The sequence below is a fragment of the Novosphingobium sp. FSW06-99 genome (assembly GCF_001519065.1).
Taxonomy (GTDB): Bacteria; Pseudomonadota; Alphaproteobacteria; order Sphingomonadales; family Sphingomonadaceae; genus Novosphingobium.
The window spans coordinates 258,087-373,429 of sequence record NZ_KQ954253.1 but is presented as its reverse complement, the minus strand read 5'-3'; the positions used below and the strand labels follow the sequence as shown (position 1 = coordinate 373,429).

98 protein-coding genes are annotated in these 115,343 nt (G+C 64.9%); 61 read left to right on the top strand and 37 right to left on the bottom strand.

Going from position 1 to position 115,343, the window contains the following annotated elements:
* Nucleotides 1-91 precede the first annotated feature (91 nt).
* Together AQZ49_RS06460 and AQZ49_RS06455 are read right to left on the bottom strand one after the other, a co-directional pair.
* On the bottom strand, nucleotides 92-643 hold the full coding sequence (locus tag AQZ49_RS06460; protein ID WP_067614093.1) for a cytochrome b: 552 nt from the start codon (nucleotides 641-643) through the stop codon (nucleotides 92-94).
* Complete coding sequence (locus AQZ49_RS06455) at nucleotides 640-1,719, bottom strand: catalase family peroxidase (protein WP_067614091.1); 1,080 nt, start codon at nucleotides 1,717-1,719, stop codon at nucleotides 640-642. Before AQZ49_RS06455 ends, AQZ49_RS06460 begins: the two co-directional genes overlap by 4 nt.
* Nucleotides 1,720-1,831: 112 nt before the next feature.
* On the opposite strand from AQZ49_RS06455, the gene AQZ49_RS06450 reads away from it, so the two are divergent.
* Together AQZ49_RS06450 and AQZ49_RS06445 are read left to right on the top strand one after the other, a co-directional pair.
* On the top strand, nucleotides 1,832-2,335 hold the full coding sequence (locus AQZ49_RS06450) for a sigma-70 family RNA polymerase sigma factor (protein WP_231738953.1): 504 nt from the start codon (nucleotides 1,832-1,834) through the stop codon (nucleotides 2,333-2,335).
* Nucleotides 2,332-3,114 carry an anti-sigma factor family protein gene (locus AQZ49_RS06445; protein WP_067614087.1) on the top strand — a complete coding sequence of 261 codons (783 nt, stop codon included), beginning with the start codon at nucleotides 2,332-2,334 and terminating at the stop codon, nucleotides 3,112-3,114. The genes AQZ49_RS06450 and AQZ49_RS06445 overlap by 4 nt, the downstream gene beginning before the upstream one ends.
* 91 nt (nucleotides 3,115-3,205) lie before the next feature.
* Here AQZ49_RS06445 and AQZ49_RS06440 read toward each other — a convergent pair whose 3' ends face one another.
* The 3 genes from AQZ49_RS06440 to AQZ49_RS06430 form a co-directional block, all read right to left on the bottom strand.
* On the bottom strand, nucleotides 3,206-4,378 hold the full coding sequence (locus AQZ49_RS06440; RefSeq protein WP_067614085.1) for a TDT family transporter: 1,173 nt from the start codon (nucleotides 4,376-4,378) through the stop codon (nucleotides 3,206-3,208).
* A gap of 117 nt (nucleotides 4,379-4,495) precedes the next feature.
* Nucleotides 4,496-4,705 carry a hypothetical protein gene (locus AQZ49_RS06435; RefSeq protein WP_067614083.1) on the bottom strand — a complete coding sequence of 70 codons (210 nt, stop codon included), beginning with the start codon at nucleotides 4,703-4,705 and terminating at the stop codon, nucleotides 4,496-4,498.
* Nucleotides 4,706-4,858: 153 nt separating this feature from the next.
* Nucleotides 4,859-5,965, bottom strand: a complete 1,107-nt coding sequence (locus AQZ49_RS06430) for a hypothetical protein (protein WP_067614081.1) — start codon at nucleotides 5,963-5,965, stop codon at nucleotides 4,859-4,861.
* 426 nt (nucleotides 5,966-6,391) lie between these two features.
* Here AQZ49_RS06430 and AQZ49_RS06425 point away from each other — a divergent pair, with 426 nt between their 5' ends.
* The 3 genes from AQZ49_RS06425 to AQZ49_RS06415 all read left to right on the top strand — a co-directional run bounded on the left by AQZ49_RS06425 (nucleotide 6,392) and on the right by AQZ49_RS06415 (nucleotide 9,800).
* Nucleotides 6,392-7,096, top strand: coding sequence for a CDP-alcohol phosphatidyltransferase family protein (locus AQZ49_RS06425; protein WP_156428167.1), 705 nt, complete (start codon nucleotides 6,392-6,394; stop codon nucleotides 7,094-7,096).
* 64 nt (nucleotides 7,097-7,160) lie between these two features.
* Nucleotides 7,161-8,459, top strand: coding sequence for a glycosyltransferase family 4 protein (locus AQZ49_RS06420; RefSeq protein WP_067614077.1), 1,299 nt, complete (start codon nucleotides 7,161-7,163; stop codon nucleotides 8,457-8,459).
* Between the two features lie 3 nt (nucleotides 8,460-8,462).
* Nucleotides 8,463-9,800, top strand: coding sequence for a glycosyltransferase (locus tag AQZ49_RS06415; protein WP_067614075.1), 1,338 nt, complete (start codon nucleotides 8,463-8,465; stop codon nucleotides 9,798-9,800).
* Nucleotides 9,801-9,809: 9 nt separating this feature from the next.
* Here the strand turns inward: AQZ49_RS06415 and AQZ49_RS06410 are convergent, their stop codons facing one another.
* Both AQZ49_RS06410 and AQZ49_RS06405 read right to left on the bottom strand, forming a co-directional pair.
* Nucleotides 9,810-10,472, bottom strand: a complete 663-nt coding sequence (locus tag AQZ49_RS06410) for an ABC transporter ATP-binding protein (RefSeq protein WP_067614072.1) — start codon at nucleotides 10,470-10,472, stop codon at nucleotides 9,810-9,812.
* A 317-nt stretch (nucleotides 10,473-10,789) separates the two neighbouring features.
* A complete protein-coding gene (locus tag AQZ49_RS06405) occupies nucleotides 10,790-11,926 on the bottom strand; it encodes a polysaccharide biosynthesis/export family protein (RefSeq protein ID WP_067614070.1) in 1,137 nt (378 codons plus the stop codon).
* Between the two features lie 226 nt (nucleotides 11,927-12,152).
* Here AQZ49_RS06405 and AQZ49_RS06400 point away from each other — a divergent pair, with 226 nt between their 5' ends.
* Together AQZ49_RS06400 and AQZ49_RS06395 are read left to right on the top strand one after the other, a co-directional pair.
* Nucleotides 12,153-13,157 (top strand): NADPH:quinone oxidoreductase family protein, encoded by a 1,005-nt coding sequence (locus tag AQZ49_RS06400; RefSeq protein ID WP_231738950.1) that lies wholly within the window; start codon nucleotides 12,153-12,155, stop codon nucleotides 13,155-13,157.
* 90 nt (nucleotides 13,158-13,247) lie between these two features.
* Nucleotides 13,248-14,174, top strand: a complete 927-nt coding sequence (locus tag AQZ49_RS06395; RefSeq protein WP_067614068.1) for an ion channel — start codon at nucleotides 13,248-13,250, stop codon at nucleotides 14,172-14,174.
* Between the two features lie 30 nt (nucleotides 14,175-14,204).
* Here AQZ49_RS06395 and AQZ49_RS06390 read toward each other — a convergent pair whose 3' ends face one another.
* Nucleotides 14,205-15,041, bottom strand: a complete 837-nt coding sequence (locus tag AQZ49_RS06390; RefSeq protein ID WP_067614066.1) for a tetratricopeptide repeat protein — start codon at nucleotides 15,039-15,041, stop codon at nucleotides 14,205-14,207.
* A gap of 249 nt (nucleotides 15,042-15,290) precedes the next feature.
* On the opposite strand from AQZ49_RS06390, the gene AQZ49_RS06385 reads away from it, so the two are divergent.
* Nucleotides 15,291-16,133 (top strand): DUF6454 family protein, encoded by an 843-nt coding sequence (locus tag AQZ49_RS06385; RefSeq protein ID WP_231738946.1) that lies wholly within the window; start codon nucleotides 15,291-15,293, stop codon nucleotides 16,131-16,133.
* Here AQZ49_RS06385 and AQZ49_RS06380 read toward each other — a convergent pair whose 3' ends face one another.
* The 4 genes from AQZ49_RS06380 to hpnI form a co-directional block, all read right to left on the bottom strand.
* Complete coding sequence (locus AQZ49_RS06380; RefSeq protein WP_231738942.1) at nucleotides 16,134-17,120, bottom strand: lysylphosphatidylglycerol synthase domain-containing protein; 987 nt, start codon at nucleotides 17,118-17,120, stop codon at nucleotides 16,134-16,136.
* Between the two features lie 248 nt (nucleotides 17,121-17,368).
* Nucleotides 17,369-18,199: a hopanoid biosynthesis-associated protein HpnK gene (gene hpnK / locus AQZ49_RS06375; protein WP_067614062.1), complete on the bottom strand. Its 831-nt coding sequence runs from the start codon at nucleotides 18,197-18,199 to the stop codon at nucleotides 17,369-17,371.
* Nucleotides 18,200-18,222: 23 nt separating this feature from the next.
* Complete coding sequence (hpnJ, locus tag AQZ49_RS06370; RefSeq protein WP_067614060.1) at nucleotides 18,223-19,668, bottom strand: hopanoid biosynthesis associated radical SAM protein HpnJ; 1,446 nt, start codon at nucleotides 19,666-19,668, stop codon at nucleotides 18,223-18,225.
* Nucleotides 19,665-20,831, bottom strand: a complete 1,167-nt coding sequence (gene hpnI / locus AQZ49_RS06365; protein ID WP_067614058.1) for a bacteriohopanetetrol glucosamine biosynthesis glycosyltransferase HpnI — start codon at nucleotides 20,829-20,831, stop codon at nucleotides 19,665-19,667. The genes hpnJ and hpnI overlap by 4 nt, the downstream gene beginning before the upstream one ends.
* An 84-nt stretch (nucleotides 20,832-20,915) precedes the next feature.
* On the opposite strand from hpnI, the gene hpnA reads away from it, so the two are divergent.
* Genes hpnA through AQZ49_RS06330 form a run of 7 tightly spaced genes read left to right on the top strand, consistent with a single transcriptional unit; the run spans nucleotide 20,916 to nucleotide 28,539 of the window.
* Nucleotides 20,916-21,911: a hopanoid-associated sugar epimerase gene (hpnA, locus tag AQZ49_RS06360; RefSeq protein ID WP_067614056.1), complete on the top strand. Its 996-nt coding sequence runs from the start codon at nucleotides 20,916-20,918 to the stop codon at nucleotides 21,909-21,911.
* Nucleotides 21,908-23,038, top strand: coding sequence for a glycosyltransferase (locus tag AQZ49_RS06355; protein ID WP_067614054.1), 1,131 nt, complete (start codon nucleotides 21,908-21,910; stop codon nucleotides 23,036-23,038). The genes hpnA and AQZ49_RS06355 overlap by 4 nt, the downstream gene beginning before the upstream one ends.
* A 14-nt stretch (nucleotides 23,039-23,052) precedes the next feature.
* Nucleotides 23,053-23,874, top strand: a complete 822-nt coding sequence (hpnC, locus tag AQZ49_RS06350) for a squalene synthase HpnC (protein WP_067614052.1) — start codon at nucleotides 23,053-23,055, stop codon at nucleotides 23,872-23,874.
* Nucleotides 23,871-24,692 (top strand): presqualene diphosphate synthase HpnD, encoded by an 822-nt coding sequence (hpnD, locus tag AQZ49_RS06345; RefSeq protein WP_067614304.1) that lies wholly within the window; start codon nucleotides 23,871-23,873, stop codon nucleotides 24,690-24,692. Before hpnC ends, hpnD begins: the two co-directional genes overlap by 4 nt.
* The gene (hpnE, locus tag AQZ49_RS06340; protein WP_369819087.1) at nucleotides 24,689-25,945 is read left to right on the top strand and encodes a hydroxysqualene dehydroxylase HpnE; all 1,257 of its coding nucleotides are present in this window, start codon (nucleotides 24,689-24,691) and stop codon (nucleotides 25,943-25,945) included. The genes hpnD and hpnE overlap by 4 nt, the downstream gene beginning before the upstream one ends.
* A 9-nt stretch (nucleotides 25,946-25,954) precedes the next feature.
* Nucleotides 25,955-27,889, top strand: coding sequence for a squalene--hopene cyclase (gene shc / locus AQZ49_RS06335; RefSeq protein ID WP_067614048.1), 1,935 nt, complete (start codon nucleotides 25,955-25,957; stop codon nucleotides 27,887-27,889).
* Nucleotides 27,886-28,539, top strand: coding sequence for a phosphorylase family protein (locus tag AQZ49_RS06330; protein ID WP_067614046.1), 654 nt, complete (start codon nucleotides 27,886-27,888; stop codon nucleotides 28,537-28,539). Before shc ends, AQZ49_RS06330 begins: the two co-directional genes overlap by 4 nt.
* Here AQZ49_RS06330 and hpnH read toward each other — a convergent pair.
* Both hpnH and ispH read right to left on the bottom strand, forming a co-directional pair.
* Nucleotides 28,459-29,604 carry an adenosyl-hopene transferase HpnH gene (gene hpnH / locus AQZ49_RS06325; protein WP_067614044.1) on the bottom strand — a complete coding sequence of 382 codons (1,146 nt, stop codon included), beginning with the start codon at nucleotides 29,602-29,604 and terminating at the stop codon, nucleotides 28,459-28,461. The two genes, AQZ49_RS06330 and hpnH, sit on opposite strands and share 81 nt — an antisense overlap.
* A 28-nt stretch (nucleotides 29,605-29,632) precedes the next feature.
* The gene (gene ispH / locus AQZ49_RS06320) at nucleotides 29,633-30,610 is read right to left on the bottom strand and encodes a 4-hydroxy-3-methylbut-2-enyl diphosphate reductase (protein WP_067614042.1); all 978 of its coding nucleotides are present in this window, start codon (nucleotides 30,608-30,610) and stop codon (nucleotides 29,633-29,635) included.
* Between the two features lie 176 nt (nucleotides 30,611-30,786).
* On the opposite strand from ispH, the gene AQZ49_RS06315 reads away from it, so the two are divergent.
* The 4 genes from AQZ49_RS06315 to AQZ49_RS06300 are packed head-to-tail and all read left to right on the top strand — an operon-like array spanning nucleotide 30,787 to nucleotide 35,403.
* Nucleotides 30,787-31,386, top strand: coding sequence for an ABC transporter substrate-binding protein (locus AQZ49_RS06315; protein ID WP_067614040.1), 600 nt, complete (start codon nucleotides 30,787-30,789; stop codon nucleotides 31,384-31,386).
* On the top strand, nucleotides 31,383-32,348 hold the full coding sequence (locus tag AQZ49_RS06310; RefSeq protein ID WP_067614038.1) for an MlaA family lipoprotein: 966 nt from the start codon (nucleotides 31,383-31,385) through the stop codon (nucleotides 32,346-32,348). The genes AQZ49_RS06315 and AQZ49_RS06310 overlap by 4 nt, the downstream gene beginning before the upstream one ends.
* Nucleotides 32,348-32,800 (top strand): DUF2141 domain-containing protein, encoded by a 453-nt coding sequence (locus tag AQZ49_RS06305; protein ID WP_082701588.1) that lies wholly within the window; start codon nucleotides 32,348-32,350, stop codon nucleotides 32,798-32,800. The genes AQZ49_RS06310 and AQZ49_RS06305 overlap by 1 nt, the downstream gene beginning before the upstream one ends.
* The gene (locus AQZ49_RS06300; protein WP_082701587.1) at nucleotides 32,797-35,403 is read left to right on the top strand and encodes an MMPL family transporter; all 2,607 of its coding nucleotides are present in this window, start codon (nucleotides 32,797-32,799) and stop codon (nucleotides 35,401-35,403) included. The genes AQZ49_RS06305 and AQZ49_RS06300 overlap by 4 nt, the downstream gene beginning before the upstream one ends.
* Here AQZ49_RS06300 and AQZ49_RS06295 read toward each other — a convergent pair whose 3' ends face one another.
* The 5 genes from AQZ49_RS06295 to AQZ49_RS06275 form a co-directional block, all read right to left on the bottom strand.
* The gene (locus AQZ49_RS06295; RefSeq protein ID WP_156428165.1) at nucleotides 35,404-35,691 is read right to left on the bottom strand and encodes a hypothetical protein; all 288 of its coding nucleotides are present in this window, start codon (nucleotides 35,689-35,691) and stop codon (nucleotides 35,404-35,406) included. It lies immediately after the preceding gene.
* Nucleotides 35,692-35,695: 4 nt separating this feature from the next.
* Nucleotides 35,696-36,019 carry a heavy metal-binding domain-containing protein gene (locus AQZ49_RS06290; RefSeq protein WP_067614036.1) on the bottom strand — a complete coding sequence of 108 codons (324 nt, stop codon included), beginning with the start codon at nucleotides 36,017-36,019 and terminating at the stop codon, nucleotides 35,696-35,698.
* Between the two features lie 55 nt (nucleotides 36,020-36,074).
* Nucleotides 36,075-37,067: an aldo/keto reductase gene (locus tag AQZ49_RS06285; RefSeq protein ID WP_067614034.1), complete on the bottom strand. Its 993-nt coding sequence runs from the start codon at nucleotides 37,065-37,067 to the stop codon at nucleotides 36,075-36,077.
* 98 nt (nucleotides 37,068-37,165) lie between these two features.
* Nucleotides 37,166-37,441 (bottom strand): HU family DNA-binding protein, encoded by a 276-nt coding sequence (locus AQZ49_RS06280; RefSeq protein WP_067614032.1) that lies wholly within the window; start codon nucleotides 37,439-37,441, stop codon nucleotides 37,166-37,168.
* A gap of 281 nt (nucleotides 37,442-37,722) precedes the next feature.
* Nucleotides 37,723-40,251, bottom strand: coding sequence for a TonB-dependent receptor plug domain-containing protein (locus AQZ49_RS06275; RefSeq protein ID WP_067614031.1), 2,529 nt, complete (start codon nucleotides 40,249-40,251; stop codon nucleotides 37,723-37,725).
* Between the two features lie 375 nt (nucleotides 40,252-40,626).
* On the opposite strand from AQZ49_RS06275, the gene AQZ49_RS06270 reads away from it, so the two are divergent.
* Genes AQZ49_RS06270 through AQZ49_RS06255 form a run of 4 tightly spaced genes read left to right on the top strand, consistent with a single transcriptional unit; the run spans nucleotide 40,627 to nucleotide 45,207 of the window.
* Nucleotides 40,627-40,917, top strand: a complete 291-nt coding sequence (locus AQZ49_RS06270) for a YtcA family lipoprotein (protein ID WP_197410947.1) — start codon at nucleotides 40,627-40,629, stop codon at nucleotides 40,915-40,917.
* A gap of 1 nt (nucleotide 40,918) precedes the next feature.
* The gene (gene mdtN / locus AQZ49_RS06265; RefSeq protein ID WP_067614029.1) at nucleotides 40,919-41,968 is read left to right on the top strand and encodes a multidrug transporter subunit MdtN; all 1,050 of its coding nucleotides are present in this window, start codon (nucleotides 40,919-40,921) and stop codon (nucleotides 41,966-41,968) included.
* Nucleotides 41,949-43,778, top strand: coding sequence for an FUSC family protein (locus AQZ49_RS06260; RefSeq protein WP_067614027.1), 1,830 nt, complete (start codon nucleotides 41,949-41,951; stop codon nucleotides 43,776-43,778). Before mdtN ends, AQZ49_RS06260 begins: the two co-directional genes overlap by 20 nt.
* Nucleotides 43,771-45,207 carry a TolC family protein gene (locus AQZ49_RS06255; RefSeq protein ID WP_197410946.1) on the top strand — a complete coding sequence of 479 codons (1,437 nt, stop codon included), beginning with the start codon at nucleotides 43,771-43,773 and terminating at the stop codon, nucleotides 45,205-45,207. Before AQZ49_RS06260 ends, AQZ49_RS06255 begins: the two co-directional genes overlap by 8 nt.
* Here the strand turns inward: AQZ49_RS06255 and AQZ49_RS06250 are convergent.
* Nucleotides 45,204-45,653 (bottom strand): hypothetical protein, encoded by a 450-nt coding sequence (locus AQZ49_RS06250; protein ID WP_156428164.1) that lies wholly within the window; start codon nucleotides 45,651-45,653, stop codon nucleotides 45,204-45,206. The two genes, AQZ49_RS06255 and AQZ49_RS06250, sit on opposite strands and share 4 nt — an antisense overlap.
* Before the next feature lie 159 nt (nucleotides 45,654-45,812).
* Between AQZ49_RS06250 and AQZ49_RS06245 the strand changes: the two genes are divergently transcribed.
* Nucleotides 45,813-46,355 carry an OmpA family protein gene (locus AQZ49_RS06245; protein WP_067614022.1) on the top strand — a complete coding sequence of 181 codons (543 nt, stop codon included), beginning with the start codon at nucleotides 45,813-45,815 and terminating at the stop codon, nucleotides 46,353-46,355.
* A gap of 11 nt (nucleotides 46,356-46,366) precedes the next feature.
* Here the strand turns inward: AQZ49_RS06245 and AQZ49_RS06240 are convergent, their stop codons facing one another.
* Nucleotides 46,367-47,296, bottom strand: a complete 930-nt coding sequence (locus tag AQZ49_RS06240; protein WP_067614020.1) for a LysR family transcriptional regulator — start codon at nucleotides 47,294-47,296, stop codon at nucleotides 46,367-46,369.
* Between the two features lie 170 nt (nucleotides 47,297-47,466).
* On the opposite strand from AQZ49_RS06240, the gene AQZ49_RS06235 reads away from it, so the two are divergent.
* Nucleotides 47,467-47,988: a hypothetical protein gene (locus AQZ49_RS06235; protein WP_231738932.1), complete on the top strand. Its 522-nt coding sequence runs from the start codon at nucleotides 47,467-47,469 to the stop codon at nucleotides 47,986-47,988.
* On the opposite strand, the gene AQZ49_RS06230 is transcribed toward AQZ49_RS06235, so the two are convergent.
* Genes AQZ49_RS06230 through AQZ49_RS06220 form a run of 3 tightly spaced genes read right to left on the bottom strand, consistent with a single transcriptional unit; the run spans nucleotide 47,970 to nucleotide 52,284 of the window.
* Nucleotides 47,970-50,261 carry a CHASE2 domain-containing protein gene (locus AQZ49_RS06230; RefSeq protein ID WP_067614016.1) on the bottom strand — a complete coding sequence of 764 codons (2,292 nt, stop codon included), beginning with the start codon at nucleotides 50,259-50,261 and terminating at the stop codon, nucleotides 47,970-47,972. The two genes, AQZ49_RS06235 and AQZ49_RS06230, sit on opposite strands and share 19 nt — an antisense overlap.
* Nucleotides 50,258-51,592 carry a FecR domain-containing protein gene (locus AQZ49_RS06225; RefSeq protein WP_067614014.1) on the bottom strand — a complete coding sequence of 445 codons (1,335 nt, stop codon included), beginning with the start codon at nucleotides 51,590-51,592 and terminating at the stop codon, nucleotides 50,258-50,260. The genes AQZ49_RS06230 and AQZ49_RS06225 overlap by 4 nt, the downstream gene beginning before the upstream one ends.
* Nucleotides 51,589-52,284, bottom strand: a complete 696-nt coding sequence (locus AQZ49_RS06220) for a response regulator transcription factor (protein WP_067614012.1) — start codon at nucleotides 52,282-52,284, stop codon at nucleotides 51,589-51,591. The genes AQZ49_RS06225 and AQZ49_RS06220 overlap by 4 nt, the downstream gene beginning before the upstream one ends.
* A 403-nt stretch (nucleotides 52,285-52,687) precedes the next feature.
* Here AQZ49_RS06220 and AQZ49_RS06215 point away from each other — a divergent pair, with 403 nt between their 5' ends.
* The 8 genes from AQZ49_RS06215 to AQZ49_RS06180 all read left to right on the top strand — a co-directional run bounded on the left by AQZ49_RS06215 (nucleotide 52,688) and on the right by AQZ49_RS06180 (nucleotide 74,848).
* On the top strand, nucleotides 52,688-52,876 hold the full coding sequence (locus tag AQZ49_RS06215) for a hypothetical protein (protein ID WP_067614010.1): 189 nt from the start codon (nucleotides 52,688-52,690) through the stop codon (nucleotides 52,874-52,876).
* A gap of 256 nt (nucleotides 52,877-53,132) precedes the next feature.
* Complete coding sequence (locus AQZ49_RS06210) at nucleotides 53,133-53,933, top strand: hypothetical protein (protein ID WP_067614008.1); 801 nt, start codon at nucleotides 53,133-53,135, stop codon at nucleotides 53,931-53,933.
* A 167-nt stretch (nucleotides 53,934-54,100) separates the two neighbouring features.
* A complete protein-coding gene (locus tag AQZ49_RS06205) occupies nucleotides 54,101-54,688 on the top strand; it encodes a response regulator (protein ID WP_082701582.1) in 588 nt (195 codons plus the stop codon).
* Between the two features lie 26 nt (nucleotides 54,689-54,714).
* On the top strand, nucleotides 54,715-56,496 hold the full coding sequence (locus AQZ49_RS06200; RefSeq protein ID WP_067614004.1) for an ATP-binding response regulator: 1,782 nt from the start codon (nucleotides 54,715-54,717) through the stop codon (nucleotides 56,494-56,496).
* A gap of 98 nt (nucleotides 56,497-56,594) precedes the next feature.
* Nucleotides 56,595-58,367 carry a ShlB/FhaC/HecB family hemolysin secretion/activation protein gene (locus AQZ49_RS06195; protein WP_197410945.1) on the top strand — a complete coding sequence of 591 codons (1,773 nt, stop codon included), beginning with the start codon at nucleotides 56,595-56,597 and terminating at the stop codon, nucleotides 58,365-58,367.
* A 9-nt stretch (nucleotides 58,368-58,376) separates the two neighbouring features.
* Nucleotides 58,377-71,348, top strand: coding sequence for a hemagglutinin repeat-containing protein (locus AQZ49_RS06190; RefSeq protein ID WP_067614000.1), 12,972 nt, complete (start codon nucleotides 58,377-58,379; stop codon nucleotides 71,346-71,348).
* A 262-nt stretch (nucleotides 71,349-71,610) separates the two neighbouring features.
* On the top strand, nucleotides 71,611-73,938 hold the full coding sequence (locus tag AQZ49_RS06185; protein WP_067613998.1) for a TonB-dependent receptor: 2,328 nt from the start codon (nucleotides 71,611-71,613) through the stop codon (nucleotides 73,936-73,938).
* 10 nt (nucleotides 73,939-73,948) lie between these two features.
* Entirely contained in the window at nucleotides 73,949-74,848 is a 900-nt protein-coding gene (locus AQZ49_RS06180) for an MBL fold metallo-hydrolase (protein ID WP_067613996.1), read from the top strand.
* Here the strand turns inward: AQZ49_RS06180 and AQZ49_RS06175 are convergent.
* Nucleotides 74,845-76,059 (bottom strand): CaiB/BaiF CoA transferase family protein, encoded by a 1,215-nt coding sequence (locus AQZ49_RS06175; protein WP_082701579.1) that lies wholly within the window; start codon nucleotides 76,057-76,059, stop codon nucleotides 74,845-74,847. The genes AQZ49_RS06180 and AQZ49_RS06175 overlap by 4 nt on opposite strands.
* Nucleotides 76,060-76,249: 190 nt before the next feature.
* Between AQZ49_RS06175 and AQZ49_RS06170 the strand changes: the two genes are divergently transcribed.
* The 5 genes from AQZ49_RS06170 (at nucleotide 76,250) to tauD (ending at nucleotide 82,807) form a co-directional block, all read left to right on the top strand.
* Nucleotides 76,250-77,428 carry an iron-containing alcohol dehydrogenase gene (locus AQZ49_RS06170; protein ID WP_197410944.1) on the top strand — a complete coding sequence of 393 codons (1,179 nt, stop codon included), beginning with the start codon at nucleotides 76,250-76,252 and terminating at the stop codon, nucleotides 77,426-77,428.
* Nucleotides 77,425-78,111: a TetR/AcrR family transcriptional regulator gene (locus tag AQZ49_RS06165; protein WP_067613992.1), complete on the top strand. Its 687-nt coding sequence runs from the start codon at nucleotides 77,425-77,427 to the stop codon at nucleotides 78,109-78,111. Before AQZ49_RS06170 ends, AQZ49_RS06165 begins: the two co-directional genes overlap by 4 nt.
* Before the next feature lie 58 nt (nucleotides 78,112-78,169).
* A complete protein-coding gene (locus AQZ49_RS06160) occupies nucleotides 78,170-79,804 on the top strand; it encodes an AMP-binding protein (RefSeq protein WP_197410943.1) in 1,635 nt (544 codons plus the stop codon).
* Between the two features lie 124 nt (nucleotides 79,805-79,928).
* The gene (locus AQZ49_RS06155) at nucleotides 79,929-81,878 is read left to right on the top strand and encodes a flavin-containing monooxygenase (RefSeq protein WP_082701577.1); all 1,950 of its coding nucleotides are present in this window, start codon (nucleotides 79,929-79,931) and stop codon (nucleotides 81,876-81,878) included.
* 110 nt (nucleotides 81,879-81,988) lie between these two features.
* Nucleotides 81,989-82,807 carry a taurine dioxygenase gene (tauD, locus tag AQZ49_RS06150; RefSeq protein WP_067613989.1) on the top strand — a complete coding sequence of 273 codons (819 nt, stop codon included), beginning with the start codon at nucleotides 81,989-81,991 and terminating at the stop codon, nucleotides 82,805-82,807.
* Between the two features lie 17 nt (nucleotides 82,808-82,824).
* Here the strand turns inward: tauD and AQZ49_RS21705 are convergent, their stop codons facing one another.
* Both AQZ49_RS21705 and AQZ49_RS06140 read right to left on the bottom strand, forming a co-directional pair.
* Entirely contained in the window at nucleotides 82,825-84,543 is a 1,719-nt protein-coding gene (locus AQZ49_RS21705) for a response regulator (RefSeq protein ID WP_082701575.1), read from the bottom strand.
* Between the two features lie 351 nt (nucleotides 84,544-84,894).
* Nucleotides 84,895-86,295, bottom strand: coding sequence for an aldehyde dehydrogenase (locus AQZ49_RS06140; protein ID WP_067613987.1), 1,401 nt, complete (start codon nucleotides 86,293-86,295; stop codon nucleotides 84,895-84,897).
* 227 nt (nucleotides 86,296-86,522) lie between these two features.
* Between AQZ49_RS06140 and AQZ49_RS06135 the strand changes: the two genes are divergently transcribed.
* Complete coding sequence (locus AQZ49_RS06135) at nucleotides 86,523-87,062, top strand: hypothetical protein (protein WP_067613985.1); 540 nt, start codon at nucleotides 86,523-86,525, stop codon at nucleotides 87,060-87,062.
* Nucleotides 87,063-87,075: 13 nt separating this feature from the next.
* On the opposite strand, the gene AQZ49_RS06130 is transcribed toward AQZ49_RS06135, so the two are convergent.
* A complete protein-coding gene (locus AQZ49_RS06130; RefSeq protein ID WP_067613983.1) occupies nucleotides 87,076-87,951 on the bottom strand; it encodes a LysR family transcriptional regulator in 876 nt (291 codons plus the stop codon).
* Nucleotides 87,952-88,058: 107 nt separating this feature from the next.
* Here AQZ49_RS06130 and AQZ49_RS06125 point away from each other — a divergent pair, with 107 nt between their 5' ends.
* From AQZ49_RS06125 to AQZ49_RS06115, 3 genes are all read left to right on the top strand, one after another.
* Nucleotides 88,059-89,255, top strand: a complete 1,197-nt coding sequence (locus tag AQZ49_RS06125; protein ID WP_231738929.1) for an aspartate aminotransferase family protein — start codon at nucleotides 88,059-88,061, stop codon at nucleotides 89,253-89,255.
* Nucleotides 89,256-89,267: 12 nt separating this feature from the next.
* Nucleotides 89,268-90,677: a succinylglutamate-semialdehyde dehydrogenase gene (astD, locus tag AQZ49_RS06120; protein ID WP_067613981.1), complete on the top strand. Its 1,410-nt coding sequence runs from the start codon at nucleotides 89,268-89,270 to the stop codon at nucleotides 90,675-90,677.
* Between the two features lie 283 nt (nucleotides 90,678-90,960).
* Nucleotides 90,961-92,736, top strand: coding sequence for a putative bifunctional diguanylate cyclase/phosphodiesterase (locus AQZ49_RS06115; protein WP_197410942.1), 1,776 nt, complete (start codon nucleotides 90,961-90,963; stop codon nucleotides 92,734-92,736).
* A 9-nt stretch (nucleotides 92,737-92,745) separates the two neighbouring features.
* Here AQZ49_RS06115 and AQZ49_RS06110 read toward each other — a convergent pair whose 3' ends face one another.
* Nucleotides 92,746-93,684, bottom strand: coding sequence for a GlxA family transcriptional regulator (locus AQZ49_RS06110; RefSeq protein WP_067613977.1), 939 nt, complete (start codon nucleotides 93,682-93,684; stop codon nucleotides 92,746-92,748).
* An 81-nt stretch (nucleotides 93,685-93,765) separates the two neighbouring features.
* Here AQZ49_RS06110 and AQZ49_RS06105 point away from each other — a divergent pair, with 81 nt between their 5' ends.
* From AQZ49_RS06105 to AQZ49_RS06095, 3 genes are all read left to right on the top strand, one after another.
* On the top strand, nucleotides 93,766-94,458 hold the full coding sequence (locus AQZ49_RS06105) for a DJ-1/PfpI family protein (RefSeq protein ID WP_067613975.1): 693 nt from the start codon (nucleotides 93,766-93,768) through the stop codon (nucleotides 94,456-94,458).
* 96 nt (nucleotides 94,459-94,554) lie between these two features.
* Entirely contained in the window at nucleotides 94,555-95,061 is a 507-nt protein-coding gene (locus AQZ49_RS06100; RefSeq protein WP_231738926.1) for a sigma-70 family RNA polymerase sigma factor, read from the top strand.
* A complete protein-coding gene (locus AQZ49_RS06095; protein WP_067613970.1) occupies nucleotides 95,058-95,699 on the top strand; it encodes a DUF1109 domain-containing protein in 642 nt (213 codons plus the stop codon). The genes AQZ49_RS06100 and AQZ49_RS06095 overlap by 4 nt, the downstream gene beginning before the upstream one ends.
* A gap of 148 nt (nucleotides 95,700-95,847) precedes the next feature.
* Here AQZ49_RS06095 and AQZ49_RS06090 read toward each other — a convergent pair whose 3' ends face one another.
* From AQZ49_RS06090 to AQZ49_RS06080, 3 genes are all read right to left on the bottom strand, one after another.
* Complete coding sequence (locus AQZ49_RS06090) at nucleotides 95,848-96,597, bottom strand: HvfC/BufC N-terminal domain-containing protein (RefSeq protein WP_067613968.1); 750 nt, start codon at nucleotides 96,595-96,597, stop codon at nucleotides 95,848-95,850.
* Nucleotides 96,594-97,412, bottom strand: a complete 819-nt coding sequence (locus AQZ49_RS06085) for an MNIO family bufferin maturase (RefSeq protein WP_067613966.1) — start codon at nucleotides 97,410-97,412, stop codon at nucleotides 96,594-96,596. The genes AQZ49_RS06090 and AQZ49_RS06085 overlap by 4 nt, the downstream gene beginning before the upstream one ends.
* 69 nt (nucleotides 97,413-97,481) lie before the next feature.
* The gene (locus AQZ49_RS06080) at nucleotides 97,482-97,769 is read right to left on the bottom strand and encodes a BufA2 family periplasmic bufferin-type metallophore (RefSeq protein ID WP_067613964.1); all 288 of its coding nucleotides are present in this window, start codon (nucleotides 97,767-97,769) and stop codon (nucleotides 97,482-97,484) included.
* Nucleotides 97,770-97,976: 207 nt separating this feature from the next.
* Between AQZ49_RS06080 and AQZ49_RS06075 the strand changes: the two genes are divergently transcribed.
* Both AQZ49_RS06075 and AQZ49_RS06070 read left to right on the top strand, forming a co-directional pair.
* A complete protein-coding gene (locus AQZ49_RS06075; RefSeq protein ID WP_067613962.1) occupies nucleotides 97,977-98,249 on the top strand; it encodes a BufA1 family periplasmic bufferin-type metallophore in 273 nt (90 codons plus the stop codon).
* A 108-nt stretch (nucleotides 98,250-98,357) separates the two neighbouring features.
* Entirely contained in the window at nucleotides 98,358-98,855 is a 498-nt protein-coding gene (locus AQZ49_RS06070) for an RcnB family protein (protein WP_082701571.1), read from the top strand.
* 45 nt (nucleotides 98,856-98,900) lie between these two features.
* Here AQZ49_RS06070 and AQZ49_RS06065 read toward each other — a convergent pair whose 3' ends face one another.
* Entirely contained in the window at nucleotides 98,901-99,377 is a 477-nt protein-coding gene (locus tag AQZ49_RS06065) for a MarR family winged helix-turn-helix transcriptional regulator (protein WP_067614292.1), read from the bottom strand.
* Nucleotides 99,378-99,508: 131 nt separating this feature from the next.
* Here AQZ49_RS06065 and AQZ49_RS06060 point away from each other — a divergent pair, with 131 nt between their 5' ends.
* The 3 genes from AQZ49_RS06060 (at nucleotide 99,509) to AQZ49_RS06050 (ending at nucleotide 102,076) form a co-directional block, all read left to right on the top strand.
* Complete coding sequence (locus tag AQZ49_RS06060; RefSeq protein WP_067613960.1) at nucleotides 99,509-99,937, top strand: organic hydroperoxide resistance protein; 429 nt, start codon at nucleotides 99,509-99,511, stop codon at nucleotides 99,935-99,937.
* Nucleotides 99,938-100,012: 75 nt separating this feature from the next.
* Entirely contained in the window at nucleotides 100,013-101,272 is a 1,260-nt protein-coding gene (gene dctA / locus AQZ49_RS06055; RefSeq protein ID WP_067614291.1) for a C4-dicarboxylate transporter DctA, read from the top strand.
* A gap of 3 nt (nucleotides 101,273-101,275) precedes the next feature.
* Entirely contained in the window at nucleotides 101,276-102,076 is an 801-nt protein-coding gene (locus AQZ49_RS06050) for a class II glutamine amidotransferase (protein ID WP_082701569.1), read from the top strand.
* Here the strand turns inward: AQZ49_RS06050 and AQZ49_RS06045 are convergent.
* Nucleotides 102,043-102,540, bottom strand: coding sequence for a winged helix-turn-helix transcriptional regulator (locus tag AQZ49_RS06045; RefSeq protein ID WP_067613956.1), 498 nt, complete (start codon nucleotides 102,538-102,540; stop codon nucleotides 102,043-102,045). The two genes, AQZ49_RS06050 and AQZ49_RS06045, sit on opposite strands and share 34 nt — an antisense overlap.
* Nucleotides 102,541-102,632: 92 nt before the next feature.
* Here AQZ49_RS06045 and AQZ49_RS06040 point away from each other — a divergent pair, with 92 nt between their 5' ends.
* Nucleotides 102,633-103,376, top strand: a complete 744-nt coding sequence (locus tag AQZ49_RS06040; RefSeq protein WP_067613954.1) for an SDR family NAD(P)-dependent oxidoreductase — start codon at nucleotides 102,633-102,635, stop codon at nucleotides 103,374-103,376.
* 5 nt (nucleotides 103,377-103,381) lie between these two features.
* Nucleotides 103,382-103,993: a 2-hydroxychromene-2-carboxylate isomerase gene (locus tag AQZ49_RS06035; RefSeq protein ID WP_082701615.1), complete on the top strand. Its 612-nt coding sequence runs from the start codon at nucleotides 103,382-103,384 to the stop codon at nucleotides 103,991-103,993.
* Here the strand turns inward: AQZ49_RS06035 and AQZ49_RS06030 are convergent.
* Entirely contained in the window at nucleotides 103,983-104,558 is a 576-nt protein-coding gene (locus tag AQZ49_RS06030) for a TetR/AcrR family transcriptional regulator (protein ID WP_231738924.1), read from the bottom strand. The two genes, AQZ49_RS06035 and AQZ49_RS06030, sit on opposite strands and share 11 nt — an antisense overlap.
* Before the next feature lie 28 nt (nucleotides 104,559-104,586).
* On the opposite strand from AQZ49_RS06030, the gene AQZ49_RS06025 reads away from it, so the two are divergent.
* From AQZ49_RS06025 to AQZ49_RS05985, 9 genes are all read left to right on the top strand, one after another.
* Entirely contained in the window at nucleotides 104,587-106,032 is a 1,446-nt protein-coding gene (locus tag AQZ49_RS06025; protein ID WP_067613948.1) for an 8'-apo-carotenoid 13,14-cleaving dioxygenase, read from the top strand.
* Nucleotides 106,029-106,670 carry a VC0807 family protein gene (locus tag AQZ49_RS06020; RefSeq protein WP_067613946.1) on the top strand — a complete coding sequence of 214 codons (642 nt, stop codon included), beginning with the start codon at nucleotides 106,029-106,031 and terminating at the stop codon, nucleotides 106,668-106,670. Before AQZ49_RS06025 ends, AQZ49_RS06020 begins: the two co-directional genes overlap by 4 nt.
* 164 nt (nucleotides 106,671-106,834) lie before the next feature.
* Nucleotides 106,835-107,041 (top strand): cold-shock protein, encoded by a 207-nt coding sequence (locus tag AQZ49_RS06015; protein WP_067613944.1) that lies wholly within the window; start codon nucleotides 106,835-106,837, stop codon nucleotides 107,039-107,041.
* Between the two features lie 4 nt (nucleotides 107,042-107,045).
* Entirely contained in the window at nucleotides 107,046-107,309 is a 264-nt protein-coding gene (gene infA, locus AQZ49_RS06010) for a translation initiation factor IF-1 (protein ID WP_067613942.1), read from the top strand.
* A gap of 263 nt (nucleotides 107,310-107,572) precedes the next feature.
* Nucleotides 107,573-107,839 carry a hypothetical protein gene (locus AQZ49_RS06005; protein ID WP_156428163.1) on the top strand — a complete coding sequence of 89 codons (267 nt, stop codon included), beginning with the start codon at nucleotides 107,573-107,575 and terminating at the stop codon, nucleotides 107,837-107,839.
* 118 nt (nucleotides 107,840-107,957) lie between these two features.
* Nucleotides 107,958-109,664 carry a DEAD/DEAH box helicase gene (locus AQZ49_RS06000; protein WP_067613939.1) on the top strand — a complete coding sequence of 569 codons (1,707 nt, stop codon included), beginning with the start codon at nucleotides 107,958-107,960 and terminating at the stop codon, nucleotides 109,662-109,664.
* A gap of 66 nt (nucleotides 109,665-109,730) precedes the next feature.
* A complete protein-coding gene (locus tag AQZ49_RS05995; protein WP_231738921.1) occupies nucleotides 109,731-110,249 on the top strand; it encodes a MarR family winged helix-turn-helix transcriptional regulator in 519 nt (172 codons plus the stop codon).
* A complete protein-coding gene (locus AQZ49_RS05990; RefSeq protein ID WP_067613935.1) occupies nucleotides 110,242-111,321 on the top strand; it encodes an HlyD family secretion protein in 1,080 nt (359 codons plus the stop codon). The genes AQZ49_RS05995 and AQZ49_RS05990 overlap by 8 nt, the downstream gene beginning before the upstream one ends.
* 5 nt (nucleotides 111,322-111,326) lie before the next feature.
* Nucleotides 111,327-112,874 (top strand): DHA2 family efflux MFS transporter permease subunit, encoded by a 1,548-nt coding sequence (locus tag AQZ49_RS05985; protein ID WP_067613933.1) that lies wholly within the window; start codon nucleotides 111,327-111,329, stop codon nucleotides 112,872-112,874.
* Nucleotides 112,875-112,883: 9 nt separating this feature from the next.
* Here AQZ49_RS05985 and AQZ49_RS05980 read toward each other — a convergent pair whose 3' ends face one another.
* Together AQZ49_RS05980 and AQZ49_RS05975 are read right to left on the bottom strand one after the other, a co-directional pair.
* On the bottom strand, nucleotides 112,884-115,079 hold the full coding sequence (locus AQZ49_RS05980) for an alpha-glucuronidase family glycosyl hydrolase (RefSeq protein ID WP_082701567.1): 2,196 nt from the start codon (nucleotides 115,077-115,079) through the stop codon (nucleotides 112,884-112,886).
* Nucleotides 115,080-115,102: 23 nt separating this feature from the next.
* On the bottom strand, nucleotides 115,103-115,343 hold a 241-nt coding region (locus AQZ49_RS05975), incomplete at its 5' end, for a transaldolase family protein (RefSeq protein ID WP_304438452.1).

Below are 115,343 nucleotides of genomic sequence, written 5' to 3'. Positions count from 1 at the left end.
ATATTGTTTTAATCATAAATGCAGATTGAATGGTCGATGCGAAGTGCGCGTCAAGATCCTGGATGAGCTCCGGCGACGCGTCGGCTGTCTTTCAACCTCTCATCGACCTGTTGCCAAACCGCGCCATGGACTGGAACACGCTGTCGCGGCGGATCAGGGCATGGACCAGTGCCGCGCCCAGATGGCCCAGGATCAGCAGGAAAAAGGCATAACCGGCCAACCTGTGCAACCGGCGCAGCCATCCGAACATGCGCACATCGTGTGCTAGGATCGGTGGCAAGACCGTGCCCGGCCACAGCACCACGGGCGTTCCGGCGGCCGACAGCATTGCCCAGCCGATCAGCGGCATGGCCAGCATCAGCGTGTACAGTGCCAGGTGCATGGCGCTTGCCATGGCCCTTTGCAGCACGGGCAAATCGGCAGGCAGCGATGGTGGACGATGCGTCATCCGCACGCCCAGCCGCACCAGCGCGAGCGCCAGCACTGCGATGCCGATCGGGCGGTGCCACGCCAGCAAATCGGGATAGGCCCGGCTGGCAGTCGAAACCATGCCCGCGCCAATGAAAAGCATGGCCAGGATCATGATCGCCATGACCCAGTGCAGAATGCGCGCGTGCACCGCAAAGCGATCCGTCGAGTTCATTTCGCGGCTCCCTGGTGGGTCGAAACGGGGTCGGCGTGCGGCGCTTCCCTGGCGCGGCGTCGGAACGAGGCGGCATAGGCAGCCGAACGTCCGGCCAGCAACGGATCGTCGGATGCGGTGACGCCCCTGGGCAGGATCAGCGGATCGAACACGAAATCGCGGCAATGGCCCTCCTGTTCGGGCATGGCCGCGGTCAGGGTCAGCGTGCCGACATCGATGCGGCGGTGCCCCGCTCCCCATTCGACCGTGGCATTGTCAGTCGCATCGCCTGGATTGGCGAGTACGACGACCAGATGCCAGCGCACCGGGCCCTGCTTTGCCCGCGCCAAATATTCGTCGAACAGCGCATCGTGCGGCAGGCGGTCGAGCGTGGTCTTGTCGAGCGCGGCAAAGCGATCCTCTGGCTCGAATTGCCAGCGCACCGCGCGCGTTTCGCCCGCCGCATTGGTAAAGCGAAACGCGTTGATGCTGTGATAGGTGCCGTTGGCGAAACTCGACGGCAGTGGCGCCGACTTCATATAGGCGATGAACCGGCGCGCTTCGGGATGGCTGGCCAGAAACGCCGCCATGCGCGCGGGGTCGGGCTTTTTGGTAACCGGGTCGGGCGTGCCGGCAATTAGAAACGCCTGGAAGTCGGCGGGGGTCGACACCACAAAGATCGGCGTATGGTCGAGTGCCATGCGCCATTCCTCAACACCCGGCAAAACAAAGCGCAAGGCCATGGCGTGGAACACGGTTCGCCCGTCGGGCGCGCCGGGATTGCCGCCTGCCAGCGAGAACCGGCCGGATACCGGTGTTCTCGCGTTGGGCGCGAACAGCGTTGCGCGCGACAGCGCCGTGCCCGCGCCGTTGCTCGCAAATTCGCCCGCGATGCACAGCCCCTTGGCGTGGGCGCGCCTGATACCGGGGAAGATCTTGCCGGTGTTGGCCTGCAGCGCATCGGCGATCGAGGCGCCACTGACGCGTGCGGGCGACAGCCACCCGGCGACCCATGCAAAAAGCAGCGCGATCGTACCGACGATGGCGGCGATCAGCGCCAGACGCGGTAAGGGGTGGGCAACAGGATCTGGGGGCATGATGGACTCCGGCAACAGGATCGGGCAAGACGCACGGCACTGGTCGATTATTCCATGCCCACGGGAATAAAGTGGTCCCGCCCGGCGTCTGGGGGGGGCGATGCACGATGTGATGCCGATCCTCGAGCCCCTGATTCCCGGACTGCGGCGTTATGCCCGGGCGCTGGTGCGCAATGCGGCGCTGGCCGACGACCTGGTGCAGGACTGTCTCGAGCGCGCGATTGCCCGCTGGCACCAGCGGCGCTCAGGTTGCAGCACGCGGGCATGGCTCTATGCCATTTTGAACCACACCGCGATCGACGAGGCCCGGCGCGCAACCCGGCGCGGGCGGCATCTGTCGATTGATGATGCCATGCCAGCCGACCTTTCATCGCCCGCCACGCAAGAGCAATCCATGTTCGCGCACGATATCCTCGCCGCCGTCGATCTTTTGCCGCAAGACCAGCGCAGCGTGCTCCTGCTGGTCGGGGTGGAAGAGCTCAGTTATGCCGAAGCGGCCGAAGTGATTGGCGTGCCGATCGGCACGATCATGTCACGGTTGTCGCGCGCGCGTGACCGGCTTCGCGGCCTGCTCGACAACCAGGCCGCGCGTCCGGCGCTCAGGAGCGTACAATGACGGAGCGGCCCGTTACCGAGGCCGACTTGCAGGCCTATGTCGATGACCGGCTTGCGCCACCGGATCAGTGCCGGGTCGAGGCTTATCTGGCCGAACATCCCGAGGCGCAGCAGCGCATCGATGCCCTGATAGTGCAGCGCCATGCGTTGCGCGCCGCGCTGGCGCCGATTGCGGACGAGCCCGTCCCGAGCCGGCTCGATATCCGGCATTTTGCCTCGCGGCGGCGCCCGGCCGTGCAAAGGCCGACCTGGCAGGCGCTGGCCGCCTCGGTCGCGTTGCTCGCAATCGGCGCGATGGCGGGTTGGCAGATCCGCGACCATGCCGGGGGTCGGGCCAACGGCATCGGCGCCCTCGCGCAGGAAGCGGCCGACAGTTACGCCGTCTATGCCAGTGATCGGCAACACCCGGTTGAAATTGCCGAGCCGGCCGTGTTGAGCCAGTGGATCAGCCGCCGGATCCATCGCCTGGTTGGCGTGCCCTCGCTCGATGCGGTGGGGTTCCGCCTGCTTGGCGGGCGCGTCGTGGCCACGCCGCACGGCCCGGCCGGATTCTATGTGTACGAAGGCGCGCAAGGGATGCGGCTTGGCGTGCTCGTGCGCCCGATGACGATCGACAAGACCGCGAAGATGGCCGAGCACGATTTCGGCGGGGTCAGCGGGTTTGCCTGGGCCGACCGGGGGCTGGGCTACAGCGTGATCGGCACCGCATCGGCATCGGCGATCCATCCACTGGCAGGCCGGATCAGGCAGCAATCAACTGCAATGTCGACGATCGGCTGAACGCGAATTCGTGCTGACGCGCCGGGCGATAAAATGCCTCCGCCGTTGGACCAAGGCCATCTGGCGGAGGCGTCGAGCGGTTGCGCGTGTTTCAAACGACGTCTGCCTCGAACCGCACTGGGCCGTGGGCATTGATCAGGCAGGGGGCAACGAAAAGGGCCCTGGTGCATGCGCCATGGACAGTCCGCGCGGTAACGATGATCCAGAATGTTGTCAGGCAGATCGTCATCAGTCCGGCCAGGTCGGCAAACAGCGTCAGTCCGGTTGCGCGATAGAGCGCTGCAGTTGCCAGGGTATAGACCGCCAGCGGGAACGTGAAACCCCACCAGCCCAGATTGAACGGCAGGCCTTCGCGCAGATACCGCAACGTTTTCAACACGGCGAGAGCCAGCCACCACACGCCATAGCCCCACAGCATCAGGCCGCCGATCACGCCCAGACCAAGCGCCACCTCGCCGATCGTGGCACGGCCATTGGCAGCGAAGATGGCGGGTGCATCACTGCCGAGCACGAGCAGCCCCAACGCACCGGTGCCGATCGGGCCGAGCGCCAGCCAGGCGGACACGCCCATGTCGCGCGCGGGAAGCTTGTGGAGCGCGAGCCGCAGGAACAGCAGCACCAGCACGCTCATCGCCAGCGGCACCGAACAGGCCCACAGCACATAGCCGAGCACGAGCACGAGCAGCCCTTCGGACGCGGCCAGATGCGGTGCGAGCAGACCGGCGCTGGCGGCCGCCACTTCGCTGGCCACGATCGGCAAGAGCCACACCGCCGTCAGCTTATCCAGACTGTGTTCCTGCCGGGTGATCATGAAATAGGGAATCGCAATACCGCACAGCAGCGACAGACCTGCATCGAGCCACCACAGCGCGTGCGCAACCGCGATCGCCTGTTCGCCGATCAACGCCGGGCCAAACACCACAAACCCGTTGACGATTGTCGCCAGCCCCATCGGGATCGTGCCGAAAAACATCGACATGACCGGGTGATCGAAGATCCGTCGCGCTTCGTCGAAGTGGAAAATCCAGCGGGCTGCGTAAAGCAACGCAAACGTGACAAAGAGCCCGATGTTCACCAGCCAGACGGCGACCGCCACGGTGTGGAGGCCGATGACGGGCAGCGGAAACTGGTTGAGCACAAGCGCAAGCGCGCCCGTACCCATCGTGGCGGCGAACCAGTTTGGCGTAAAATTGCGAACGACTTCGGTCAAAGGCATCACGGTGAAGGCGTTTTCGGGTTCGAATTGGCGGTGAAAATGAGCCATGTGGCCCTCCTCGGTTCCAGCGTCCTTGCTTGTGCAACGGGACTAGACCGTTTCATTCAATCCATCTAACTGATGTTTTTGATATTTATAATCTCCATTTAAGATTGAATGGAGTCTTCAAGCGTGTACCACCGATGGTGCCCTGCGGGGTAGCATTTGGCGATCAAGCGCGGCGTAGATCGTGCTGGCGATGGGAATGCGGACATTGCAGGCCATGCGGTGCACCTGCGGTTCACGGATATTGCGCGCACCCCAGTGCGGTCTGACGCGCTTGGCGGTGACCGCCAGCTTCTCGATCTGCTCGGCCAACTGGTTGACATAACGCACTGGTCGACGCGACCGATGGCTCAGTGCAACAGGGCCATCCTGCCGATAATGGTCAAATATCTTGCATCCCGAACTTCCCGTCACCTATGTCTCAGGTCACTCACTATCGATGCCGCCGGCGTCATGACGCCGGCGCGCACGGACTTTCAAGCGTCAAATGCGCAGTGGCTGGCCGACCCTGCGCGCGATCAGGGCAAAGCGGGCCAGTCCGGCATCGTCGAGGGCCAGATCTTCGGTTGCAGAAAACGCCAATGGCGCGACCGAAAAGCCTTTGTCGATCAGCAGCAGCGCCCATTTGCCGATTTCGTTCTGCGTGATGTGGTGGTCCCCCTCGGCATGGGCCGGGGCCAGTCGCGGGTCATTGGGCCGAAAGCGGCAAGTGACGACGCCGATGCCGCCAATCTTCAGTCGCGCGAACCATGCGTCGATCAGGCCCCAGCGATGTGCGCTGTCGCCGTCTGAGGGCAAGCCTTCGGGCCAGACCAGAAAGTCCGCGAAGACCGTGGGGGGGGGTGGTGCCTCCGGCGCGTAGTCGCGCATCGAAAATCCCTGCTCGCCAAGCATCAGCCGCAGATGATCGGAGCCATGCCCGATCAGCAGGCCTTCAAGCGCCCAAACGGTTACGCCGTTGATGCGCAGGGCATTCAGGCACATCGCTTCAGCCCAGTCGTCCAGTGCGTTGGTTGAGCGTTGGTCTGATTTTATTTCAGCGAGTTGGGCGATGGTGCAGTCTTGGGAAACCGGGGCGGCCAGATGATGTGACACGACATGGATAAGGACATTGTTCGAATGCGCGCCTTGCCTCGCCTGTGACAACGTCATGACCGACTGCGGCGCCTCAGGGGGCGTATCTTGTGAAACGTCTTCCGCCAGAAACACCTTCAGTCCGTCGGCCGTGATGTCGGTGTCCTTGGTGGAATAGCCGTAGAGCGCATATTTTACGCCGGGCAGGGCATAAAAGCGCAAACTGACCGCAAGATCGCGTGGGCCGGTGCTTGCCACATCCAACTGGGCGCCGGTAACCAGGCTGACTGTATCGGCTGCGCCCCATCCGGAGGCATGGATACGCAAAGCCAGCTCGCCGCGCGTTGCGCGAACCTGCTGCAACTGCAGATCATATTGTGCAAGACCTGGTCTGATCGCAATATAATTGGTGTGGAAACAATAATTTGGGTCGGGTGATGGTTCGTCACCCCCCAGGTCCTCGATCGCACTCCTGTGGCCGGGATAGTACGAAAATGGATCCAATTCTTGCATCATTCGAATCCTGTGCCCACTGGCGCGACCGGAAAAGGCTTATATGCATTGAGCCTAGCACCAGCGAAGAATAGCAGCGCGCAGTTTCAACCGGAAAGCCAAAATGCAACAATCTTCGCACTTCCATTCAAATTTGGTACCAGGTTTTGGCAGAAAAAATCAGGTGTTCAGCGCAAGGTGCTCGCTCAATGGCGCCCGACCGTGACAGGCCATAGTCTGTACCCAGGGGTGCCAGATGGTTTCGTCGCACCGTCAAAACGGCCTGACCCATTCGCGTTGCCACTCGCGCGCGGATGATGATGGCGTGTGGATCGATTGTGGGAGCGGTCCCAATGAAATCGTGGCGCGTTTGGGAACCCTGGACTACCCTTAGGGGCAAGCGCGGGTGAAATTTCCACAGGCGTCGGTAAGACGACTCTCGGGTGGAGGGTGCGCCATAAGATTTTGCTGTTACAAGGAAAAATGGTGCAACGGTATCACGATTCGCTGACAGGAAGGGCAGAACGTGTTATCCTGCGCCTTCTTTGTGCGCGCATTCCGTCGTGGATTACCTCAAACCATCTGACTGCGCTCGGCCTGTTTGGAGCCGTTCTTATCTGTCTGGGATACTGGCTCGCCGGTTTCCGGATGGCGTTTTACGCGCTGGCACTGTTCGGAATGCTTCTGAATTGGCTAGGCGACAGTCTCGACGGGTCGCTGGCGCGCTATCGCGGGGCTGAACGTCCGCAATTCGGCTTTTTCCTGGATCACTCGGTTGATGGGTTTGCCATGGCGCTGGTCGCGGGTGGAGTAGGACTTTCGCCGATGGCGCATTTCTGGTGTGCCTTGCTGGCGCTGGCAAGCTACTACATCGTGGTCATTCTATCGTTGACGACCTGCCTTGCCACCGGCGTGTTCAAGGTCAGTTTCGGCGGGATCGGGCCGACCGAGGTCCGACTGGGGATCATTGGTTGTACGTTGTGCGCGATCGTGCTGCCGGTGTTCCGGTTCAACATCGCTGGACTGTCGTTGACCGTCTATGATGTTATTCTGGTTTTGCTGTCTGCGGGCCTGGTGATTACCGCGATCATCCATACGATGGATACCGCCCGGCAGCTTGCCCTTATCGACCCGCCGCGCCATCCCAGGCGTTGAACTGGCGGGCCATCGAATTTACAGGTGATAGCCCCTGTGCGCCATCCGGAGTGAAAGAGTGCGAATGCGGATCGGCGTCGACGGTTACAATCTGGCCATCCCGAACGGAACGGGTGTCGCGACGTATGGCGCATCGCTCGCGCACGCCATGCGAGACGCAGGCAACGATATGGTCGGCGTGTTCGGGATCGATCCAGGCCCGCGCGCCGACATGCGCGAGACATTGTTTTTCGAACAGTTCGGTCGCGGGCACAACCGGGGCAATGTGGTACGCCGGGCCGCCGCATCGGTGATTGCCCACCACACGGCGCGCCCGCTGATCCCGGTGCCGCTGACCGAGTATGTGGACAAGCGGGGTTTCGGCACGCGCTGGCCCGATTTTGCTGAATTGTGGACCAGTCCCCTGCTGTTCGAGGCGGCGTGGGGCCGCTTTCAGGTCATGCGCCGGTTTACCACGGTCAAGATGCCCAACCCGCCCGAAGTGATGCACTGGACCTATCCGGTGCCGGTGCGCATGGCCGGCAGCCGCAATGTCTATACCATGCACGATCTGGTCCCGCTGAAGCTGCCGCACACCACGCTCGACAACAAGGGCTATTACCACCGGTTGATCCGGCAATTGGTGGCCGGGGCCGATCAGATCGCCACCGTATCCGAAGCGAGCCGCAACGATATCCTGGCGATGTTCGGGGCCGACCCGGACAAAGTGACCAATTGCTACCAGGCCAGCCCGTTGCCCGCTTCGGTCATCGAGGCGAGCGAGGCCGACGACCATGCCATGATCGAGAGCGTGTTCGGACTGCCGCCGCGCGGATTCTATCTGTTTTTTGGCGCGAGCGATCCGAAGAAAAATATCGGCCGGATCGTCGATGCCTATCTCGCATCGCAAAGCCAGCGCCCGCTGGTGGTGGTTTCGTCGCGCGACTGGGGTATGAGCGAGGCCGGCGGCGGGCTGGGCAAGGATGGCATGGTCTATGGCCGCAAGGTCGACCGGCCGATCGTGCAGTTGCAGTATCTGCCCCGCGAAACACTGTTCCGGTTGATCCGGTCGGCCCGCGCAGTGCTGTTTCCCTCGTTGTACGAAGGGTTTGGCCTGCCCGCGCTGGAGGCGATCCAGCTTGGCACGCCGGTGATCAGTTCGAACACCAGTTCGTTGCCCGAAGTGGTGGGCGAGGGGGGGCTGCTGGTCGATCCCTATGACACGGCGGCGATCACCAGGGCCGTGCAGCAGATCGATCAGGACGATGCGCTGGTGGCCCGCCTGTCTGCGGCGGGGCTGGTTCAGGCGCGCAAGTTCACCAGCGATCTGTTCGCCCAACGTCTGGCGGCCATGTATGCCGGACTGCCGGCGCGCGGGGCCTGAACGATGGAGCGGGTGATCGCGTTTGATCTGGCGCGGCTGTTTCTGGCGCCACTGTTTCTGGCGCCGCGTGGAATTGATCGGGTCGACATGGCGCTGGCCGGGCATATCTTCGCCGATGAATCGAGCCCGCATCTGGGCATCCTGCCCACGTTCTGGGGCTTGCGCGCCTATCGCGCGCCAGAGGTCGTGCGCATGTTGCGCCACGTGCAACAGGTCTGGGCGGAATCCACGCCGGGCGAAAGCGATACGGCCAATGCCGCGCGGTTTCGCCGTATTGTCGAAGAAATCCGGGCGCCCGGCGCGCTGCCCGATCGTCCGATTCCCCCGCCCCGTCATCTGACACTTGGGCGCAAGGTGGCGCGGATGATCCGCGAATTGCATGCGACCGGCATGCCGTTGGGCAAGGCCGTGCGCGACCATGTGCCGCAAGGGTCGGTCTATCTCAATGTCGGGCAGCTCGGCCTTGCCGTGCCGATGTTTTTCCGCTGGCTGGAAGACCGGCCCGACATCACTTGCGCGATGATGCTGCACGATGTCATCCCGCTGGAATATCCCGATCTCGTGCGCCCCGGGCAAGTGGAGCACCACACGCAGATGGTTCGCACTGCCGCGCGCCATGCCGATTGCATGATCTTTACCACCGCCTATGCGCGCGACACCGTGAACACCTGGCTGGCCCAGCATGACCGGCCACACTTGCCCGGCCTGGTCCGCGCGTTGCCACTGTCGGCGGCCTTTGCCGCCACCGCGCAGAGCCTACCCGAACTGACTGGAACGCGCTATTTCGTCGTCGTGTCGACGGTCGAGCCGCGCAAGAATCACGACTTGCTGCTGCGCGTCTGGGGGCGCCTGATCGACCGGCTGGGCAAGGATGCGCCCCACCTGGTGATTGTCGGTTCACGCGGGTTCGATGCCGACCGAATCCTGACCGTGCTGGACGAACGGCCACAATTGCGCGCGCATGTGCATGAAGTGGCGGGACTGTCGAGCGATGCACTGGCCTCGCTGATGCTGGGGGCGACCGCGCTGCTCAGCCCGACCTGGGTCGAAGGATTCGGCCTGCCGGTGTTCGAGGCCAACGTGCTGGGCACGCCGACCATCGCATCGAACATCGCCGCGCATCGCGAAATCGCGCGGGCCGATACCACGCTGCTGGCCTGCGATGATGACGATGGCTGGGAACGCGCGATCTGCGCCGCGCCCACCGCCCGGCCCCGCCCGCGTCCGGCGATCCCGCACGCGGTGACCGAGGCGGCCTATTGCCGCGATCTGCTCGATTTCATCATCGATCGGGCCGCCGCCAAGTCGGCCCGGCACAACGCGGTGCTGATGCCGGGGTAACCGGATGGGTCAGGACGATTGCATCTGCAGGGCGTGGTGCAGGTTGCAGGCCTCTGCCACAGTGTCGCAAAAGATCAGTGCGCCGCTGTAGAGCACGGCCCCGCGCGTGCAGTACATTTCGAGCATATAGGGATCGTGGGAGGTCATGATCAGCGTGCCGTTGTCACGCCGCGCCAGCAATTCCTGTTCGCATCGTTTGCGGAACCGTACGTCGCCGGCTGCGGCAACTTCATCGACCAGATAGCAATCGAACGAAATCGCCAGCGAAATCCCGAACGCCAGCCGCGACACCATCCCCGACGAGTAGGTGCTGACTGCCTGCCCCATATAGACGCCCAGTTGCGCAAAATCCTCGACATAGTCGAGCACCGCCTGTTCGTCCTGCTCATAGATTCGCGCGATGAACCGTGCATTGTCGGCGCCGGTCATCGATGCCTGGAAGCAACTGGCGAATCCGATCGGCCAGGATGTCTTCATCGTTCGCCGGATATGTCCCGTAGAAGGATGTTCGACCCCTGACATCATCCGCAGCAAGGTCGATTTGCCCGCGCCGTTGGCCCCGCAGATGGCCACGCTCTCACCCCGATCGATGCGGAATGACAGGCCCTTGAAGACGCTGCGGTGCAGACCGCGCGTGTGATAAACTTTTGAAACATTTTCAAATTCAATCATGATCTGGCGATTCTGTCCCTCGTCCTTGGCAGGTGGACTGCATGACTGTCGAGCCAACGATTAGGTGACCCAGCTCTCCTTGCCAAGTGCCTGATCCACGCAACCTTAAACGTATCGAGCACTGTCCGGTCATGGTCGCAGGGCGAGCTGCCGACAATGCAACAGCTATGGTGTCCTCTATGGCGAGAAGTCGATTTTTCATATGTCGCCCGGACAAGGGTCTTCCCGCGATCGATGAAAAACGGTGCGAGGGCAGTTCTCCTGTTACAAGGTCGGATAACCGATATGGCAACAGAATGGTGTACTTTCGGCGTGGCCTATTGGGTGACCGCGCGTACCGCGACGGCGGGGCTGAACAACTGGCTGACCAGGCCGAGGGCCTTTTGGATCGCGTTGGTCGACGAGTTGGCGAACAGGACTACGTCCTTGTCGCGCATCGGGAACAACTGCGCGATGAAATACGTATCGGGCCGCAGCATGTTCAGCTCGTAGATGATCGCGCGCGGTTTGCCGTCGGCGGTCTGTTCCAGGCGGAACACATAGACGCCGCGCGGGTTGGCGCGGCTGTCGGCGGGGCCTGCTGCGCGGGCGAGGGCTTCGGCCAGGTTGACCGTGCGCGCTTCGAACGGCACCTGGCTGACCCGGTCGGTGGCGCCGAACACGGTGTAGCTGGGGCGTATGCGTTCGAGTGTGAGGCGATCGCCAGGCAACAGCGTGACGTTGGCGGGATCGCCCGCGCCGATCTGGTTGAGCGGTACTGATACTGTATTGGGGCCGCGAGTCAGGGTCACTTGCAGTTCGTTGACATCGAGCGGGCTGCCGCCCGCAACGGCCAGGGCATCAAGCAGGCGTTCATGCGCGGCGGTCAGGCGCAGGCGGCCGGCATGATTGACTGCGCCGCCGATATAGACGGCATTCTTGAGCGAATCCGTGATGTTGACCACCACGTCGGGGCTTTCCGAAAACTTGCGCAGGCGTTGCTTGATCGTTTCGCTCAGCGTTTCGGGATAAGTTCCGGCGGCCTGGACGGCACCGACATAAGGCAAGTCGATATTGCCGTCTTCGCGCACCGGCAGCAACAGCGTCTGGGTTCCGGCCGTCGGCGCGCGAGTGCCATCGACGGCGGCGGCCGAGGGCGTGTTGCCGCCAAACAGGCTGACCCCGATTTCGAACATCGTAACGGTCAGCGTGTCGCCGCGGCGGATCAGATCGGCGCGTTCGGGTTGCGGCCCGGTCGCCAGCGCGGCCAGTTGCATCAGCCCGGGGTTTTGCGGGGCGGCAAGATGGCTGACCACATCGGCGTCGATGCGGACCAGTGAATAGGGGATCGGTGCCTGTGCTGCGGTTTGGACCGCCTTGTGGATCTGGCCCACGGTCGGAGCATTCGAGGGCAGAGTGGCGCAGCCGGACAGCGCGAGGGCCAGCAGACTGATCCCGAACGCTTTTCCCCCCATGGTGTCCGAAACGGGCCTGATCAGTCGGGACGGTGCGTGCGATCGAAGATAAATCATGGACATGGCCCGCCTGATGCCAATGCTGCGCCGCAAGAGCAAGGCCAATTCCCTCCATTTTCTGGATGGTTCCATGGTGGCGTTGTGCTTTGCCCGCGCGCAGGTCGCGCTTGCGCCGCTTTGTGGCACAGGCCACGATGGGCCGACCCGAGTGCATGAAAGGCATTCCATGACCAGCGTGCCCCAAATGATGCGTGCCTTGCGCGTGAACCGGTTGGCCGACGAATTTGCCGGCTGCGCGGTGGAAACGATCGCCGTGCCGCAGCCGGGGCCGGGCGAAGTGTTGGTGCGGGTGCGCGCGTCGGGCCTGGGTTTTCCCGACCTGCTGATGACGCGTGGTGCCTATCAGGCCAAGCCGCCGCTGCCGTTTACGCCGGGTGGCGATATGGCGGGCGAGGTGGTGCAAGTCGGCGACGGGGTGGATCGCTTTGCGCTGGGCGATGCCGTGGTGGCGGGCGCGGCGCTGGGCGGATTTGCGCAATTTGCCGTCTATCCGGTCGCGGCCCTGCGGCCAAAGCCTGCACGGATGAGCTTTGCGCAAGCCGCCTCGTTTGGATCGGCCTATCTGACTGCCTGGGTGGCGCTGGTGCGGCGGGCGCGGCTGGAACCCGGCGAATGGGTGCTGGTGCACGGCGCGGCGGGCGGGGTGGGGCTGGCCGCGGTCGATCTGGCGCGGGCGCTGGGCGCGCGGGTGATCGCGGCGGGGGCTTCGCCGGAGAAACTGGCGCTGGTGGAGCGCGACTACGGCCCCGATGCTGTGGTGCTGTCGGCGCCGGGCTTTCGCGAAGAGGTAAAGGCGATCACCGGCGGGGGTGCAGATGTGATCTATGATCCCGTAGGCGGCGATGTGTTTGATGAAAGCACGCGCTGCATCGCATTCGACGGGCGGCTGCTGGTGATCGGTTTCACCTCGGGTCGGATCGCCACGGTTGCGACCAATATCGCGCTGATCAAGGGGTTTTCGGTGATCGGCGTGCGCGCAGGGGAATATGGCCGACGCTTTCCCGATCGCGGGCGCGACAATCTGGCGGCGATCTGGGCTATGGCCGAGGCCGGGCGATTGACCCCGCGTGTCCACGCGCAAGTGCCGCTCGATCGGTGGCGCGACGCCTTTGCGATGATGGCTGCGCGCGAGGTGGTCGGGCGCGTGGTGATCGCGCCGAATGCGGACTGATCGGCTGATGCGCGGGGGTGCTTAGAACGGGGTGTAAAATCGTGCGCGGGCCTGCCACAGTGGCGCGGACACGAACAGACCGGAATGCCGATGACCACCAGACCCACCGGGCGACGCAGCCTGTCGCAATCGCTGCGCGGATTCGACGGGCTCGATATCGGGCGCCAGGGGATTACCGAGCGCTGGTACGAAGACCTCTATCATCGTGGGGTGCGGGCGAGTTGGACGGCGTTTTTTTCGGGCTTTGCGGCGGTGTTCATTTGTCTGAACGTGGTGTTCGCCGGGCTCTACGCGCTCGATCCCAACGGCTTGGTCGAGCTTGGCCGGCCCAGCGGCACCCATCCGCTGCTGAAATGCTTTTTCTTCAGCGTTCACACGGTCGCCACGGTGGGCTATGGCAATATCTATCCCGGATCGCTCTATGTCAATTTCGTGGTGATCGTCGAGATCGTGCTGGGCATCGTGGTATTTGCGGTGACCTCGGGGCTGGTGTTCGCCCGGTTTTCGATCCCGCGTGCGCGGATCATGTTTTCCGATGTCGCGGTGGTCCGGCAGTTCGAAGGCTATCCCACGCTGATGTTTCGCGCCGCCAACCAGCGCAACAATTTCATTGTCGAGGCCAATGTCCGGCTGTCGATCCTGCGTGTGCAGCGCGATGGCGGGCGCACGATGCGCCGGTTTTTCGACCTCGACCTGCTACGATCGACATCGCCGGTGTTTGCGCTGACCTGGATCGTGATGCACCGGATCGATGAGGCGAGCCCGCTCCATGGCCTGACCCAGGCCGATTTCGAGGCGCAGCAGGATGAATTGATCGTGCTGATGAAGGGCATCGATTCCAGCCTGTCGCAAACCGTGATGGCCCGCCATGGCTATGGGCCGGGGCGCGTCTTGTGGGATCACGAATTCGTCGACGTGCTGCACGAAGACGGCCAGGGACGGCGTTGGATCGATTATGGCCGGTTCCATGATGCCGAACCGATCCGCAAGACGGAAGACGCCGTCAACCGGGCCTGAAAGCGATTCCAGGCCCGGCGCAGGGCCGTGTTACCAGGAGTCGTCGCCGCCGCCCGACGAACTGTCGTCCCACGAACCGCCGTCGGAAATACCGAAATCGTTGCCGCCCATGTCGGCATCGGGATCGACCCGCTGTTGGCTGTCGGTATAGCCACCACTGGCATAGCGTTCGCCCGAGCCGCCGCGTTCGCCGCCCATCAGGTGATCGACAACTTCTTCGCCCACGGCAAACCCGGCGCCCATCGCGGCCCCCTGGGCCAGGCCGCCCATGATTCCGCTGCCCATGCCGCCACCATAGCCTGGTGCGCCGTATCCCGGAGCGCCATAGCCAGGCCCGCCATAACCCGGTCCCGGCGCGACACCGCCATAGCCTGATCCGCCGCCATAGCCCGGCCCGTAGTCGGGCGCCGCGCGCCGTCGCAGCAGCGCCAGCACGCCAAAGATGACCAGGCCGACGATAATGATCAGCCCCCAGGGTATCCCGGCGCGGTGTTCGACCACCACCGGGGCGGCATGGCCGACGCTTGCATAGGCAGGCGTTCCGTTCAGCTTGGCCTCAAGCTCCTGCACCGAATGGTTGCTGATGCCCGGCAGGCCGGGGGCCAGGCTCTTGGCCTTGGCCAGTTCGGTGCGGGCATCGTCGAGCCGGTTGTCCTTGGCCAGCAGTTCGGCCTCGACATAGTGGGCCTTGGCGCTGTTGGGATGATCCTTGAGCACCGGGGCCATCAGCGCCAGCGCGCCATCGATATTGCCCGATTTGGCTTCGTCATAAACTTGTTTGATCGACGCGTCGGCGGCGAGCACCGGCCCCGCCGAAAGGCACGCCAGCAAGACCGCGAGCGCGGCCCCGGTTCCGAAATGAGGCATACGAAATACCATAACGCTATCCTTGCGCGTGTCGGGTGGAGGCCCATTGCGCATAGCGCATTGCACGACCGAGGTGAACCGGGCTTGACCGGGATGGACGATTTTGGGCCAAGGCAGTGCATGGCAGGCCGCACAATCGCGCGCCAATCGCAAATCAAGACAGTTTTTGTCAAAATAAGTCCGCTGTTCTGAAACACAATGGCGTCATGGCGATTCAGGCAATCACAGTTTCCGGGGTGGGGAAATCCGATGATGCGCAAATCGACACGATCGAGCATTTCAGTATTTTTACTTATATTGTGGAGCGTTTCGGTTGCCGCAGCACCCGATATGTTCAGCGGTGTGGTCGAACATGCCCGTTATGTCGGTGCGCTTGGGTTGAAGGGCGAAGTCTTTCATGTCCAGGGGCTTGCTCTCGATGGGCCGCACCTGTGGATCACCTCGGTTGATCTGGCCCGCCGCAGGGCCTATCTCCACGAATTCGACCGCGCCACGGGCCGCTTTGTCCGGCGTGTCGAACTGACCGACGGGGTGCGGTATCATCCGGGTGGCCTGTCGTTGTCGGGCCGATCGATTTTCGTGCCGGTGGCGGAACCGCGCCCGCACAGTTCGGCGGTGCTGGTCGAAATCGATGCAGACAGCCTGACCGTGCGACGCAGGATCGCGGTTGCCGATCATCTGGGGTGTGTGGCGGCATCGGGGCAAGTGCTGGTGGCGGGCAATTGGGACAGCGCGCTGCTCTATGTCTTTGACCAGCGCACCGGCACGCGACTGCGCGTCGTGCCCAACCGTTTGCCCACGCAGTATCAGGACATGAAATTTGTGGGCAATCAGTTGGTCGCTGGCGGCACGCTGACATTGTGGAACGGCTCGGTCGATTGGATCGACTGGCCCTCGATGCACCTGCGGCGCAGCGTCCATGCAGGGGCGATCGGGCCGCTGCGGCCGTTTGGCCGGGGTGGGCCATCGACCGGCGAGGGCATGGCGATCGAGGGGCGCGATCTCTATCTTCTGCCCGAAGACGGCCCCAGCCGGGTGTTCCATTTCCGGCTGGATGACCGGCGGCTCGACAATGTGCCGCCGCGTGCCTGATCAGCGTGCCAGCAGGGCGCGCATTTCGGTCAGTTGCCAGCACACCAGCGTCGGCACGCCGATCGCCAGGTCGCGCGCGCGCTTGACCAGCGAGAGCGCGAGCAGCGCCTCGGCCGGGATCTGCGCGATGGGGGCCAGCAGCAGATAGCCGAACTCCTGCACGCCCAGTGCGCCGGGGATGAAAAAGGCCATGCTGCGCAAGGTAAAGATCAGGCTTTCGACCATCAGCATCGACCAGATCGATGCGGGCACCCCCATCAGCCGCAGGCCGATCCAGGCGCCCAATGCGCTGCCGGTCCAGGCCAGCAGATTGAACGCAAAGGCGCGCAGGACCAATCCGGGCCGGTCGTAGATTGCCCGCAATTCGGCCAGGATGGCATCGGTCGCGGCGGCCGCGCCCGGCAACACACTCGCCGCCACGCGACCGGCCAGCCGCAGACCGGCGCGCTGGGCCACCACGAATGCGGCAGCCCCGGCCAGCATCACCAGCGTGCCACCCAGGATCAGCGGGCGCAGTCGTGCCGCCTCGGTGCCGCCAGTCACGGTGGCCAGAAACACCGCGATCCCGGCGCAACTGAAGACCACTTGCGAGGCCATTTCGGTGGTCAGATCAACCAGCAGCCCGCCATTGGCGCGTTGCTGCGGCACGCCATGCGATGTCAGCAGGCGCACGCCCAGCACGATCCCCCCGGCATGGGAAAAGGGCAGCAGGTCGGCCGCCGCCTCGCGCAGCATCCGCGCCGCCACAAACAGCCATACCCGGCCCTGGGGTTCGCCGCGCGCCACGACATGCCAGGCCGCGCCCAGTATGACGAACACCCCCATGAACCACAGGCAGAACAGGCCAAATCCGGTCAGACGGATGCGTGCCACTTGCGCAAGCACATCGCTCCAGCCGGTTCGGGACAAGATCCATGCGGTCGCGGCCAGACCCGCGACGGTTGCCAGCAACAGCCACGGGCGCAGCGACTTGAAGGTGTCGCTCACCCTTTGCGGCCGCCGACCAGCGATAGCATCGGGCGAACCCTGCCACGGATGAACCGGTGCCGGAGCAGGTCATGGACCGCCAGCCGCCGGTCGCTTTCGGCCAGGCAAATGCCCGCCAATCGGGTAAAATTGACTTCCACGCCGTGTTCCTTGGGTGCAATTGTTCTCTTGTGTGCGGGTGTTCTTGCCCAAGCCCTGCGCAATGTCGATCCTTTCCCCAATCGGGAACCAGGCTTGCGGCCTAGTCGTCAGGCAAAGTCTCCAAAGTGACCTAGGCTGATATTCTCCTGGCCAATCAGATCTCTGGTCAGCGAATCGGTCAGCGCTGCAAGTTCGCCTGCATAATCGTAGCCGGATGCCGAGCCAACATAGGGCCCGGTTGCGGGATGCGCATAGATCTCGGTCAGGCCAGGCGGCAGCCGCTCGATCAGGCCGCGTACGCGCGTGGTGGTCATCGCGCCAGACCACGACAGCCCGAACACCGCGTCGGGCACGATCAGCCCGGCGCGGCGCATCCGGCGGCGCACCAGCTTTGCCCAGACCGTTTCGATGCCGGGCCCGGCGCGGGTGCCGTCGATCGCGCGAAGCACCGCCTTTGGTTCGATCGGCGCGCGAATCGCCTTCATCGCGTGGCGCCGCCCGATGCGCGCAATGGCGCCCGCGATCGTCGGGTGCAGATGGAAATGCTTGTGCGCGTTGACATGGTCGAGCCGCAGCCCGGTCGCGGCAAAGGCGGCAAACTGCGCCTCGATCTCTGCGGATAGCTGCGCGCGCGCGGCGGGCGAGGCAAAGATGCGGATGGCCGCACGCACCATATCAGTGCGAAAGCACCCATCGGCGCCCACCAGCGCGGGCACGCGTTCGGGCGGCAGCACCGGCTGCCCGTCGACCAGCACGACATGCAGGCCAACGCCAAGGTGCGGCATGGTGCGCGCGCGCGCCACCGCATCGTCCGCCGCCGCACCCGCCACCATCAGGCTGGCGGCGGTCAGCACGCCGTCGCGGTGCGCCTGTTCGACCGCAATGTTGACCGCCGATGATGCCCCGAAATCATCGGCGGTGACGATCAGCCGTTTCATCCCCGAGGCAGGCCTGTCGGGGGTCAGGCCGCTTCCTTGCGGCGGCGCAGGAAGTCGAAGAATTCGACCCCTTCGCGCAGGCGCCGTTTCATCATGTCCCAGTCGCGCAGCATTTCGCCGACGATCGAGCCGATCTTGCTCGGGCGGAAATAGAAGCGCTTGTAGAATTCGGCCACTTTGTCGAAAATCACGCTGGCCGGCAGATGCGGGTAGGACAGTTGCGCGATCTGGTTGCCGCCATCGGTCAGCAAATGGTCGCTGCCGTCGAACCAGCCGTTTTCAACCGCCTGTTTGTAGAGGAACGTGCCGGGATAGGGCGCGGCCAGACTGACCTGGATGGTGTGGGGATCGATTTCCTTGGCATAGTTGATGGTTTCCTCGATCGTTTCCAGCGTTTCGCCGGGCAGGCCGAGGATGAAGGTGCCATGGATGACGATGCCGAGCGCGTGGCAATCCTTGGTGAACTGGCGCGCGACATCGACGCGCAGGCCCTTCTTGATGTTGTGCAGGATCTGCTGGTTGCCGCTTTCATAGCCGACCAGCAGCAGGCGCAGCCCGTTTTCCTTCAGCACTTTCAACGTGGCATAGGGCACGTTGGCCTTGGCGTTGCAGCTCCACGAGATGTCGAAGCCCGGCTTGCCGAAACCCAGCTTGCCCAGTTCGCGCGCCAGTTCCTCGACCCGCTCGCGGTTGTCGGTCAGCGTGTCGTCGTCGAAGAACACTTCTTTGACGTGCGGCATTTCGCGCAGGATATATTGCACTTCCTCGATCACTTTGGGGATCGAGCGGAACCGGTAATTGTGCCCGGCAATGGTCTGCGGCCACAGGCAGAACGTGCAGCGGCTCTTGCACCCGCGCCCGGTGTAGAAACTGACATAAGGGTGGCGCAAATAGCCGCCGAAGTATTTTTCGATGGTCAGATCGCGCTTGTAGACCGGGCTGACCATTGGCAGCACGTCCATGTCCTCGATCGGCGCGCGGTCGCGGTTGCGCACGAACGTGCCATCGGGCGCGCGCCAGGTGATGCCGTCGACTTCGGCCAGCGGCTTGCCCTCGGCGATCTCGACGATGGTGAAATCGTATTCTTCGCGCGCGACGAAGTCGATCGGGCCGCCATTGGCCAGGCTCTCGTCGGGTTCGACCGCGACTTTGGCGCCGACAAAGCCGATCATCACCGCCGGGTTGCGCTGCTTGATCAGCTTGGCGGTGCGCACGTCCTGGTTGAAGCTGGGGGTCGAGGTGTGCAGCACCACCAGATCGACCGCATCGAATTCATGCGCGATATCGTCCCAGCCCAGATCGTGGGCAGGCGCGTCGATCAGTTTCGATCCGGGCACCATCGCGGCGGGCTGGGCCAGCCACGTGGGGTACCAGAACGAGCGCACCTCCCGCTTCATCTGGTAGCGCGCGCCGGCGCCCCCATCATACCCGTCAAACGAGGGTGCCTGCAGGAACAGCGTACGCTTCATGTAAGGGGAACCTCCGGTAGGGCCGAAACGCGGCCTTCGCTTTCCATTCTAAGCGTTGCGCCGCGCCAATCAACCGATCGCACGCCCCAACTGCCCAGAAAAACGACAAATGTCAGGCAATCGCGCAAGGGCAGGGCCCAAATCGGTGCACTGCGTACCCCAGTCAGCCGATCGGCCAGCCGCGCCACGGCCCCCCGCGCGATCAGCGCCAGGGCCGCGCAGCACCCGGCGGCAAGCGGGTGAAACGGCAGGGCCAGCAGCGCCAGCGGCAGCGGCATGGCGATCACGCCCAGCGCATAAGCGGTCGGCACGAGCGCACGCACGGTCGCGCCCCAGCGCAACTCGTGACGCCACAACGCGCCAAAATCGGCCTCTGTCGAGCCATGGACAACCAGTGCGGGCGCCACATCGACCGACAGGCCGAGCGCGGCCACTGCCTCGCCAATCGCGAAATCGTCGGCCAGCACATCGGCAAACGCGCGCATGCCGCCGATCCGCGCAAGCGTTTCACGCCGCAGCGCGATGGTTGAGCCCATGCAGGGCCGCGCCAGCCCCAGCCGCGCGCCGAATACCGCGCCGGGCAAAAACTGCCACGACAGCCCGGACGCGGCGATTCGCGACCAGAACCCGGCATCGCCCCGCCCGCCATAGGCCAGTGTGACCGCCCCGGTGCCGGCCCGGTCGAGCGCGGCCAGCACGGTCGGCAGATATTCGGGCCCCACCGCGATGTCACTGTCGCTCAACACCACCACATCATGGGCAATATGCGGTTCGAGGTTGATCAGGTTGGCGACTTTGGGATTGGCGCCGTGCGGTGTGGCATCGACCACCAGGTCGATCCGCCTGGCGGGAAACCGTTCCTTCAGCGCCTCGACAACGGCAATCGCGGGGTCGCTGGCGCGTTGCACGCCGCACAGCATCTGCACCGGCCCAGCATGGTGCTGGATGGCAAAACTAGCCAGATTGTCGGCCAGTTGCGGCTCTGCGCCATGCAGCGGCTTGATCAATGTGACGCCGTCGCGGCGTGCGCCTGCGGGCGGCGGGTGGGAGTAGAAGTGGTACAGCGTCACCCCGGCCAGCACCGTGTAGAGCGTACCCGCCAGGCTCAGCCCGGCCAGCGCCCAGCCGACCATCGCGGCAATCTGCCCCATTGCGCCGGTCATCGTACGGTCCTGTTAATCCTTTGACGGGGTGGCCTTGTCTGGCGATCCGGGTCGTGTATCAGCATGCGAATGGCCCCGTCCAGTATGCCTCCGCCCGTCACTCTGGTTACAGGGGTATCAGGTTTTGTCGGGTCTGCCGTGGCGCGGGCACTGGCCGCGCAGGGTGTAACGGTGCGCGGCATGGTCCGCGCGTCGAGCCCCCATGCCAATCTGGCCGATTTTCCGGGTGAACTGGTCGAAGGTGATTTGCGCGATGCTGCCGCCGTTGCCCGCGCGATGGCCGGGGCACGGCATGTGTTCCATGTCGCCGCCGATTACCGCCTGTGGGCGCCCGATCCCGAAGACATCGTGCGCAACAACCTGGCCACCACACGCATCGTGATGGAGGCGGCGCTGGCCGCCAGGGTCGAACGGATCGTCTATACCTCGAGCGTGGCCACGCTGGTGCCGCGCGACGACGCCCCGGCCGATGAAACGCGCGCGGCCAGTCCCGAACAGGCGGTGGGCGCCTATAAACGCAGCAAAGTGCTGGCCGAACGGCTGGTTGAAACGATGGTGGCCGAACGCGGCCTGCCGGCGGTGATCGTGCTGCCTTCCACGCCGATCGGCCCGCGCGATGTCAAACCCACCCCGACCGGGCGCATCATTGTCGAGGCGGCCAATGGCAAGATGCCTGCCTTTGTCGATTCGGGGCTGAATCTGGTGCATGTCGACGATGTGGCCGACGGGCATCTGCGCGCGATGGCGGCGGGCGCGATCGGCGAACGTTATATCCTGGGCGGGCAGGATGTCACGCTGGGGGCGATGCTGGCACAGATCGCGGCCATCGTCGGGCGCAAGCCGCCGACCATTCGCATCCCGCGCGCGCCGCTGTTTCCCCTGGCCTGGGCCAACGAGCACCTGGCCCGGCTGACCGGGGGAGACCCCTTCCTGACGCTCGATTCGCTGCGAATGGCAAAGTACCGCATGTATTTCAGCTCCGCCAAAGCCGGACAGGCGCTTGGCTATCGCCCCCGGCCGCATCACGAAGCGCTGGCCGATGCCATCGCCTGGTTTGCCCGCGCGGGGATGATCCGGTGATCGCGCTGGCCGTGGCCGGGGTGTCGCTGGTGGTGTGGGTGGCGCTGATCGTGGCGCACCACGGGTTCTGGCTGGCGCGCGAACGCGATACCGTCGATTTGCCCGCCGCGCCGGGCGACTGGCCCGAGGTGGTGGCGGTGGTGCCCGCGCGCAACGAAGGCGATGTGATCGCGCGATCGCTCGGCAGTCTGGTCGCGCAGGACTATCCGGGGCGCCTGCGGGTGATTCTGGTCGATGACGGATCGGACGACGGCACCGGCGAAATTGCCCGCCGCGCGGTGGGCGGTCAGGTCGATGTGGTGCAGGGTCTGCCGCTGGCGCCGGGCTGGACCGGCAAATTGTGGGCCGTGGCGCAAGGGGTGGAGCAGGCGGGAACCACCTGCCGCTATCTCTGGCTGACCGATGCCGATATCGTTCACGCGCCCGATACGCTGCGCGCGCTGGTTGCCCGTGCCGAAGCGGGCAAGCTGACGCTGGTCAGCCTGATGGCCAAGCTGCGCTGCGACAGTCTTGCCGAACGCCTGCTGATCCCGGCGTTCGTGTTCTTTTTCCAGATGCTCTATCCGTTCGGCCAGGTGAACCGGGGCAAAGGGCCCGGCGCGGCGGCAGGGGGCTGCATGCTGGTGCGGCGCGACGCGCTGGCGGCTGCGGGCGGGATTGCCGCGATTCGCGGCGCGCTGATCGACGATTGCGCGCTGGGGGCAAAGCTGCGCGAACAGGGCCCGGTGTGGCTGGGGCTGACCGAGCGGTCGCTGTCGATCCGGCCCTATCCCGATTTTGCCTCGGTGGCGGCGATGATATCGCGTTCGGCCTATGCGCAACTGCGCTATTCGCCGTGGCTGCTGGCAGGCACGCTGGCGGGCATGGCGGTGGTCTATGGCGCGCCGCCGGTGCTCGCGCTGGGCGGGACCGGCAGCGCGCGGATCGCCGCTGCAGTGGCCTGGGTGCTGATGGCGGTGTCGTTCCAGCCGATGCTGGCGTTCTATCGCCGATCGCCGTTATGGGGGGTGTTTTTGCCGGTCATTGCAGCTTTTTATGCAGGATGCACCCTGCTATCGGCGTGGCAATTCGCGCGCGGTCGCGGAGGGGCCTGGAAGGGTCGGGCGCAAGCGGCGGTGGCACAATGACAGAGGCAATCGACATGGCGCCAGACACCATGGTGCCCAGCAAGACGCACACCGGCGAGAATTTCCCGGTGGCAAGCTGGCTGGTCCGCGCCGACTTGCGCGCGCCGATCATGGCGTTTTACCGGTTTGCCCGCGCCGCCGACGATATCGCCGACTGCCCCAAACTCGCGGCCGGAGCCAAGCTTGGCATGCTGGCGCGGATGCGGGCAGGGCTCGACGGGCCCGGCGCGGATGAATCGGTCGCGCTGGGTGCGGCGATGGCCGCGCGGGGCATCGATCCCGTGCACGCCCGCGAACTGCTCGATGCCTTTGTGCGCGATTGTACCGTCAACCGTTATGCCGATTGGGACGATCTGTTGGATTATTGCCGCTATTCGGCGGTGCCGGTTGGGCGCTATGTGCTTGATCTTCATGGTGAGAGCCGCTCGCTCTGGGCGGCCTCGGATGCCCTGTGCACCGCCTTGCAGATCATCAACCACTTGCAGGATTGCGGCAAGGATTACCGTTTGATCGACCGCGTCTATATCCCGCTCGATACCGGGCTGGTGGTGACCGATCTGGCGCTCGACCGGGCCACGCCCGCCCTGCGCGCAATCATCGCCACGCTGGCGCGGCGCACGCGTGAAATGCTGGTGCAATCGGCGGGCTTTGCGCGCGGTATCCGCGACCGCCGGCTTGCCGCCGAAGTCGCGGTGATCCACCGCCTTGCGGTCAGCCTGTGCGACATGCTGGAAACGCGCGATCCGCTCAGCGAACGGGTCCACCACGGCAAGTGGCAGGCGGCATGGCTGGCGCTTGGCGCGGCGCTGCCCGCATTGGCGCGGCGCGCGGCATGAGCGATCCTGCGGTTCAGGCGTCCGGCAGTTCGTTCTATGCCGGGATGCGGCTGCTGCCCAAGGCAGAGCGCGAGGCGATGTACGCGATCTACGCCTTTTGCCGGGCGGTCGACGATATTGCCGACGATCAGCAGGGCGATCCGATCGGTCGGGCCGAAGCGCTGGCGCAATGGCGGCGCGATCTCGATGCGCTCTATGCCGGGGGTGTACCGGGGCAGGCGGCGATGCTGGCCGAAGGGGTCAAACGCTTCGAACTCGATCGCGCCGATTTCGAAGCGGTGATCGACGGCATGGCGATGGATCTGGCGCGAGACATCCGCTGGCCCGCCTGGGACGAGCTGGAACTTTATTGCGACCGGGTTGCGGTGGCGGTCGGGCGGCTGTCGGTGCGGGTGTTCGGGATGGAGCGTGCGCCCGGCGAACTGCTGGCACATCATCTGGGCCGCGCGCTGCAATTGACCAATATCCTGCGCGATATCGATGAAGATGCCGCCATCGGCCGGGTCTATCTGCCCGCCGAGGCCCTGGTCGCGGCGGGCATCGCGCTGACCACGCCGAACGAGGTGGCGGCCGATCCGCGCATCGATCAGGCCGTGCGGCCGGTGGTGGCGCGCGCGCACGACCATTTCCACCACGCCAACGCGCTGCTTGCGACGCGCCCGGGCGGGCATCTGTTGGCGCCGCGCCTGATGGAGACGGCCTATTCGGCGCTGTTGACGCGGATGGAGGGGGTCGGCTGGGTCGCCCCGCGCCAGCGCGTGCGAGTGCGCAAAACCGCGCTGTTGTGGACGATCGCCAAACACCTGATATGGCGGTGACCTTTCGCACGGCCACGGTGGCGGGCGCCGGGCTGGCGGGGCTGGGCGCGGCGGTCAATCTGGTGCGCGCCGGGCTGACCGTGCGGGTGGCCGATGCCGCCGCGCATGCGGGCGGGCGCTGCCGATCCTACCACGATCCCAAGCTTGGCCTGACCATCGACAACGGCAACCACCTGGTGCTGGCGGGCAATGGCGCGGTGGCGCGGTTTCGTGTGGCGGTCGGCGCCGATACGCCGCTGGCCGGGCCTGACCATGCCGAATTCGCCTTTGCCGATCTGCGCGATGGCGCGCGCTGGACGATCGGGCTGAACGACGGGCCGCTGCCCTGGTGGGTGCTGGCGCGTCATCGCCGCGTGCCGGGCACGACGGCGGCAGACTATGCCAGGCTGGCCGGATTGCTGACGGGCCGGGCCGATGACACCGTGGGTGACCGGATCAGGCCGGCCGGGCCGGTGTGGGACAAGCTGTTCGAACCGGTGCTGCTGGCGGTGCTGAACACCCCGCCCGCGCAAGGATCGGCACGCCTGACCATGGCGGTGCTGAGGGAATCGCTGCTGCGTGGCGGCATGGCCAGCCGTCCGCGCGTGGCCGAGCCCAGTCTGGCGGCGGCGTTTATCGATCCCGCGCTGGACTGGCTGGCGTCGCACCATGCGCCGGTGGCGCTTGGGCGGCGGCTGCGCGGGCTGACATTTGATGATGATCGCGTGACTGCGCTTGACTGGGGGGCCGGGCCCGAACCGGTCGCCGCCGACGAAGCGGTGATTCTGGCCGTGCCACCGTGGGTGGCGCGCGAACTGGTGCCGGACCTGAAGGCGCCCGATACGTTTCACGCCATCGTCAACGGCCATTTCGCCCATGTGCCGCCCGCTGGCACGCCGCCGATGCTGGGGCTGCTGGGCGGGACGGCGGAATGGCTGTTTGCCTTTCCCGACCGCATTTCGGTGACGGTCAGTGCCGCCGATGCGCTGGTCGATGGCGACCGCGAGGATCTGGCCCGCCGGTTCTGGGACGATATCCAGCGCGCCCATGGCTTCTCCGCGCCGTTGCCGCGCTGGCAGATCGTCAAGGAAAAGCGCGCGACGTTTTCCGCCACACCGGCGCAGGATACGCTGCGCCCGCCCGCCGCGACGCGTTGGCACAACCTGTTTCTGGCCGGGGACTGGACGCAGACCGGGTTGCCCGCGACGATCGAGGGTGCCTTGCGATCGGGCGAGACCGCAGCCCGGTTGGCAAGTGGCGGCCGCAAGCGTTAGAGGGGCGTCATGGCAACGCAAACTCTTGATGATCCACTGGCCCAGATCGATGCTGCCGTCGATCGAGCGGCGCAGGCGCTGATCCGCGCGCAGAAATCTGACGGGCACTGGGTGTTCGAACTTGAGGCCGATTGCACGATCCCGGCGGAATATGTGCTGTTGCGCCACTATCTGGGCGAGCCGGTTGATGCCGAACTGGAGGCCAGGATCGCGCGCTATCTGCGTCGCATCCAGTCTGCGTCGCATCACGGCTGGGGCCTGTTTCATGCCGGGGACTTCGATGTCAGCGCCAGCGTAAAGGCCTATTTCGCGCTCAAGATGATTGGCGATGCGCCCGATGCGCCGCACATGGCGCGCGCGCGCGCCGCGATTCTGGCCGCCGGGGGCGCGGCGGCGAGCAATGTGTTTACCCGCATCCAGCTTGCGCTGTTCGGCGCGGGGCCGTGGTCGGCGGTGCCCACGCTGCCGCCCGAACTGATCTTGCTGCCGCGCTGGTTTCCTATCCATCTGTCGCGCATGAGCTATTGGGCGCGCACGGTGGTCGTGCCGTTGCTGGTGCTGTGCGCGGCCCGGCCGTTGGCGCGCAATCCGCTGGGCGTCACCGTGGCCGAGCTGTACACCGGCATGCCGGTGGTGCCCAAATCGCGCGCTGCCGACCCCAAATGGATCTGGACGCGCACGTTCAACGCGCTTGATCGCGTGCTCAAGGCGGTCGACGGGCTGTGGCCGCAACGGCTGCGCCAGCGTGCGATCGATCGCTGTGTGGCCTGGGTGACCGAACGGCTGAATGGCGAGGACGGGCTCGGCGCGATCTATCCGGCGATGGCCAACAGCGTGATGATGTTCGATCATCTGGGTTACGCGCCCGATCATCCGCACCGCGCGATCGCACGCCAATCGGTCGAAAACCTGCTGGTGATCAAGGACGACGAGGCCTATTGCCAGCCTTGCGTATCGCCGGTGTGGGATACCGCACTGGCCGCGCACGCCATGCTTGAAGCGGGCGGCGCCGACAACGTGGCCCGGGCCGAGGCGGCGCTCGACTGGCTCAAACCGCGCCAGGTGCTCGACGTGGCGGGCGACTGGGCGGAAATTCGCCCCGATGTGCGCCCCGGCGGCTGGGCGTTCCAGTATGCCAACGACCATTACCCCGATCTCGACGATACTGCCGTGGTGGTGATGGCGATGGATCGCGCGGGCACGGTCGATCGCGAGCCGATCGACCGGGGGGTGGAATGGACGGTCGGGTTGCAATCGGGCAATGGTGGGTGGGGCGCCTTTGATGCCGACAACACCGCCGATTATCTCAACAATCTGCCGTTTGCCGACCATGGCGCGTTGCTCGATCCGCCCACCGCCGACGTGTCGGCGCGCTGCGTGTCGATGCTGGCGCAACTGGGCGAGCGGATCGACAGCCCCCGCATGGCCGCCGCGATCGCCTATCTGCGCCGCGAACAGGAACCGGACGGTAGCTGGTTCGGTCGCTGGGGCGTCAATTACATCTATGGCACATGGTCTGTGCTGTGCGCGCTCAACGCAGCCGGGATCGACCATGCCGATCCGATGGTGTCGCGCGCGGTGGCCTGGCTGAAGGCGATCCAGAACGACGATGGTGGCTGGGGCGAAGGGTGCGACAGCTATGACCTCGATCGCACCGGCCATATGCCCGCACCGTCGACCGCGTCGCAGACCGCGTGGGCGCTGCTGGGCCTGATGGCGGTGGGCGAGGCCGACAGCGAGGCGGTGCGGCGCGGGGTCGCCTGGCTGGGCGCGCATCAGGAGGCCGACGGGCTGTGGGGGCAGGAACACTACACCGGCGGCGGGTTCCCGCGGGTGTTCTATCTGCGCTATCACGGCTATCCCAAATATTTCCCGCTGTGGGCGCTGGCCCGCTATCGCAACCTGATGCGATCGAACGCCAAACGCGTCGATTACGGGATGTGACGATCCTGATCGCCACCGGGATGCGCAAGGAGGCGCAAATCATGGCCGCGCCCGGCGTGATCGTGGTGGCCGGCGGCGGCGATGGCGCGCGGCTGGCGCAAGCGTTGGAGGCGGCGTTGGCAGGGGTGCGCCTGATCGTGTCGAGCGGTCTGGCGGGCGCCTTGCAACCGGGGCTGGTCGCGGGCGATGTGGTGCTCGATGGCCCCGTGCCGCTGGTCGGGGCGCTGCACCGCGCGCTGCCCCATGCGCGAATCGGTGCGGTGATCGGCAGCGACATGGCGCTGGGCTCGATTGCCGCCAAGGCGGAAGCGGGGCGGAGCGGGGCGCTGGCGGTCGATATGGAAACGCACATCGCGCGGGCCGTCGCGGCGCATCATGGCCTGCCCTGTCTGGTTGCGCGGGTGATTTCAGATGCTGCCGATCATGCGCTGCCCCCCGCCGCGCTGGTCGGGATGCGCGCTGATGGCGGCGTTGCACTGGGCGCAGTGATCGGCTCGTTGTTGCGCAACCCTGCGCAAGTACCCGCCCTGATGCGCACGGCGCGCGATGCAGGGCGGGCGTTCGGTGCGCTAGAGCGCCTGCACCACGCGTTTGCCGGCGGCCGGATTGGCGGCCTTGATCTTGGCCAGCTCGCGCTCGACATGGGTTGAAAAGCTGTCTTCGGCCGGGCGCGCCTGGCTCAGATCGACTTCGGGTGCAAAGGCGCCCTCGGTCTTGATGCCCTTGCGGCCGACGTTGAACATCTTGAGCGGGTGGCGAATCGCATCGGCGGCGGCGGTGCCTTCAAACCCGCAATGGGTCATGCAGTTCGAACACTTTTCGTACTTGCCGACGCCGTACTTTTCCCAATCGGTGCCTTCCATCAGCTCCTTGAAGGTCGAGACATAGCCTTCGCCCAGCAGGTAGCACGGCTTTTGCCAGCCAAAGATCGTGCGCAGCGGCATCGACCAGGGCGTGCATTCATAGGTCTGGTTGCCGGCCAGAAAATCGAGGAACAGCGGGGAATTGGTGAAATCCCATGCCTTGCCGCCCTTGCCGCGCGAAAACACCTCGCGGAAAAACGACTTGGTGCGCTCGCGGTTGAAGAAATGCTCCTGATCGGCGGCGCGTTCATAGGCATAACCTGGCGAAATGGTGATTTCGACGCCCAACTGCTTCATTTCGTCGAAGAACGTCGCCAGCCGGTCGGGCGCGGCGCCGTCGAACACGGTGCAGTTGATCTGCACGCGAAAGCCCCTGGCCTTGGCCAGCTTGATCGCCTCGACCGCGACTTCGTAGGTGCCGTCCTGATCGACCGCATGGTCGTGCATCTGCTTGTCGCCATCGAGATGGATCGACCAGGCAAAGAACGGCGACGGCGTATATTCGTCGATCTTTTTCCGAAGCAGCAGCGCGTTGGTGCACAAGATCACGAACTTTTTGCGCGCGATATAGCCCTGGACGATGCGCGCCATGTCGCGATGCAACAGGGGTTCGCCCCCGGCGATCGACACGGCAGGCGCGCCGCATTCGTCAATCGCCTCCATGCATTGCTCATAGCTCATGCGCTGGTTGAGGATCGGATCGGGATAGTCGATCTTGCCGCAACCCGGACAGGCCAGATTGCAGCGCAACAGCGGCTCCAGCATCAGCACGAGCGGATATTTGCCGCCCTTGATGTGCTGTTTGAGAGCATAGGCGCCGATGCGGGCAACCTGCGAAAACGGAAGAGTCATCTGGATTTCGATCCTGTCAAACGGCCTGTCAAACGGCGTGCCGGTTCACCCGCCGCAATTGTGCGGGCAGGGCAAATTCAATGTTTTCCTCTACCCCGTCAAGCTGGGTCACCGCAACCGGACGCAGCGCGCCCAGCGCGGCGATCACGCTTTCGACCAGTTCCTCGGGCGCGGAGGCACCCGCTGTCACCCCGACGGTCGTCACGCCGTCGAGCCAGGCGGGGTCGATTTCCTTGCCATCGTTGACCAGATAGCTCGGTACCCCCAGCTCGCTGCCGATTTCGCGCAGGCGGCTGGAGTTCGAGCTGTTGCTGGCGCCGACCACGATCAGCACGTCGCTGCGAGTCGCCAGATCGCGCACGGCGGTCTGGCGGTTTTGCGTGGCATAGCAGATTTCGCTGACATCGGGGCCGATCACATCGCTGAACCGGCCGGTCAGGGCGGCGATCACCGCGCGGGTGTCATCCACGCTCAATGTCGTCTGGGTGATATAGGCGATCGGCGTATCGAGCGGCAGAGCCAGCGCGGCAACATCCTGCGCGCTCGATACCAGATGGATCGGCGCCTCGATCTGGCCCATCGTGCCGACCACTTCGGCATGGCCGGGATGGCCGATCAGCACCAGGGTGCGCCCGGCGCGGGCATAACGGCGGCCCTGGACATGGACTTTGGTCACCAGCGGGCATGTCGCGTCGAGCACCGGCAGGTTGCGGGCCGCGGCCTCGGCCTCGACACTGCGCGCCACGCCATGGGCGCTGAACACGGTGCGCGCGCCTGCGGGAATTTCGTCAAGTTCATCGACAAAAATGGCGCCAAGGCCGCGCAGGCGTTCGACCACGTGGCGGTTGTGGACGATCTCGTGCCGCACATAGACCGGTGGTCCATAAAGCTGCAGCGCGCGTTCGACGATGTCGATCGCGCGGATCACGCCGGCGCAAAACCCGCGCGGGTTGGCCAACATAACGGTCAGTGTGGGGGCTGCTGAACCGTCGTTTGTGTGGGACATGGGACTCCATCTCGGCAAGGGGGTGCCAACGATAATCCGAAACCGGCCAAAATCGCAGCCGGATGCTTGTAAAAGAACGAAATCCTTGTGTCACCCCTGAAGGCGACCCTTCCGGGGCCCTAGACACCATCTTGCCCCTTGCCTAGTACGCGTTTCGGCGCCGATGGAGAATTGCTATGCGCGCAGTGCTGTGTGGAATTGTCATGTCTGCCACGGTGATCGGCGGCGTCGCGCCAGCGGCGGCGCAAAGCGATCCCGCGCGGGCCACCGTCCAGCAGCTTGACGAAGCGTTGCTGGGGATCATGAAATCGGGCGGGTCGACTCACAGTCGCGCCGCCGCGATCGCGCCGGCGATCGACCGGGCGATCGATTTGCCACTGATGACCCGGCTGGTGGTCGGGCCGGGCTGGAGCGCGATTGCCCCCGCCGACCAGCAGGCGCTGCTGGCAGCGTTTCGTCGGCTGACCATCGCGCAATATGCCGCCAATTTCGACAGCTGGTCGGGCGAAACCTTTGCCATCGCGCCGCAGGTCGAATCGCGCGGGCTCGACCGGCTGGTGCGCACCACGCTGACCGTGCCGGGCCGGGCGCCGATCGCGATCAGCTATCGCTTGCGCGAAAATGCCGGGCGGTGGCAGATTATCGACATCTTTTATCACAACGCGATCAGCCAGGTTGCGCTGCGGCGGTCCGATTTCACGGCGGTTCTGGCCAAGGGCGGCGCAAAGGCGTTGGCGGCGCATCTCGATGCGCTGGCTGCGAAAGGCAGTTTTTGACTTTTCTGTTGCTGTTACCCGTCGCGCTGAGCGTTGCGACCCCGCAGGAACTGTCGGCCGTGCCGATACCCGGCGCGGCGCCGACGGTTGCTGTGCCCGCCGATTCGCCGCCCCCGGTTCCTGCCGGTGGCCCCGAACTGGCGGATCCGCTGGTCGATCCGGCGACGGTTGCCGCGCCGCCGGCTGCGCGGAACCGGCATAGCCCCGGAGACCCGCTCGAAGGGTTCAACCGCAAGATGTTCGGGGTGAACCAGGCGCTGGACAAGGCGTTCTATCGCCCGGTGGCGATGGGCTATAAACATATCGTGCCAAAGCCGGTGCGATCGGGCCTGCGCAATTTCTTCGCCAACCTGCAAGAGCCGGTGGTGTTTGCCAATTTCATCCTGCAATTGCGCATTGGCAAGGCCGCGCGCACATTGGGGCGGTTCGTCATCAATTCCACCGTCGGGGTGGGTGGGTTGGTTGACGTGGCCAAGAGCCGCGACATTCGCCTGCCACATCTGCGCAACAGTTTCGGCGATACGCTGGCGTGGTATGGGGTGGGGCCGGGGCCTTATGTCTTCCTGCCGCTGGTCGGGCCATCGACGTTGCGCGATGCGCTGGGCGGTCCGGTTGATGACGTGGCGTTTCCGATGCTGGTCATCTCGAACATCGCGGGCAAGCCCTTCAAGGGCTGGCGGTTCATTGCCGCCAGCACGGTCATTCCAGGGCTCGATTTGCGGGCCGAATCCGATGCGGACTTGCGCGCGCTGACCGACAATGCGGTCGATCCTTATGCCACCCTGCGCTCGGCCTGGCTCCAGAACCGCGCCGCCGAAGTCGCCGCGTTGCACCACCACGCAGCGCCGGTCGCGCCCGAACTGGGCGACCCGCTGAACGATCCGGCCGTTGTGCCTGCGCCAGCCCCGGCGATCGAGCCTCTCACGACACCGGCACCCGCGACGGGCGGTGCGCAACCGTGATGCGTGTACACCGTGCGTTGATCTGCGCCGTTCTGCTGACCAGTCTCGCCAATGTCACAGCGACCGCCGGGACGCTGACGGTCGAGGTGCGCAATGTCCGTATTGCCAAAGGCCAGGTGCGGATCGATGTGTGCCCCCAGAAACAGTTTCTGAGCGATGCCTGCCCCTGGCATGGCAGCGCACCGGCGCAAGTCGGCACGACCAGCGTGACGGTCACCGACGTTCCGGCGGGGCGTTATGCGGTGCAGGCCTATCTGGATGAAAACAACAACAGCAAGGTCGATCAGGCGCTGTTCGGCATTCCCAAAGAGGGAATAGGCTTTTCCAACAATGTGCGGATCGGGCTGAGCGCGCCCAAATTCAGGGACGCAGCGTTCGATTTCGATGGCACATCGGCAACCTTGCACGTGAAATTGCGATATTTTCTTGGTCATGCGGGACCAGAGCAATGATGACCGGCAGCACGTCCCTGGTTTCGCGGATTGTCGCCGCCAGTCTGCGCCGCGCCTGGTTGACGCTGGGTTTGGCGCTCGTGCTCGGCGTCGCCGCGCTGATGGTGGTTTCCGAACGGTTTGCGATGACGACGGACACCGCGGCGCTGATTTCCGCCGATGTGCCCTGGCGCAAGCAGGAAATCGCGATGGAGGCGGCGTTTCCGCAATTGCGCGATGCGATGGTGATCATCGTCGATGGCGCGACACCGGAACTGGCCGATGACGGCGCGGCGCGGCTGGCCGAGCGGCTGGCGGCGGACAAGGGGCATTTCCATCGTGTGGTGCGCCCCGATGGCGGCGACTATTTCGCGCGCGAGGGTCTGCTGTTCAGCGCGCAGGCCGATGTGAAATCGGCCACCCAGGCGCTGATCGACGCGCAGCCGCTGCTGGGGCCGCTGGCCGCCGATCCGTCGTTGCGGGGGGTGGCCAATGCCCTGTCGACGATGGCCGACGGGGTTGCCAGCGGTACCGTGCCGATTGATCGGATCGCCCGGCCGGTGCGTGCACTGACCGATGCTACCAACGGTGTGTTCGACGGGCACCCGACACCGTTTTCATGGGTCGCGCTGTTCGGCGGGCAGGCCGGGGCGCTGACCGCGCCCAAACGACGGCTGGTGCTGGTGCAGCCCGAACTCGATCATGGTGCGCTGATGCCCGGCGAAGCGGCCAGCGCTGCGGTGCGCGCGGCTGCGGCAGGGCTGGGTCTGGATGAGGCCCATGGCGTCAACGTGCAACTGACCGGTGAAGTCCCGCTGTCGGACGAGGAATTCGCCACCATCCAGGACAACATCGGCTTTGTCGCGGCGGTGATGCTGGCGGCGATGGTGCTGACCCTTTGGTTCGCCACGCGCTCGGTGCGGCTGGTCGTGGCGATCCTGCTGACGATTGTGCTGGGACTGGTGGTGACGATGGCGCTGGGGCTGATGGCGGTGGGGCGCTTCAATCTCATTTCAGTGGCCTTCATCCCGCTGTTTGTCGGGCTGGGGGTCGATTTCTGCATCCAGATCTGCGTGCGGTTTAACGCCGAGCGCGGGCAGGGCAGTGCCACGGCGGCGGCGCTGGGGCAGGCGGTGCACGCACTCGAACGGCCGCTGGTGCTGGCTGCGGGCGCGATTTTCCTGGGCTTTGCGGCGTTCCTGCCCACCGCCTATGTCGGGATTGCCGAACTGGGGGTGATCGCGGGGATCGGCATGATCGTCACGCTCGCGCTCAGCCTGACGGTGCTTCCGGCGATCGTGCTGGTGCTTGGCGCGGGTAAGGCGCGCCACGAAACCGGGCTGGCCGGGCTTGCTCCGCTCGATGGTTGGCTGGTCCGGCATCGTCGCGGCGTGCTGTGGTCGTTCGTGATCGCGCTGGTGGCCAGCATCGCGTTGTTGCCGCTGGTCAGCTTTGATTTCAACCCGCTGCACTTGCGCGATCCGCATGGGCCCGCGATGCGCGCGCTGCTCGATCTGACGCGCGATCCCGACCGCACGCCCAACACCATCGACGTGCTCTCCGCCAATCCGGCGCAAGCGCGCACGCTGGCGACCAGACTTTCGGCGCTGCCACAAGTCGCCCAGGTGGTCGATCTCGACAGCTTTGTGCCCGCCGACCAGGCGCCCAAGCTGGCGCTGATCACCGACGCGTCGCTGCTGCTGGACGTGACGCTCAACCCGTTCGATGTGGCGCCGCCGCCGTCGGATGCCGCCATGGTCGAGGCGCTGCGCCAAAGCGCGGCCAAATTGCGCACGGCGGCGACGCACAGCCAGGGCGCAGGCGCGCGCGCCGCAGAGCAACTGGCCGGCGCGTTCGAGCGCGCGGCGCAAGGTTCGCCCGCGCAGCGCGCGCAGTTGAACATGCTGCTGGCGACCCCGCTCGATGCGCTGCTGGGCCAGTTGCGCGCCGCCTTGCAGGCTGGACCGGTCACACGCACCGATCTGCCGCCCGAACTGGTGCACGACTGGGTCACCAGCGATGGCCGGGCGCGGCTGGAGGTGTTTCCTGCCGGGGATGCCGGTGACAATCGCGTGATTCGCCGGTTCCGCGATGCAGTTGCTGCGGTCACCCCGGCCATTTCCGGCCTGCCGGTGGCCACCCAGGCGGCGGCCAACACGGTTGCCTTTGCCTTTGTCGAGGCGGGCATCCTGGCCTTTGTGCTGGTCGGTGCGCTGTTGCTGGCGATGTTGCGCGATGCACGCGAAGTGCTGTTCACGCTGGCCCCGGTGGTGTTGTCGATTTTCCTGACGCTGGGCACGTGCGTGCTGATCGGGCAGCCGATCAACTTTGCCAACATCATCGCCTTTCCGCTGTTGCTGGGCGTGGGCACGGCGTTTCACATCTATTTCGTGATGGCCTGGCGCGGCGGGGCGACCGGCCTGCTGCAATCGAGCCTGGCGCGCGCGGTGCTGTTCAGCGCGCTGGCGACCGGCAGCGCGTTTGGCAGCCTGTGGCTGTCGCACCATCCGGGCACGGCCAGCATGGGCAAGATCCTGATGATGTCGCTGGTGTGGACGCTGATCTGCGCGCTGATCTTCGAACCCGCGCTGCTCGGCCCGCCGCGCCGGGATCAGCGGGACTGATCAGGCGTCGGCGTCGACGTAGCGGCGTTCGCCGGTGGCCGGATTGAAGAACACCGCGACCAGCTTGCCGCTGTCGGGATCGACAAAGCGTTCGCCGGTCGCCTGCCAGCCGGTGCCCGGTGCGGTGTCCAGCACCCGTTTGTAACGGCGGTTTTCAAACAGCAGGCCCGCCAGCACGATCCCGGCGCCGACGGTTGCGGGCAGATAGCTGCGGCCTTCCAGCCAATCGGCCAAGATCAGCGCGACCAGCCCGGTGCCCGCCAGCGCGATCAGGAGGATCCGCAACATTCGCCTATTCGACCGGAACAATTGTGGCGGCGGTGCCATAGGCGACGATTTCGCTCATCGTCTGGCCAATCTCCGATGAATCAAATCGCATCATCACGATCGCGTTGGCGCCCATCGCTTGCGCGTTCTGCACCATGCGATCGACCGCATGGCGGCGCGCCTGTTCCAGCAGAGAGGTATATTCCTTGATCTCGCCGCCGAACAGCGACCGCAACCCGGCGGCGATGTTCCCCGCCAGCCCCCGGCTGCGCACGACCACGCCAAAGCACTGGCCCTGGATTGCGGTCACGCGATAGCCTGCCACGTTTTCGGTTGTTACCACCAGCATCGACACGCCTCCCCCTTGATTGCGCGCACATGCTACGCCGGATCGCGCGGCGCGGCTATAGCTTGACGCGCGCCATCCCGGCCTTGTTGTAGCGCGGCCCGGCGGTTTGCCCGGCGGGGGCCGCTGCGGCAATCGTGGCCAGATCATCGTCGCTCAGTACAACGTCGGGCGCGCCTGCGCTGTCGCGCATGGTGGCGCTGCGCTTCACGCCGGGGATCGGCACGATGTCATCGCCCTGCGCCAGCAGCCACGCCAGCGCGATCTGCGCGTTGGAGACGCCATGGCGCGCCGCGACGGCGGCGATGGCATCGACGATGGCCAGATTGCCAGGCATGTTTTCGGCCGAATAGCGCGGATCGTTGTGGCGCCAGTCATCGTCGGGCAAATCGGCCAGGCTGCGGATGCCACCGGCCAGAAAGCCGCGCCCGAGCGGGCTATAGGGCACAAACCCGATGCCGTTTTCGCGGCACGCGGTCAGGATATCGCCCTCGACATCGCGCTCCCAGATCGAATATTCGCTTTGCAGCGCGGCGATCGGGTGCACGCGCGCAGCGCGGCGCACGGTGTCGGCTGCCGCTTCGGAAAGGCCGATGTGGCGCACTTTGCCCTCGCGGACCAGATCGGCCATGCCGCCGATGGTTTCCTCGATCGGCACATCGGGATCGACGCGGTGTTGGTAGAACAGATCGATCGTATCGATGCCGAGCCGGCGCAGCGATCCCTCGCAGGCGCGGCGCGCGTTGGCGGGGCTGCCGTCTACCCCCACCGGGGTGTCGCCATCCCAGCGCATGGCAAACTTGGTGGCGATCACCAGCCCGTCGCGACGGCCCTTGATGGCGGCGCCGACGAGTTCCTCGTTGCGGAACGGGCCGTAAAGTTCGGCAGTGTCGAAAAAGGTGATGCCGAGATCGATCGCTTCGTGGATCGTGCGAATCGACACGTCGTCATCGGCGTGGCCGTAATTGATGTTGCCATCGCGAATCATCGGCATGCAGCCAATGCCGATCGCGGAAACCTCGAGCCCCTGGCCCAGCTTGCGGTATTTCATCGCTTGTCTCCCCGGAATCGCATCGCAGCGCATAACGCTCTGATGCTATCTGGGGATGACAAAGCGCCCTGCCAAGACTGGCAGGGCGCCCTGGCAGATTATCCGTTCAGCTTGTCCTTCACCGCCTTGGCAGGCGCAAAAGTCAGCTTTTTCGCGGCTGCGATCTGGATCGTCGCCCCGGTCGAGGGGTTGCGACCTTCGCGGGCCGGGGTTTCCTTCACCTTGAACTTGCCGAAGCCGTTCAACGCAATTTCGTCGCCCTTGGCCGCCGCAGCCGCAATCTCGGCGAACACGCCATCAACCAGCTTGCGGGCATCGGCCTTGGTCAGCCCGTGCGCGGCCGCAATCGTATCGGCAAGATCACTGTTGTTCATTGCTGGAAACATCCCTGAATTGTTGAAGAGGCACAGCTAGCGGCAATTCGCGCGAAAATCCAAGCCGGGAAAGCACGGGTTTGCGACGTGCAGTGGAAAATGCAGGATGATACCACCATTCTTGCGCATTTTTTCCGCCACGAGAGGTAAAAAATGCGCGGCCCACACCCGGCTCGCTGTCCGCAAAGGACCTGACGGACATTGGCCGGGTGGGGCGGGCGCGGCACACAGGGGTGTGTCGCGTCGATACGACAGGCGAGAAATCGACCATCGGACGCGCGTCAGAACGTGAACGTGGCCTTGGCGTAGTAGTAGCCGCCGTCGATCCCCCAGGGCGTAAAGCCGATCGGGGCGTTGAGCACCGCGCTGCCATCGGCGGGCGATCCGTTGTAGTTGGGACGGGTCGGCGCCTTCTTGTCGAACAGGTTGTTGGCGCCAAAGTCGACGCGGATCGACCGCGTCACTTTGTAGCCCACATCGATGTCGGTGATCGCGGCGGTGCCGGTGCGTTCAAGCGTGGCGCCGTTGCCCGATCCGGTTCCGGTCGGGCTGACCCATTCGCTGGCATTCCCATAGAGCGTCTCACGCAGATTGAGCGAGAAACGACCATTGCTGTAAAGCGCGTTGAGGATCGATTTGACCTTGGGCGTGGCGGTGGTCAGCGCGCTGAGCGCGTTGGGCGTCAACAACTGGACCTGGCCGAGCGCGACATTTTGCACCGCGGTGGGCAGGCTGGGCAGCGCGGTTGCCTTGGTGGTGTTGTAGTTGAAGCCCAGCGTCCAGTCGATTTTGCCCGCGCTGCCAAAATCGGTGGCGTAGCTGGCGGTGGCTTCGACACCCTTGGTGCTGGTGTTGGCGCCGTTGGTGAACAGATCGACCGCTTCGCTGGTCGCTCCGCCCGCTGTCACGCCAAGATTTTGCAACGCGTTGAGCACGTTCTGCGAATAGACCACGCCCCCGTTGATACCCAGCACAGAGGTGCCAACGATGCGGTTGCGCAACTGGATCTCATAGGCATCGGCGGTGATCTGCAGCTTTGAGACGGGGTGCGCGACAAAGCCGATCGAATAGTTGGTCGATTTTTCGGGCTGCAGCTTGTTGAAGCCGAGCGCCTGCGCGGTGGGCGAATCTGCCTGGATCTGGCCGGCCACGCTGGTCGGCGAAACGTTTACCGAGGTGTAGTATTCCTCGGCCAGCGTCGGCGCGCGGAACCCGTTGGAAACCGTGCCGCGCAACGCAAAGGCAGGGCTGATGTCATAGCGCGCGGTGGCCTTGCCGGTCCACACGTCGCCGAATTCGGAATAGTGTTCATAGCGCCCGGCCAGGTCGATCTTGAACGGATTGATCGGCTGGATCGCCACATCGATATAGGCGGCATAGGCCTTGCGACCGTTGACCCCGGCATCGTTCGGCTCGATCCCAGGATTCGACTGCGCGCCCGAGCCCAGATAGGAATTGGCTTCGCCGGCATCGATCTCGTAGCGGTCATAACGGTACTGTCCGCCGAACGCCAAAGTCACCGGCTTGGCAAAACCGACGTCGAAATCGCGGGTTACGCCGAGATCGGTGGCCCATTCGCTGTTGACCAGCGATCCGACATAGAAATTGCGCTGCGGCAGGACCGGGCTGGAATTCTGCGACTGGATGTCGTCGTAGACCGTGATGTTGGCGGAATTGAGCGTGTAGATCGCATTCGCATCACGCCCGTAGGTCTGCGACAGATCCCAGTTCCAGCCGGAAACTTCGCCTTTCAGACCGGCCGTGAACGAGAAATCCTCTTCACGGATGCTTTCCAGCGGATTGAAGCCGGTGGGGAACGGGATGACCGTTGCGCCGGTGCTGGTGGTGCCTTCGACCTTGTTGGCAGCGCGGTAGTTTTCATACGAGTAGGCGGCGCGATTGCCATAGCCGCCAAAGGCATAGGCATGGATGGCGTCGGTCAGGTCATACCCGGCGTTGAAATCGACGTTGTAGAGCGAATATTTCGCGTCGCCGACAATATGGTTCACGTCGGGGTTGTCGGGATTGGCCTGGATGCCCGCCGCCGCCACCGGATTGGCGGCAAAGCTGCCATAGACGCGATAGTCGGCGCCACCGCGCTGGCTGAAATCGTGAAACTTGTACTCGCCGGTCAGGTTCAGGAACCCGCGATCGCCCAGCTTGAAGCCATAGTTGAGCGCGGTCGCGGCGGTCTTGCCGTCGCCCTGGTAATATTGCCCGCCGGTCACGTCCCACGATCCGCCGTGGTCGGCGTTCTTGAGGATCACGTTGATCACGCCGCCGATCGCATCGGACCCGTATTGCGCCGAGGCGCCGTCCTGCAAGACTTCGATACGGGCGATTTCGGCGGTCGGGATGAAGCTGAAGTCGGTGGTGGCCGAACCGCTGTAGGGGCTGCCCGAATCGACCGCGAGGTTCGAGGTGAAGTGGCGGCGCTTGCCGTTGACCAGCACCAGCGTGTCGTTGGGGCTGAGCCCGCGCAGGGCGGCCGACAGCGTCAGGTTGGCGGTGTCGCCGCCGAATGCCTGGAAATTGAACGAGGGCAGCGACTGCGCCAGCACCTGGGTCAGATCCTGCTGACCGACCGACGCGAAGGCGGACGTGCCGATGATCTGGATCGGCGCGGCGCTGTCGGCGGCGCGTGTGCCGGTGGTGCGCGTGCCGGTCACGATGATGTCGGTGTTGGTCGCAGGCGCCTCGGTGGCCGGGGCATCGCTGGTCGGAGCGGGTGCATTGGCCGCATGTGCGGCGATCGGCGCAAACAGCGCCAGCGCGCTGCCTGCAAACAGCAAGCTAATGGAACGTTTCATCGTAAGTGTACCCCCATGCGAGTGCGGCAAGCGCCCGTTGTGCGGTGCGGTCTTGCCAGGTTGCTGCGCGGAGATAGGCGGAATACTCTACCAAATTAATTGAATTAAACTCATAGCGCGCACCCGGTTTTGCAAATATTTGCGGCGCAGATTTGAACGCCACATATGCTCATAAACGGGCGCCGCCGCCCCAATCCGCGCAACCCCGATCAAAGGCGGTGATAGCGCGCGCAGCGCACCGGTCCGGCGTTCGCGCGGCGCTTGACCGGCGCGCGAAAAACCGGACAAGTCTGGTCCTGCGTGCCACAACAGGCGCGAGTGCCCCACTCGCCAGGACCGGATCGGGCCATGCGGCTAAGCACAAGGATCGAGCCAATGCGCAGACTTTCTGGTGGGGCCCGGATCGCGTGCCGAGCGATCGGGATGATGATGGTGGCGCCGCTCGGTGGCTGTTCGGCGGGTGCGGCGCCGACCATCGGGCTGTTTGGTGCGTGGTTCCCGGTCTGGCTGTTATGCGCGGTGATCGGGGTGCTGGCGGCCTGTGTGGCGCGGGGCGTGATGGTTGGCAGCGGGCTGGCCGACGCCATTCCCGGCCAATTGGCGGTGTGTGCGGCGTGCGGGCTGATTGTTGCCTGCCTGATCTGGCTGGTTGGCTTTGGACACTGAGATGGAAACCGCGGGCGTTGCGCGCAAACCCGTGTGGGGCAAACTGGTCGCGGTGGCGATCGTGGTGCTGGCGGTCTGGCTGGCGGTGATCGCGCTCGATCGGGCACAGGCTGATCCGGCCACCGATGATGCCACCATTGATGCCGATGTAGTGCATGTTGCGCCGACCGTGGGCGGGCGTGTCGTGCGCATCGGGGTAGAGGAAAACGGCGCGGTCAAGGCGGGCGACCTGCTGCTGGCGATCGATCCCGAAACCTATCGCGCGACCGTGGCCCAGGCCGAAGCCGATCTGGCGCTGGCGCGCGCCACGCTGGCGACGCAGCAACGTGCGATCAACACCCAGCGATCGACCGCCACCGTCGCTGATGACCAGATCGGTCGCGCGCTGGCCAACCGCGATCTGGCCGCGCGCACGGTCGATCGGCTGCGCCCGCTGGCCGAACAGGGCTATGTCCCGATGCAACAACTCGATCAGGCACAAGTCGCGCTGCACGATGCGCAGACCTCGCTGGCGCAGGCGCGCGAACAGAGCACCGCCACCCGCAAGGCGATCGACACGCCCGCCGCATCACAGGCGACGATTGCCGCGCGCGAAGCCGCGCTGGCGCTGGCGCGCAAGGCGCTGGCCGATACCGAAGTGCGCGCGCCCCACGATGGCCGTGTGGTCGGGCTGGGGGTTACGCCCGGCGAAGTGGTTGCCCCGTCGCAGGCGCTGTTCACGCTGATCGACACCGGGCGCTGGTTTGCCAGCGCCAATTTTCGCGAGACCGCGCTCGCGCGCATCCATGTCGGCGATTGCGCGACGGTCTATGCGCTGACCGACCGGGCCCGTGCGATCCATGGCGTGGTCGACGGTATCGGCGCCGGGGTGCTCGACGCGGGCAAGATCGATCTGCCGCGATCGGTGCCCTATGTCGAAAAGGCGTTGAACTGGGTGCGGGTCGAACAGCGGTTTCCGGTGCGGGTGCGGCTGGACCATCCGCCATCCGACCTGATGCGGATCGGTGCGAGCGCGGTGGTGGAGATTCGCCGTGGCGCCGCCTGTCGCTGACACTGCGCCCGATACCGGCGTTGTGGCGACCAAGCGGATAGCCGGGCAATGGCGGTCGTTGTGGCACGATCTGGTGGTGCCCGCCGACGGGCGCGCGGGGTTTGCGCTGCGGCTGGCGGCGATTGCCGCGCTGACATTGGCTGTTACCGAGCTTTATGGGACACCCGAAGCCGCGCTGACGGTCTATCTGGCGTTTTTTCTCAACAAGCCCGACCGGGTCACCAGCGTGGTGCTCAATCTGGTCCTGCTGGCGGTGTTCACACTCATTCTGCTGATCGTGCTGGGGCTGGCCGAAGTGGTGCTGGATCATCCGGTTTTGCAACTGGCGACGATGGCGGGGATGTCGTTCGTGCTGATGTTTCTGGGCTCGGCGAGCAAGCTGCGCCCGCTCGCGCCGGTCATCGGAGTTTGCGTGGTCTATGCGCTGGCGGTGCTGGGATCGGTGCCTGCTGGCGAAATCGCCACGCGCGGGCTGCTCTATACCTGGCTGATCGCGGGCATTCCGGCAGGGGTGTCGGTGCTCGTCAATCTGGTCGCGGCGCCTGCGCCGCGCGCGCTGGTCGAGCGTGCGCTGGCGCGGCGCCTGCGCGTCGTTGCGGCGGTGGTGCGCGATCGGGCGGGCGCTGCCGCCGCGCTGGAGCGCGACATTGCCGAAGGGGTTGCGCCGATCCTGGCCTGGCTGCGCCTCGCCGCGATCGAGCGCACCTCCCCGGCGCGCGATCTGGCCGGTCTGCGCGCGGCGGCGCTGTCGAGCCAGTTGCTGATGCACCAGGTGGCGGCTTTGGACCGGGACGTACCCCCGGCCTGCCGGCGCGCGCTGGCCGAACGGATCGAGGCGATGGCGGCGGTGTGCCAGCGCGGCCAATATCCCCGCCGCGTCACGCTCGTTGGGCCCGATGATTCGCGCCAGATCGCCGACATTGCCGCCACGCTCGCCGAATTTGGGGTGGCCGATGCCGACCGAGCGGTGCCCAAGCCTGCGCAACCTGCGCCCAGGGCAGGCTTTTTCGTCGCCGATGCGTTTACCAGCCCGGTGCATGTGTTCCACGCACTGAAAGTCACGCTGGCGGCCACAGTGTGCTATCTTGCCTATTCGCTGATGGATTGGCAGGGTATCCACACTTGCCTGATCACCTGTTACGTGGTCGCGCTGGGATCGACCGCCGAAACGATCGAAAAGCTGACCTTGCGGATCACCGGGTGCCTGATGGGGGCCGCGATGGGGGTGGCGGCGATCATCTGGGTGATCCCCGGGTTCGATTCGCTGGGCGGGCCCATGCTGCTGGTGTTTGCGGTGACAGTGCCGACCGCGTGGATCGCGGCGGGCAGTCCGCGCATCGCCTATGCGGGGTTCCAGATCGCCTTTGCCTTTTATCTCTGTGCCATCCAGGGCAACGGGGCGGGCACCGATCTGGTGGTGGCGCGCGACCGGGTGATCGGCATCCTGTTTGGCAATGCGGTCGTCTGGCTGGTGTTCACCTGCGTTGCGCCGGTCAGTTTGCGCAGCACGGTGGAGCGCAGCCTGCGCGGTCTGCTTGACGATCTGCGCGCGATTGCCGCCACGCCGGGGCGTGCGCGTCTGGCGCTGGCCGCCGCGTTCGATGCGCGGCTGGCGGCGACCCGTGCCGAGATTGCGGTGATGGCCTATGAACCGCGGGGGTTGCATCCGGGCGCGCGGTGGCTGGCCCGGCGTTCTGCCGTGCTCGACCGGCTGTGCGCGATCGAACACAGGCTGATCGTCGATGCGGACCAGCGTGACGCGCGCGCCGCGGGGGATTCGCTCGAACAGGTGGAGGCATGCCTTGGTTGATCTGCGCGTGCATTGCTGGTTGGCGGGCATATTGATGGCGGCGGTGCCGGTGCCCGGCGCGGCGGCGACCGCCGATCGCTGGGTTCTGGCGGCAGATCCGTCGGTCGGACCTTTGCCTGATGGCCCGGCAATCGACCCGGCGCAGCGCTATGCGCTGGCCGACCTGATCGATCTGGCCGAGCGGCTCAATCCCGAAACGCGCATCGCCTGGGATCAGGCGCGCGAGGCGCTCAGCGCCGAAGGGTTGGCCAAGAGTGCCTTTCTGCCGCAACTGACGGCCGCGGTGCTGGGCGGTTATGCCAATGGATCGTCCTATACGGCGGCGTATGGCATCGGCGGCACGCTGCATGCCGATACCTCGGGCGCGATCGGGGTGGTCAATCTGCAATGGCTGCTGTTCGATTTTGGCGAGCGCGCGGCGGCGCTGCGCGCGTCCGATGCACGCCGCCAGTTCGGTGATCTGCATCTGGTCGAGGCGCATCAGCGGCTGATCCATGCGGTAAGCCTGGCTTATTATGCGCATATGGCGGCACGGGCGCGGCTGGCCGGATGTGCGCAAGCAGTGGTCGATGCCCAGGCGATCGAGGCATCGGCGAACGCGCGCTATCATCGCGGGATCGGCACGGTCATCGAGGTCGATCAGGCCCATCAGGCCAGCGCCGAGGCCGCGCTGATGCAAGTGGAGGCCAATGGCGCGGCCAGCGACAGCTATATGACGCTGCTGGCGGCGATGGGGCTGTCGCCGCTGAACCGGATCACGATTGCCGATCTGCCCGACACCGTGCTGGCCCCGCATCTGCTCGGCGCGGTCGATGATGTGGTCAATGCCGCGCTGGCGCGGCGGCCCGATGTGCAGCAGGCCTATGCCGCGCATCAGGCGAGCGTGGCCGATGCGCAAGCCGCGAGCGCGGCGCAGCGGCCCAAATTGTTCGTTTCGGCAACCGGGTCCTATGCCGGGGGCGATCTGGCGCTCAATGCGATTCCTCCGGTCGGCGGCGAATCCCCTACGGTCAATCTGACCGGGCATCACTGGGGCGGGACGATCCTGGGAGGCGTGTCGGTGCCGCTATACGATGGCGGCGCGCGCCGGTCGGTGGTGGAAGGCGCGCGTGATCGTGCCGATGCCGCGCAGGCCGCATTTGAACGCACCAAGCTGGAGGCGGCGCGACAGATTGCCACCGCGCACAACCAACTGGCCACCGCGCTTGAGGCCGGCACCGCCGCACAAAGCCTGTTGCGCGCCGCGCAGACCACGTTCGATGCCGCCACGGCCGCCTATCGGGCCGGAGTCGGCGCTACGTCCGAGGTGCAACTGGCACAACGTCAGCTTATTTCGGCGCGCAACCTTGCCACTGATGCGCGGTATCGGGCGCTGTCGGCGGCCGCAACGCTGGCGCTCGCGGTGGGCAATCTGGCGGGCGGAGATTAGGCCGTTGCCGACAGGGCGCCGATTTTGCTGTCTATCCAGTCCATGAAATGGGTATGACCATCAAATTCCTGCGCGATCTGGTCGCGTCCGAGTTGGATGATCGGAGAGGCCAGGAACCGGTTGATATCGCGCGACCAGACGGTCCAGGTCTTTTGCGTGACGTAGCCCTGGTCTTTCAGTTCGAACAGTTCGAAAATCAGGTGCAAGGTCTCGAGTGCCCCCACCGGAATGTCCTGTGGCTGGTCATCGGGGGTGGCGGTCTGACGGGTGAGCATCAGATCACTGCGCATCGAGCGGCGGATCACTTGCAGACGGTCGGAATAATTCAGGAATATCTGCGCATTCAGTTGACGATTGTGATTGTGGACTGCGGCATATACCGCAGAGGCGCCAACAAATACGCTGCCGGTGGTCATTATTCTCAGGATGACATCGAGTATGATCATGATATTATCTCTCTGGCATCGGCGCAGTAAATGGACGTTGCTTGCGAAATTATGATCGAGATGTATTTGGATGGCGCAATTTACGTGGCATAAATCTGGGGATTGGATCCTGAAATCATATAATTATCAGGGGAAATCGCAATGAGAATTTTACGAATAGTGTATGTTCTTGCTGTCGTTTTCATTCTGATCGGTGGGGGGGTGCTGATCTCGCGCGCGGTGCAGCAGCCCGCTCCTGCGCCGGTGCCGTCCGATACGTCAACCGACAGCGGACTGATTGCCCTGCCCGATGGCGCGACGATGCTGGCACATCAAGGGACGATCGGGCGCCAACTGGTCGACTGGTTGGCGTCGGGCGAGCAAACGCGCACGTTTGAGCTGGGCGGACAACAATTCGTCGGCCGGTCCGCCGAACCCACGCCGTTGTCGATCGGCCGGTTGCAACGCCTGGTGGCGATGCTGCGCTCGTACCGCGATGTCGATATCACGATTGTCGGCCATTGCGATGCCACCGACGACCCCGCCGCCGATACTGCGCTCGGGCTGGCGCGCGCACAGACCGTCGCGCATGATCTCGAAGCAGGGGGCATTGGCGCGTCGCGCATTGCCGTCGACAGTCGCGGCGGATCGCAACCGATCGCCGGCGGACGGGCTGCCAACCAGCGCATCAGCATTGTCTTGACGCATCATCAACCGACATGACGCCGCGCGGTTCAATCGGCCGGGGCAGGGGTCGGTCGGGCCCAGGGCTGGTTGGTCAGCCGATCGGCCAGAAACGCCATCAGCGCGCGCACGCGGGCTGGACGCAACGCACCGGGCGGGGTTACCAGATGCAGCGCAATGTCGGGATTGCGCCAGTCGGGCAGCAATTCGACCAGCGCGCCGCTGCCCAGATCGTCCCACACCATGAAATCGGGCTGCAGCGCCAGGCCGTGCCCTGCCAGCAAGGCCGGAGCCAGCGCATCGGCGTTGTTGGCGCTGATGCACCCCCTGACCGCGACCACATAGTCACCCTCGGCGGGATGGGTGAAACGCCACGAGTTCGGGTGGTCGAGGTTGGTGTAGATCAGCGCCTGATGGTCGGCCAGATCGCGCGGGTGGCGCGGCGTGCCATGGCGCGCCAGATAGGCCGGGCTGGCCACCAGCGGGCGGCGCACCACGCACAGGCGCCGGGCGCGCAGCGAACTGTCGGCCAGACTGGCGATCCGCAAGACCACATCATGCCCACCGCCCACCACATCGACCAGCGCATCGGACAGATCGAGATCGACCGTGACTTGCGGGTACAGCGCCAGGAATGCGGGCAGCAGCGGTGCGACATGGCGCAAGCCAAAGCTCATCGGCACGGCCAGCCGTACCGGTCCGCGCGGCACGTCGCCCTCGGCGCCGGCCTGCGCCTCGGCGGCTTCGCCATCGGCCAGAATCCGCTGTGCGCGGTCAAGCACGCCGCGCCCGCTTTCGGTCAGGGCCAGGCGGCGGCTGGTGCGGTGCAGCAGGGGCACGCCCAGCCGCGCCTCCAGCCGTGACACGGCCTTGGATACGGTGGGCTTTGACAGGCCCAGCGCGTCGGCCGCCGCCGCGAACGATCCGGTGGCAACAACTTTGGCGAAGATCGCCCAGGCTTCGAGATCGGGCAGCGGCATTGTTGAACTTTCATCAATGATGTGCGGCAATCAATTCCATTTTGTTATTGCGAGCAAGCCCCAAACCGGTTCCGCCAGCGAGGGATGAGTCCGAACCGGTTGGCGCCGTGACAACCTGACTCGCAAATTGCGGCAACTGCGTGCAAATGGGCCGCAACAGGAGCATGCGCATGTCCGAATATCGCAAATACCGGGCCAAACGGCGATGGCAGACAGCCATGGCTGGCTGTGCGCTGGTTGCGCTGACCGGATGCGCGGCAAAGCCGGTGCGGCAGGAAATCGCCTGGGGGGCCGCGCCTGTGCCGGTGGGCGAGACTTATGCCCTGGCACCATCGGCAGGCGATCCGGCGATTGTCGCGCAAGTCGAACATTGCCTGGCCGACATCGGCCTGCATCCGGCGGCCAGGCCGCGCTATCTGGTCGAACTGGCCTATACGCTTGCTCCGGCGCGGGTCGGTGTCGATGGCGTGGTCCATGACGAACCGCAACCCTATGTGGTCGAAGGAAAATTGCCGAGGGGCCGAGCCGACCGCGAAGCGCTGACGCTGGTGATCACCGACTTTGCCAGCGGCCAGGACCGGTTGCGCGCGCGGCTGATCGAGCGCAAGCCGCGCGCCAATGCGCATGGCCAGCCCGCGATCGGCGATACGCTGTGCGGCTTTGTGCGCACCGATCACACCGCGCTGCACTGATCGGGATCGCGCAGCAGCGGCAGTTCCAGGGTGAACGTGGCGCCTTCGCCCGGCGCGCTGTGGCAGGCGATGCGGCCGCGATGCCGGGTTGCGACGGTGTGTACAAAGGCCAGACCCAGCCCGGTTCCGCCCAGATTGCGGAATGGTCCCGCCGGGGCGCTGCCGAACTTTTCGAACAGCGTGCGCAATCGGTCGGGCGCGATGCCGGGCCCTTGATCGATAACCTGACAGGTCGCCAGATCGGCAGGCTGTGCCCGCACCGTAACCACGATCCGCTGACCCGCCTTGGAAAATTTCAGCGCATTGTCGATCAGATTGACGAACAGGCGTACCAGCATTGCCGCTTCGCCGCTGACCCACACCTCTTCGTGAGGCGCATCGACCGCGATCGCCACGTGCGCTTGCGCGGCGCGGGGCCACAGCGTGTCGGCGGCGATGTGCACCACGTCGACCAGATCGACCGGTTGCAGGTCCACCGGTTTGAGTTCGGCGCGGGCCAGATGGACAAAATCGTCGGCGATCGCCAGCGTGCGTTCGGCATGGGCGCGCAGTTTGGGCAATGTCGTGCCGACCGGCGCGCCCTTTTCCGCCATATCGATCAGCGCCATGATCGAGGCCGACGGCGAGCGCAGATCGTGGCTGAGCAATTGCAGCACGTCTTCGCGCTGGCGTTGCAGGCGCGTGGCGACGGTCATGTCGGCCATGCGGATGACCAGGCCCAGCCGCGTTCCGGCTTCGGAATATTGCGGTTCGAAATGGATGTCGAAGATGCGGCCATCGGCGGTTTCACCCTGGCAGCCGCAGGGAAACGCGGTGTCCTGCCACACGCCGGGCAGCGGCGGCCCCGGTTGACCGGTGGGCGGCACCAGCGCCAGCAACAGCGGCCCGACGCGATCGAGCGTGGCCGTGCCGATCAGGTCGTGCGCCAGACGTTCCGCCCGGTGGTTGGCCAGCACGACTTTGCCGTCCGCGTCGGCGACGATCACCGCATCGGGCATCTGGGCAACGCGGTCCTTGAGAAAGCGGCGCAGATCGCGTTCGCGGTCGATCGCAGAGCGCAGCAGGCCCATCTGGTGATCGACGAAATCGGCGCGCGACAAATCGGGCCGTGGCCGTTCGAGCGGATCGCGTTCGCTGTCGAGCTTTTCCAGTTCGACGGTCATATAGGCACTGACCACGGTCAGGCGGCGCCACATCCACACCGGATAGATCGCGGCGGTGCAGGCCATCGCGGTGACCGGCGGCAACCACACATGGCCGAACACCAGCAGCCCGGTGCTGGCCGCGCCCATCGCGCCGATCAGCACCAGCGCCAGCGGCAGGCCGCGTCGTGGCGACCATGCGCGCATGGCCAGATGGAGCAGCAGCAACGGCACCAGCGAGACCAGCACGATCAACACGGGCGGCGCGATTGTGGTGCGTTCGCCGGTCATCAGCATGTTGATCAGGTTCGCCTGGATCTCGACACCGGGCATCAGCGCGGCATCGGTGCTGAACGGCGTGGCATAGGCATCGCCCAGTCCGGCGGCGGTGGCCCCGACGATCACCACCCGGTCGCGCAGCAGTTCGGGCGGCACGTCGCCGCGCAGCAGGCTGGAGGCCGATAGCGTGGGAAAAGTGCCCTGCGGCCCGGCATAGGCGATCATCACCGGGTCGCGCGGTTCCAGATGGGGCGTGCGCGGGGCGGTGGCGGGCGTGGCATCGGCCGCCAGCAGCGAGGCCATGTGCGGCCAGACGCGCCCGCGACCGGCGTAATTCAGAAATACATGGCGGACATTGCCATCGGCATCGAACGTCAGATTGACCTGACCCAGCCCGGCAGCGGCGCGACGCAGCACGTCGGCGGGCAGGTCGAGGTCAAAGTCGGCGCCGTTCTGGCCGGGCACGACAAAATGCACCGGCAGGAACACCGGGGCGGTCCCGCCAAACGCAGCCGCGAGCACGCGATCTTCCGCCGGGTCGCCTGGCGGCAACAGGATATCGAGCCCGATTGCGCGGGGATGCCCGGCCTCGATCGCGCGCAGCAGCGCTGCGTCGCGCGTACGCGGCCATGGCCAGCGCCCCTCGGTCAGCAGGCTGCGATCATCAATGGCGACGATCAGGATGCGCGGATCGATGCGGTGGGGTTCCACGCGCACGATCAGATCGTGGATCGCGTTGTCCAGCCGTTCGGTGCCGGCCATGGCAATCGTGGTGGCCACCGCTGCGGCCGCAACCAGCAGCACCAGCCACCATTCGATCCACAGCCGGGCGCCGCTCGACAGCCGGATCATCGCGGTTGGGCGATTTGGAAACTCTGTTCGGGTGACCGGCTTTCGATCACGCGGTGGCCCACCAGCAGGATCGAGGCGATCTGCCAGTGATATTTGCCGGGTGCCAGATCGCGTACGTCCAGCGCGTTGCCGTGCAAGCCGATTTCATCGACCGTCGGGGTGGTGTCCTGCCCTTCGCGCCACAGCCGGAAGCGATAGCGCACCGGGCCATCGGCGACGCCGCTCCACTTGAACTGGTAGATATGGTGGCGGCGCTGGGTGGCCTGGCCCATCGTGCCGTGCACTTCGTTGCGATAGCGGTCGAAGGTATAGGATTCGGCGGCGCCCTCGATGCCCTGTGGATCGATGCTGGCCAGCCGCAGGAACCACGTGCCCGGCGGGATCGAGGCAAATGCCAGATCTGGGCTGGTCTGCCTGGTTTCGGCAATCACGTCGAGCGCACCCGCATCGCGCGAGATCTGTGCGCGATAGGCAGTCGCCGCCGAGGTCGTGGTCACCCGGAAACCGAGCTGCGCAGCGGTCTGCACCCGCCCGACGTCTTCGAGTACCGGCGGTGGCAGCAATTTGGTCGGCTCCCCCACCCCGTGTGGTGATATCGCCAGGCCCAGCCCGGCCGACACCAGCGAAGGCTGGGCCAGGGGCGCCTGTGTCGCGGTGTGGAGCGCATCGACAGCCACGCGGCCTTCCTCGACCGCAGTGACGGCGGTCTGGTCGGCTGCGGCATAGTCCACCCGGAAATCGGTGCCCCGCACAGCGGAAACCGACAGCGGCGTGACCACGCGAAACGTGCTGTCGGGCAGGGTCATCGGCGTTACGGTCATATGCGCGCGGCCATCGGCCAGTGTGAATTCGCGTTCGACTGCACCGGTCAGCAGCACATGGCGCAACCGGGCGATGGTGACATCGCTCTGCGATGGCAGCGACACCGCGCTGGCATCGCGCAGCCGCAGCGTGACAAAGCCGTTGCGCCCGGTCTGGATATGCGCGCCCTCGCCGATCGTCACGCCGGTGCGGGTCGGCAGCGGCTGCCCGCGAAGCGACAGCGCCACGGGTCCCGAAAATGTCTCTACCGTCGCCCAAGTGCCTTCATCGCGCAACAGGTCGCGCGGAATGCGCAGCACTTGTCCGATCTGGAGCAGGCGCGGCGAGCGGATGTGATTGATGCGAACCACACGGGCCAGCGCGCCGTGCCCGGCCAGGCCTGTGCGTTCCAGCATCGCCAGGGTGTCGCCCGCGCGCACGGTATAGTGGTCCATCGTCGTCTCGCCCGCTTTCGCGGCGCCATGGGCCCCCGCGACAAGCGCGATTGCCAGGCCGGGCCATCGCCTCATGCTTCGCTTACCTCTTCCAGTCGATAGCCGTAACCGTAGATCGGTTGCAGCAAAAAGCCATTCTCTGGCCGTAACATCAGCTTGCGTCTGATTTTCGAGATGTGGATGTCGAGGGTGCGGCTGTCGGGCGATGGGGTCATGCCCCAGATCGCCTCCATGATATGGGCGCGCGACACCGCCACGTTGAGATTGCGGAACAACATCAGGGCCAGTTGCAACTCCTTGAGCGTGACATCGATCGCCTGCCCGTCGAGCATCAACTGGCGCTGGGCATTTTCGAAACTGTACCGCCCATAGGTCTCGGTGGCGAGGTTGGGAACCGTGCGATGCAGGCGCCGGGCCAGCGCGCGCAGACGCGCCAGCAGGATGCGCTCGCCCACGGGCTTTGACACGAAATCGTCGGCACCCGCAGTCAAGGCAGCAATAATGTCGTCATCATCGGTACGGCTGGTGAGCATCAGCACCGGCACTTTGTCGCCCAACTGGTTGCGGATCCATTCCAGCACGCGGATGCCTGACAGATCGGGCAGGTTCCAGTCGAGCACGAACATGTCGACACTGTGATCGTGGAGCGACCGAATGAGTTCGCGACCGTTCTTGAAACCGATGCTCGAAAATTCGGTGTTCGACAGCCAGCGTCGGGCAATGGCCTGAAAGTCCTGATCATCATCGAGGAACGCAATCATCACCATATATCGCCGCTTCGATAAAACAGGCATTACGCCTGTCAGTCATCGTCTCCATACACGGGTTTGTCGCATTGTCCCGACGCCCCCACCATACATAGGCCCCGCTGCCCGCTGCGCCAGTACAAACCGCAGGCCCCGGCGGGTTCGCCCCCACAAGTTACAATTGTTCACAAACCGTGACAGTCTGCCGTCTTTGCGGCTGGCGGTGCTGCGTCGCGGGGTCTGCGCCCACCTTTACAATTGTTTACAAGACTTCACCGGACCGCTCCGATACCCGTTCAATCAACGCGGCTGGCCACGCTTCGTCCGTCAGGGGCAGTGGCGGCCACGGATTGCAACGGTGCCGGACCGCGTCACGCCGTCCGCCTGTGCAGACGATCGAACAGCCAAGAGGGCGGGCGCGCAGATGACATATCCCATCACCGACAAGGCGCAGTTGCTGCAATCATTGCGCGCCTGCCTTGCCTATATCGACAAGAATCAATGTTATCTGGTGGCGGCCTGTCTGTGCCAGTGCATCGAACGTGCGGAAAAGCTGGTGCCCGATGCCGGGCGGTGTGGCAGTGCCGAGCCAGACCAGGGCATCGCGCCATGACGTCGGGCGCGCTGGCATCGACTTATGGCGCGGTGGCCGCCGCGACGGCATTGCTGGTCATTGCCTTCTACATATTGCCGTGGTGGCTGCGCCGCTCTGCCGAGCGGGACGCGCTTGCCCGTCAGCGGATGCTCGATGATCTGCGTGGGGTTCTTCGTCACGACATGCCGAGCGGCAGCGAGGGCTGTCCGCCGGCATCCATGTCCCGCCAGGTGCCGTCAGGCCGATCGTCGCAAGACCACAGGAGTTCCCCGCCATGTCGATGATCCGCGCATTTCTCGACCAGGCCGATTTCGCCAATGTCGATGCCCTGCTGGCCGGACGGACCACGGCGGCGCGGATATCCGGGACTGGTCAGCCCGCGCCGCTGTGGCGCGGGCGCAATCCGGGCTGGTCGCTGGGGCAGCTCAATGCCTTTGCCGCGCGTATCATCGATGCGCATTATGCCGGGGCGGGCACGGGGTGTTTCGACGGGCAGATTGCCGATCTGTTTGCCAGCCACGATCGTTGCGAAGTGCTGTTCTGCTTCAGCGCGGAACCTTCGTTGACCGATGGCCTGATCCATTCGAACGGAATATTGCGTGGCGCGCCCGGGTTGCTGATCACGCGCGCCCTGCAATTCGCGCTGTGCAGCCTGGGCTATCGCGTCAACGAATTTCGCAAGGCTTCGCGCAACGTCAACGCGGCGCAGGAATATCTGCAACGTGGCGCACGGCTGCGCCGCGCCCCGATCGTGGGGTGGGACCGGTTGAGCGCCCTGATCGACAACACCGCTTCGCCGGCCTTCGTGTTCTGCCTCCACGCCCTGGTGCCGATCACCGATCTGATTGGTCTCGATCTGGGCAGGCCGGTGACTCTGCAGGGGTGCCGGGTGGCCACGCTCGATCCGCAGACTGCGGCCTTTGCGCATGTCGAGGCCGATGGGCCGGTGACGGTCCGCTATGGCGAAGGCCGGTTTCTGTCGGGCGGTCACTTGCGCCTTTCGCCGTTGCAGGCCGGATTGCTGGACCAGGCGGCGTGCGAGGCGTCGGTGTCCAACCGGACGGCGGCGGCCTGACGCCGGACACACCGGCCCGGGCCAGGGGGCCTGGTTTGGGGGGCATGCCTTACACATGCCAGCTTGCCGCGTGACGCCACCGCGATATGGTGTATCCGCGTTTGCAGTTCTGCCCTGGACCAGGGCAGGGCTGTCGCAAACCGGATTGAACTGCGGGGCTCCAGCACGTGCGGCCAGTAACTGTTGTTGCAATTGACGATCACGAGCTTTTTCGGACCGGAATCGCCCATATTGTCAGGCAGGGGTGGCCCCACGTGCGGTTTCATTCGTTTGCTTCGCTGGGGGCTGCGTTCGATCATTCTCCGGTCGCGCCCGATGTCGTGTTGCTCGATCTGCATCTCGACGGAATCGACGGGCACGATGCGATTCCGCTGATCAGGCTGCGCTGGCCGGGCACTGCCGTGATCGTGGTGACTGCCGAGCGCAGCCGCACGGCGCTTCGGCGCGTGATCGACGCGGGTGCATCGGATGTGGTGATGAAATCGGATTCGCCCGAGCGGTTCAGCGCGGTACTGCGCACCGTGCTGGGCCCGGGCAGCGACAGTGTAGGCGATCAGCAGGCCCCGGCGCTCAGCCGACGCCAGATCGAAGTGCTGCACTTGCTGGGGTCGGGCCATTCGAACAAGGCCATCGCCAAGCTGCTGGATATCTCGGAATTCACGGTGCGGGGCCATGTGCAGCAGATTTTGAAGACATTGCAGGCGGCCAGCCGTGCCCAGGCGGTGTTTCACGCGCAGAACCTGGGCCTGTTGTGACGAAGCGGGCCCTTTCGCCAGGGTCCGTGCCCCCGGGGCAGGCGCTGTCCGACACTGCGCTGCTGATCGAGAAGATCCGGCCGGTCTATGGCATGATCGGCCACACCGCATGGTCGACACTGACGATTTCGATGCTCGCCGCGCTGGTCTTGCGCGATCAGCAGCCGCAAGTGTGGATCTGGCTGGGCGTGCAGATCGCGCTCAAACTGGAAACCCAGATCGAACTGCGCTGGTTCACCAGCGAAGCCGCGCTGGAGGCCCATCCGCGCTGGATGGCGCGCCGGCTGGTGATCACGCAGGCCTGCCATGCCATCGGCTGGGCCAGTCTGGTCTGGGTGGCAAGCCAGCATGGCACGCCCACGCAACTGGCCATCGTGGTGATGATCCTGGCCGGGATCGTGGCGGGCGGGGCCAGCACATATGGCCCCTATGCCCCGGTTCACGCCACGTATCTGCTGACCTTTGCGGCATGCCAGGCGGTGATCCTGGTGCTGGAGCGCGGGCTGTTCGCCACCAACTCCACCGCCTTTGCCATCCCGATCCTGCTGATCCTCTATTGCCTTGGCATGTATAACAATTCGCGGGTCACCAGTCGCACCTTTCACGAACATATCATGCTGAGCATCGCCAACGCGCGGCTGGTCGGGCAATTGCACACCGAGATTGCCGCGGTCGATGCCGCAAGGCGTGACGCGGATGCCGCCAACGCGTCGAAATCGACCGTGCTGGCCGCCGCCAGCCATGATCTTCGCCAGCCGATCCATGCACTGGGGCTGTTTCTCGCGCTGCTGGAACGCACGCCGCTCGATCGCGAACAGCGTGAAACGGTGCGCAATTGCAAGGCGGCGCTGACCGCGTCGTCATCGATGCTCGACACCCTGCTCGATTTTTCGCGGTCCGAGGCGGGGGTGATCGAGCCGCAGGTCGAACCGTTCGTGATCGGTGACGTGCTGGGCATGGTCGAACAGGAAATCGGTATTCTGGCCGATGAAAAGCGCATCGTCTATCGCACCCACGATTGCCAGGCCGTGGTCGAATCCGACCCGGCGCTGGTCAAGATGATCGTGATCAATCTGGTCAGCAACGCCATCCGTTACACCCGGCAGGGCGGAGTCTTGGTGGGGTGTCGTCGCCGGGGCGACCGTATCGTGGTTGAAGTGTGGGACAGCGGGGTCGGCATCGCGGCAGACCAGTTGGGCGCCATTTTCGGTGAATTCGTCCAGTTGGCCAATCCCGAGCGCGACCGGCGCAAGGGGCTGGGACTGGGGCTGGCGATTGCCACGCGGCTGGCGCGGCTGCTCGGTAGCGCGATCGAAGTGCGTTCGGTCGAAGGACGCGGGAGCGTGTTCCGGTTCGCGCTGCCACGGTCGGACCAGACCCCGGTGGCCCGGCCCGGCGCGCCGCAGCAGGCGGTGCCCGCACTGCCAGGCGAAACCGCCCGGCGGCATATCCTGATCGTCGATGATGACGATGCAGTGCGCAAGGGCCTGTCGGCCGTCCTGATCGCCGCCGGGCACAGCGTCGATGCGGCAGAAGACCGCGATCAGGCGCTGGCGCATGCGCGCAACCGGCAGCCCGATCTGGTGATCTGCGATTTCCGGCTGCGTGCGGGGTGCAGCGGGCTCGACGTGGTGGCGGCGGTGCGTCTGCGCAGCGGGGCCATGATCCCCGCGTTGCTGGTAACCGGTGACACCCATCCCGATCGCGTGGCGATGGCTGCGGGTGCCAGTATGGAAACCTTGTACAAACCGGTCGAGCCCGATCAGATCCTGGCACGGGTTGCCCACCTGTGTTGCGGTGCGCACTGAAAATTAACCACGAAAACAGTCAATATTGACTGGTATTGGGCTGATCCGGTCACTCTGTCGCGTTGCCGCCCTACGCAGTTTTATCCATGCCGTCGCGCATGGGGAGCATCGCACAGCAGGGGCCCGCGCAGGGGTATTGGTCGGGCCGGAAACGGCGTGTCGCGAATGGCCTGGCGTTGGCCGGGGTTGCCGGTTGCGCGCTGGCCATCGCGCTGTTGCCCGATGCGGCGCTGGCCGCGCCGCCGGTTGCGCCGCAGACCGGCGAGACGATCCAGCGCCAGCAGCAACAGCAGATCGATCAGGACCAGACCCAGATCCTGACCAGCCCGCGCGGGCAAAGCGTGATCGATCTGCCCACGCACAAGCCTGCCGTTGTGCCCAATGGCGCCTGCCGCACGATCACGCGGATCGAATTCACCCATTCGCCGGGCATGTCGGGCCGCGATCGCCAACACCTGGTCGCGCCGTTCGAGGGGCGTTGCCTGGGGCTGGGCGATGTCGAGAACCTGCTATCCGATGTCACCCGGTTCTATATCGACCATGCCCGGCCCACCACACGGGTCTATATCCAGCCGCAAAGCCTGACCCAGGGCACGCTGGTGCTCGATGTGGTCGAAGGCCGGGTCGAAAAGGTTATCCTGAACGATGGCGGCAAGCACAGCGTCAATCTGCTCGGCGCATTCGGCTATACCGGCAACATCGATTTCAACTTGCGGGTGTTCGAACAAGGTCTGGACCAGATCAACCGGCTGGCTTCCAACCACGCCACGCTCGATATCCTGCCCGGCGACCAGCCTGGCGACAGCATTGTCGAGATTCGCAACCATCCGACATCGCGCGTGCATGTGTCGGCCTCGTACGATGACACCGGTCAGCCGACGACCGGGCGCAACCAGGCTTCGGGTACGATCATCACCGATGATCTGCTCGGGCTGAACGAACAGATCAGCTATACCCGGCGCCAGACCATCCGCACCGGCCAGCCCAATGCCAATTCGCTGTCGGACAGCGCGCTGATCGTGGTGCCGTTCGGCGCGCTGACGATGACGGTGGGCTACAGCGACAGCGCCTATACCTCGCAATCGATCACCACCGATGGCACCGTGTTCGTGCTGACCGGCGATACCCATACCACTTTTGGCGAAATCGATGCCGCCGTCTGGCGCAACCGGCGCAGCAAGTTGAGCTTTTCGGCGCGGTTGAGCAACAAGATCAACCGCAACTATATCGACAACAGCTATCTGGCGGTCAGTTCGCGCATCCTGACGGTGCTCGATCTTGGAAGCGAATTCACCACGATCATCGGCGCGGGTACGCTCAAGCTCGATGCGGGATGGTCGCGCGGGCTCGATGCGCTGGGCGCGCTGGTCGATGCGCCGGGGTTGGGCGATGCCACGCCGCACGCGCAGTTCAACAAGGCCGATGCCAGCGCCTATCTTTCGCTGCCGTTTGCGATCGGCCACGAACATTTCAGCCTGACCAGCAGTGTCGAGGGCCAATATGCCTTTGTCCCGGTTTACAGCAGCGAACAGATCATCGTCGGCTCGCCGTTCACCGTGCGCGGGTTCCTGGCCGGCAGCCTCGTCAACGATCGCGGCGTCTATGCCCAGAACGATCTGTCGGTGGCCATTGCGCAGACCGTGCTGGGGCAAAGCGCGCAATTGCGCCCGCATGTGGGGTTTGACCTTGGCTATGTTGGTGGCGCGGTTCCCGGCACACCCGCCGGTTTCCTGTCTGCAGCCACTGCCGGGATGGGGTTGCAGGTCGGGCGTCGGCTGAATGTCGATGCCTGGGTTGGCCACGAAGTTTCCCGCGCCCGACTGCCCGACGAAGGCATGCTGGGTTTTGTGCGCGTCACCTTGTCGATCTGAGGCGGTATCATGAAGAGCAACGGAATCGCGCGCTGGCTCAATGCGGCTTCGGTGACGGCGATCGGTCTGACGCTGGCTTCGATGTCGGTCGGCTTTTGCAGCCCGGCGCACGGGCAGGTGGTGGCCACCCAGACCAACACCCAGGTCCACAACGCCAACAACGGCGTGACCGTGGTCAATATTGCCAACCCCAACGCGCAGGGGCTGTCGGTCAACCAGTATACCCAGTTCAGCGTCACCTCCTCCGGGTTGATCCTCAACAACGCCACTGCCGCGCAAGGCAATGCCCAGGGGCAGGTTTCGACCCAGCTCGCGGGGCTGGTCGCGACCAATGGCAATCTGACCAAGTCGGCCTCGATCATCCTCAATGAAGTCGTTTCGACCAATCCCACCACGCTGTCGGGCTTTACCGAAGTGGCCGGGACACGCGCCGATGTGATTGTCGCCAATCCCAATGGCATCACGTGCGGCGGGTGCGGCGTGATCAACACCGCCGCGTTCACGCTGACGACCGGTACGCCGACGATCAGTGCGGCTGGCAACCTGACCGGATTCAACATCCAGTCGGGGGTGATCACGATCACCGGCGCGGGGCTCAATGCCCAGACCACCGACTATGCCGCATTGCTGGGGCGCAAGGTGGCGTTGAGCGGCGGGGTGTTCGCCAATGCGCTCGACGTGGTGGCCGGGGCCAATGCCTGGGACTATGTCGCGCATACCGCAACGTCGATCGCGGGCACCGGCACGACGCCAGACTATGCGATCGACGTGTCGGCGCTGGGTGGGATGTATGCCAACGCGATCCGCCTGATTGCCACCGATGCGGGCGTCGGGGTGCGCATTCTGGGCAATGCGGCGGCATCGGGCACCGACCTGGCGATAACCGCAGCGGGCGACATCGTGCTCAACAGCAATGTCTCGGCGGCCCGCGACCTGACCATCACGACAACGGCCAGCGACGCTTCCGCGCTCAGCGAAACCGATGCCAGTCTTACTGCCGGGCGCAATCTGGCGATCACCGTTGGCGGAACGGCCTCGCTGACCGGCGGCGCGCTGGTCGCGACCGGCAATTTTTCGCTCGATGCGGCGGTGCTGTCGGATCTGGCGGATACCACCGCGCTGACCAACGCCAACCAGCGCTATGCCGGTGGCGCGATGACGCTTTCCATCGGCGGCGCGGCGACCATTGCGGGCGCCTCGTACGGCGCGGCGGGCGATCTGACCGGGCAGTTCGGCAATCTGGCGCTGACCGGATCGGGCTATGTCTATGCAACCGGCGGCGCGCTGACGCTGGGCGCCACGGCGGGCGATCTGGCGCTGGGCGCCTATGCGCTGAGCAGCGCGGGCAATCTGTCGCTTACTGCCACCGATGGGGCGATTGCGACGCTGGCCGGGTCGGGCCAGGGCGTGGTCAGCAATGGCGGTATGGTCAGCCTGGCGGCGGCCAACGGGTTGAACAACGCGGGCACGATTGCCGCCAACACCGGTGCGCTGAACCTGGCGCTGGGCGGATCGTCGACCAACAGCGGCACGATCACCGCCAGCGGCGCGATCGCGTTGACCGATGCGACCGGTGGTGCATCCGAAAGCCTTGCCAATGGCGCGACCGGCAACCTGATCGCCGGGGGCAATCTGGCGTTGGGCGCGGCCAGCTTTGCCAACAACGGCGGCACTGTGCAGGGCGCGACGGGCACCACCGCGACAGTGGGCAGCCTGACCAACAGCGGCCTGTTCATCACCTCGACCGGGGCCAGCGCCCATGACGTGCTGACGGTGGGCACGATTGCCAACAGCGGCACGCTGCAATCGGCAAACGATCTGACGCTGCACAACACGACCAGCCTGATCAACAGCGGCACGATCCTCGCGGCGGGGGCGCTGTCCATCGATGGCGGCGGCGTCTTGACCAACCAGAGCGGCGGCGCGCTGTCGGGTGCCACGGTCAACGCGGCGCTGGGCAGCCTGACCAACGCGGGCACGCTGGTTGCGTCGGGCAATCTGGTGTTGAACGATGCGGGCGATCTGGCCAACAGCGGCACGCTGGCCGCCAATGGCACGCTGACGCTGACCGCGCAGACGCTGGAAAACCTGACGCCTGTCGGCGCCGCCAATCCGGCGACGATCCAGTCGGTCAACGGTGGCACGATCATGGTCGGGCAGGGGGTGACCAACAGCGGCACGATCTATCTGGCCGACACCACCGGTGCGGGCACGATCGGCGCGGCCTCGATCGCCAACCAGGCCGGCGGGCTGATCGCGTCGGCCGGAGATCTGGCGATGACGCTGGCCGGATCCAACGGCCTGGCCAATGCCGGTGAAGTGTCGGCCGGCAATGCCCTGACGCTGGCGCTGGGCGGATCGTCGACCAACAGCGGCACGGTCGTGGCGGGGGCCTCCCTTGTCCTGACCGATGCGGCCGGCGGTGCATCCGAAAGCTTTGCCAATGGCGCGACCGGCAACCTGATCGCCGGGGGCAATCTGGCGTTGGGCGCGGCCAGCTTTGCCAACAACGGCGGCACTGTGCAGGGCGCGACGGGCACCACCGCGACAGTGGGCAGCCTGACTAACAGCGGCCTGTTCATCACCTCGACCGGGGCCAGCGCCCATGACGTGCTGACGGTGGGCACGATTGCCAACAGCGGCACGCTGCAATCGGCAAACGATCTGACGCTGCATAACACGACCAGCCTGACCAACAGCGGCACGATCCTCGCGGCGGGGGCGCTGTCCATCGATGGCGGCGGCGTCTTGACCAACCAGAGCGGCGGCGCGCTGTCGGGTGCCACGGTCAACGCGGCGCTGGGCAGCCTGACCAACGCGGGCACGCTGGTCGCGTCGGGCAATCTGGTGTTGAACGATGCGGGCGATCTGGCCAACAGCGGCACGCTGGCCGCCAATGGCACGCTGACGCTGACCGCGCAGACGCTGGAAAACCTGACGCCTGTCGGCGCCGCCAATCCGGCGACGATCCAGTCGGTCAACGGTGGCACGATCACGGTCGGGCAGGGGGTGACCAACAGCGGCACGATCTATCTGGCCGACACCACCGGTGCGGGCACGATCGGCGCGGCCTCGATCGCCAACCAGACCGGCGGGCTGATCGCGTCTGCCGGCGATCTGGCGATGACGCTGGCGGGGTCGGGGATCGACAACAGCGGCAATGTCGTCGCGGGCGGCAATCTGGCGCTGACCGGAACCGGCAGCGCAGTCACGCTGACCAATGCGGCAGGCGCCTATCTTCAGGCGGGCACTGCCGGCACGTTGAGCCTCGGGGGTACTGGCACGATCCTGACCCCCACCGGCGGCGGCGGTGCACTGGCGATCTCTGCCGGAACGCTGGCCAACGCTGCGGGCGCCTATATCCAGTCCGATCAGGGGCTGACGATCGGCCTGTCGGGCGCGACTATGACCAATGCCGGGACGATCCTGAGCAACGGCGCCATGGGCATCACCGGCAGCGGCAGTGCGCTGGCGCTGACCAACAACGGGGTGATCGCGGCGCAAGGGCCGACCGGAGGCAGCGGCGTGACGCTGACCATCGGTGGACCTGCCACCAGCCTGACCAACCAGACCGGCGGTACGATCGTTGCCGATCATCTGGGCCTGACCCTCGCCGCTCTGGAAAACGACGGGGCGCTGGGCGGCAATATAGGCAACAGCACGCTGACGATTGCGGGCACGTTGACCAACACTGGCCAACTGGTGCTGACCGCCGATCCGCTGGGCACCGGCACGATCACGGCGGCCAGTCTGGTCAACAGCGGCATGATCGCGGGCAACCACGACCTGACTGTCACGCTGACCACCGCGCTGACCAACAGCGGCACCTTGCAGGCAAGCGGCGCGCTCGATCTGGAATTCGGCAGCAACGCCGCCACGATCCAGAACAATGGCAACGCCTCGATCATCCAGGCGGGCGGGTTGCTGACCATCAACGGCGCGCAGACAGGCTTTGGGACGCAGGCGGGCACTGTGTCCGGCGGCACCGTCAATGCCACGCTGAACAGCCTGTTCAACAGCGGCAGTTTCGTTTCGGGCGGCAATCTGACACTGGCAGTCGGCGGCGATGTCACGCAGATCGGCACACTTGGCGCCAATGGCACGCTGACGCTCAATGCCGCAACGCTTGAAAACGGGTCCTATCCCGACTTGGGTGGCACCCAGGACGTGCCCTCTGCGGTGATCCAGTCGAACAATGGCGGCACGATCACCGTGGCGGGCGGCTTGTCCAACCTCGGCGGCATTTACCTTGCCAACCAGACCGGCAATGGTGTCGTCAACGCCGGAACAATTACCAACACGGGCAACGTTCCCGGATTTGCCGGATCGTTTGCGGGCACGATCGCCTCGCAGGGCAACCTGACGCTCAACCTGACTGGCAACGGGCTCACCAATTCCGGCGTGCTCTATGCGCTCAACGATCTGACCATTACGGGGTCGGGCCCGCTGACCGTGACCAACCAGTACACCGGCACGATCGAAACCGGCAGTGGCACAGGCACGATCGCCTTTGCCGGCGGGCCCGTGACGCTCGACAACCAGGCCGGGGTCTACGGTGCCACGGGTGGCACTTATGCGGGGCTTATCCTGGGCAGCGCCATCAATTGGACGCTGGCGGGTCTGACCAACCAGGGCACCATCGAATCGCGTGGCAATTTTACGCTGTCGCTGACGGGCGCGGTCGAAAACGCCGGGATTCTCTATGCCCAAGGTGGCGCTTTCACGCTGAACAGTGCAGGCTTTACCAACGATGCCGGGGCGACGGTGCAAGGCGATACCGGTGCCTCCTTCAATCTGTCGGGAGATTTTACCAACGCCGGCAACGTGATCGGATCGACCGACGGCAGGGGCAACCTGGTGATCGACGCCGGGAATTTCACCAGTACCGGCGGGATCATCCAGTCCAGCAATGGTCTGACGCTGGCGCTGTCAGGGCTGTCGCTGACCAATGCGGGCACCATCTTTGCCGATGGCGCCCTGCTGATTTCGGGGACCAATGCCAACCCGGCATCGACACTGCTGGTCACCAACAGCGGGATCATTGCGGCGCAAGCCCCCAGCGGTGCGCAGACCCCGGCCAGCCTGACGATCAACGGCAATGGGACCAGCCTGATCAACCAGGCCAGTGGGCAGATTGCCGCCGATTCCATGGCCCTTACACTCGATGGTGCCAGCGGGTTGACCAATGCGGGCCTGTTGGTCGGCGGGGCGGGCACGACCCTCATCACCACCCCGTTCACTGTCCAGAACTCGGGCACGTTCTACACCGAAGGCGCGGCCACGATCGATGCCTATGGCGTGGAAAATAAGCCCGGCGGCATGTTCGAACCGGCCAGCGTCACGCTCAACGTCGCCAACGACGTGACCAACAACGGTTTTGTCAACGTTTCCGGCGCGATGACGATCAACGCCTGTTGCGCAACCACGGCGATCACCGTCACCAATGCCAATGGCGGCAGCAGCGCATACGACGGTGTGTGGCAAGTCGGCGGCACACTGACTGTCAACGGCATTGTCGGAGGCACCGTTGCGATCAACAACGATGCCAATGCCAGCCTGCTGACCACGCTGTTCGATACCGACAGCAGCAACACCTTGTCCACGCCCAACCGCTTCAACCTGACCAACGCCGGTACGTTCCAGACCGGTGGCGGGTCCGAATTGCAAATGGGCGCGGGCCAGTTGAACAACAGCGGGCTTTTGCTGATCCTCCAGAACGGCAATGGCCAGGCGGCGAACATATCTGCCAACGCGCTCATCAATACCGGGGCGATCGAGGCGCAGGACGGCGTCAATATCATCGTCAACCAGCTTACCAATGCTGCCGGGGCACAGATTGCCGCCAATGATTTCGTTCAAATCCAGCAAAGTACCCCGACAACGCAATACAGCGTTGTCGCCATAACCAACGACGGGCTGTTGAGTGCAGGCAACAACCTGGAGATTTCGGCGGCGCAGGCGGTGCTGTTCGGTTCGACTGGCAAGGCGGTGGCCGGAACGTTCCAATTCTATGGCAACGGCCTGGAACTGATGGCGGGGTCGAGCATTACCGCCGCATCGGCCTTCAATATCGAGGCGACAACCCTGTCACTCGATGCGGTTCCGAACGGCTCGTCGCTGTCCGGGCCGATGATCCTGTCGCAAGGCACGGCCGCGTCGCAGATCCTGACGACTTATGGCCTGGTCAACAACGGCATCATTTCGGCGGGAGGCGACTTGTACCTGCAGATGCAGGCGGGCGATTTCGTCAATGCGGCCAACGCAGGCGTGGCATCGGGTGGAACCCTGACCATCAGCACCCCGTATTCGAACATCATCAACATGGGCGAAATCTACGGTACAAACGCGATAACCCTGATGGCCAGCAGCGGTGGCACGATCGCCAATCTTGCCAATACTTGCGCCTATGCGGGTGGCACGGTCAGTTGCGCGGCATCATCCAGTTCGGCCGCCCTCGGTTCGATCGATTCGGGCGGATCGATCACGATGACAGCGCAGAACGTCGATAATTATAGCGATATCAATGCTGTTAACAATATAACCGTCAATGCGGCGAATTTTGTCAATTCGGTCGCGGGCGACTGGTCGCGGACGACTGCGACAAGCAGCAATGTCGGAACGGGGTCATTTACAAACCTGGCTCCGGTCACCCCCACCAATTGCGGCAGCGTTTCGCACGGATATGAAACTTGTGCCACACCAGCACAATACAGCCAAACCACCACCACGACATCCACCCAGACCTTTTCCAACGGTTTGACGCAGGCCAGCTATGTGCCGCAGATCGTCGTGCAATCGGCGGCTTCGCCAGCCAACGCGATCACGCTGAATCTGTCGGCAACCGGCCAGAACATTGGCGCAATCCTGTCCGCCCCGACGGTGAATATCAACGCGCCCAATGGCGGCTTTACCGAAGACACGCTTGGCCTGACCAAAAACGTCACGACAGTGAAAACTGTCGACAATGCGAATTTGTACACTGTGTTCCAGGTGTCCGGCGGATTTTACACGCCGCAGCCGGGCGCGACCTATCTGATTGGCGGCGCTGCCGCGTGCGGGACCACCGCTGCCGGGTCGTCGTGCAGCAATGGTGTAACCACCACGGTCCAGGTGACGACCAACAATCCCCAGCAGAGCGCCAACGGCATTTATGCAAGCTATTTGACAGGTGCGATTGGCAACCTGACTTACAACGGTTCACCGCAATCGACCACCTTCACCGCGCCCACCATGCCTGCGGGCGGCAGCGCAGCGCAAGTCGGGACGGGGACATCGCTTGTTTCAGGCAGCGCGGCCTCGGTAACGGCGAGCGGGACAAGCGGGGTCAGCGGGGCCAGCGGGACTGCCGTCGCGGGCGTGGGAAGCGGTATCGGTGTTGGCACCGTTGGCGGAGTTTCCGGGGTCGGCACAACCGGATCATCGGCGACTTCGGTCAATGGCGCCGGATCGGGCAATGGCAATCTGGTCGGGACCGGCATAACGACGCCAACGCCGACATCGTCGGTATCGGGAACCGGCCCGGCGACCGTCAACACCGGGCTGGTCAGCACAACGGTCAACGGCCAATCATCGGTCAGCATCAACGGCGCCACGGTCACGGTGCCGACCAGTCCCAGTGGTCGCTATGTGATCGCCCCGTCGTCAGGCTCGCAATATCTGATCGAAAGCAATCCGCTCTATACCCAGCCGGTCACCAGCGTCAGTTCCGGCCTGCTGGATCAGTTGCTGGGCATCAATCCCGATACCCAGGGCAAGCTGCTGGGCGATGCCGGTTATGAATCCTATCTGATCTCGCAACAATTGACCGATGAAACCGGGCAGGCGATGCTGGCGGGCTATGCCAGTCTCAATACAGAGCTGACCTCGCTTTATACCAACGCGGCAAGCGCGGCGAAATCCGACGGGCTGGTCTATGGCCAGGCGTTGACGTCGCAGCAGATCGCGGCCCTGCCTGGCGATATCGTGTGGATGGTCAGCACCGTGGTCGATGGGCAGACGGTCCTGGCGCCCGTGGTCTATCTGTCGCCATCGACCAAATCGGCGCTGGTGACGGGCAGCGGGATCATTGCCGACAACGTTAATCTGACGGTCGGCACGCTGACCAACAATGGCGGGTCGATCATCGGCACGCAGACCAACAGCATTGTGGCCAGCGGCAATGTCGTCAACACCAATGGCGGCACGATCGGCGGCGGGCAGGTCTATCTGCAATCGACGGCCGGCAGCGTCAGCAACCTGTTCAGCACGATTGCCGGTGCGCAGTCGGCGGCGGTCCTGTCGAACGGCAATCTGACCAATAGCGGCGGCACGATTTCGGCGCAGAATGTCGGCCTGAAATCGACCACCGGCAGCGTCGATCTGACCGGGGGCACGATCGCGGGCACCAATGCGCTGGCGGTCAGCCAGTACAACGACATCACCATCACCGGGCAGGCCAACCCCAACCTGGCCACCAGGAACCTGACGCTGGATTCGACCGGCGGCAATATCAACGTGGTCAGCAAGCCGGGCGGCCCCACCGCGCAAGTGACGGCTGCGCAGACGGTCACCCTCGATGCGGCAAAGTCGATCAATATCACCGCGGGCAATGTCAGCGCCGGGCAAGGCGTGGCGCTGATCGCCGGGCAGAATATCAATGTCGGCACCACCAGCCAGACCACCACCACATCGGGCAAAGTCAAAGGCGGCACCACCAGCACGACCGCGACCACCAACACCGGATCGTCGATCACATCGGGCGGCACGTTGCTGGTGCAAAGCGGCGGCAGCACCACGATTACCGGCAGTGCGATCCAGGCCGCCGGTGATGCCTCGTTCAATTCGGGCGGGGCTTTGACCATCGGCGCGGCGCAGAACACCAGCAGCACCACGACCACCACCAAGCACAACGGGGTGTTCACCAGTTCGTCCAAGACGGTGAACACCAACACCACCACCGATGATTCCTCGTCGGTTCAGATCGGCGGTTCGGCCTCGATCACCACCAATGGCAACGTCAACATCACCGGCGGCACCCAGGTCAATGTCGGCGGCAATCTGGTGGCCAACACCAACGGCAATCAATTCAACGTGATCGCCGGGAACAACAGCACCACCACCAACACCCAGACCACGAAATCGGGGCTGGGGGTCGGCGGGGGCCTTTATGGCAAAACCACCACCAACTCGACCGATGCCCAGACCACCAACGACGCCTCCGGGCTGACGGTGGGCGGCGGCATGGCGCTGACGGGCAACAACCAGGTCAATATCACCGGATCGAACGTTTCGGCGCAGCAGCCCAGCGAGATCCAGGCGACCAACGGCGTGAACATTACGGCGGGCCAGAACACCAACACCTATAACAGCAAGACCACGACGATCTGCGTGCTGTGCGTCGGCAGTTCGGGTTCTGCCACGGCTTCGGCGGGCGCATCGGCTGGGACCAGCGCATCGGCGGGGGCGCTGACCGGCACAGGATTGACTGCCGACGCCAACGCTTCGGCCCAGGCATCGGCTTCGGCCCAGAATTCGTCGTCGTTGTCGATCTACAAGAAGACGGTGACGACCACCAATGGCGCCAGTTCGAACAGCGTCGGATCCAACGTGACGCTGGGTGCCAATTCGGTGATCGACGGCGGCAACTCCGTGACGATCCAGGGATCGCAAGTGGGCACCACCAACACCAATGCCGGATCGAACCTGTTCATCAGCGGCACCAACGTCAACATTCTGGCCGCGCAGAACACCAGCACCAGTTCGACCACCACCAACACCACCGCGATCGGTGCCTTTGTCAACAGCAATGCCAATGCGAGCGCCAGCGCCGGTGTCGATGCCGGCGCCAAGCTGGGGGTAAAGGGCGTGGGTGCGAATGCCACGGCATCGGCCGATGCCACCGCAGGCGCCAGTTCCACCCTGACGCTGGGCGTGCAGCACACCACCACCACCAGCAACAACGGATCGCTGACCAACACCGGCAGCACCGTCGGCGCGGGCGGATCGCTGGTGATCAATGCCCAGAATCTGACCACGCAGGGGTCAAACCTCAACGCCACGCACGGCGTGGTCGATGAAGCCGCCGTCAACGTGAACAACCTGGCGGCCACCAACCAAAGCTATTCGTCCACCGGCACGAGCCAGACCACCGCCGGGATCTTTGTTGGCGGCAATGTCCAGGTCAGCGCCGATGCCAAGGCAAAGGCGGGCACCAGCGGCGTTGGCGGCGGCGCCAGTGTCAGCGGTACGGCCGGGGTTTCCGCCGGGTTCCAGACCGACACCACCAATTCCGGTTCGTCGCAGGCATCGACCACGGCGGTTACCACCAATATCAACGCGGGTAGCGGGATCATCCGGGGCATTGCGGGCAGCGGCGGCACGATCGTCGATCAGGGCACGCAATTGACCACTGCCGGCAATATCACGCAAAGTGGTACGGTGACCGATCTGGCCGCGCAGAACACGTCCGCCAAATCCAGCAGCAATTCCAGTCTGGATGTGCAAGTGGGCGCCTTTGCCACGGTCGGCGCCAGCGCCGGGAGTGGGGCGTCGAAGCCCACCGTCGGCGGCGGGATCCAGGCATCGGCCAGCTATACATCGTCAAACAGCGGCAGCACGTCATCGAATGCGGTTGTCACCAGTTACAACGCGGGCGGCACGATCACGTCGACCGGTGGCGGTAACGACACATTTGTCGGCACCAATTTCAACGGCCAGAAGGGCGTTGCGATCAGCGGCGGTTCGGTCACCTTTCAACAGGCACAGAACACTTCCAGTTCGACCGGTTCCAGCACCAATGCGGGCGGCGCGGTGTCGGTCGACGTGGTGGGCAAAAGCGTGTCGGCCAGCGGCAACGGCAGCCACACCACCAGCAGTTCGTCGTCCACCACGGCGGTGACCGGCAGTGTGCAATCGGGCAGCGGCGCGGTGTCGATCACTTCGACACAAGGCGATACCACCCTGACCGGCACGCAAGTCTATGGCGCGCAAGGTGCCAGCGTGACGGCGACCAACGGCAACGTGAACCTGCTGGCCGCGCAATCCACTTCGACAAGCAAGACGGTCGGCGGCGGCGGCGATGCGGGACTGACCGTGGGCAAGAGCGGCAATGGCGGCACTGTCGGGGCCAGCTATCAAAACGACAGCAGTTCCTCGAACACGGGCACGGCCACCACGATCATGTCGGGCAACGGCACTGCCTCTGTGCAGGGCAACAGCATTGTTTCACAAGGCGCGACCGTGTTCGGGCAAAACGGCACCAGTGTGACGACAGCCCCCGGCGGCACGGTGCAGGACCAGGCGATCGTCAACACCACCACGACATCGAAGGCCGGGTTCAACGTCACTGTGGGCAACCAGGCCCCGCCGGATGGTGGCAAGAAGGACAGCGCCAAGGTTACCCTGCCCAAGACCACGACATCCTCTACCACGCAGGATGGATCGTTGGGTTCGAACGGTGGCGGTGCGGTGGCCGGAGTGGGCACCGCAGCGGTGGCAACGACGGGGATACCAGTGGGGATCGTTGCCTTGGGCAACACCGGCGCCGTGCCCACAGGTACCGTGCCGACCCAGCCATCGATCGCTGTCACGGCGAACCCGGTTGTCGTGCAGAGCGCTGCCGGTTCTGGCATCTTTGCACCGATCGCGCCGGGCCAGCCCGCGCAAACGGTGGCGCGCGCGGGGTCAACCCAGCCGGTCGTGCCGATGCAGGGTGGCGCACAGCCGATCACGGTGGGCAACGGGATCGCAACGAACAGCGTAGCGGCCGTCCCCACCGTGTCGGTTACGCGGGTGGCCGGGGTCACGGCGATTGCCGGGACCACCGTGGCTGGTGGTACGGTGGCGGCAACCGGCGTATCGACCGTGGGCCCGGTAACCGTGTCGCCGACATCGGCAAGCGCTGTCTCCTCGGCAGCACGGATATCGGTTGCCTCACCTGTCGCGCCTGGCACCCCCGCGCCCGTGCCTGGCCTGGCGGTGAGCACGCCCGGCCTGCCGGCGCCAGCCACACCGACGCCCGTGCCCGCCGCATCTGTCAAGGCAGCGGCGGTAACGGCACCCGTGCCGACCGGAATCCAGACCCCGACGATCGCAACCAGCACGACCATTGCGCGGCAGACCGGTGGCCAGACGACCAGCACCACCGTCACCACGCAAACCAACGGTGACACGACCACGACCACCGTCAGCACGCAAGGCAACGGCAATACGAACGTCACCACGGGCGGCAACGGCGGCAATACCATCACCGTTACCAAAAACGGCAACGGCAGCACGACGGTCACCAACCACGGCAACGGGACGACGACGGTGACAACGCAGGGCACGGGCGGCACGACGGGCGGGACGGTGACGACGCAGGGCACAGGTGGCACCACGGGCGGGACGGTGACGACGCAGAGCGCAGGTGGCACGACGGGCGGGACGGTGACGACGCAGGGCACAGGTGGCACCACGGGCGGGACGGTGACGACGCAGAGCGCAGGTGGCACGACGGGCGGGACGGTGACGACGCAGGGCACAGGTGGCACCACGGGCGGCACGGTAACGACGCAGAGCGCAGGTGGCACGACGGGCGGGACGGTGACGACGCAGGGCACAGGTGGCACCACGGGCGGCACGGTAACGACGCAAACCTCCAGTGGCACACCCGGCGGCCTTGCCGGTCCGCAAGCCGGTTCCACCACAGTGTCTGTGCGCTACAACGCGCAGACACACACGGTGTTGCCCGTCATACCGCGTGTGGCGACCGGGCAGGCCGTGCTGGCGAAACAGCCCAATGGCTTGCCGGTGCCTTGCTGGCTGACCATCGATCCCCGGACCGGTGCAATCGGGGGCAGCCCGGCCAAGGAAGACATCGCCGCCAATGTGCCGGTTGTCGTGGTTGAATACGTGCCGTTGGCCGATGGGACGACCCAGGCGGTGACAATCACCGTGAAGCCTGACCAGTTTCCGCAAGGCGGATCGCATTGCGGCCTTGTGCGCACCAATCCGGCGCCCTGATACGGTTTGCACAGGGCATAGCGGTTGAAACGGGCTGCGCAGTTTTCGCAGCGCGGCACGCGCGCGCGCCTTGCCATCCTTTTGTGCCGCTTGTCGTAAATCAACCAAATTCCCTCAAATATCATCACCATGCGCATCGATCGTCGGTTTGTGCGGCGATAGCCATGCGCGCTTGATTACCAATGGCATGATAGATATACTCACCAGTATGCCAAGGTGAATGCCATGCAAGGCAATGACCGGCCAATCACGGGGAGTATGCATGAAAAGCCTTCGTCACGCCGCGTTCAACGCGCCTCTTGCCGCGCTCATGGCGCTTCCGCTGCTTGCCGGAACGGCCCATGCCGCCGATGCCGTTGCCACCGGGGCGGGGGCAACCGAACCTGCCGCCGCGAATGCCAAGGCTGACGACAATTCCGCCAGCACCACCGACACGCGCGAAATCATCGTCACGGCAACCAAGCAGAATACCGCGATCAGCCGTCTGGCCGCCGCCGTCACCGCGCTGACGGCAAAGGATCTCGGCCCGGGCGGGGTGCAGAACGTCGGCGATCTGCAAGGCGTGGTGCCCAATGTATCAATCGGCGACCAGTTCGGCGTCAACCGCACGTTCATTCGCGGTGTCGGGCTCAACAATTTCGACATCGGCGGTGAAGGCGCGGTGTCGTTCCTGCAGGACGGTGCGATCATTGCCCGCCCCGCCGAACAGTTGAGCGGCTTTTATGATCTGGAACAAGTCGAAGTGCTGCGCGGGCCGCAATCGATCCTCTATGGCCGGGGGGCGACGGCGGGTGCGATCAACATGGTCACGGCCAAGCCGACCGACCAGTTCGATGGCTATTTTCGCGCGACTTATGGCAACTACAACGATGAAGTGCTCGAAGGCGCGCTCGGCGGCCCGGTCGCGGGCGACAAGCTGCTGGTGCGGTTGGCCGGGAAATACGAAAAGCACGATGGTTATGGCGTGAACCTCTATACCGGAAACCCGGTCGACAACCGCGATTCCTATGCTCTGCGCGCGACGGTGATCGCGAAGCTGGGCGAAACCGGCAAGTTCACGCTGGTCGCTGACCAATTTCATGAAGGCGACGACGACTACGCATTCCATTACTTTGGGCCGTCGGTCATTCCAGGCAACGAAATCTATTACCACTTGCTCGGCGGGCAGTCGATTTTCGATTATGCCGCCGCGCATGGCCAGACGCCCAACTTGCGCGACATCTATTCCGATCAGGATGCCATCAACCGCCGCAGCGGGTTTGGCGTAACCGGCACGTTCGACTGGGATCTGGGCACGACCACCATCAAGTCGATCACCGCCTATCGCTCGTTCAACCGGTTCAACCGCGACGATCTGTCGGTATCCAACGTCGATCTGGCCGGGCAGAACAACTACACCGAACAGAGCCGTTCGTTCAGCGAGGAAGTGACCGCCAATTACACCGGCCAGGGGTTCACCCTGCTGGGCGGCGCGATGTATTTCCACGAGCGGCTCTATGGCGACACGAGTGTGCCGACCACCAACCTGGGCGTGCTGTTCGGCCTGCCCGCCGATACGTTCAACAATGGCGTCTATGACCAGAACGGGCGGGTGATGATCGATGCGGTCGGCGTCTATCTGCAGGGCGCGGCCGATCTGACTTCCACGCTGAAGCTGACGCTGGGCGGGCGTTATAACTATGAACACCGCCAGGGGATCGGCTTTTTCCGCTTTGATGCCGAGGGCACTTATGTGCCGACCGATGAGGCCAAAGGGTGGGGTTCGGTCACGCCCAAGGCGCTGCTGGAATATCGCCCCAACAACCAGACTTTGCTCTATGCCAGCGTGACCAAGGGTTTCAAATCGGGGGTGATCGACGTCGGCAGTGAAAATCCGGTGATCAATCCCGAAACGGTGTGGAGCTATGAAGCCGGGTTCAAGCAAAAGCTGTTCGACAACCACCTGCAATTGAACGGCGCGGCGTTCTATTACAAGTACAGCAATCTGCAGGTCAGCTTTGTGAACGCACAGTCGGTGGTCGAAACGATCAATGCCGCCAGCGCGCGCAATTTCGGCGGAGAACTGGAACTGGTCGGCAAGATCAGTCATGCGCTGACGGTGAACCTTTCCGGCACATATTTGAATGCAAAATTCACCAATTTCTGCAATGCCTATTACGGTTCCGGCTATCCCGCGCGACCCGGAATTTCCTATGCGCCCTGTCCCACCGACCCTTCGCTGGTCGATCTGGCCGGCAAGACTTTGCCCAATGCGCCCAAATATACCTTTGGCGGGGGTTTCCAATACGACATCGCCCTGGGCAACCAGGGCAAGCTGACCGCGCAGGGCGACGTCAAGTGGCAGGACACGATCTATTTCAGCGAGTTCAACAACAGCGATGCCGAACAGACCGGCTATGCCATGGCCAATGCCAGCCTGACCTGGCACGCCCCGGGTGACAAGTTCTCGGTCGAAGGCTGGGTACGCAACCTGACCAACAAATATGCCATCGCCAACAACATCATCGCTGCGGCGCTGTTTGCCTATGTGCGCGTGGGGTCGCTGGTGCCGCCGCGTACTTATGGGGTGACCGCCAGCTACAAGTTCTAGGTGGCGGGCGATGGACCGCTTTCGGCTGGGCACCGTCAGAGTGCATCGCATCGAGGAATGGCGGGGCGGTTTTGCCCCGCCAGACCATCTGTTTGCAGGGTACGAGGCGGCCGGCTGGTCGCCCCATGCCGAAGAATTCACGCCCGATTATTTCGATCCCGACAGCGGCCGGGTCTATGCCTTTCTGCAAAGCTGGCTGATCGACACCGGGCATTTGCGCATCCTGTTCGACACCGGTGCGGGCAACGACAAGCATCGCCCCGATCTGCCGGTGTTCGACCACCTCGCCACCGACTTTCTCGGGCGCCTGGCGGCGGCGGGGTTTGCGCCCGAAGATATCGATGTGGTGGTCTGTTCGCATGTCCATGTCGATCACGTCGGCTGGAACACCCGGCTGATCGATGGCGCCTGGCAGCCGACGTTTCGCAATGCGCGCTATCTGCTGCCGCTGGCCGATCGCGATTACTGGGACCCGCTGGTGACGGGAATCGGGCCGGGTGGGCTGGGCGCGGCAGTCAATGCGGGGATGTTCGAAGACAGCGTGCGCCCGATCATGGCCGCAGGTCGCGCCGAATGGGTGACCGACGGGTTCGAGGTGGCGCCGGGCGTGGTGCTGCGGGCGCGACCTGGGCATACACCGGGGCAAATGGTCATGGCGGTCGATGGTGGCGATGATCGGGCGTTGTTCTGCGGCGATGTGGTGCACCATCCGATGCAGATCTATCGCCCCGACTGGAACAGCGTGTTCTGCGAAGACGCCGGGCAAGCGCGCGAGACGCGCCGCAGCGTGCTGGATGAAGCCGCTGACAGCGGGGCCCTGCTGGTGCCCGCGCATTTCGGCGGCAGCCATGTTGCGCGCGTGCTGCGCGATGGCACCGGCTTTCGCCCGGTGCTGCGCGCGCCGCGTTAGAGCACGATCCCCTTGGCGCGCAATTGCGCCATGCGGTCGCTGTCGATGCCCCAGTCGGTGAGCGTGGCCACGCTGCCTTCGCCTGCCAGTGCGGCCGGGCGGCGCAGGCTGCCGGGGGTACGTGACAGGCGCGGCGCGGGCATCGGCTGGGGCGCAGCGGGGCCGCCGCCATGCATCGCGCGGGCACGATTGGCGGGGTGGACGGCGGCTTCGGCCGGGCTGAGCACCGGGGTCACGCAAGCATCGCTGTCGGCAAAGCGGGCCACCCATTCCGCGCGCGACCGGCGTGCGATCACGGCGGCAATCCGCTCGGCGCGGGCGGCCCAGTGAGCGGGATCGAGATGGTCGGGAAACTGCGTCGGGTCGAGGCCGAGCCCGGCGATGAACAGATCGTGGAACTGCGGTTCCAGCGCACCAACCGCGATCCAGCCGCCGCAGGCCGCGCGGTAACAGCGATAGAAATAGGCACTGCCATCGAGCAGGTTGTTCCCGCGGCCTTCGCGCCAGATGCCCATCTGCGTCCAGGCGAACACTTGCGTCATCAGCAGGCTGGCGCCATCGACCATTGCCGCATCGATCACCTGGCCCTGGCCGCTGGTGGCACGTTCGACCAGCGCGGCCAGAATGCCCGCGACCATGGCCATGCCGCCGCCGCCGAAATTGGCGACCAGATTGATCGGCGGCACCGGCACGTCGCCCGCCGGATTCATCACATAGAGCGCGCCGGTCATCGCCAGATAATTGATGTCGTGCCCGGCAGTGCGCGCCAGCGGGCCATCCTGCCCCCAACCGGTCATCCGCGCATAGATCAGCCGCGGATTTGCGGGCAACAGATCGTCGGGGCCCAGCCCCAGCCGCTCCATCGTGCCGGGCCGATAGCCCTCGATCAGGACATCGGCGCACGCTGCCAGATGCCGCGCCAGGGCCAGGCCTGCGCTGTCCTTGAGGTCGATCGCGACCGCCGGGCGGTTGCGGTGCAAGTGGTTGAAGTGTTCGTCGCCGCCTGCCGCGGACACCGCCCCGATCCGTTCCACGCGCAGCACCTGCGCGCCATGGTCGGCCAGCATCATTGCGGCAAACGGGGTCGGGCCCAGCCCGGTGAATTCGAGCACCCGGATCGCCCGCAGGGCACCGCCCGGCAGGCCGGGGGATGGGGTGTCCGACGGTGCGTTGCTGGCGGCGGTGTTGCTCGACCAATCCTGACGGGACATTCCCGGCTTGCCATCCATTGTCGTATGCTATCCGCTGTTGTGCCGGGGGCAGATCGGGGATCGTCGGCGCTCGGTCAAAATCTTAACATGGGTCCAAAAATATACTAGCGGGTAAAACGCGGCTGTGGCAAGCATCGTGTCAAGACGCCTGGCGCGAGCAGCAAGCGCGGCGCGACAAGAGGAGAGATCTGTGGCCGCCATCATTCCCAGCCGCATGGGCTTTACCAGAACCGAACTCGTTACCATGGGGCAGCCCGCTGCGCGCGCGCTTGCCGACCATGCTGAGGCTGCGGGGCATTCGCGGGTGTTCCTGATCGCGTCGACCACGTTGCGCGAACAGACCGATGCGATAGCTGCGATCGAGGTCGCCCTGGGGCACCGCCATGCAGGCACGTTCAGCGGGATTGCCCCGCATGCGCCGCGCGCCGATGTGTTGCGCGCCGCCGATGCCGCGCGCGCGGCGCGGGCCGACCTGATCGTGTCGGTGGGCGGTGGTTCGGTGACCGACGCGGCCAAGATCGTGCCGCTGCTGATCCGCCACGGGGTGTCGACGGTCGAGGCGTTCGAGCCCTTGCGGACTTATGTCAACGATGCAGGTCAGGTGATCAATCCGATCACGGTCGGGCCCGATATCCCGGTGATCTGTGTGCCGACCACGCTGTCCGGCGGCGAATTCAACGCCCTGTCGGGGGCCACCGACGAAGTGTCCCAGCACAAGCAGGGCTATGAACACCGCGCGATGGCCCCGGTGATGGTGGTGCTCGATCCCGCGCTGACGGTCCATTCGCCCGAATGGCTGTGGCTGTCGACCGGGGTGCGTTCGGTCGATCATGCGGTCGAAACGCTGGCGTCGTTCCAGTCGAACGCGTTTGCCGACGGTCTGGCCGATAGTGCGCTGCGCCTGCTGGTTGAAGGCCTGCCCCGGGTCAAGGCCGATCCCGCGGATCTGGAGGCGCGGCTGAAATGCCAGATCGGGGCGTGGCAGTCGATGATTTCGATCATCGGCGGGGTGCCGATGGGGGCCAGCCATGCCATTGGACATATCCTGGGTGGCACGTGCAATGTGCCGCATGGCTATACCTCGTGCGTGATGTCGCCCTATGTGCTGGAATGGAATGCACAGCACGATGCCAGCCGCCAGGGCCGCATTCTGGCCGGGCTGGGCGGGGCGGGCGCCAGTGCGGCCGACGCGCTCGATGCGTTTATCGCCGGGCTGGGCATGCCGCGCCGGTTGCGTGATGTCGGCGTGGGGGAAGATCGCTTCCAACAAGTAGCCGAATATACCCTGCTTGATATATGGGGGAGGACCAATCCCCGGCCCGTGACATCGCCGGAGGATATCCTCGAGATCCTCAGAAGGGCTGCATGACGCGAAACCCAACCCAGGCGCTGCCCGCCGCCCCGCGCCGTTCCGCACGCCATGCCGATGGGGCCGGACAGACCACCGGCCGCGAAATCCGCCCCGGCGTGGTGGCGTTCAAACGCTCGCGCATTCTGGAGGAGGCGAGCGCACTGTTCTATGAAAAAGGCTATGAGACGGCGACACTCGACATGCTGGCCGACCGGCTTAGCGCGACCAAGCCGTTTCTCTATACCTATTTCAAGGGCAAGGCGGCGATCCTGAGCGCGATCTGCGAGATGGGGGTGACCGAATCGCTGGCGGCGCTCGACCGCATCGAGGCGAGTTCTGCCGAAATCGGTGCCGCGCCGGTCGATCTGTTGCGCACCTCGTTGCGCGAAGTGGCCGGGATCATCATCGACCGCATCGAATATCTGGTGGTTTATCAGCGCGAGATGATGAACCTGGAACGCGGCGATGCGCAACGCATCCTGCGCCTGCGGCATGAATTCGATCTGCGCATCGGGCGGATGATCGAGGCCTGCATGCGCGATGGCAGTATTACCGTGGCCGATGCGCCGACCATGTCGGTGTGGATCGGCGGGCTGCTGAGCTGGATGACCTATTGCTATCGACCGGGCAGCGCCCGGTCCGGCGAGGCCGTGGTGGAACAGGCGGTAAAGGCCTGTCTGCGGCTGGTCGGGCTGGATTGATACGCTGCCCCAATCGGCCCGCTCGCGATCCCTGCGGGCGGGCAGGGGAGACATGCCAATGACCAACGAAACGCCGGTGCGCACGCGCGATTTTGCCGATCCGCGCATTCCCGATCGCGATCACTGCGTGCTGCGCTATCTGATCGATCGCTGGGCCGACCAGACGCCCGACCGGGTGCATGTGGTGTGGGAAGACGGCGAGCAATGGAGCTTTGCCGAGGTGCGCCGCCGCACGCTGGCCAAGGCCGCCGGGCTGGCCGCGTTGGGGGTCGGGCAGGGCGATTTCGTTGCGGTGTGGCTGCCCAATGGGCGCGAGGCGCTGGTGGCGTTCTATGCGATCAACTATCTGGGCGCAGTATTCGTGCCGTTCAACACCGCCTATCGCGGCAATCTGCTGGCGCATGTGGTGGCCAATTCGGGCGCGCGGCTGATCATCGCCCACCCCGATCTGGTCGGCCGCCTTGGCGAGATCGATCGGGCCGATCTGGGGCTGGCGGTGCTGACCACGGCGGGTGACGCGCCCGATATCGGCCTGCCCACGGTGCGCTTCGATGCCATCGATGGCAGCACGGTGCCGCCGCTCGAACGGCCGATCGATCCGTGGGATATCCAGTCGGTGATCTATACTTCGGGCACCACCGGGCCATCGAAAGGCGTGCTGTCGTCCTATCTGCACATGTTTTCCAATGCCGGGCCGGAATCCTGGCCGATGGTCGGGCGCGACGACCGCTATTTGTGCGTTGCGCCGATCTTTCACATCGGCGGGATGGGGCCGCCCTTTGTGATGCTGGCGCGCGGCGCTTCGGTGGCGATGGTCGAAAGCTTTGCCACCGACCGGTTCTGGGACATCGCCGCGCGTACCGGGGCGACCGTGGTGTTCCTGCTGGGGGTGATGGCGACATTCCTGCTGAAACGGCCGCCATCGCCGCAGGACCGCGCGCATGGCGTCAAAAAGGCCTTTATGGTACCGCTGACCGACGATGCTCCGGCGTTTACCGAACGATTTAGCATTGATATATATACCATTTTCAACATGACCGAGGTGTCATCGCCGATCGTGTCGGAGGCCAATCCAGTGCGGCGCGGGACGTGCGGCAAAGTGCGCCCCGGGGTTGAAGTGCGCTTGGTCGATCGCCACGGTGGCGAAGTGCCGGTGGGCGACATCGGCGAAATGCTGGTGCGCACCGATCGGCCGTTTGCGATGAACAGCGGCTATCATCGCAATCCCGAGGCGACGGCGCAGGCCTGGGCCAACGGCTGGTTCCACACCGGTGATGCCTTTCGCCGCGATGCCGACGGCTATTTCTACTTCGTCGACCGGGTCAAGGACGCGATCCGGCGGCGTGGCGAAAACATCTCGTCGTTCGAGGTGGAAGTCGAAGTCTGCGCGCACCCTGCCGTGCGCGAAGCCGCCGCGATCGGCGTGCCCAGCCCGCTGTCGGAAGACGATGTGATGGTGATCGTGGCGCCGGTGCCGGGGCATTCGATCGATCCGGCGGAATTGATCGGGTTTCTGGCCGATCGCATGCCCTATTTCATGGTGCCGCGCTATATCCGCGTCCTGCCCGAATTGCCCAAGACACCTTCGGCCAAAGTGCGCAAGGCGGATCTGCGCGCGCAAGGCGTGACTGATGACACCTGGGATCGCGAGGCGGCGGGCATGCGCCTGAAGCGCGAGGTTTTTTCGCACTGAGGCGCGCCACCCTGCAGCCTCGATTGACTTCATATACTGATCAGTAGATATTTGATACCAATAGTATGATATTGCCGTGCAGCCGGGATCGCGTCCTGGTGCGCGTGTCTCATGAGGATGTGCCATGACTGCCACTGCCGTGCACTGCCCGCTGCTGATCCCGCCCGCCGATGCCGGGCCGCTCGATCGTGCATTGCTCGATGCAGGGATCGCCGCGTGCAACCTGCCGGCGCTGCTGTTGACGTTGGTGCAATTGACCGGCGATCTGCGCTGGCTGGAGCCGCCTTATGCCCCCCGGCGCGGCAAGGGGCTGGATGACAACGACGATGGCGGCCTGCCCGATGCGATCGCGGGGGAAATCCGCGCCGCCGCGCGCGGCGCAATTTACGGCTGGCTCGATGGCGCGCCCGTCGCCCTGCCGCGTCCCGACAATGCCACGCTGGCGCACATGTTGGCGGTGTCGATGGACGAGCCGGTGCCGGCCGAATATGGCGACATCATCGCCGCGACGATGCAACTCGATCCCGCGCCGGAACCTGCCCCGGTGGGCCTGGGGCGCAGTGCGATCGTGATCGGTGCGGGGATATCGGGAATCTGCGCGGCGATCCGCCTGGCAGAGCTGGGGATTGCCACCACCATCCTGGAAAAAAATGCCGAATTCGGCGGCACTTGGTGGGAAAACAGCTATCCCGGGTGCGGCGTCGACACGCCCAATCTGACTTATACCTTTTCGTTCCGTCCCAACGACTGGGCACATTATTTTCCGCGTCGCGACGAGATCGAACGCTATCTGATCGACACCGCGCGCGCCCACGGGCTGTATGACAAAGTGCGGTTCAACACGCGCGTGCGGTCGGCCACATGGCAGGCTGATACGCAGCGCTGGCAGGTTGTCGCGGTCGATGCCGAAGGGCACGAGACGGTGCATAGCGCCGATTTCGTGTTCAGTGCCGTCGGCATTCTCAACACCCCGGTGGTGCCCGATATTGCCGGGCTCGACCGCTTTGCCGGGCAGGTGGTGCACACCTCGCACTGGCCGACAGACCTCGATCTGACCGGCAAGCGAGTCGCGGTGGTGGGCAACGGCGCATCGGCCATGCAAGTCGTGCCGGCGATTGCCGACAGTGTCGCCAGCCTGACCGTGTTTGCTCGGTCGCGCCAATGGGCCGCGCCCTTTCCGCAGTTTCGCAAGGTCATTCCGGCGGCGGTGCGCTATCTGTCGCAGCGCGTGCCGCTCTATCGCGCATGGGTGGAACAGCGGCTGGCCTGGACGTTCAACGACCGGGTCCACGGTACGTTGCAGCGCGATCCCGACTGGCCCGAACCGGCGCGCGCGGTCAACGCTGTCAACGATGGCCATCGCCGGTTCTTCACCCGTTATGTCGAGGCGGAACTGGGCGACCGGCAGGATCTGCTGCCCCTGGTGCTGCCCGATTATCCCCCGTTTGCCAAACGCATGCTGCTCGACAACGGGTGGTATCGCACTTTGCGCAAACCGCATGTGCGGCTGGTGCCCGACCGGCTGGCACAGATCGAGGGATCGGTGCTGACCGCAGGCGATGGCACGCAGGTCGAGGCGGATGTGATCATCCTGGCCACCGGCTTTGCGGCGGCGCAAGTGCTCGGGTCTTATGATGTGATCGGGCGCGGCGGGCGGGTCTTGCGCGAATTCTGGGATGGCGACGATGCCGCCGCCTATCTGGGCACGCTGGTGCCCGGATTTCCCAATTTCTTCATCCTGCTGGGCCCGAATGTCGGATCGGGGCATGGCGGCAGCATGATCCGCAATATCGAAAACCAGGCGCACTATGCCACCCGGCTGATCGCGCGCACGGTCGAAACCGGCGCGACCACGGTCGAAGTGCGCGACGACGTCTATCACGCCTATCGCCAGCGCATCGATGCGGCGCATGACCGGCTGGTGTGGACCCACCCCGGCGCCACCAACTGGTATCGCAATTCGCGCGGACGGGTGGTGGCGATCACCCCGTGGCGCAATGACGCGTTCTGGCGGATGACGCGCGAGGCCGATCCCGCCGATCTGGTGTTCGATGCCGACCGTGTGCCGGCCTGATGCGGTTCGACATTTGTCTGATGCGGCAAAATAACACTTGATTCCGGCGCGCGCGGCACGGACGAGACGGCGCCGGTCGTGCAGGATCGGCGCGGCGTGGAGTGCAGGCGATGGGTATCACGATTGAACCGCTGACCCCGGCGATCGGGGCGATCGTGTCAGGCGTGGATCTGGCGCAGCCGCTGGATGCGCAGACCCACCGCGACATCGAGGCGGCGATGATCGACCGCCAGGTGATCTTTGTGCGCGATCAGGCGATTACCGAACGGCAACAGCGCGATTTTGCCGCGCGTTTCGGCCCGCTGCACGTCCACCCGATCTATCCGCGATCAAAGGCCGTGCCCGAAATCATGCTGCTCGACACCGCGCTCAACGATCTGCGCGACAATGCGCTGTGGCACAGCGATGTCAGCTTTCTGGAAACCCCCGCGCTGGGCGCCGTGCTGCTGGCGCGCAAAGTGCCCCCGCTGGGCGGTGACACGCTGTGGGCCAGCGCCACCGCCGCCTATGACGCGCTGCCCGCCACGATGAAAACCTGGCTGGCCACGCTGTCGGCCACCCACGATCTGGCCAAATCGTTCCCGCCCGATCGCTTTGACGCGGCCGCCCTGGAGGCGGCCAAACGCAACAACCCGCCCATGGTCCACCCCGTTATCCGCACGCACCCGGTCACCGGCCGCAAAGCCATCTATGTCAGCGAAGGTTTTACCACCGGCATCGTCGGCATGGAGCCCGCCATGGCCGACCCCCTGCTGACCATGCTCTACACCCACATCACCCGCCCCGAATTCACCGTCCGCTGGAAATGGCGCGCAGGCGACGTGGCGATCTGGGACAACCGGGTAACCCAGCATTACGCGACATACGATTATGGCAATGCGCACAGGGTGATGAACCGGGCGACGATTATGGGTGACCGGCCGTTTTGAGTGGGGGAGCGGGGCGGTTAGGCAAATGTAATCGTAAAGCGCACGCCGCGGCCAGGCTGAGAGTCGACCGCAAGGTCAGCCTTGGCATTCTGGCGCAGCGACTGGACGATCAATGCACCAAGTTTGCCGTGTTTCGGCCACGAGACATCGGGCGGCAGCCCGACCCCATCATCGGCGACGACAACGCGGCGGCCTCGTTCGTCAGACAGGCTGTGGATCAGGATCGTGCCGGAATCCCTGTCAACGAAGGCGTGTTTCAGCGAATTGGTCATCAATTCGTTGACCACCATGCCGGTCGGCAGTGCGACGTTGACCGATACGGGATAGGAATCGACCTTCAATTCAAGCCGGATCCCTTCCATCGCCGATGCATGCATGATGGAAGAGGCTACATCGCTCAGATAGACGCCCAGATCGACTTCCTCGCGCTGACCGGATTCCGACAGCAGCTTGTAGACCAACTGAATTGAATTGATCCGCCCCGCCAGCCTGTCGAACATGCCGCTTTCGTCCTGATTGCGGGCCTTGCGCGCCTCGACGCGGACGAGCGCTGTAATCATCTGGAGATTGTTTTTCACGCGGTGCTGCATTTCCAGCAAGCGCATGTCCTTTTCTCGCATCTGGACTTCGAATTCCTGCACCAGGCTGGAATCGCGGGGGGCCACATCAACCAGCGCGGCCAGCCGGAATTCCGGGTTTCCTTCATCATCGGAAATGATGCTGGAAAACAGGTCTATCAGCGATGCACTGCCGTCGGGCCGGTCGATCTGAAAAGTGCCGATCACTTCGGGCGCGGCGGTTATCGCATCACCAAGGGCGACGGGCTGGTCTCTGCCGACCGATGACCCGCGCAGGCGGCCCCATGGCTGACCTTCGATCTCGGACCGAACTTGACCTGACAGTGCTTCGAACGCCGGGTTGGCGTATATGACATGCTCGTGCGTGATCAGCGTCGATACGACGACCGCGAGCGGGATCTGTTCGAAAAAGCGTTCAAAACGATCGCGGTCCACTTCGTTCGGGACTTCCACTTCCTCAATCTGATGGCCGAGCACCGTGGAAATTGCCGTGGTCGAAGCGGGCTGCAGCGGCAAACTTGCGGCAAACATCAAGCGGGTGAGGGCGGGCAGCGATTTTACCCCGGCTTTGTCCATAATGATGGCGCGGTGGCTTTCGACGGTCCGTTGGCTGAGCTTGAGGTCGGTCGCGATGTTCTTGTTCGGATACCCCTCCATGATGAGGTCAAGAATCTGCCTCTGCCGTTTGGTGAGCTGACCAAGGAATTTTGCAGCGTCGGCGCGAAGGTGATCAAGCGTCGGATTGTCGGGACTTGGTGCAAGCGCCCTGGCGATCGCCTCCAGTATATCTTTGTCGCTGGCCGGCTTTTCAATAAAGTCGCACGCACCAGCCTTCATGGCTTCGACAGCAATGGCCACGCTGCCCGAGCCGGTGATCATTATCACTGGAACCAGATTTCCTGCGGCCCGTAATCGGTGAAGTGTCTCCACGCCGGAAATCCCCGGCAAGCTTACATCCAGCAGCACGCAAATGGCCTGATTGCCGCAATCGGCACCAAACAGGTCTTCGCCACTGCCGAACGCCATCGCCTGGTATCCGGCATCTTCAAGTACGATCACAAATCCTGCTGAAACAATTGGGTCATCATCGATGACAATGACAACTTGTTTGCGGGATTCATCAGGATTTTTGGTGATATACTGTGATTTTTTGGGCATATATTGAACTCATTAGCAAGCGATGAAATGAGTTTTTCAGCTCTTCGTAAGCGCTTGATATTTTGGCGAGCCCGCCAAAAGTTGAGTTTTTTCTCTAGTACATGGCGGTCATCAAAGCAAACGCATCCCAATTTTTAAAGAATGCGTCATGATAAAATCCGATCGAGGCGAAGTGCAGAATCTGATCATGCCTTGGGCGGTTCGTGTGGGAGGCAGTCCATGACGACTGAAGGCGCGCCGAACGAGCGCGTGCCGGGCTAGTAGATTGTTTTTGACATCTGCATCCAGCCATCCGGATCGCATGGCCGCAAAGGTCAGAATCGGACCAGCAGGCTGCCCCCACGTCATCGATCAGATCGGGAAATGCCCTGCCTGTGTCTCCACCGTGATCCAGCGCAGTTCGGTGAAGCTGTCGATGCCGGCTTTGCCGCCGAAGCGGCCATAGCCGGAGGCGCCGACGCCGCCGAAGGGCATTTGGGCTTCGTCGTGGACGGTGGGGCCGTTGACGTGGCAGATGCCGGATTTGATCTGGCGTGCCACGGTCAGGCCGCGAGCGGTGTCGCGGGTGAACACGGCGGCGGACAGGCCGTATTCGCTGTCGTTGGCCAGTTCGATGGCGTGGGCTTCGTCGCGGGCGTGGATCACGCCGACCACCGGGCCGAAGCTTTCGTCGCGGAACAGCTTCATCGCGGGGGTTACGCCATCGACCACGTGTGCGGGCATCAGCACGTTGTCGGTGGTTGCGCCGCCGTTGAGCAGGGTGGCGCCATGGGCCAGCGCGTCGTCGATCAGGCTGTGGCAGTGGGTGACGGTCTTGGCATCGACCACCGCGCCCAGCGGGGTCTTGCCCTCGCGCGGATCGCCCACCGTCATGGTGGCGACTTTGGCGCGGAATTTTTCGGCAAAGGCCTTGGCCACGGCATCGACCACGATGATCCGTTCGGTCGACATGCAGATCTGGCCCTGGTTCATGAACGCGCCGAACGCGGCGGCCTTGACCGCTTCGTCCAGATCGGCGTCTTCCAGCACGATCAGCGGCGCCTTGCCGCCCAGTTCGAGCAGGCAGGGTTTGAGGTTCTGCGCCGCGCGCACCGCGATGATCCGGCCCACCGTGGTCGATCCGGTGAAATTGATCCGCTTGACCTCGGGCGCGTCGATCAGCGCGCCGACCACGGCGCCCGCATCGGCGGGCGCGTTGGTGACGACTTGCACCACGCCATCGGGAAAGCCCGCTTCGGCAAAGGCCTCGACGATCAGGGCATGGGTGCGGGGGCAGATCTCGCTTGCCTTGAAAATGACCGCATTGCCGCAGGCCAGCGGCACCGCGATCGCGCGCACGCCAAGGATGATCGGCGCGTTCCACGGCGCGATGCCCAGGATCACGCCGACCGGTTCGCGCAGCGCCATGGCCAGGCACCCCGGCTTGTCCGACGGGATCACTTCGCCCGCGATCTGCGTGGTCAGCGCGGCGGCTTCGCGCACCATCGATGCGGCCAGGCCCAGGTTGAACAGCGCCCAGCCTGCGGTGGCGCCGATTTCGCCCTGCATCGCGGCGACGAAATCGTCCTTGCGCGCTTCCAGCGCGGCGGCGGCCTGCATCAGCACGGCGCGCCGACCGTTGGGGCCGATGGCCGCCCAGGCCGGTTGCGCCGCCGCCGCGCGCGCAGCCAGCGCGGGCATGTCGGCGGCCTGCATCGCGGGCGCAGACGAGGCAACAGCCCCGGTGATCGGGTTCAGACGGGTGAATTCCATGGCAAACGCTCTCCCGGACAGGCAATTATTGATATGCATTATAGCATAATGCGGCGCTCTGCAAACGGTCCCCCGCAAATCTGCGGCGATCGGTCGCAGATTAACCCTGGCTGCATTCGCGCTTCCAGCAGCGTTCAGGTTGGAAAGCCTAATTCAACACTCATGGAAACGAATCGCTGCCGGGACATTTGAACCACCCCCTGGCAACGCCGACAAGGAGGCATATCATGAAGACCATCTTCAAGAAGGCCGTGCTCGGCACCGCACTTGCCGCCACGGCGGCATTGGGCATGCTGGCCGTGGCAACCCCGGCAGATGCGCGGCCCTATGGCTATCACGGCGGGTATTATCGCGGCGGCGGGTTCCCCGTTGCGGCGGGCCTGATCGGGCTGGCCGCGGGTGTGGCGATCGCCAGCAATCAGGGGCCCTATGTGGCACCGGCGCCGGTCGGATACTATGCGCCTGCGCCGGTGGCCTATGCACCGGCCCCTTGCTACGGCGCTTATCCGGGCTATCCGGGGTATTGCTATCCGGTGTCGTATTACACCAATCTCGGCTGGGGCTGGCATGATGGATACTGGTGGTACGGCGGCGCTCGTTATGCGCACCCGTTCGCCGTCGGTGGCTATCGCGGCGGTTATGGCGGCGGGTATCATGGCGGCTATGCCGCGGGCGGATACCATGGTGGCTATGCCGGTGGCGGGTATCACGGCGGCGGCGGGTATCACGGCGGTGGCGCCGCGCATGGCGGCGGCGGACATCGCTGATCGCGGCGGCTGATCAGGCGGCTTGCGCCGTCAGCCAGGTGCGAAATCGTGAAAGGGCCGGTGACACCGGCCCTTTTGCGTGCACCAGCCAATAGGCCGACCGGCTTTTCAAGGTTTGCGCAAACACTTCGACCAGCGTCCCGGCGGCCAGTTCGGGCTCGATCAGAAAGCGCGGGATCAGCGCCAGCCCGACCCCTGCGGCGGCAGCCTGGGCCATGATCATGAACTGGTCGAACCGCGCGCCGGTCAGCCGCGGCGCGGCAATGCCCTGGCCGCTGAGCCAGTCGTTCCACGCCGTCGGGCGCAGGCTTTGCAACAGCAGCGGCGCATCGATCACCTGTTCGGGGCGGGTCAGGCCATGCGCCAGCGCCCAGCCCGGCGCGGCCACGGCAACTTGTTCTTCTTCAAACAGGAAATGGTGTTCGGCATCGGGCCAGTCGGGCGCGCCGAAATGGATGGCCGCGTCAAACCCTTCGCGCGTCAGGTCGAACGGATCGATCCGCACCGGCAGGTTGACCACCAGATCGGGGTGCAGCGCGCTCAATTGCGGCAGGCGCGGCGCCAGCCAACGCATGCCGAAGGCGGGCAGGGTCGCCACGGTCAGTTCGCTGCCCCGCGCCCGCACCGCGCGCATTGCCCCGGCAATCTGGTCGAGCGCGGGCACCAGCGCGGCATGCACGTTGCGTCCGGCGGCATTGAGCACCACCCGCCGCCCGCGCCGTTCGAACAGCGCGGTGCCCGCCATTGCCTCGATCGCCGCGATCTGTCGGCTGATCGCGCTCTGGCTCAACCCCAGCCGCGCGCCGGCGGCGGAAAAGTTCTCGGTCGCGGCGGATTCGACAAAGGCCTGGATCGCCCCCATCGATGGCAGCAGGTTGCGGTCGGTCATCGAACCCTCTTGATGCAATAAACACATCAAACAATGCGTGTTTCTTGTTTTGAGATGCCTTTTTCATGCGATATTTGCAACAGCATCGTGATGACGAGGAGTTGGCGATGAGCGATGCGTTGATGGGCGTCTATAACCGGGCGCCGGTGGCTGTTGACCGGGGCGAAGGCGTGTGGCTGCACGCCCACGACGGGCAGACGTATCTCGATTGCGTCAGCGGCATCGCCACCAATGCGCTGGGCCATTGCCATCCCAAACTGGTGGCCGCGCTGCGCGATCAGGCCGAACGGCTGTGGCACGTGTCGAACATCTTTCGCATTCCGGGGCAAGAGGCGTTGGCCGAAAAGCTGACCGGCGCGTCGTTTGCCGATGTGGTGTTCTTTGCCAATTCGGGCACCGAGGCGATCGAATGCGCTATCAAGACCGCGCGCCGCCATCATGCCGCCAAAGGGCAGGGCGAACGGATCGATATCATCGGTTTTGCCGGATCGTTTCATGGCCGGACGTATGCGGCGGTCAATGCCTCGGGCAATCCGACGTATCTCGACGGGTTTGGTCCGCGTCTGCCCGGATATGTGCAGATTTCGCTCGATGACCCCGCTGCACTGGCCGCCGCGATCGCCGCGCCGACCACCGCAGCCGTGCTGATCGAGCCGGTGCAGGGCGAAGGCGGTGCGCGCGCGCTGCCGGTCGAATGGCTGCAGAACGTGCGGCGGATGGCCAGCGACGCGGGCGTGCTGGTGATCCATGACGAAGTGCAGTGCGGCATGGGCCGCACCGGGCGGCTGTTTGCGCACCAGTGGGCGCCCGGCGCTGAACCCGATATCATGGCGATTGCCAAGGCGATGGGCGGCGGGTTTCCGATGGGCGCCTGCCTTGCCACGCACGACGCGGCGGTGGGCATGGTGACCGGCACCCACGGCACCACGTTTGGCGGCAATCCGCTGGCGATGGCGGTGGGCAACGCGGCGTTCGATCTGCTGGCCGATCCGGCCCTGCTGGCGCATGCCGGGGCAATGGGTGATCGTTTTGCCGCCGGGCTGAACAAGCTGGTGGCCGCCTATCGCGACATTGCCGTCGATGTGCGCGGCAAGGGGCTACTGATCGGGGTGAAGCTGCTGGTCAACAACCGCGAGATGATGACGACCGCGCGCGAGCATGCCTTGCTGGTGGCGGGCGGCGGCGACAACTGCATTCGCCTGTTGCCCCCGTTGACGATCACCGCGCAAGAAGTCGATATGGCGATCGACCGGCTGGCCATGGCATTCGCGACGACGCGCGGGCGCATGGCGCAGGCGGCCTGAAGGAAACCCGTGATGGCGCACCTGCTGCAATCGTTCGATCCGGCCACCGGTGATCCGGTGTGGCAGGGCCCCGTCGCCGATGCGGCGATGGCCGCCGCGGCGGTGGCGCGTGCGCGGGCCGCAGCGCCCGGCTGGGCGCGGCGGCCGCTGGATGAACGCGTGGCCCTGGCGCAGGCCTATGGCGCAGTGCTTGATGCGCGGCGCGAAGACCTAGCCCGGCTGATCGCGCGCGAAACCGGCAAATTGCTGTGGGAAGCGCGCACCGAAGTGACCGCGATGATCGGCAAAGTCGACATCTCGATCCGTGCGCAGGCCGAACGCACCGGCACCAGCGACAGCGCGCAGCCGTTTGGCCGCGCCGTGCTGCGCCACCATCCGCATGGCGTGATGGCGGTGCTGGGGCCATACAATTTTCCCGGCCATCTGCCCAACGGGCATATCGTCCCGGCGCTGATCGCGGGCAACACGGTGGTGTTCAAGCCGTCCGAGCTGACCCCTGGCGTGGGCGCGGCGATGGTCGATGCCTGGCACGCGGCGGGATTGCCCGGTGATGTCCTGCAGATCCTGCAGGGCGGGCGCGATACCGGCGCGGCACTGATCGAACAGGATATCGATGGCCTGTTGTTCACCGGTTCGGCCAATGCCGGGCGCCATTTTCGCCGCGCGTTTGTCGATCGGCCCGGGGTGATCCTGGCGCTCGAACTGGGCGGCAACAATCCGCTGGTGGCGTGGGACGATGCCACCGATCCGGCGATATTGGCCAATCTGGTGGTCCATTCGGCGTTTGTCACCACGGGACAGCGCTGTTCGTGCGCGCGCCGGCTGATCGTTCCCGAAGGGACGGCGGGTGATGCGCTGATCGCGGCGCTGGTCGACCTGTCGGCGCGCCTGCCGATCGGCGCGGGCGACGACAATGCCTTCATGGGCCCGCTGATCTCGCCGCGGGCGGCGGACGGCGCGCGACATGCGCTGGCCGGGTTGGTCGCGGCGGGGGCCCGGGTGTTGCTCGATCGCAGCAGCGTGGCCGATCGGCCAGAAGCGTTCTTTGGCCCGGTGCTGCTCGAAGCAACAGGCGTTGCCCTGCCCGATGCCGAAATATTTGCCCCGGTGCTGTCGATCGTGCGCGTGCCCGATTTCACCGCTGCGATTGCTGCGGCGAATGCGACCGCGTTCGGGCTGAGCGCCGGGTTGCTGGCCGGCGATCCCGCGTTGTGGGAGCGGTTTGTGAGTGAAGTGCGCGCGGGCGTGGTCAACTGGAACAGGCCGACCACCGGCGCGGCCTCGGCTGCGCCGTTTGGCGGGTTGGGCGAATCCGGCAACCATCGCCCCAGCGCCTATTATGCCGCCGACTATTGCGCCTATCCGGTCGCCAGTTTCGAGGCGCCGGTGCTGGCGCCGGTGCCGGTTCCGGGCCTCGGCTAAGCACCTTGGCGAGGTCGGCGCATGCCTTGTCGGCCCGGGCATGAATTAACCATATTTGGTAAAGGATTGCTCGACCCCCTGTGGCAAGACGGTGCCTTGCGAGGGGTGATTTGGTGAATGCGGTCAAACGTTTGCGTGCCGGGCGCGCGACCGTGTGAATAATGAAAATCATCTCCCGCCAGGAAAGAATCGTAAATCGGGCTATCTGGACCTCCAGCTTGCAAAAATTGGCATCAGAAGATGCCGAGCCGAACCATGTCGCTGGTGCTGTGGGAGAACTTTGTTGGCACATTCCAATTCAGGCCGGGAAATCGAGCGCCTGGCGACGTTGTATGATTACCGTATTCTCGACAGCGATTTCGATCAGCAATTCAACAACCTGACCGAAATTGCCAGTGCCCATTTCGGCATGCCGATTGCGCTGGTTTCGCTGATCGATGCCGATCGCCAGTGGTTCAAGGCGATGGTCGGGCTCGATGTCCGGCAGACCCCGCGCCGGATTGCCTTTTGTTCGCACACGATCGCCAATGCGGGCCAGGTCATGGTGGTCGAAGACGCCTATGGCGATCCCCGGTTTGACGCCAATCCGCTGGTGACCGGCGCGCCGCATATCCGGTTCTATGCCGGCGCGCCGATTGTGGCCGAGGATGGCGCGGCGCTGGGCACGGTCTGTGTGATCGACCGCGTGCCGCGCCAGTTTACCGGGGCGGATTGCGCGATGTTGCAGCGGCTGGCCGAAAATGCCCGGTCGCTGATGGAATTGCACCGCCGCAACAGCCTGTTGCGCGAAGCGGCACGATCGGATTCGCTGACCGGTCTGCTCAACCGGCGGGGATTGGAAAAGGCCATCGAACATGTCCTGGCCGCCGCGCTGGCAGGCAAGACGTGCGGCCTGCTCTATCTCGATCTCGATCGCTTCAAACATATCAACGACACGCATGGCCATGACGCGGGCGATCAGGTGCTGAAGGAAGTGGCCCGCCGGTTGCAATCGGTCGTGCGCCAGACCGATCTGGTGGCACGCATCGGCGGCGATGAATTCGTGGTCCTGCTGGCGCATCCGGTCGATCATGGCGCGCTTGGCCAGGTCGCGTCGCGCGTCCTGGCAGTCTGCGGGCGGCCGATCACGATCGATGGCACGGTCATCGAGCCAGGCCTGTCGATCGGCGGCGCGCTGGCGCCGCGTGACGCGGTGGTGGCCGATGATCTGCTGCGAGAGGCCGATCGTGCGCTCTATATCGCCAAACGTGGTGGGCGCGGGCGCGTGGCGATCGCAGGCCCGCGCGTGGTCGGCCCGGTTGACCGGGCCGCCGCTCGCGAAAGCGAACTGGAACAGGCCATCGACCGCGACGAGCTGTTTCTGGAATGGCAATCGTGCCACGATCTGCCATCGGGCCGGGTGCTCGGGTATGAAGCGCTGGTGCGCTGGCGCCATCCGCAGGCTGGCGTGATCGCGCCGGTCAATTTCGTGCCACTGGCCGAGGCCTGCGGTCTGTCCGGTCGGCTCGACGCCTGGGTGCTCTTCAACGCGTGCCGACAAGGCGCGACCGCGCCTGCCGGACAGCGTCTTTCGGTCAACATGTCGGCGTTGTCGATCACCAGCGGGCTGGTCGTGCCGATGGTACGCTCGGCGCTCGACCGCAGCGGGCTCGATCCCCGCCGGCTAGTGCTGGAAATCACCGAAAGCGCCGCGATCGGCAACGAGGACAAGGCGCTCGAACACATGCGCCAGCTCAAGGCGCTGGGCATAAAGCTGGCGCTTGACGATTTCGGCACCGGCTATGCCTCGCTTGCCTATCTGCAGCGCTATCCGATCGATCTGGTCAAGCTCGATCAGAAATTCGTCGCCGGGTTGGCCACCGACCCGCGTGCGCAGCGGTTGACACAAGGGATCATCCACCTGGCCCGCCTGCTCGATATCGCGGTGATTGCCGAAGGGATCGAAACCACGACGCAGGCCGATCTGTTGCGCAAGAATGGCTGCCGCATGGGGCAGGGCTATCTCTGGGCGCGCCCGTCGGTGCTGCCCTGGGTCGAACCGCCGCCGGCTGGCGGGTAAACCGCACGGTCAGGCCAGCCGCCGCATCGCCTGCGCGGGCTGACCAAACGCGCGGACAAACGCGCGGCGCATGCGTTCGGGGTCATGAAATCCGGTGTCGCCGGCAATCGCCTCGATCGGAGTGGTGGAATTCTCCACGCGTTCGCGCGCAACCTCAAGGCGCAATCGTTCGACCGCGCGGGCCGGGCTGACCCCGATCGCGCGCGTGAACGCGCGGGTAAACGTGCGCGGGCTCATCCCCGCGCGTTCGGCCAACACTTCGATGGTCAGCCGTTGCGTCAGATTGGCGCGGATCCAGTCGAGCAGCGGGGCAAAGATATCGCCCGATGCAGCCAGTTCGGCCAGCGCCGAGAATTGCGACTGACCACCGGGGCGACGATAATAGACCACCATTTCGCGCGCCACCGCGCGCGCCACGTCTTCGCCCAGATCTTCGGCGACCAGCGCCAGCGACAGATCGATCCCCGCGCTGATTCCCGCCGATGTCCACACCGTACCGTCGCGTACATGGATGCGATCGGGCGTGACGGTGATCGCCGGGAACCGCCGCGCCAACTGTTCGGCGCGGCGCCAGTGGGTGGTCGCCTGGCGCCCGTCGAGCAGGCCCGCCGCCGCCAGCAGAAAGGCGCCCGAACAGACGCTGCACATCCGGCGCACGCGTGGGGCCACTTCGCGCAAAAAGGTGATCGTTGCGGCATCGTCCATTGCGGTGCGGCTGCCGTTGCCGCCGACCACCACCAAAGTATCCAACGGACCGGCCTGCGTGGCGGGCACGGTGTCGAACACGATCCCCGATGAACTCGCCACCGTGCCGCCGCGCTGCGACAGCACGACCAGTCGACAGGCGTTGTCGGCCATCCGTCCGGCAATTTCGAAACAGGCAATCGGCCCTGCGGCATCCATGATCTGGAATTCGGGAAAGACGAAAATGCCAATGGTGCGGGTCATGGCCAAAAATGAGGGATCATTGTCCTTTCGTCAATGCTGATTTGCGGCAAGCATGGTGGCACAGGCCAAAGGAGGATTGCCATGACCCAGACCCCGTTTCGCATCGTGTTCGCCGTGTTTCCTGGCATGACCCAGCTCGATTTTACCGGCCCGCACCAGTTTCTGTCGCGCGTGCCGCATAGCGCAACGCTGGTTGCCAGCCGCGATGGTGGTGCGGTACCGTCCGAAGGGCTGGTGTTTGCCGACACGCTGCGGCTGGCCGATATCGACGCCTGCGATCTGATCTGCGTGCCCGGCGGGGTCAGTGCCGTGTCCGTCGCGCGCGACCCGGCGTTTGTGGGCGAAGTGCGGCGGCTGGCGCTGGGTGCGCGTTATGTCACGTCGGTGTGCACCGGGTCGTTGATACTGGGCGCGGCGGGGTTGCTGGTCGGGCGCCGGGCGGCGTGCCACTGGGCCTGGCGGCACCTGCTGCCACTGTTCGGCGCACAGATCGACACGGGCCGGGTGGTCCGCGATGGCAATCTGATCACTGGCGGCGGGGTTACGGCAGGCATTGATTTTGCGCTGACCGTGCTGGCGGAAATTGGCGGGGCAGAGCTGGCCCAGACGGTGCAACTGGGGCTGGAATATGCGCCCGCGCCGCCGTTCAACGCGGGATCGCCCGACACCGCACCTGCCGAAGTGCTGGCGCGCTATCAGGCGGCGATGGCGCCGCTGATGCCTGCGCGCGAGGCTGATGCCCGTGCCGCCGCGGCGCTGCATGATTTTCGCTGACGTTTGTTGAGGGCTGTTGTAACCATGCCGGTGCGTACGACGAATACGCAGGGGTGAATGCGGATGCGGCATGATGATGATCGCTTGCGGGCTTTGATGCTTGCAGGTCTGGCGGGTGACGGTACTGCGCATGCAGCGCTGTTGCGCGCCCTTCTGACGCCGCTGCGCAGCTTTTTCCGTCGCCGCCTTGGCGGGCGCGACGATGATGTCGAGGACCTAGTGCAGGAAACGCTGATCGCCGTGCACCAACGTCGTGCCACTTATGATCCCGCCCGCCCGCTGGGCGCGTGGGTCTATGCGATTGCGCGCTATAAATTGATCGATCGCTATCGCCGGTCGGGGCGCACCACCGCGCTCGACGACTTGCCCGAACTGGCCGATGAATTCGCCTTTGACGAAGCGAGCGATGCGCGATCCGATGTCGATCGGCTGCTCGACACGATCCCCGAAAAGCAGGCCGCCGTGTTGCGCGCGACGCGGCTGGAGGGGTTGAGCACCGCCGAGGCCGCCGAACGCCTGGGCATCGGCGAATCCGATGTGAAAGTATCGGCGCATCGCGGGTTGAAGGCGCTGGCGGCGCGGGTCAAGGACGGCTGGCGATGAACAGCGAAGATCTGATTGCCTCGCTCTCGCTCGATATTCAGCCCGTACCGCGCCATGCGCTGCGCCGTCGGCTGGGGCTGGGCCTGGTGGCGGGCGGCCTGGTCACGCTGGCGGTAGTGGGCATCTGGCTTGGCGTTCGTCCCGATCTGATGCCCGCGATGCATGGCTTCACGTTCTGGCTGAAATGGACTTACACGATCAGCCTGGCAATCTGTGCCACGGCAGCGGCGTCGCGGCTGGCGCGGCCCGATGGGCGGGTCGGTGGCTGGCTGTGGCTGATGGTGCTTCCGGTGCTGGGGCTGGCGGTGATCGCCGGACTGGAAATGGCCGCGACGCCAAGCGCCGGGTGGCTGGCGATGTGGCTGGGCGCCAGTTGGCGGGTGTGTTCGCGCAACGTATTCCTGCTGGCACTGCCGATCTTTGTCGGGCTGTTGTGGTCATACCGGCGGCTGGCCCCGACCCAACTGGCGCTCGCCGGGGCGACCGCGGGCATGGCTGCGGGGGCCTGGGGGGCAACGCTCTATTGCCTGCACTGCCCCGAAACCTCGGCGCTGTTCGTGCTGACATGGTATACGCTGGGCATGCTGGGCGCCGCGCTGGTCGGGCGGGTGCTGGGGCCGCGCCTGCTGCGCTGGTAAAAGGCTGTTTCGAAAGTGCCACCCACCGCCCCGCACCCCCGGCCCATCCATCCACAGGGTACCTTGAATGGGCGGATGGGCCGGGGGTGCGGGGCGGTGGGTGGCACAAAGTCGCGGAAGGGCGACTTTCGAAACAGACTCTAGGCGCTCAGGCGAATTCGGCCACCAGGCTTTCGCCCAGCCAGCGGCCCAGCACGGTGCCCGCGCGGGTTACCGCTTCGGCGTCATCGCTTTGCGCGGCAAGTTCGGCGCAAATCGCGGCAAAGCTGCCGCCTGCCAGCGAGCGTTCCAGTATCAGCAATTCGGTCGGGTCGGCACGGCGCATCACCGGCTCGAAGCCCTGTCGCCAAACCAGTACGGTGCCGGGCGCGGCGGTGGCCTGGGGCACGTCCTGATCCCTGGCCAGCGCCGGCCACAGCGCATCGGCATTGGTGGCAATCGGCACCAGCAGCAGCGAGGGGACCGGGCGGATGGCCGCGGTGTCCCAATCGACATCGGCCAGCGCCGCGGCCGTGACGGGCAGGGCATCGGCAGCAACGAACGCTTCGCCGATCGCCCGGTCGATGGCCGCCAGATCGGCGGCGACGGCGTCGCTGGCGCGCAGATCGTCGGGAAAGCCCGTGCCATAGGCGTCGATGGTCCAGTTGGACGGCGGATGCGCATCGATATGGCGCGCGGCGGCCATTTCGAACGCGTCCTCGCCCAGCCAAGCCGCCGCGCGCGGATGGATTTCGCGCAAAGCCTCGACCAGCGCGACGCGGTAGTTGTTCTGGTAGACGACCAGACCGGGGCCGACCCCCATCGGCGCTGCAATCATGCGCGCGCGGTCTTCGTCGGGTTCGATCAGCCAGTCGCAGAAACGCTGTTGCAGCGCGGCCAGCGGCAGATCCCCGCTCATGCCAACACCGCACAGGCGGCCTGGCGCGCCAGCATCAGTTCGTCGGCCAATGCGTCGAGCGCAGGGATATTGCCGTCGCGCTCGATCATTGTCGGCAATGGGCCGGTGCGCCGGATAACTTCGGTATAGAGTGCCCAGACAGCCGGATCGACCGGTGCATCGTGGGTATCGATCAGGCCGTGTTCGCCCTGGCTGTGCCCGGCCAGATGGATCTGGCCGACCGCATCGAGCGGCAGGCCATCGAGCCAGCCGTGCGGATCAAGCCCGTGGTTGGTCGCGCTCACGAAAATGTTGTTTACATCAAGCAGCAGCCCGCAACCGGTGCGGCGGACCATTTCGCTCAGGAATTCCCATTCGGGCATGGTACCGGCAAAGGCGATATAGCTCGACGGGTTCTCGAACAGCATTGGGCGTTGCAGATGGCTTTGTGCGCGATCGATCGCGCGGCATACGGTATCGAGCGCCGGCTCGGTCAGTGGCACGGGCAACAGATCGTGCGAATTGAACCCGCCGATCCCGGTCCAGCACAGATGGTCGGACACCACTGCCGGTTCGATCCGATCAACCAGCGCCTTGAGTCGGTCGAGATAGTCGTCGCTGCGGGTTTCCGCCGATCCCACCGACAACGATACGCCGTGCAGCGCCACCGGATAATGGGCCCGCGCGCGCATCAGGGTATCGATCGGGCGACCGCCCGCGACCATGAAATTTTCTGAAATGACTTCGACAAAGTCCACCGGGGCCTCGCCCGCGACATAATGGGCATAGTGCGGTCGGCGCATGCCGAGGCCAAAACCGGAAAGGCGCGTGGTCATGGACAGATCACCAGATCGCAGACAGGGCGATGGCCGCGCCCGGGGGTGGCGCGGCCATCGGACAGGCGCTTACTTCGGTTCGGTCAGGCTGCCACCTTCGGCGGCGCACTGGCCCTTGCTTTCGGCCTTGAAGCCCTGGCCCTTGCAACTGTTCTGGCCCTTGCAGCTGTTCTTGGCGGTGGCACAGTCGGACGTGCCCTTGCAGCTGTTGACGCCGTAACAATGCACGACATCGACCGGCTTTGCTTCGTCGGCCATAGCGGGGGCGGGCATTGCAGCAAGCGCGGCGGCAAACAGCGCGGCCTGGCTGGCAAGTGCAAGAGCGGCGGGTGCGAAACGCGAAACGGGCTTGGTCATCGAACAAAACTCCTCATTGTGCCCTCGTGGCACCCTGCATTTCGCCCCGGGGCACGACAAAGTTACACCCGATCCGAAAAATTGCCGCGCGCGATTTTTGCAGCACTTTTGCGCACCGGGCGTAACCGATATGCCGATGCGTGCGAAATGGTTGGCAGGGAGGGCACACCGGCCTCTCTGATCCAGACCATCACCAGGAGATACCCGATGAAACTTGCCCCCGCCGCTTTCGCTGCCAGCCTTGCGCTGGGACTCGCCGCTGGCGCCGCGCACGCCGCCGATGCCAAACCGGCCATGGAAAAGTGCTATGGCGTGGCCCACGCCGGCCAGAACGATTGCGCCGCCGGCCCTGGCACCTCGTGCGCCGGAACGCAGAAGACCGATTTTCAGGGCAATTCGTGGAAACTGGTCAAGGCCGGTACATGCACCACGATCAAGACCCCCAAAGGCAACGGCTCGTTGACCCCGCGCGAGCATTGATGCGCGGCGGATCGGATGTTCACGCCCGGTTCAATGCACTGATTGCATCTGTCACAGACCGTTGGCATGCAAATGCCACGGTTTGACAGGGCAGGGAGTTGCTTGACGATGACGCGTAGACACCTTTCCATTGTTGCGGTCGGGCTTGGCGCCGCGCTGGCGGTTGCGGCCCCGGCCTTTGCAGAACCGGGGCCTGAGGGCAATCACGGCGGCAATCACGGTGGCGGTCGTGCCGCTGCCCCGATGCACCCGGCCGAACCTGAACGCGGTCCGCAGGGCTATCAGCGGATCGAACGCCCGGCGGCGGTCGCGGCGCGGCCGCAACAGTTTGACCGGCAGGCCTACAACCACAATTTCAATGCCGATCATGGCTATCACATCGGGCCCTATCATGCCCCGCGCGGCTTTGCCTATCGCCGCTGGAGCTATGGCCAGGTGCTGCCGCGCATCTATTGGGGGCAGCAATACTGGCTATCCGATTACTGGCTGTTCGGCCTCGATGTGCCGCCGGTCGGGTTTGAATGGGTGCGCTTTGGCCCCGACGCGCTGTTGATCGACACCAACAGCGGTGAAGTGATCCAGGTCGTCTACGGACGCTTTCTCTGATCGATCGCGATGCGGGGGGGGCTGGTGCGCCCCCGCATTGTCTGACTATGCGGCGGCCTGCCGCAACCGATCCGCGATGCTGTCGAGCCGGGCGATCAGGTCGGGCAATTGGCGCAAGCTTTCGGCATCATCACCGGTTGCAGCCAGCATGTCTTGCGGCACGCAGACCAGGTCTGCGGCAACCGTGTGTCCATGCGGTGAAAGCCGGATACGCACCACGCGCTCATCGGCGCTGTCGCGACGTCGTTCGACCAGGCCTGCAGCCTCCATGCGTTTGAGCAGCGGGGTCAGCGTGTTCGATTCCAGGAACAGCAGATCGCACAATTCGCCCACACTGCGATCATCGCCTTCGCGCAGGGCCACCAGCACGAGATATTGCGGGTAAGTCAGCCCCCAGCGGTCGAGCACCTGTTTGTACAGCCGGTTGAAGGCAAGCCCTGCGGCATAGATCGAAAAGCACACGAACGGCGCAAATGGCGCATCGCGGCTGTGCTGGGGGTGCGAGGTGGACGGACTGGACATACCATCAATATACATCGTGCGCGATAAAATCGCAAGGGATTGACCTGGGTGCCGAATCGGTGCATATCAATCGTGCACGAGAAAATCGTGCTCGATAAAATTTGCCCCCCCGCAAACGAAGGAAGCCCGTCATGTCGGTCAACCCCATCTATACCACGTCTGCCATCGCCACCGGCGGTCGCGACGGCCATGCCCGTACGCTCGACGACACGTTCAAGGTTACGCTGGCCCTGCCCAAGGAAATGGGCGGCAACGGTGCGGGCAACAATCCCGAGCAACTGTTCGCGGCGGGCTATGCAGCCTGCTTCATCGGCGCGCTGAAGGCGGCCGCCGCGGGCGACAAGACGCTGGCCCGGGTTCCGTCCGACGTTTCGGTAACTTCGACGGTCGGCATCGGGCCGCGCGCCGAGGGCGGATTTGGCCTGACTGTCGGGCTGGCTGTCAGCCTGCCGGGTGTCGAGGCTGCTGCTGCCGAGGCGCTGGTCGCCGCCGCGCACCAGATCTGCCCCTACAGCAACGCCACGCGCGGCAATATCGATGTGGCGCTGACGGTCGCCTGATCGCCATCGGCCCCTTTGCGCGCCGCCGCGCACCCGGCTAAGGGCAAGGCGACAATCGCGCAAAAGGGGCCTTCGGTGACTGCTCATTTCGTTCGCTGGCTCGGCCGTTTGCCGGTGCAAGTGCTGATTGCGATCATCGCCGGTGTGCTGGTTGGCGCGTTTGCCCCGCACATCGGCGAATCGTTGCGGCCATTGGGCGACATGTTCGTCAAACTGGTGCGGATGGTAATCGCGCCGGTTATTTTCGTTTCGATCGTGACGGGCATTGCCGGCATGCGCGATCTGGGTGCGCTGGGCCGGGTGGCGGCCCGCGCGCTGGGCTATTTTGCGCTGATGTCGGGCTTTGCGCTCGCGCTCGGGCTGGTGGTGGCCAATGTGGTGCGCCCCGGCGCGGGGTTTGCCATTGCACCGGGCGCGCTCGATGGCGGCAAAGTGGCCGATTATGTGGCCAAGGCGCATGATGCGACGCTGAACGGGTTTTTCCTTGGGCTGATCCCCGACACGCTGCTGTCATCGCAGACCGAGGGCAATATCCTGCAAGTGCTGGTGGTTGCGGTGCTGTTCGGAATCGCGCTGGCCACCGTGCCGGGCGGCGGCGAGCGGCTGCTCGGCCTGTTCGAGGATCTGGGTGCGGTGCTGTTCCGCCTGGTGGCGATCCTGATGCGCGCGGCGCCGATCGGCGCATTTGGTGCGATGGCGTTTACGGTGGGCAAGTTCGGCGTTGCCGCGCTGGCCCAACTCGCGCTGCTGGTCGCGACGTTTTATCTGACGTCGGTGCTGTTCGTGTTCGGCGTGCTGGGGGTGGTGGGGTGGCTGGGCGGGTTTTCGGTGCTGCGGCTGGCGCGCTATCTGACGCAGGAACTGTTGCTGGTGCTTGGCACCTCGTCCTCGGAAAGCGCGCTGCCCGGTCTGATGCAGAAAATGGAAGCCGCCGGGGTGCCGCGCGCGATTGTCGGCGTGGTGGTGCCCACCGGCTACAGCTTCAACCTCGATGGCACCAATATCTATATGACACTGGCTGCGCTGTTCATCGCGCAGGCATGCAAGGTGGAGCTGACGATGGGGCAGCAAGTGCTGCTGCTGGGCGTCGCGATGCTGTCATCAAAAGGTGCGGCGGGGGTGACCGGCGCGGGGTTCATCACGCTGGCGGCCACGCTGGCGATCGTGCCTTCGGTGCCGATCGCCGGGATGACGCTGATCCTGGGGGTCGACCGGTTCATGTCGGAATGCCGCAGCCTGACCAATTTCATGGGCAATGCGGTCGCCACGCTGGTCATTGCGCGTTGGGAAGGCACGCTCGATCGCAACAAGCTGTCCGCAGCGCTGGGAGGATAGACGATGTGTGAACTCATGGGATTGAGCGCGTCGGCGCCCGTCGATGTGACGATGTCGTTCGGACGGCTGGCCGCGCATGGCGGCAAGGGTGCCAACGCCGATGGCTGGGGCATTGCGTATCTGGCGGGTGATGACGCGCAGATCTGGCGCGATCCCCATGCGGCTGCCGACAGTCCGTTCGCGCGGTTTCTGACCACCGAGCCGGTGACTAGCAACACCGTGATCGCGCATGTGCGGCGGGCCACGGCGGGCGGAATTGCGCTGGCCAACACGCAACCGTTCCTGCGCGAACTGTTCGGGCGCGTGCATGTCTTTGCACACAACGGCAGTTTTGCCAAAATCGGCGCGCTAGCGTCCACCTCGTGGTTTCGTCCGCTGGGGGAAACCGATTCCGAAATCGGGTTTTGCCGGATGCTGGCGCAGATCGCGGGTGAGGGCGATGATGTGCTGGCGGCGCGGCGGGTGTTTTCCGACACCGCGCATCGCCTGTCGGCGCTGGGTCATGCCAATCTGCTCTATGCCTCGGGCGACCGGTTGCTGGTGCATAGCGATCTGCGCAGCATGGGCCCCGCTGCCGCGCCCGAACCCGGTCTGTGGGTGGTGCAGCGGCATTTCGATCACACCGGGCCGGACCCGCAATCCGATGGCATCATCGGCGTCCAGGGATCGCACATGGTGGTGACCGTGGTGGCCAGCGTGCCGCTGACCGACGAGGCCTGGCGGCCGCTGCCGCGCGGCACCGTGCTGGAAATCGACCAGGGCGCGATCGTCTATGAAGGGCTGGCAGGCGCCGATTTGGGCTGAGGCGCGCGCGGGTCGGCAAACCCTGGCCCGGGCCGCACGCTGACGTCGCGTGCCTCGACCACATCGCCGCAATGCGAACATGTCGTCACCGGCACGAAATCATGGTCGCAGGTCTTGTGCCGGTGGATCAGCGGTGCGCCGCGCCCGTCGCCCAGATGGCGGTTGCCCCAGTTGGCCAGACCCAGCACCACCGGATAGAAATCGATCCCCGCCGGGGTCAGCCGATATTCGAAGCGTTCGGGACCGGTCTGATAGGTCCGCCGTTCCAGCACGCCTGCGTCAGTCAACCCTTTCAGCCGGTCGGCCAGCAAGGCGCGCGACAGGCCCAGCCGCGCCTGGAACGCATCGAACCGCCGCACACCCAGGAAACAGTCGCGCAGGATCATCAGCGTCCAGCGATCGCCGAACACCGCCAGCGTGCGCGCGACCGAGCAAGGCTGAGCGCCCAGTTCATCCCATTTCATGGTCCGGCAATCTCCAGCTTGACTCGGTACAATTTTGATACTTAATGTCAGTACAGAAAATGTACTGACAGAATTTGCGGAGAGCAAGCCCGATGGACACCCCAACGACAAAACCGGTCTGCCTGGTGATCGGCGCGGGTGCGGGGGTGGGGCAGGCGATCGCACGCGCCTTTGCCGCAGCCGGGCACCCGGTCTGTGTCACCCGTCGCGCACGCAACATCGATCAGCTCGACGCGCTGGTGACCGAAATTCACGCCAGCGGGGGAACCGCGCATGCATTTGGCGTCGATGCGCGGTCCGAGGTGGAAACGGTGGCGCTGTTCGACCGGATCGAGCAGGATATCGGCCCGATCGGGGTGGTGGTGTTCAACATCGGTGCCAATGTGCAATTCGGCATTCGCGAAACCACCGCGCGGGTGTTCACCAAAGTGTGGGAAATGGCGTGTTTCGCGGGGTTTCTGGCCGGGCGCGAGGCGGCGCGGGTGATGGTGCCGCGCGGCGCGGGCACGGTCCTGTTCACCGGCGCCACTGCCAGCACGCGCGGTCGCGAAGGCTTTGCCGCGTTTGCCGCCGCCAAACATGGCCTGCGCGCGCTGGCGCAGTCGATGGCGCGCGAACTGGGGCCCCAGGGTGTGCACGTTGCGCATGTGATCTGCGACGGGGCGATCGACGGCGTGTTCATCCGCGAGCGGGTGGGCGATACCACCGACTTGTTGCGCGACGATGCGATTCTCAAACCCGATGACATCGCGCAGGCCTATCTCTGGCTGCACCAGCAGCCTCGATCGACCTGGAGCCACGAAATCGACTTGCGCCCCTGGCGCGAACAATGGTGACCCGGATGACCCGACCGCTGATCGAGCTGGTGTTCGATTTCGCCAGCCCCAACGCCTATCTCTTGTGGCAGGTGCTGCCCGATCTGGCACAGCGTCATGATGCCGATCTGCGGCTGGTGCCATGCCTGTTGGGCGGTCTGTTCAAGCTGACCGGCAATCAGGCGCCGATGAACGCCTTTGCCGGGATCAAGGGCAAGCTTGAATATGAAGCGTTGGAAACACGGCGGTTCATCGCCTGCCACGGGCTGACCCGGTTTTCGATGAACCCGCATTTTCCGATCAACACGCTGATGCTGATGCGCGGCCTTGTCGCGGCACGCCATCGCGGGGAAGATGTCGCCTATGTCGCCGCAGGGCTGGCCGGGATGTGGGAAGACGGGCGCAAGATGGACGATCCGGCGACCTTCGTCGCGGTGCTCGATGCGGCAGGGCTCGATGGCGCGGCCCTGCTGGCGGCGACGCAGGACGCGGGGATCAAGGCCGAATTGCTGGCCGCCACCGAAGCTGCCGCAGCACGCGGCGCATTCGGTATCCCCACCGTGTTTGTCGATGGCGAGATCTATTTCGGCAAGGAACGGCTGGCCCAGATCGAGGCGCAACTCGCCGCTAGCCGATAGCCCGGTCCACCAGGTCGAGATCGACCGGGATCTGCCCCTCGAGCATCAGCATGGCCAGGCCATGCACCAGCGCCCAGGCCCGCACCGCCCGCACCCCGGCTTGGCCGCCATCTTCGGCCGCCAGCCGCACCGCGTTGGCCAGCAGCAATTCGCCGGGCAGCGACGTGTCGATCGGTTCGCGCGCGCAGTCAATCCCCAACGCGGGTGAGGCAAAGATCAATCGGAACAGCGCCGGATTGTCGAGCGCAAAGCGCACATAGGCGCGGCCCGTCGCCGCAAAGCCGGGCGTGCCGCCGCCGGCCGCCTGGCTGGCGGCGGCCTGTACCGTGCCAAGCTGTTTCAGCCCTTCGACCGCCAGTGCGGCCATCAGCGCGCCCTTGTCGGGAAAGTGGCGATAGACCGCCGTGGCGCTGACCCCGACGTTGCGCGCGATTTCGCGCAACGACAGCGATTCGGCATCGCGCAGCGCAAGCAGGCGCAGTCCTTCGGCGACCAGCGCCGCGCGCAGATCGCCATGGTGATAGCCGCGTTGCGCTATGTTGACAGTGTTAGCATTCTCGGTCATGATAACACTGTAAACATCGGAGGCGATCATGGGAAGTCCCATCGAGACACTGATTCGCGGCACCGTAAACCGGGGCATTGCGGCACTGGCGGATTTCAACCGCAAACGGCTGCCACCACCGCCGGGCGGAAATCCGTTCCTGACCGGTATCCACACCCCGCTGACCGAGGAACTGACGCTGACCGATCTGGCCGTCACCGGCACGATTCCCGCCGCGCTGAACGGTCGCTATCTGCGCATCGGTCCCAACCCGGCCAGTGCCGATCCGGCCTCGTATCACTGGTTCACCGGTGATGGCATGGTGCATGGCCTGGCCCTCGCCGACGGGCGGGCGCAGTGGTATCGCAACCGCTGGATCCGTTCGAACGCGGTGGCGCAGGCGCTGGGCGTGGGCGCCGCGCCGGGGCCGCGCCACGTGTTCGACACCGTCAACACCAATGTGCTGGATATCGGCGGGCGCACTTTCGCGCTGGTCGAGGCGGGCAGCTATCCGGTCGTGCTCGACCAGACGCTGGATGATCAGGCCTATGACCCGTTCGGTGGAACTTTGCGCGGCAGTTACTCGGCGCATCCGCATCGTGATCCGAAAACCGGTGAATACCATGCAATCTGTTACGAGGGACAGGACCCGGGCACCATCCGCCATGTCGTGGTCAATGCCGCAGGCCAGGTGGTCCGCGAGGAACCGGTCGCGGTGCGCCATGGCCCGATGATCCATGATTGCGCGATCACCGACCGCTTCGTGGTGATCCTCGACTTGCCGGTAACCTTCTCGATGAAGGCACATCTGGCCGGGCATGGCTTTCCCTATCGCTGGAACCCGGCGCACGTCGGGCGGATCGGGCTGATGCCGCGCCACGGCAAACAGGACGATGTGATCTGGTGCGCGATCGAGCCCGGTTTTGCGTTCCACGTTGCCAACGCCTACGATGCCGCCGATGGCACCGTGGTGATGGACGTCTGCGCCTATGCCACGATGTTCGGTGAAGGTGCGCAAGGCCCCGATGCCCACGCACGCGGGCTGGAACGCTGGACCATCGATCCACAGCGCAAGGCCGTGACGGTGACCACGCTCGATGCCGCCGCGCAGGAGTTTCCGCGCCCCGACGAACGCTGGTTCGGGCAGCCCTATCGATATGTCTGGACGATGGCGACACCGACCGAGCCCGAACAGCGCTTTATCGGGGCGAGCCACCTCTATGCCCACGATCTTGTCGCCGGCACGCGGCAAGTCCATGATTTCGGACCTGAACGCTATCCCGGCGAATTCGTGTTTGTGCCCGAAACCGCCAACGCACCCGAAGGGCACGGCTGGTTGATCGGGCTGGTGGTCGACATGGCACAGGCCACCACCGATCTGGTGATACTCGATGCGCGTCGGTTTGCCGGGCCCCCCGTCGCGGTCGTGCATGTGCCGCATCGCGTGCCGCCGGGATTTCACGGCAACTGGATTGCGCAAGGAGCCGGGCAATGAGCATGTCGGTGTGGTTGCGCCGCAAGGGCCCGGTGGTGGCGATCGAAGTTGCGGCCAATCTGGTCGCCCCGGCGCTGATCTATGCGCTGTTGCGCCCGCGGTGGGGCGATGTGCCCGCACTGCTGGCATCGTCGGCTCCGCCGGTGGTGTGGTCGCTGGTCGGTCTGGCGCGCCATCGCCGCATCGATGCGCTGTCGATGATCGTACTGGCGGGGATCGTGCTGTCGCTGGTGGCACTGGCCGGGGGCGGATCGGTGCGGTTTCTGCAACTGCGCGAACGGATGGTGACGGCGGTGATCGGCCTGGCGTTCGTCGGTTCGGCGCTGATCGGGCGGCCCCTGATCGGGCCGCTGGCACGAGCGACGGTGGCGCGCGAGTCTGCCGAGGCACTGGCTGCCTTCGATGCCCGCCGCGACGATGGAACGATGCGCCGGATGATCATGGTGATGACCTGGGTCTGGGGTCTTGGCCTGCTGGCCGATTGTGCGGTTTCGGTGATGCTGATCTTTACGCTCAGCGTTGCGCAATACCTCGTCGTCGGGCCGATCGTGGGCTATGTGACAATGGGCGGATTGACCGTCTGGACCGTGGTTTACCGCCGTTTTCATGCCCGGCGCCACGCGGCACCAGCCCCATGAAGGGATCGGACATTGCATTTCGGCACGTGATCGCCTATATCATCGGGGCTAACGTCGCCTGAGACTGGACTTTCGGCTCCTTCGCCTTCCGATCCTTATCACGACTCTTCGCTCTGCTGGCGCCTTTGCCCGCAGACCATTCTCCCTGTGTAAGGAACCGGATCATGCCAGTAGGCACCGTAAAGTTTTTCAATGCCGACAAAGGTTATGGCTTCATCGCACCCGATGATGGCACCCCTGACAATTTTGTCCACATCAGTGCGGTCGAACGCGCCGGTCTTCGCACGCTGCTCAAGGATCAGCGTCTGAAGTACGAGCTCGAAACCGATCGCCGGGGCAAGACCGCAGCAGTCAACATCGAAGCGGTTTGATCGCATGGCCAAAGAGGAGCTTTTGACCCTCGAAGGCCAGATCGACGAAATCCTGCCCGATGGTCGTTTTGGCGTGATGCTTGAAAACGACCATCGGATCATCGCCTACACGGCTGGCAAGATGCGCAAATTCCGCATCAGGTCGGTCGTGGGCGACCGGGTTCGTGTCGAAATGACCCCCTATGACCTCCAGAAGGGTCGCATCGTGTTCCGGGACAAAGGCCCCGGCGGCGGCAGCGGACCCGGCCCCCAGCGCAAACGGCGCTAGGGCACTTTATCTCACATCAGGCGCCGTCAGAGCGTCCAGGAAATTCATGTATCGTTCTATCTACCCAGCTTTCAGTACCAGTCATCTCTCGTACACGCACAAGCCAGCCATCGCCGCATCTGTCGGCACCGTCGAAACCCGCCGCAAGTCATCCGTGCTGTCAGCCCGCGAATTGCAGCGATTGATCCGGGATATGGTTGACTGATCTTCTGGTGCACATTGTGCGCCGTTCCCGCCGCGCGGGCCTAGCCGAAAGGGTCGAAATGTCTGCATCTTGCCAATTCTACCTCGATCAGGCTGCGCTCTGCGCCAAGTCGGCCGAACGTGCCACGCTTGCCAACCAGCGCGAGACTTATGTCCGCGCCGGCGCAGCGTGGCAGGCGCTTGCCGATCGCGAGATCGATATCACCATCGCGCGCGAAAAGCGCGACGCGGAAAAAGTGGCTCGACAGATCGAGCCGGACCTGGTCGCCGGGCGTCCCGACACGAATGCGCTGTTCGGGGCTGCATCCGGTGGCGAAACGCGTTAAAGACGCTGTTTAAGCGTCTGGTGCCGGGCCATGTCATGGCCCGCGCCATCCAATCCCCGTGCAGGCGTGCCACCGGTCCGACCGCGCCTGAGCCAAAAAGCACGAAGTTCAAGATTCTATGCCATTTTCCACACTTCCCCCGCTGATTTCCGAGGCACTGGCCGAACAAGGCTATGCCGCACCCACTCCGGTTCAGGCCGCGGTGCTGGCCCCTGACGCGCTAGGGCGCGATTTGCTCGTTTCGGCGCAGACCGGGTCGGGCAAGACCGTTGCGTTCGGCATTGCCATGGCCGAGGCGATCCTGGCCGCCGAAGCCGGATCGCATGGCCGCAGCCCGCTGGCGCTGGTGATTGCACCGACGCGTGAACTGGCGCTGCAGGTCAGTCGCGAGCTGATGTGGCTGTTTGCCAAGGCGCATGTGCGGATCACCACGTGTGTCGGCGGGATGGACGCGGTCAAGGAACGCCGCGCGTTGAACCATGGCACGCAGATCGTGGTCGGCACGCCGGGACGCCTGCGCGATCACCTCGAACGCGGCGCGCTCGACTTGTCGGCGCTGCGCTATGTCGTGCTGGATGAAGCCGACGAAATGCTCGATATGGGCTTTCGCGAAGATCTTGAGGAAATTCTCGAAGCCACCCCGGGCGAACGCCGCACTTTGCTGTTTTCAGCAACGATGCCGCGCCCGATCGTGGCGCTGGCCAAGCGCTATCAGCAGGACGCGCTGCGCATTTCGACCGTGGGCGATACCTCGGGCCATGGCGACATCGATTATCAGGCGGTCGCGGTGTCGCCCGCCGATATCGAAAACGCGGTGATCAACCTGCTGCGTTTTCACGAGGCGGAAACCGCGATCCTGTTCTGTGCCACGCGCGACAATGTGCGCCATCTGCACGCTTCGCTGATCGAGCGCGGGTTTGCCGCCGTGGCGCTGTCGGGCGAGCACAGTCAGAACGAGCGCAACAATGCCCTGCAGGCATTGCGCGATGGGCGTGCGCGGATTTGTGTGGCGACCGATGTGGCAGCGCGCGGGATCGACATTCCCTCGCTCAGCCTGGTCATTCACGTTGAGGTGCCGCGCGATGCCGAAGTGTTGCAGCACCGGTCGGGCCGTACCGGGCGCGCCGGGCGCAAGGGCACGGCCGTGCTGGTGGTGCCCTATCCGCGCCGTCGCCGGGTCGAAGGGATGCTGCGCGACGCGCGCGTCAATGCAACCTGGGTGCCGGTGCCATCCCCCGAAGCGATCCGCGATCGCGATCGCGAACGCCTGCTCGAAGCGCTGACCCAGCCGGTCGAGGCCAGCGACGCCGATCGCGCAGTGGCCGAACGCATTCTCGAAACGATGGCGCCAGTCGATATCGCGCTGGCCCTGGTGGTGGCGCGCAAGCGTGGCACCCCCGAACCCGAAGAGCTGATCGAGGCGTCAAAGCCCGATGCCGGGGCCCGGCCCGAACGGCGCGAAGGGTTTGACGACGTTGCCTGGTTCCGCATGGATATCGGGCGCCGCCAGAATGCCGATCCGCGCTGGATCCTGCCGCTGCTGTGCCGGCGCGGGCATATCACCCGCAACGAGATCGGGGCGATCCGCATCGGGCCCAACGAAACCTATTTCCAGGTGCCGCGCGGGGTCGAGGCCAAGTTTCGCGCCGCGCTGAAACGCACCGCAATCCCCGGTGCCGAAGACGAAAGCGGCATCACCATCGAATTTTCGCCCGAACCGCCGCAGGATCGTCCGCGCGGTGGTCGCGACAACGCGGGCCAGCCGCCACGCGGGCCACGCGGCCCGATGCGAACGGGCAAAGGCCCGCCCCGCCACCGGGGATAACCCATTTCAGCGGCGCGACCCCAACGGGTCGCGCCGTTTTCGTATCGGCCATTCGCGCATATGGCCATGCTTGACGATAATAAGCATTGCGATTATCGCCACTGCATGGGGCGCAATGTGGCCTTTCTGGCGACCGATGTGGGGCGCTTGTTCCGCAAGCGGTTCAATGTCGTCGCGCGCCAATTGGGCGTGACCGGCGCGCAATGGCGCATGCTTGCGGCAATTCGGCGCACGCCGGGCATCAACCAGGGCGCCATCGCCGCCTGGCTGGAGGTCGAGGCGATCACCGCCGGGCGCATGGTTGATCGATTGGAAAAGGCCGGTCTGGTCGAACGCCGCGATGATCCCGTCGATCGTCGGACCTGGCGGCTGTACCTGACTGCCGAGGCCGATGGCCACATGGACCGGCTGGCCGACTTTGCCGAACTGGTATTCGAAGAGGCGCTGGCCGGGTTCAGCGACCAGGACCACGCGACATTGCTGACGCTGCTCGATCGCGTGCGGGCCAATCTGTCAGAGCAAATTCCGGAAGAGGGGCAGCCGGTGGCTGCAAGCGACGTGCAGGAAAGCAAGGTCCATGGCTGAAGCCGATCCGTTTCGCGGCGAACAGGCCGGCAATGCCGCCAGCGCGGCGGCGATCGATCACCAACAGCGCACGCGCGCGCGTCGCTGGCGAGCGATCCTGATGATCATTGGCCCGTTGGTGATGATCGGGGGCGCACTGTGGTACTGGTTCGGGCGGCCGGGCGAAGTCGACACCGACAACGCCTATGTCAAACAGGACATCGTGTCGGTCGCGGCGGAAATCACCGGGCAAGTGACATCGGTGCAGGTTCGCGAAAACCAGCACGTGCACAAGGGCGATATCCTGTTCACGATCAATCCCGCCAATTTCGAGGCCGGGGTCGACCAGGCCGATGCGCAGATTGCCAGCGCGCAGGCGCGGATTACCGCATTGCAGGCCGATGTACGCGCCAACACCGTCGATATTGCCAGCGCGCGCGATGATCTTGCGCTGGCAGAGGCCAATTTCAAGCGTGGCCAGCAACTGATGGACCGTGGGTTCAACACCCGTGCCAATATGGATGAGGCATCGCATGCGGTGGCGGCGGCGCGTGACAAGGTCGCCTCGCTCGAAGCGGCGGTCACCCGGTCGCGCGCGCAACTGGCAACCGGTACCCAGGTGCCCGGCCAGAACCCCGGTGTCGCAGCGGCGAAAGCCGCGCGCGCCCGCGCCGCGCTCGATCTGGCGCGGACCGTGGTGCGCGCGCCGGCGGATGGCGTGGCGACGCAAGTCACGCGCCTGCAGATCGGGCAGATGGTGTTTCCGGGTGTGCCGATGGTTTCGGTGGTCAAGGACGAGGGCACGCGGGTCGAAGCCAATTTCAAGGAAACCGATCTGGGCCATATCCGCCCCGGTCAGCGCGCCGAACTGACGCTCGATGCCTATCCGGGGCTGGTGCTGCGCGGCCATGTCGATTCGATTGGGGCGGGCACCGGCGCCGAGTTTTCGGTGCTGCCTGCGCAGAACGCGACCGGCAACTGGGTGAAAGTGGTACAGCGCGTACCGGTGCGGATTGCCATCGACAGCCATAGCGACCGGCCGTTGATCGCCGGATTGAGCTCGGACGTCACGATCTACACCGGCAAGGACTGATCGCCATGCCGGCGATCGACGTTCCGGCACTGGTGGTCAGGAACCGCCCGTTGCTGCTGACCGGGGTGATGGCGGCGACGATCATGCAGACGCTTGATTCGACCATCGCCAATGTCGCGCTGCCGCATATGTCGGCCTCGCTTGGCGCGACGCGCGACACGATTACCTGGGTCCTGACCAGCTATGTGCTGGCTTCGGCGGTGATGCTGCCGCTGTCGGGCTGGCTGGTCGATCGGGTTGGCATCCGCACCATGATGCTGGTGTCGGTGGCGCTGTTCACGCTGGCCTCGATGCTGTGCGGGGTGGCGCAATCGATCGATCAGATGGTGATGTTCCGCATCCTGCAGGGGCTGGCGGGCGCGTTTCTGGGTCCGCTGGCGCAGACCGTGCTGCTTGATACCAGCACGCTTGCCGAACGGCCCAAGATGATGTCGATCTATACCCAGGGGGTGATGCTGGGGCCGATATCGGGACCGATCATCGGCGGCTATCTGACCGACAATCTCAACTGGCGCTGGGTGTTCTATGTCAACCTGCCGGTGGGGATCATCTGTTTTGCGCTGTTGTTGTTCAACATGCCGCACACCCCGCGTCGCGAGCGCAAGATCGATCTGCTGGGCTGGCTGCTGATTGCGACCGCGGTGTCTGCGCTGCAACTGGTGCTCGATCGCGGGCAGGATCGCGACTGGTTTTCCTCGCCCGAAATCGTCATCGAGGCGGTGCTGGCGGCATCGTGCCTGTGGATGACGGTGGTCCATCTGGCCACCGCGCGCACGCCGCTGTTTCCGATGGTGATCTTTCGCGATCGCAATTTTGTCATCGGGCTGATGTTCTTTGGCCTGATGGGGCTGGTGATGATGTCGGTGATGGCGCTGCTGCCCGGCCTGTTGCAGCAGATCTATGGCTATAGCCCACTGCAATCGGGCCTGTTGCTGGTGCCGCGCGGTATCGGCATGCTGTTATCGATGGTGCTGTTCGGGCGCTGGACAGCGCGGATCGATCCCCGTGTGCAACTGGCGACCGGGTTTGCCCTGCTCGCGCTGTCGCTGTGGCTCATGGCGCACTGGTCGGTCACCATGCCGCGTGTACCGATCATTGTCAGCGGGGTGATCCAGGGCGTGGGGCTGAGCTTTGCGTTCATACCCGCCAACATGATCGCGTTTGCGACGCTCAACCCGCGTTACCGCACGGATGCGTCGGGGCTGACCATGCTGATGCGTAATGTCGGATCGTCGGTTGGCATCGCGGGCGCCACGCTGCTGCTGGCGCGTAACGTGCAGATCAACCATGCCGAGATCGGCAGCCATGTCTCGTCTGCGCTGATGCCGTTTCCCGGCGACATGAATTCGGCATTCGCCCCGATCAGCGGGGTTGCGCTCGGCTATGCTGATGCGCTGATCAACCAGCAAGCCGCGATGATCGCCTATCTCGACGATTTTCTGGTGATGAGCCTGGCGTGTCTGGCGGTCATTCCCCTGTTGCTGCTGGTCAGGACCGGCAAGCGCCCGGCTGGCGTCGATGTGGCTGCCGTCGCCGCAGAAAGCGCGCACTGACGGGATCTATCACTTCGTGATGCCCGGCACGAATTCGAGCTGAATGGCTTTGTAGTCCGACAGCGAACGGTCGGGCGCGCGCACGCCGTCGGGCAGTGCCTTGCCGGAGATGGCGAGATAGTAGGCCAGGCTGGCGTCACGCCACCAGCGTGCATCATGCTGCTGGACAGCCAGCACGGCATCGATCCGGGCAAACCGGCGATCGTCGACATAGGGTTCGATCGAAAGCCACAAGTGCCGCATGGTATCGACATCGGCCATGCCCTGATCATAGCGCCCGATCAGGTCCTGCCAGGTCGTTCGTCCATCGCGCAGTTTCTCGTCCCAGCCGCAACGGTGGAACCACAGTAGAAGGTCGAGCGGCACGGTCTGCTTGTTGCCCCACTGGCGGGCAAGTTCGGGGGCATATTGCGCCAGCGCGTTGCTGCCGGTGGCGGTACGGTCAAAGCCGATCCCGGCCTGGTCGGCGCGCGCATAATACGTCGGATTCCATTCCGGACGCGCCAGATCCGACACCCAGGGCGCGGGGCCATAGTGATGGCCGGTTGCCATCTGGTGGGCCAGCCCAAGCGGGGTCATGTACTCGACCACCGCCTGCCGCGACATCATCATCAGCCGTTGCGCGGGCGCAATGAAGTGGGGGTCTGCGGAGAATGTCTGCGCCAGCCATTCACGGGCGATCCGGTCGGCGCCGAGGTCGGGGTTCCACGCCAGCCGCCCATAGGCGTACCAGTTGGCCTGATCGAAATCCGATCCCGTCCAGTTGCGATCGGTGCCGATATTGGCAACGCCAGCGATCCCGGTCAGCGCGGTAGGTTGATCCGGCTGTTCAAGCCCTTGCGCCACGGTCGTGCCGCAATGCGGCCGACACGTGTCGGCCTGCAGCACTTCCTGCCACATCGTCCCCAGATAGGCGACGCTGTTGGCAAACCCCAGATATTCCTTGGTGATCTGCACTTCCATCATCACCTGCGTCCTGGGCATCGCGCCGAACAGCGGGTGGAACGGTTCGCGCGGCTGGAAATCGATCGGGCCGTTCTTGACCTGGAGCAGCACGTTGGCGGCAAATTTCCCGTCGAGCGGTTGCAACTGGGCATAGGCCTGCATTGCACGATCGCTGGCGTCCCGCTCTGAATAGACAAAGGCGCGCCACATGACGATACCGCCGTGCGGCCGCAGCGCCGATGCCAGCATGTTTGCGCCATCGGCATGGGTGCGGCCATAATCGCCCGGGCCCGGCTGGCCTTCGGAATTGGCCTTGACCAGGAACCCGCCAAAGTCGGGGATCAACGCATAGATTTCGTCGGCCTTGGCGTTCCACCAGGCCTGTACCGCCGGATCGAGCGGATCGGCGGTCTTGAGATGGCCAAGTTCGATCGGCGCGCTGAAACGCGCGGACAGATAGACCTTCATGCCATAAGGCCGCAGCACATCTGCAATGGCCGCCGCCTTGGCGAGATAGGGCGCGGTCAGCGATTGCGCGACCGCGTTGACATTGTTGAGTACCGCGCCGTTGATGCCGATCGAGGCATTGGCGCGGGCATAGTCGGTTAGCCGCGCGTCCGGTTGATCGGGCAGCCGCCACCAGTCCCAGATCGATTGCCCGGCATAGCCGCGCTCGACCGAACGATCGAGATTGTCCCAATGGTCGAGCACGCGGATCTTCAGCTTTGGCGCCGCGGTCTCGGTGAAATCGTGCAATGTCCCGCCCAGTTGGACGTGCCGCAGCAAGGCGAAACTGCCGTACAGCAGGCCGGTATCGCTGTTGGCGGTAATGACCGTCGCCATGCCACCTGCCATGGCGAGGGGCTGGATCGCGTAACCTTGTGTGCCAAGCCCCGCAATCTGGCTTGCGGATTGGTCGTTGCGCCGCAGGATGATCGCCCCCGGTCGGGCGGATTGCAGCGTGGCGACCGGGGCACCCAGCAGCGACGAAAGCCCGTTCAGCAATTCGCGCCGCGCCGCGTCGGTGACGGGGGTTGGCGGGCCCTCGACCACAATGCCCTGCGCCTGGGGACGCACGGCCTGTGCCCGCGCAGCGGCAAGCGGGCGGTATCGCAGCCACAGGTCATGGCCATCTTCTTCGGTGCCGGTTTGCACCGCCGGACCGCCCGGCGGTGACGCCACCGCCATATGCGGCGCCATCGCCAGCAGGAGCAGCACGAATCCGGCCAGCAGCCGTCTTCGACGTGCCGGGCGCGCCATCCGGTCCGCTTTGGCTCCGACGCTCAGATCGACTGCCCCGTCTTGGCCCAATCCGCAAGGAACCCTTCGATGCCCTTTTCGGTCAGCACGTGGCGGAACAGCCCCTTGATCACGGCGGGCGGCGCGGTGATCACATCGGCACCGATGCGCGCGGATTCCAGCACATGGATGCCATGGCGGATCGAGGCGACCAGGATCTGCGTCTGATAGTGATAGTTGTCATAGATCAGGCGGATGTCCGAAATCAGCGCCATGCCGTCAAAA

Bases quoted from the DNA above. Each gene is read 5' to 3' on its own strand.
- AQZ49_RS06460 (WP_067614093.1), bottom strand. From the start codon at position 643: ATGAACTCGACGGATCGCTTTGCGGTGCACGCGCGCATTCTGCACTGG.
- AQZ49_RS06455 (WP_067614091.1), bottom strand. From the start codon at position 1,719: ATGCCCCCAGATCCTGTTGCCCACCCCTTACCGCGTCTGGCGCTGATC.
- AQZ49_RS06450 (WP_231738953.1), top strand. From the start codon at position 1,832: ATGCCGATCCTCGAGCCCCTGATTCCCGGACTGCGGCGTTATGCCCGG.
- AQZ49_RS06445 (WP_067614087.1), top strand. From the start codon at position 2,332: ATGACGGAGCGGCCCGTTACCGAGGCCGACTTGCAGGCCTATGTCGAT.
- AQZ49_RS06440 (WP_067614085.1), bottom strand. From the start codon at position 4,378: ATGGCTCATTTTCACCGCCAATTCGAACCCGAAAACGCCTTCACCGTG.
- AQZ49_RS06430 (WP_067614081.1), bottom strand. From the start codon at position 5,965: ATGATGCAAGAATTGGATCCATTTTCGTACTATCCCGGCCACAGGAGT.
- AQZ49_RS06420 (WP_067614077.1), top strand. From the start codon at position 7,161: ATGCGGATCGGCGTCGACGGTTACAATCTGGCCATCCCGAACGGAACG.
- AQZ49_RS06415 (WP_067614075.1), top strand. From the start codon at position 8,463: ATGGAGCGGGTGATCGCGTTTGATCTGGCGCGGCTGTTTCTGGCGCCA.
- AQZ49_RS06410 (WP_067614072.1), bottom strand. From the start codon at position 10,472: ATGATTGAATTTGAAAATGTTTCAAAAGTTTATCACACGCGCGGTCTG.
- AQZ49_RS06405 (WP_067614070.1), bottom strand. From the start codon at position 11,926: ATGGGGGGAAAAGCGTTCGGGATCAGTCTGCTGGCCCTCGCGCTGTCC.
- AQZ49_RS06400 (WP_231738950.1), top strand. From the start codon at position 12,153: ATGACCAGCGTGCCCCAAATGATGCGTGCCTTGCGCGTGAACCGGTTG.
- AQZ49_RS06395 (WP_067614068.1), top strand. From the start codon at position 13,248: ATGACCACCAGACCCACCGGGCGACGCAGCCTGTCGCAATCGCTGCGC.
- AQZ49_RS06390 (WP_067614066.1), bottom strand. From the start codon at position 15,041: ATGCCTCATTTCGGAACCGGGGCCGCGCTCGCGGTCTTGCTGGCGTGC.
- AQZ49_RS06385 (WP_231738946.1), top strand. From the start codon at position 15,291: ATGATGCGCAAATCGACACGATCGAGCATTTCAGTATTTTTACTTATA.
- hpnK (WP_067614062.1), bottom strand. From the start codon at position 18,199: ATGAAACGGCTGATCGTCACCGCCGATGATTTCGGGGCATCATCGGCG.
- hpnJ (WP_067614060.1), bottom strand. From the start codon at position 19,668: ATGAAGCGTACGCTGTTCCTGCAGGCACCCTCGTTTGACGGGTATGAT.
- hpnI (WP_067614058.1), bottom strand. From the start codon at position 20,831: ATGACCGGCGCAATGGGGCAGATTGCCGCGATGGTCGGCTGGGCGCTG.
- hpnA (WP_067614056.1), top strand. From the start codon at position 20,916: ATGCCTCCGCCCGTCACTCTGGTTACAGGGGTATCAGGTTTTGTCGGG.
- hpnC (WP_067614052.1), top strand. From the start codon at position 23,053: ATGGCGCCAGACACCATGGTGCCCAGCAAGACGCACACCGGCGAGAAT.
- hpnD (WP_067614304.1), top strand. From the start codon at position 23,871: ATGAGCGATCCTGCGGTTCAGGCGTCCGGCAGTTCGTTCTATGCCGGG.
- shc (WP_067614048.1), top strand. From the start codon at position 25,955: ATGGCAACGCAAACTCTTGATGATCCACTGGCCCAGATCGATGCTGCC.
- hpnH (WP_067614044.1), bottom strand. From the start codon at position 29,604: ATGACTCTTCCGTTTTCGCAGGTTGCCCGCATCGGCGCCTATGCTCTC.
- ispH (WP_067614042.1), bottom strand. From the start codon at position 30,610: ATGTCCCACACAAACGACGGTTCAGCAGCCCCCACACTGACCGTTATG.
- AQZ49_RS06315 (WP_067614040.1), top strand. From the start codon at position 30,787: ATGCGCGCAGTGCTGTGTGGAATTGTCATGTCTGCCACGGTGATCGGC.
- AQZ49_RS06305 (WP_082701588.1), top strand. From the start codon at position 32,348: ATGCGTGTACACCGTGCGTTGATCTGCGCCGTTCTGCTGACCAGTCTC.
- AQZ49_RS06300 (WP_082701587.1), top strand. From the start codon at position 32,797: ATGATGACCGGCAGCACGTCCCTGGTTTCGCGGATTGTCGCCGCCAGT.
- AQZ49_RS06295 (WP_156428165.1), bottom strand. From the start codon at position 35,691: ATGTTGCGGATCCTCCTGATCGCGCTGGCGGGCACCGGGCTGGTCGCG.
- AQZ49_RS06290 (WP_067614036.1), bottom strand. From the start codon at position 36,019: ATGCTGGTGGTAACAACCGAAAACGTGGCAGGCTATCGCGTGACCGCA.
- AQZ49_RS06285 (WP_067614034.1), bottom strand. From the start codon at position 37,067: ATGAAATACCGCAAGCTGGGCCAGGGGCTCGAGGTTTCCGCGATCGGC.
- AQZ49_RS06280 (WP_067614032.1), bottom strand. From the start codon at position 37,441: ATGAACAACAGTGATCTTGCCGATACGATTGCGGCCGCGCACGGGCTG.
- AQZ49_RS06275 (WP_067614031.1), bottom strand. From the start codon at position 40,251: ATGAAACGTTCCATTAGCTTGCTGTTTGCAGGCAGCGCGCTGGCGCTG.
- AQZ49_RS06270 (WP_197410947.1), top strand. From the start codon at position 40,627: ATGCGCAGACTTTCTGGTGGGGCCCGGATCGCGTGCCGAGCGATCGGG.
- mdtN (WP_067614029.1), top strand. From the start codon at position 40,919: ATGGAAACCGCGGGCGTTGCGCGCAAACCCGTGTGGGGCAAACTGGTC.
- AQZ49_RS06250 (WP_156428164.1), bottom strand. From the start codon at position 45,653: ATGATCATACTCGATGTCATCCTGAGAATAATGACCACCGGCAGCGTA.
- AQZ49_RS06240 (WP_067614020.1), bottom strand. From the start codon at position 47,296: ATGCCGCTGCCCGATCTCGAAGCCTGGGCGATCTTCGCCAAAGTTGTT.
- AQZ49_RS06235 (WP_231738932.1), top strand. From the start codon at position 47,467: ATGTCCGAATATCGCAAATACCGGGCCAAACGGCGATGGCAGACAGCC.
- AQZ49_RS06230 (WP_067614016.1), bottom strand. From the start codon at position 50,261: ATGATCCGGCTGTCGAGCGGCGCCCGGCTGTGGATCGAATGGTGGCTG.
- AQZ49_RS06225 (WP_067614014.1), bottom strand. From the start codon at position 51,592: ATGAGGCGATGGCCCGGCCTGGCAATCGCGCTTGTCGCGGGGGCCCAT.
- AQZ49_RS06220 (WP_067614012.1), bottom strand. From the start codon at position 52,284: ATGGTGATGATTGCGTTCCTCGATGATGATCAGGACTTTCAGGCCATT.
- AQZ49_RS06215 (WP_067614010.1), top strand. From the start codon at position 52,688: ATGACATATCCCATCACCGACAAGGCGCAGTTGCTGCAATCATTGCGC.
- AQZ49_RS06210 (WP_067614008.1), top strand. From the start codon at position 53,133: ATGTCGATGATCCGCGCATTTCTCGACCAGGCCGATTTCGCCAATGTC.
- AQZ49_RS06195 (WP_197410945.1), top strand. From the start codon at position 56,595: ATGGGGAGCATCGCACAGCAGGGGCCCGCGCAGGGGTATTGGTCGGGC.
- AQZ49_RS06190 (WP_067614000.1), top strand. From the start codon at position 58,377: ATGAAGAGCAACGGAATCGCGCGCTGGCTCAATGCGGCTTCGGTGACG.
- AQZ49_RS06185 (WP_067613998.1), top strand. From the start codon at position 71,611: ATGAAAAGCCTTCGTCACGCCGCGTTCAACGCGCCTCTTGCCGCGCTC.
- AQZ49_RS06180 (WP_067613996.1), top strand. From the start codon at position 73,949: ATGGACCGCTTTCGGCTGGGCACCGTCAGAGTGCATCGCATCGAGGAA.
- AQZ49_RS06175 (WP_082701579.1), bottom strand. From the start codon at position 76,059: ATGTCCCGTCAGGATTGGTCGAGCAACACCGCCGCCAGCAACGCACCG.
- AQZ49_RS06165 (WP_067613992.1), top strand. From the start codon at position 77,425: ATGACGCGAAACCCAACCCAGGCGCTGCCCGCCGCCCCGCGCCGTTCC.
- AQZ49_RS06160 (WP_197410943.1), top strand. From the start codon at position 78,170: ATGACCAACGAAACGCCGGTGCGCACGCGCGATTTTGCCGATCCGCGC.
- AQZ49_RS06155 (WP_082701577.1), top strand. From the start codon at position 79,929: ATGACTGCCACTGCCGTGCACTGCCCGCTGCTGATCCCGCCCGCCGAT.
- tauD (WP_067613989.1), top strand. From the start codon at position 81,989: ATGGGTATCACGATTGAACCGCTGACCCCGGCGATCGGGGCGATCGTG.
- AQZ49_RS21705 (WP_082701575.1), bottom strand. From the start codon at position 84,543: ATGCCCAAAAAATCACAGTATATCACCAAAAATCCTGATGAATCCCGC.
- AQZ49_RS06140 (WP_067613987.1), bottom strand. From the start codon at position 86,295: ATGGAATTCACCCGTCTGAACCCGATCACCGGGGCTGTTGCCTCGTCT.
- AQZ49_RS06135 (WP_067613985.1), top strand. From the start codon at position 86,523: ATGAAGACCATCTTCAAGAAGGCCGTGCTCGGCACCGCACTTGCCGCC.
- AQZ49_RS06130 (WP_067613983.1), bottom strand. From the start codon at position 87,951: ATGACCGACCGCAACCTGCTGCCATCGATGGGGGCGATCCAGGCCTTT.
- AQZ49_RS06125 (WP_231738929.1), top strand. From the start codon at position 88,059: ATGAGCGATGCGTTGATGGGCGTCTATAACCGGGCGCCGGTGGCTGTT.
- astD (WP_067613981.1), top strand. From the start codon at position 89,268: ATGGCGCACCTGCTGCAATCGTTCGATCCGGCCACCGGTGATCCGGTG.
- AQZ49_RS06110 (WP_067613977.1), bottom strand. From the start codon at position 93,684: ATGACCCGCACCATTGGCATTTTCGTCTTTCCCGAATTCCAGATCATG.
- AQZ49_RS06105 (WP_067613975.1), top strand. From the start codon at position 93,766: ATGACCCAGACCCCGTTTCGCATCGTGTTCGCCGTGTTTCCTGGCATG.
- AQZ49_RS06100 (WP_231738926.1), top strand. From the start codon at position 94,555: ATGCTTGCAGGTCTGGCGGGTGACGGTACTGCGCATGCAGCGCTGTTG.
- AQZ49_RS06095 (WP_067613970.1), top strand. From the start codon at position 95,058: ATGAACAGCGAAGATCTGATTGCCTCGCTCTCGCTCGATATTCAGCCC.
- AQZ49_RS06090 (WP_067613968.1), bottom strand. From the start codon at position 96,597: ATGAGCGGGGATCTGCCGCTGGCCGCGCTGCAACAGCGTTTCTGCGAC.
- AQZ49_RS06085 (WP_067613966.1), bottom strand. From the start codon at position 97,412: ATGACCACGCGCCTTTCCGGTTTTGGCCTCGGCATGCGCCGACCGCAC.
- AQZ49_RS06080 (WP_067613964.1), bottom strand. From the start codon at position 97,769: ATGACCAAGCCCGTTTCGCGTTTCGCACCCGCCGCTCTTGCACTTGCC.
- AQZ49_RS06075 (WP_067613962.1), top strand. From the start codon at position 97,977: ATGAAACTTGCCCCCGCCGCTTTCGCTGCCAGCCTTGCGCTGGGACTC.
- AQZ49_RS06070 (WP_082701571.1), top strand. From the start codon at position 98,358: ATGACGCGTAGACACCTTTCCATTGTTGCGGTCGGGCTTGGCGCCGCG.
- AQZ49_RS06065 (WP_067614292.1), bottom strand. From the start codon at position 99,377: ATGTCCAGTCCGTCCACCTCGCACCCCCAGCACAGCCGCGATGCGCCA.
- AQZ49_RS06060 (WP_067613960.1), top strand. From the start codon at position 99,509: ATGTCGGTCAACCCCATCTATACCACGTCTGCCATCGCCACCGGCGGT.
- AQZ49_RS06050 (WP_082701569.1), top strand. From the start codon at position 101,276: ATGTGTGAACTCATGGGATTGAGCGCGTCGGCGCCCGTCGATGTGACG.
- AQZ49_RS06045 (WP_067613956.1), bottom strand. From the start codon at position 102,540: ATGAAATGGGATGAACTGGGCGCTCAGCCTTGCTCGGTCGCGCGCACG.
- AQZ49_RS06040 (WP_067613954.1), top strand. From the start codon at position 102,633: ATGGACACCCCAACGACAAAACCGGTCTGCCTGGTGATCGGCGCGGGT.
- AQZ49_RS06035 (WP_082701615.1), top strand. From the start codon at position 103,382: ATGACCCGACCGCTGATCGAGCTGGTGTTCGATTTCGCCAGCCCCAAC.
- AQZ49_RS06030 (WP_231738924.1), bottom strand. From the start codon at position 104,558: ATGACCGAGAATGCTAACACTGTCAACATAGCGCAACGCGGCTATCAC.
- AQZ49_RS06025 (WP_067613948.1), top strand. From the start codon at position 104,587: ATGGGAAGTCCCATCGAGACACTGATTCGCGGCACCGTAAACCGGGGC.
- AQZ49_RS06020 (WP_067613946.1), top strand. From the start codon at position 106,029: ATGAGCATGTCGGTGTGGTTGCGCCGCAAGGGCCCGGTGGTGGCGATC.
- AQZ49_RS06015 (WP_067613944.1), top strand. From the start codon at position 106,835: ATGCCAGTAGGCACCGTAAAGTTTTTCAATGCCGACAAAGGTTATGGC.
- infA (WP_067613942.1), top strand. From the start codon at position 107,046: ATGGCCAAAGAGGAGCTTTTGACCCTCGAAGGCCAGATCGACGAAATC.
- AQZ49_RS06005 (WP_156428163.1), top strand. From the start codon at position 107,573: ATGTCTGCATCTTGCCAATTCTACCTCGATCAGGCTGCGCTCTGCGCC.
- AQZ49_RS06000 (WP_067613939.1), top strand. From the start codon at position 107,958: ATGCCATTTTCCACACTTCCCCCGCTGATTTCCGAGGCACTGGCCGAA.
- AQZ49_RS05995 (WP_231738921.1), top strand. From the start codon at position 109,731: ATGCTTGACGATAATAAGCATTGCGATTATCGCCACTGCATGGGGCGC.
- AQZ49_RS05990 (WP_067613935.1), top strand. From the start codon at position 110,242: ATGGCTGAAGCCGATCCGTTTCGCGGCGAACAGGCCGGCAATGCCGCC.
- AQZ49_RS05985 (WP_067613933.1), top strand. From the start codon at position 111,327: ATGCCGGCGATCGACGTTCCGGCACTGGTGGTCAGGAACCGCCCGTTG.
- AQZ49_RS05980 (WP_082701567.1), bottom strand. From the start codon at position 115,079: ATGGCGCGCCCGGCACGTCGAAGACGGCTGCTGGCCGGATTCGTGCTG.